Genomic DNA, 112151 nt, shown 5'->3' on the forward strand with positions numbered 1-112151 from the left:
TTCCGTTGGTTTTCCGCCCCTTTTCAATATTCCGGAGCGGGTGCCGCTACCGCGAGGCCGTGGGAGAGGCCGACGACGAGGAGCCGCTGCCCGCGGACATCGTCGCCGAAGAGGTGGACGAGGCGGTGGACGAGGCCGAACCGCTCGGCGAGGACGTGCTGGCTGAACCGGCCGAGCTGGTGGAGGTGGGGCTTGACGTTGCACCGCTTTCGGCCTTCTTCAACACGTCGTTGATGAGGTCTTCAAGCTCCTTCTGGTCCTTGTCGCCCAGGTCCGTGCCGCTCTTGGTGGCAACCACCAGCAGGCGGCCTTCGGCAGCGGAAACCTGCATCAGCTTCTGCTGGTTGTCGCCGCTGCGGGTGCTGACGGTGGCGAAGGTCTTGTCGGCGTCAGTGTCCGCCTTCAGCTCCTGGCTGGAAACGTCGTACTTCTGGCCCAGGGCGGAGACGGAGAACTTGGCGCACTGGTTCATCTTGCCGCTGATGTCGTTCAGCGTCTTCACGGCGTCAGGGCCCTCGCTGCCGGACTGGGCGGACAGCGAGCGCGGCTGGTTGCCCTCGGAGAGCGCCACGGCCACGTCGCCGCTTTCCACCTTGTCCAGCAGGCCGGCGGTGGCGATGTCCTTGCAGTCCTTGGGATCGATGGTTGCCGTGCTCATCAGCAGGTTGGCGATGTTTCCGCCCTGGTCAACCTGTTCCTTGGAGTAAAGCTTGAGTTCGTTCCCGTCAGCGTCCTTCATGCCCGAGATGAGGTTGCGGAGCTCATCCTCCGAATACACTTTGGCGTTTGCGGTTGGGCTGGCCGAAGCGGACGCAGTGGTTGCCGTGCCTGACGGGCTGGCGGTACCGCCGCCACCTCCCGTGCAGCCGGCCAAGGCCAGCATCGCTGCAGTCACCACTCCAAGCGCAGAAACTTTTCTCATCAGGTTCACCCTCCGAAATAGACAGCATGCTTAGTAGTTCTAAGCGTAAAGGGTGAAGGGCGGGGACGGAAATAACAGAACGGTTTCAAAACTGGCGGATGGTTCAGGAGGTGGGCGCGGGTCAGACTGGGCTGCGGCGGGGTCAGGCGGGGAAGTTTCCGAGGTCGAGCGGCTCCAGCGGCTGCGGGTGCCGCCACGCTCCGCTTGCTTTCGCCTGGTGGCCAAGGCTCCGGGAAATGGCACGCGCGGCGGCCCGGACCAGCGGCACCAGCTCATGCGCCGGCGTCTGCGCATCTGGGACCACAATGGACAGCGCAGCAACCACGCCGCTGTCAGCTGCATGGATGGGTGCGGCAACGGAGACCGTGCGGGACGGATGGTCCCGGCGGACTACAGCGACGCCGGATTGCCTGACGTTCGCCAGCGCACCGCGAAGCCGTGCCGCCGGAGGGGTGCCGGAATCCGGAACACCGCTTGGGAATGCCTGGGGTACCGGCGGCTGGGAAAGCAGCTCCAGCAGCAGTTCCGGACCGGCATGGGCAAGCAGGACCTGTCCGACGGCGGTAGTCGGCAGGGGCATGCGGCCTCCAACCCTGTAAGCCACCTCAGTCGCGGTGCGGGAAGAGAGCCGGTCGATCAGGACCGCGTCCCTGCCTTCGCGGACGGCAAGTAACACGTGATGCCGCGTGACCTCGTAAAGATCCTCAAGGTATGGCAGGGCGATCTGCCGCACGCCATGACCCCGCGGCGAGAGCGAGGCGATTTCCCACAGGCGCACCCCGACCACGTAGCGGCCGTCCTCGAGGCGCTCCAGTGCGCCCCACTCCGTCAGGTGACTCACCAGCCGCAGTGCCGTGGCCGGGGCCAGGCCAGCCTGGCGGGACAGTTCAGATAAACTCAGGGCCCGGCGCTGTTCCGTAAACTGGGCAAGCAGGCTCAGAGCCCGCACCAGTACGGGCTTGCCCGGAAGCGCGGGGCCGCCGTCTGAGGGCGCGGCTGCTGCTGCCCTGCCCGCTCCGGCCATTGTCCGCCTCCATCCGTTGCCTTCCTCAAGCTTGGGCTGTGTGCGTTACGCCACAAAGAGGATTTTCACCCAGTGAAAAGACGTCCCACAGGGCTGCCGCCCGGGGCGAAGCTGATGGACGTCCCGCAGGCATTCAGCCAGCGTCCCTTGACCCGATTGGAATCAATGATGAACTCCAATGCCCCCAGCAAGTCCCTGGCCGGAATCTTCGTGCTTTGCTGGCTTGGCCTGCTTGCCGACGGCTACGACCTCTACGTTTACGGCGCCACCCTGCCCGCCCTGATCGGACAGCCGCCCTTCAATGTCACGCCTGCCGCGGCCGGCGCCGTGGGCTCCCTGGCACTGGTGGGGATGCTGCTCGGCTCACTAATCGTGGGTGCGCTCACGGACCGGCTTGGCCGCCGTCGGATCTTTGTAGGCGCTTTGGCACTGTTTTCGTTGGCCATGCTCGCCTGCGCCATGGCGCCCAGCTGGGAACTCTTCGCAGCGTTCCGCTTCGTCGCCTGCTTCGGCGTCGGAGGTTTGCTTCCGACGGCGGTGGCCCTCACCAATGAGTTCGCCCCGCCCGGGAAGAAGTCGCTGGTCCTTGGCGCTGTGCTCACCGGCCCGGCGACGGGCACGGTTGCAGCTTCACTGACGTCCCTCGCTGTACTGGAGTCCAGTGGTTTCCGCCCGGTGTACGCGCTTGGAGCGGCCGGGCTGCTGATCGTACCCTTCGCTTGGTTCCTGCTGCCGGAGTCGCCGTCGTTCCTGCGGACCCAATCCCGGACAGCGGAAGCGGACAGGATCGAAAACGCTTACGGCCTGCCCCGCACCGCAGATGTCCCGGCCCCAGCCGTGCACGTCTCTCCCACCCGCGCCCTTTTCGCCAATGGAACCGGTGGAACCACCGTCCTTTTGTGGGCCATTACGGTCCTGAGCCTGTTGACCATCTTTGGGGTCAGTACCTGGCTGCCGCAGATCATGCGCACTGCCGGATTCGGCGTCGGATCCTCTGTGTCATTCCTGCTGGCGTACTCGGTGGGTGCCGTGGTGGGCACTGTCCTGGCATCCGTTGCCAGCCAGAAGTTCGGGCCGCGGCCGCTGGTTGTGGTGGGCTTCGTCAGCGCCGCAGCCGCCCTGCTCCTGATGTCCGCCAACCCGCCTGCCGCGCTCATGACGGTACTCGCCGCCGTCGCAGGTTTTGGTGGACTGGGGACGCAGAACATGGTCAACGACTACATCGCACAGTTCTACCCTGCCGCCACCCGTGCCACCGGTCTCGGGTGGGCTCTTGCCGTGGGACGCATCGGGGCCATCGCCGGCCCAACCTACGGCGCCCTGCTGGTCAGCTTCGGCGGCGGCGTCCCCGTAGCTGCCATCGCCTTCGCGGCGCCCGCACTGCTGGGTGCTGCGCTCATGCTCGCCCTGCGCACCAAGGGGACGAAGCGCGCCGCCGTAGCTCCCGACGCCGAGCTTGTCGCCTGACGACGCCTGCCGGCAACGCGGGTGGCCGTGCCCGCCCCGCGAGGTCGCGTGCCTGTGGAATAATCCAAACAGGTGGTCCGTACCGGACCGCTCCATGATCAGGAGGGGCCTGTTTTGTCCGCCACAAGCAGCACCGCCGGCGCGGCGGGAACGGCCATCAACAACACGCAGGTCCCCAAGCATGAGCAGTTGCGGCTGATCATCCTCAAGCTGGCCAAGGAGGAACTGGAGCCCGGCGCCCGGCTCCCCAGCGAGCGAACCCTCATGGACTCGTACGGCGTCAGCCGCATCACGGTCCGCGCCGCCATCGGCCGGCTGGTCAACGAGGGGCACCTGGTCCGGGTTCCGGCCAAGGGCACATTTGTGGCGGACTCACCGGTACAGTCGACCCTGCACCTGGCCTCCTTCACGCAAGAGATGGAGTCCATGGGACACGTTCCCAGCACGGTGGTGCTGGTGGCGGAGGCCGCCGCGGCCCCGGATGATACGGCCGAGGCACTCAGCCTTGCCCCGGGCTCGGAGGCTATCCACCTCAAGCGCCTCCGGCTGGCGGATGGCCGCCCGGTCAGTGTTGACGATGCCTGGTACAACCCCGAGCACGCACCGGGGCTGCTGGATATCGACCTGACCGGATCTGTTTACAAGGCCCTCGCCGCCCAATTCGGGCACCAGATCGACAGGGCCCGGCAGAGCGTCAAGTCCGAGGGCGCCCCGGCAGACGTCGGGGCGCTCCTCGGCACGGGAACAGGGGCGCCGGTCCTGGCGTTCGACCGCGTTTCCTATTCCGGCCACCTGGCCATCGAGCATTCACGCTCGTGGTACCGCTCCGACCGTTATTCGCTGAACATGGAAGTCCGGCTCTAGCCCCTCCGCCCGTTAGTCAAGCGAGAACAGCTCCTGGCCCGCGGCGACGGTGCCGGTTCCAATCAGCGTTGCCGTATCCGGCTTGGTGTCGAGGACGACGACGGGACTCACCATCGAGTACCCGGCCGCGAGGGCCGCGGCGGGATCCACGCGCATGACGGGGGCGCCGGCGTCGACAGTGTCGCCTTGGGCGATGAGCAGCTTGAAGCCTTCACCCTTGAGCTTGACCGTATCGATGCCCACATGGGTGAGGACGCCGCGCCCTGAGGACCCAACCACCACAAAAGCATGCGGCAGCAGCTTGATGACCTTTCCCGCCACCGGGGATACGACGTCGAACATCTCTCCTGCCGGCGGCTCGACGGCCGCGCCGGAGCCCACCATCTGGCCCGCGAACACAGGATCCGGGACTTCGGCGAGGGGAACCACTCTGCCGGCGAGGGGCGCGAGGACCACGAGGTGCTGCGCCACTAGAGGAGGTCCTCGATGTCTTCGGCGAGGGTGTCAGCCTCGGGCCCAACGATGACTTGGACGGCCGTGCCGGAGGCCAGCACGCCGTGGGCTCCGGCGGCTTTCAGGGAGGCCTCATTCACGAGGGAACCATCCTTGACCTCAGTGCGGAGGCGGGTAATGCAGGCCTCAATCTCCACGATGTTGCCGGCTCCGCCCAGGCCTTCAATGATCTTTTCTGCTTTGGACATGGCTGCCCTTTCTGATGGTGCCCACTCGGAGCACTGCTTCCTCACCGGGGCCGGCGGCCCAAGTGCGACCAATTATGGCTTCCATCGCCGGTCTTTTGAATGGGTCCGGCAGGATTTCCCAACGTCTTGACAGGAACTCGTGGGATGGATCACACTGAACTGGTCATAACCAGACAGTACCGGCTGTAACCCCTCCTTCACAAGCCCCACCCGAACCCACAGAGGTGCAACCATGTCAACATCCGAGACCGCCGCTTTGGCTCCCGAGAAGAAGCCAAACAAGGTGTTTGCCACCCTGCAGCGCCTGGGCCGCACCCTGATGCTGCCCATCGCTGTTCTTCCCGCCGCAGGCATCCTCCTGCGCATCGGCCAGGCCGACCTGCTCGGCGCCATACCTGGATTCGAGGGCGGCGCCGCCGTCATCTCCGCAGCCGGAAATGCCGTTTTCACCTGGCTGCCGCTCATTTTCGCAGTGGGCATTGCCATCGGCTGGGCCAAGAAGGCCGATGGTTCCACTGCTTTGGCCGCTGTGGTGGGCTACATGGTGATCGACGGCGTTTTCAAGGCCATGTCCCCGCTGGTCCTGGCCGGACAGGTCGACCCGGCCGGAAAGCCCGCGATGATCAACTACGGCGTCCTCGCCGGCATCGTGGTGGGCCTGCTCTCCGCATCGCTGTGGCAGCGGTTCTACCGCACCAAACTGCCCGACTTCCTCGGATTCTTCAGCGGCCGCCGGTTGGTGCCCATCCTGACCTCCGTCACCAGCCTGATAGCCGGCGTCGTCCTTGCCCTCGCCTACCCGCTCTTCAACGCAGGACTTTCCGCAGTGGGCCAGGCCGTGGCCAGCAACGCCGTAGCCGGCGGCGGCATCTACGGCTTCGCCAACCGCATGCTCATCCCCGCCGGACTGCACCACATCCTGAACTCCGGCGTCTGGTTCCTCATCGGCGACTACACCGATGCCTCGGGCCACCTGGTCCGCGGTGACCTCAACCGTTTCTTCGCCGGCGACCCCAGCGCGGGCATCTTCATGACCGGATTCTTCCCCATCATGATGTTCGGCCTGCCGGCAGCAGCACTCGCCATCTGGCGCCACGCCAAGCCCTCGCAGAAGAAGATCGTGGGCGGCATCATGCTCTCCACCGCTCTGACCGCGTTCTTCACCGGCATCACCGAGCCGCTTGAGTACTCCTTCATGTTCGTGGCTTTCCCGCTCTACATCGTCCACGCAGCCCTGACCGGAACGTCCATGGCCCTGGTCAACGCGCTGGGCATCCATCACGGGTTCACGTTCTCTGCAGGCCTGATCGACTTTGTCCTCAACTTCGGCAAATCACAGAACGGCTGGCTGCTCATCCCCATCGGGCTGGGCTACGCGGCGATCTACTACTTCCTCTTCTCCTTCGTGATCAAGCGCTGGAACCTGCGCACCCCCGGCCGCGAGGATGACGAGGTCACCGTGGAGACCGAAGCGGCGAAGTAAGAACCGACCATCACTGCCCTTTAGCGACCCGCAACCGAAAGCACCCCTATGGAAATCGTCATTCTTCCCGCCCCTGCCGACGTGGCCCGCACGGCCGCGGACGCCATCGAGCAGCAGGTCCGCAGCGGCCCCTCAGTCCTTGGCCTGGCCACCGGTTCAACTCCCCTGGGCACCTACCAGGAACTGATCAGGCGGCATCGGAATGGCGGTTTGAGCTTCGCCGGAGCGGAGGCCTTCCTCCTCGATGAGTATGTGGGCCTGCCCAGCACGCATCCGCAGTCCTACCACTCAGTGATCCGGGACGAGTTCACCGCCAATGTCGACTTCGTTCCCGACGCGGTCCACGGCCTTGACGGCATGGCGGAGGACCTCGAAGCTGAGGTTGCCCGGTACGAGGCCGCGATCGCGGCCGCGGGCGGAGTGGATATCCAGATCCTGGGCATCGGGACCGACGGCCATGTGGGGTTCAACGAGCCGATGTCCTCCCTTGGTTCGCGTACCCGCATCAAGACCCTCACGCGGCAGACGCGGGAGGACAACGCCCGCTTTTTTGGTGATCCCTCAGAGGTTCCGGAGCATGTCCTGACCCAGGGCCTTGGCACCATCCGCGAGGCCCGGCACCTGCTGCTCCTTGCCATGGGCGAGGCCAAGGCGGAGGCCATCGCGGCCGCCGTCGAAGGTCCTGTAGCTGCCCTCTGCCCCGCCTCTGCGCTGCAGCTGCACCCACACGTATCTGTCCTGGTGGACGAGGCTGCGGCATCCAGGCTGGCACACCGGGAGTACTACCAGGACACGTTCGGGCGGAAGCCGGCTTGGCAGGGGCTGTGAACGCGGGCGATGCCACCACGGCCGTCCGTACGCCACAGCTGGAGCTCGCGGTGGAGAACACCGACGGCGTGCGGCTTGCTGCCGCCGTCGGCGCCGCCCGCGTTGAACTCTGCGCAGCCCTGGCAGAGACCGAGGGCATCACGCCGAGCATCGGCATGATGGAACAGGCCTGCCGGGCTGGCCTCCCCGTCCATGTCCTGGTGCGGCCACGGCCCGGCAACTTCAGCTATTCCAGTGACGAACTGGATGTCATCGAACGTGACGTCAGTGCCTCCATGGAGGCCGGCGCCGCCGGCGTAGTGGTCGGCGTGCTGGCCGCTGACGGCGGACCGGACGTTCCTGCCATCCGCCGGTTCGCCGAAGCCGCACGGCGGCACAAGCCCTCCGCGGAGGTCACGTTCCACCGGGCGTTCGACGCCGCCCTCGCCGCTGGCGTTGATCCTGCCGAAGCACTGGGCCGGTTGGAATCGGCGGGCGTAAACCGGGTCCTCACCAGTGGCGGCAGGGCGGACTGTGCCTCCGGCCTCAGTGTGCTGGGCGAGCTGGTGGAGCTGGGACGCAAGCACGCGCCGTCGTTACAGATCATGGCCGGCGGCGGGGTGACGCTTCAGTTGGTACCGAGGCTTCTCGCGGCCGGCGTCCATGCCGTGCACACGTCCGCCCGGCCGCGTCCGGAAAGTGGCTTGGCCGCCGAACGGGCTGATGCCGCGGACCCGGTCCTCGCAGCCCAAATGGCAGCGGCACTGGGAACGGGAGGCAGGGAACCATGGACGGCACATTGATGCTTCGTGGGCGCATCGTCACCGGAAGCATGGACGTTGCCGATGGCATCGTGGCGGTCGACGGCGGCCGCATCACCTTCGCGGGTCCGGCGGCGGAGTATGCGCACTCGGAATTTGCGGCGGGACCCGGGTTCCCCGCGCTGGCACTTCCTGCCGACACCGGGCGGATTTTGCTGCCCGGCCTCGTGGACCTGCACTGCCACGGAGCGCTGGGATCGGACTTCTCGGAGGGGTCGGCCGATGGCGCCCGAGCCGCTGCCCGCTACCTGCACAGCCGGGGAACCACCACGCTGCTGGCCAGCCTGGTGACCGGATCGCCTGAACATCTCCTCAGAAACCTCACGGTGCTGCGGGGATTAGTGGAGGAGGGGCTGATTGCCGGCTCCCATCTGGAGGGTCCCTTCCTCGCCTCGGCGCAGTGCGGGGCTCACGACCCCGCACTGCTGCTTGAACCCGACGCCCGCCTAATGGCCGAACTACTCGAAGCAGCCGGTTCCTCGCTGGCGTCCATGACTCTGGCGGCCGAACTTCCCGGCGCCCGTGCGCTTGTGGACCTGCTGGCGCCCCGTGGGGTCATCCCCTCACTGGGGCACACGGCCGCGGACCATCATGCTGCCGCCGAATTCCTGGAACACGCCTCTTCCGGACTCGGGGATCGGGCGAATTCGACAGGTCGGTTCCGGCCCACGGTCACCCATCTTTTCAACGCCATGCCCGGCCTGCACCACCGCTCGCCCGGTCCTGTTGCGGCGAGCCTTGGGGCGGCCCGCGGCGGCAACGCGGTTGTTGAACTGATCGCCGACGGCGTCCACCTCGCCCCCGAGACGGTCAAACTGGTTTTCGACCTGGTCGGGGCGGAAAACATCGCATTGGTCACAGACTCCATGGCGGCCACCGGCCTGCAGGACGGCCAGTACCGGCTGGGTACCCTGCCCGTTACGGTGGACCAGGGCGTGGCCAGGGTGGACAACACCCGTGCCATCGCCGGTGGAACCGCGACGTTGCTGGACGTTGTCCGCACCACCCTGGCGGCAGGCGTTTCACTCCAGGATGCAGTTCTGGCGGCAAGCGCCGTTCCCGCCGCGGTCCTTGGGTTGTCATCGGAGGCGGGCGATTTGCGGCCGGGAATACGGGCAGACGTCGTCGTCGTTGACAGGGACCTGGAATTGGACGGCGTGCTGCGGCGCGGCAAGTGGATGACCGGGCCCGGGCGGCCAGCCCAAGGGGTATAGGAATCAGTCAGCGCCGGGCAGGCATACTTCCACAAGTTCCCCGCTGACGCGCGTCTCAAAAACCGGCTGCCGGGAGGTGGCAGGACCGGCCTGGACTTCGCCCGTTTGGAGCGAGAACGTGCTCCGGTGCCAGGGGCAGACGACGCACGCGTCCCCGCCTACGTCCTTGATCTTGCCTTCGTGCAGCGGTCCGGAAAGGTGGCTGCAGACGTCGGACAGCACGTTGACGGTGTCACCCTCACGGTGGACCAGCAGCGGAATACCAGCCACGTCGCGCTTGTGGAGGCCGCCCTCGGGCAGTTCGGCCAACGGCGCCAGCGGGTGCCAGCCGGACGGGAAGCGGTGCGGGATGTCCTCGCTGTGGTTGACTCCTGCGGCCTGGCGGTATGTAAGGTGCCCGCCAAGGAAGCCGCCGGCGCTCACGGTGGCGAGCCCCAGATACGCAAGTACCTTGCCGCTGCCCTGGCTGCCCCTTGCGCGCTGGACCAACGATGCAATGTAGAGGCTCGTAGCGGTGACATTGGCCGCCGCATGCACCAGGCCCACCCTCTGCTGCTGCTGGTGCAGTTGCGTCCAGTCGGTGAACCCGGCCAGCGCCGCGGGAATCACACTGGTGGCGCCCACGCCGATCAACACCCTTGCGGCTTTCTCACCACCGGGAACGGCGTCAAGGACACCGGCCGACAGCCAGGCGCCGATGGGTACCTGCACTGCAAGGGGGTGCACGGGGTGGCCAATGGGAACGCCATGCAGGACATCGCGGGCCCACTGCGGTTTGATGACCTTCCTGACGATTTTCCGGACGCTCTTGGCCAGCGGGTCAAGCCATTCGGCATCCTCAAAACGGGTGACAAGCTCAAGTGCAGGCAGTGGCTTCATGTGTGTCCCCTTACCCTGTTTCCACGTGTCCAGTCGATGCCCGAGAGCATAGCCCGGGATGGGGTGGGGCAACAGTGCTGGGCCGGAATTCCAGTGGAAACGGTCAGCGCAACGGGGACCCCAGCACCGTGAACCGGTGGCCTCCCATCTCCCCGGACAGCAAGGGCATCGCCTCGGCGATTGCGGCCCGCGTGCTCTCCAGCTGCAGCGATGCCTGGTGCGCCTCCGCCGATTCCCACAGTTCGGAAACAAAGACGGTGTCCGGCATGTCGTCGTTGACGCCCACTTCGTAGAGCAAGCATCCGGCTTCCTTCATCCCAGGATTGGGGCGGAGCAGGATGGCCACAAGGGCATCGCGCTGGCCGGGCTTTGTTCCAAGTACTCCCACATTGGCAAATGTCATAGGGACAGTGTGCTGCACGGATCGGACAACGGCGACGGCGGACGGCCATACCATGGCGGGCTCTTGAAATCTCTGCGCAAGCAGGGTAGCCCTCCCCCTAGCGAAGCTTTGGACCCAGGCGGAGGATTAAGCGACCGGATCACCACTCACAGCGAAGCGGAAGGGTCCGGAGTCGAAGCCGCCCGCATTTCCGGGCTGGCTGTTAAATGGGGCGGGCAGTGCCGCCATGCTGTATCAGCGAAGATGCTCAATATGTGACGGCTTCAGGCTGCCCGCAAAGGTGAATCGCACCCTTGAGGAGCAAGAAAAGAAAATGTCCAAAACTTCAGTAAGCCGCTCAACCCGGGCAAAAGTCGCCCTGGTACCGGTTGTTTCAATGGGCCTGTTTGGGGCGTCCGTGGCAATGGCTGCACCGGCACAGGCAGAAACCAGCGGGTACGGCTGCACGGTCGATCCGCTGGATCCAAAGGACCTGCACGGCGACGACGCCGACTTCAGTTTTAAGGTCGACTGCAACGGCGAAAAGACCGTCGAGATCCGCCAGCGGATCTATGAGGACGAGCGGGGTTCCCATCACAACGACGACCTCATCGTTAAAAGGCTGGTCACCGTGGAGTTCGACCACCATGACGACGCAAGGACTATTCACTACTGTGTCGATGTCGGCAACCATGACCGCGACGTCTACCAGCTCGTCTCTTTCCGGGTGGAGCACGGCGGACACTGGTCCGACTGGACTGATTGGGAGAAAAGCGCCGTAGTGGAAGTGGACAATGACTGGAGGTAACCCTTTACGGTCCGCTTAATCCGCATAACCACTGGAGAGCCAGGGGCAGGGCCCGCTGGCTCTCCACTTTGCCCCGCTCATTCCGCGGCACCCAGGCTTCCGGCATGCACGACGGCGCCACTCGCCGTCGTGTCTTCCTTCAGCATCCAGCCCACGCGCTTGACCGTCCGCAGCATCACCGCGCTTTCCACAATCTCGATGCCGGGCACCTTCTGCTGCAGCGCCAGCTCGGCCGACATGACGTCCGCCAGTGTGTGCAACCACATGATGATGACGAAGTTGGTGGGCCCCGTGGTGGAGGCGCTCAGCCGGACATTGCTGATGGTGCGGATTCCGGCGGCAGCTGCCTCGTGCTGTCCCGCCGGGACGTTCACGAACCACTGGCAGGTGACCGGGAACGACGAATACCGCTGGGCAATTTCGCAGCGGAACGACAGGATGCCGCTTGCCAGCACCCGGTTCAACTGGCGCTGCACGGTTGCTGGATGCCGGCCGAGGTTGCGGGCGATGTCCGCCGCTGTCGCGCGGCCGTCCCTGGCCAGGAACGGCAGCAGGTCAAGGTGGCTCTGGGGAAGCTGGGCCGACTGCACGGAATCCGGACCGGGCGGGGCGGCGAGCGTGCGGAGCATGGCCAACTGTGACCGGCTCAGGACATTCAGCCGCCAGTCGTCGCCACTGCTGTGCAGCCGGGTGCACAGGGCCACCTGGTATTTCGTGAGCCCCTCAACAGCCTTGAGCCGGGTGATGACCTTGTCGCTGAACTCCTCCAGTGAACGGGTAATGACTGTCAACATCAGGTCGCGGTTGCTGGCCGCCTCCTCCACCGTGATGATCTCCGGAACAGCTGCCAGTTCCGCCGTGACACTGTCCCGCCGGTTCATCTCGCAGTCCACCGCTACGTAGGCCAGGAGCATCTGCTTTGGATCGCCCGCCAGGTGCGCCGTCACCCACGCGGCGCCGCTGGCGGTAAGCCGCTCCCAGCGGGCTGCCAGCGTGGTGGCATGCACATCCAGCACCTTTGCTGCATCGGCCCAGCCCAGGCGGGGCGCGGCCTGCAGCACCTGGATCAGGGCAAGATCGTCCTCGCTGAGCTCCATGGCGCTTCCTTTGCTTTTGCATCAATCCTGCCCAAAGGGGGCCTGATGTGAATAATTGCAGGCCTTTCAGAGAATGTGAACCACGCCACTTCAGAATAGTCCACAAGCCCTGATGCCCATTTCCAAGGAGTGACACGTGCCCATAACCGACGATGCCAAGGACCTGCAGGAAGACCTGACGCGGCTCCGCCACGACCTGCACCGGAAGCCGGAAATCGGCCTCCACCTCCCCCGCACCCAGGAACGGGTCCTGCAGGCATTGGACGGACTTCCCTACGAGATCACGCTGGGGAAGGAGACGACGTCGGTCACCGCGGTCCTGCGCGGCGGCCATCCGGGTGCCGGTGAGCAGGGGAACACTGCCGGGGACAGCACCGGCCGACCTGCCGTCCTGCTTCGTGCCGACATGGATGGGTTGCCTGTCCAGGAGAAGACCGGAGTGGCCTTCACCTCCCAGGCTGACGGTGCCATGCATGCCTGCGGCCATGACCTGCACACTTCCATGCTCGCCGGCGCCGCCACCCTCCTTGCAGAGAAAAGGCACCAGCTCCGTGGCGACGTCGTCCTCATGTTCCAGCCTGGCGAGGAAGGCTTCGACGGCGCCAGCTACATGCTCCGCGAGGGCGTCCTTGACGCCGCCGGAACCCGGGTCCAGGCGGCCTACGGCATGCATGTGTTCTCCTCGCTCGAGCCGCACGGCACTTTCTGCACCAAGCCCGGCGTCATGCTCAGCGCCTCCGACGGCCTGGAAGTCACGGTGCTCGGCGCCGGCGGCCACGGCTCGGCGCCGCACTCGGCGAAGGATCCCGTCACGGTGGCCGCGGAGATGGTGACGGCCCTGCAGGTGATGGTCACCCGGCAGTTCAACATGTTCGACCCCGTGGTCCTGTCAGTGGGTGTACTCCATGCCGGCACCAAGCGGAACGTCATTCCCGAGTCGGCCCGCATCGAGGCCACCATCCGGACGTTCTCCGAAGCCTCGCGGCTGAAGATGATGGAGGCTGTGCCGCGCCTGCTCAAGGGAATCGCGGCCGCGCACGGGGTGGAGGCCGCCGTCGACTACCTGCAGGAATACCCCCTCACCATCACCGACGAGGACGAAACCCACACCGCCGAAAACGTGATCACGGAGCTCTTCGGCGAGCGCCGCCTCTCGCGCTGGGCCACTCCCCTCAGCGGCTCGGAAGACTTCTCCCGTATCCTCGCGGAGGTGCCCGGCACGTTCGTTGGGCTCAGCGCCGTGGCCCCGGGTGGTGACCCGGCAACCTCTCCGTTCAACCACTCACCGTATGCAACGTTCGACGATGGGGTGCTGGCTGACGGGGCCGCCCTCTATGCGGAGCTCGCCATCTCCCGGCTCGCCGCACTTTCGCAGGCCTCCTAGGCCGGCAGCAGTTCCGCCGGCATTCCTACAGACCCAACCGACCAGGAAGAAAACCATGTCCGTTGCATCAACCAAGCCACAGACTGGACGCATGTCCACCGCCAAGACCGTCATCGGCACCGGCATCGGCAACGCCGTTGAGTGGTACGACTGGGCCATCTACGCCACGTTTACCCCGTTCATCGCCAGCCAGTTGTTCAGCAAGGCGGATCCCGCGTCGGCCGTCCTGTCCACCCTGGCGATCTTCGCCGTCGGCTTCGTGGCCCGGCCCTTCGGCGGCTTCCTCTTCGGCTGGATCGGCGACCGGGTGGGCCGCAAGACGTCGATGACGCTCGCCGTCGGCCTCGCCTCGCTGGGCAGCCTGATGATCGGCGTCGCTCCCACGTTTGCCAGCGTCGGGGCGTTCGCTTCCCTGATGCTCCTGGTGGCCCGGCTGGTGCAGGGCCTGGCGCACGGCGGTGAGCTGCCGTCGTCGCAAACGTACCTGTCCGAGATGGCGCCCAAGGAGCACCGCGGCTTCTGGGCCACCCTGATCTACACGTCAGGGACCGTGGGCATCCTCTTCGGCACCCTGCTGGGCGCTGTCCTGAACATGAGCCTGAGCACCGAGGCGATGAACGCGTGGGGCTGGCGGATCCCGTTCCTGATCGGCGCCGCCATGGGCCTGTACGCACTGATCATGCGGTCGCGGCTGCACGAAACCGAAGCCTTCCAGGGCGAAGCGGTCACCGAAAAGCGGGCCCCGATCTGGCCGCAGATCGTCCGCTACCGCAAGCAGGCACTGCAGGTCATTGGCCTGACGGTGGGCCTCACGGTGATCTACTACATTTGGGGCGTCGTGGCGCCGAGCTACGCCACCACTGCCCTGAAGATCGACCGCGGCGAGGCGCTGTGGGCCGGTGTCATTGCCAATATCGTGTTCATTGCCGCGCTGCCGGTGTGGGGAAAGCTGTCGGACCGCATCGGGCGCAAGAAAGTCCTCTGGGCCGGCGCCATCGGTTCGGCGGTCATGCACTTCCCCATGACCTGGCTGCTGAAGGATTCCGCCTGGCAGCTGGCGGTCAGCATGTCCGTGATGCTGGTCTTCATCGCCGCGAGCGCCGCCATTGTCCCCGCGGTTTACGCCGAGCTGTTCCCGACATCCATCCGAACCGTAGGCGTGGGTGTCCCCTACTCCATCTGCGTGGCCGTGTTCGGAGGCACCGCCCCTTACCTGCAGCAATGGCTGGGAACCTCGCTGGGCGCGCCGCAGGTGTTCAACGTGTACGCGGTGCTGCTGCTGGTGGTCAGCGCGGTGTTCGTGTTCACCATCCCCGAGACCAAGGGCAAGGACCTGACGCACTAGTTCCCTACCCGACGAACGTCCCCGGCGCGTGGTGCTGCGCCGGGGACGTTTTTTTCATGCCGATGTGCAGCAGATTCCTGGTCAGTGCGCGCCGATTTTCAGCGCCTCGCGAACTGCCGCCTCCGCCCCCTGCTTCCAGGGCTCGCCGTGGCCCGGGAGCAACGTGGTGGCCCCCGTTGCGGCAATTGCGTCCAGCGATGCCAGCGCCTGCCCGGTGTCCTTGGTGGCGGCGGAGGCCACGATCTGGGGTCCGGCCACGCCCGTATAGGGATCCAGGGTCACCATCGCGTCCCCGGTGAGGAGGACGCCCCGGTCCGGAAGGTGGAGGATGCAGTGCCCGTCCGTGTGGCCGGGAGTATGGACGACGGCGGGACGGCCCGTCAGTGCGTCCGCCACCCCGGTGCCCAGCGGCCGTGTGTCGGAGATGCCTTTGACGGCCAGGGCGCCTGCCACTGCCATGCTGCCGAGCAGCGGCAGCGATTTTGGGTGCGTGAAGGGGTAGAGGAAGCGGTTGCGCTGCGACTTGTAGCGGTAGGGATGTGCTGCCAGGTTGGCGTCCGCTTGATGCACCAGCACCGGAATCCCCCACTGCCGGTGTGCCCTCAGGGCGAACCCGACGTGGTCGAAGTGGCCGTGCGTGAGGACCAGGGCCTTGACGTCCTGCGGGCGCCTGTTCCGTTCCTCCAGGAGCTGCGTGAGCATGGGCCACATGCTGGGCAAACCGGCGTCCACCAGGGTCACGCCGTGGTCATCCTCGATCACGTAACAGTTGACGTTGGCGTGCGTCAATAGGTGAACACCCTCTGCGACGTTGGGGACGATCATGCCGGGACTCCTTCGGGTGGGCGGACTGCTTGGTCACTGCCCCCTGGAAGTACCCAGCAGGGGACGCCCTAAATCGCGGGTGTGGCCCTGACGGCGTTGACTTCCCGGTCTGCGATCACCTGGGCTTCGGTTCCAGAATCAAGGATCGTGTTCCGGGCTGATCCCGGGTCAACCTTGACGGCCGTAACGGCAAGGCCGCCAGCAGCGCCAGTGGTCAGCAGGGCGTCCACCTGGGCCTCGAAACAGGAGTCACTTGACGTGGCATTGACGTCCAGGGCCACCACGTGGTTGTTGGAGACAAAGTTGCCGGTTCCCTCCATCAGCCGGATGATGACCGGCGTGGCACCTGCCGGCCGGATGGTCTGCGAGTCGATGACCTCGGAGAAGTGGTTGCCGATGACGGAGTTGTTGTTTCCGTTGACGCAGAGCAGCCCGTCGAGGTCGTCCCGTCCGTTGTCGATTCCCAGGAACGGCGTCCAGGGTTCGTGGTCCCGCAGGAAATGGTTGGTGGCCACCAGGTTTTCGGAACTGTTTGCTGCCAGGACCACCATCCCGGGATAGAACGAATGCAGCCTGTTATTGCTGACGCTTGACCGCGTCACACCCTCAAGGTGGACGCTGCTGGCTCCGCGGGGAAAGACGTTGTTCGCGGTGATCAGGAGCCCGCCATGGTTCTGGGCGTAGATCGAATGGCCCTTAAACCCTGCCCCGATCAGGTTGTCGGTGATCTTTGATGCCTGCCCCCACCCGCGCAGCCCGATGCAGCTTCCGCATTCGGCGATGAAGTTGTCGTGGATGGACAGTGCGTCCGCGTTGTGGATGGTGAGGGCGTTCTCGAGATAGACAAACCCCATGCCGTTGATGCGGAAGGAGTCATTGGCGCTGGCCACAAAGATGCCGGTCTTGCCGTTGACATAGGTGTTCTCGGGATGCAGTTCCGAGCCGTCCGGGACGAAGTGCAGTCCGTCGATGCAGAAGTTGGAGAATTCCACCGAGCTGATCCGTGGACTGCCGCTTCGCTCGATGTAGAACGCGGCTCCCTTGGCTTCCTCCATGTTGGCCTCGACGGGAATGTCGTTGAGGATCCGGCTGCCTCCGGGCCACAGTTCGTGCAGGTCGGGCCATTCGTCTTCGGGAACGTTGAAACGGATGCTCGACGACGTAAAGCCGTGCCCCGAGCCCTCGATCCTCAGGAAGCTGATGTCGATCACCACCTGCGTGCGGAGGTGGTAGTCCCCCGGCGGCAGGTAGATCACCGCGCCCGGCTTTCCGCCATTGTCCACATCGGTGGCCGCCTGCCTTTCCTTGATGTCCGCGATGATGCTGTTGATGACCTCCCCGACGTCCTTGGCCGGGTTGCCGACGGGCCAGGACGTCACGTCGTAGTAGTTGTTGCCGGACATGGCTTCTTCCGCACCGGTGCCCGGTGCGGGATCACCGAAGGGGTGCTGGGATGTTGACATCTTCGGGCCTTTCGTTAGGTAAGGGTGGAGACCGCGAGGTTCAGCACTGTTGCCGGGCCTCCCTGAGCTGACAGCCAGGTGTGCAGGTGTTCCGCTTCAGGGAAGACGAGGTCCGTCAGGACCACCTTGCCGCCCTGCGCAAAGACCTCCACAGAGCAATGGTCGACGACGATCTGCAGCTTAAGGAGGCCGTCCTCGAGGACCAGCGGGGCTGACTCGATCGAAGCAAACTTGCCGTGGAAGCCGATGTTTCCTGACTGTCTGCGGTCAAGGCTGAGTTGGGCAGTCGCAGGGTTGTAGCTGAGGATGGTGCCCGCGGTCCCGTCGCTGCTTCCGAAGATCCGGAATGCAATCCGGTCGGCGGTTCCGGCCAGGATCTCCGCCTCGATGATTTGGGCTCTGCCGGGTACCGCATCCTGCAGTCGGAGGGCTTCATTCCGCAGCTCAAAGGGGCCTGCCGTGCTTATCCCTGCTGCGGCGGGCGGTTCTTCCCGTCCATGTGGCTCGGGCAGGACCGGTTGCTGGACCAGGCGGGCGGAGCCATCGACTGCGGTGAGGCGCAGTTCCCGGGCCAGGGTCATCGAGGACCGCCAGGGGGCGGTGGGCAGCTCGTTCGCGTAGTCCCAGTTGTTCATCCACCCGATGATGATGCGGCGGCCGTCAGAGGCGCCGCTGAAGGACACGGAGGCGTAGCAGTCGCGTCCCCAGTCCAGCCACAGGCACTGTCGCAAGGCTGCCGAGCGCGCCTCGGGGTCGGCGAAAGAGCTTAGCCCGGCAGGCGCCACGAGTGAACCGGGCTCCGGGACGAACCGGACGCCGTCGAAATCGCCCACGAAGTACTGGCCCCCGGAACCTCCCGCCACTGCGCCGGGGTTGACGTTCACGATCAGGACCCACCTAATGTTGTCCGGGTCCCCGTCCACCGGCAGTGGAAAGAGGTCCGGGCACTCCCATTCACCGGCGTCGGCGTTGGCCGGGCCGAATTCGCTCAGGAAGTCCCAGGACCTGAGGTCTTCCGATCGGTAGAAGACCACCTTTTGGTGCTGCGCTTCGACGGCGACCATGACCCAGCAGGCCCCTTGGTTCCCTTCGTAACGGAAGACCTTGGGATCACGGAAGTGCGGGGAGTTTCTGCTGAGGACGGGATTTCCTTCGTATTTGCGCCACGTCATTCCACCGTTCGTGCTGTAGGCCAGCGACTGGGCCTGTGTGCCGCTGTGTTCTGAAGCGGTTTTGTAGGCACTCGTGTAAATGGCGACGAGGGCGGGTGCGTCCGCCCTACCGAAACCGGAGGTGTTACCGTGGTCCACCACCACGCTCCCCGAAAAGATGTCCTCTGTCTCGTCGCACGGAATCGCCACGGGGTGTTCGGTCCAGTGCAGAAGGTCACTGGAGGTGGCGTGGCCCCAGGACATGTTGCCCCAGACGTTGCCGTACGGGTTGTTTTGGAAGAAGAGGTGGTACAGGCCGTCGTGGAAAACCAGGCCGTTGGGATCGTTCAGCCACGTGTCCCTTGCCGTGAAGTGGACGGCTGGACGGAACCTGGTGGTCCCGGCCGGAGGTGTTTCCGGGTGTGCGGCATCAAGGAAGGTGGACATGTTTGGTGCGTTCCTCTTGGGACGTGGGAAGGGGAAAGTGAAGGGGGCCCGCTGCTTATTCCGGCGGCGATGCGATGGAATCGCGGCGCACCAGCGGGCAACTCAGGATGGTCGGGTGGATTGCCATGAGGGAAAGGTCCGTCTTCCCCTCGACGGCGTCGATCAGGTGCTCGGTGGCCCAGGCACCCATCTCGTAGTGAGGCAGGGCCACGGTGGTCAGGCCCGGGTAAAGGTTGGCGGCGATCAGTTCCTGGTCATCGAAGCCGACAATCGACAGGTCGGCCGGGATGGAGAGGCCCAGCTCAGCAGCGGCGCGATAGGCACCCATCGCCATCCGGTCGTTGTAGCAGAACAGGCCCGTGGGCCGGTCGGCGCGTGCCAAAATGCGGCGGGCCGCTTCATAGCCGCCATGCACCTCGGAAACCTCGGATTCGACGGGTGCCGCGTCGCCGTCGAGCCCTGCTTCAGACAAGGCGGCCCGGAAGGCCTGTAACCGCTGGCGGGTCGCAGGGACGTCATCAGTGTTATTGATGAACCCCACCCGGGTGTGGCCCGCTTCGAGGAGCGCGCTCACAGCCGCGCGGGCACCGCCCTCCTCATCCGGGATCACGGCGGTGATGTTTCCGCCCGTGGCCACCGAGTCCACCAGGACGGAGGGCACGCTGCCCAGGTTGGCCGGCAGCTCCACATTGCGGTGGTACATGGTGGCGTACAGGATGCCGTCCACCCGGCGGTCCAGGAGGGCCTCGACGTCGGCCTGCCGGGACTCCAGGCTGGCAGAGCCGGAGGTGTTGATGATCATGAGGTTGTACCCGCGTGCTTTGGCGGCCTCATCAGCGCCGAGGATGATCCGGCCGGCGTGGGGCGTGGTGGCAATATCCTCGCTGACCAGGCCCAGCATGCCGGTCCTCTGCGTACGCAGCGCCTGGGCCAGGCGATTGGGCCCGTACCCCAGCTGCTCCGCGGCGGACCGCACCTTGTTCCGGGTTTCCGGACTCACCCTGGCATAGGACACGTCGTTGAGAACGTGGGAAACAGTCGTCACTGAGACGCCGGCGGCCACGGCCACGTCCTTGATGCCGATGTTCTTGTTACTCATCTGTCTCCCACGTCCTTATGGTTGGTGATGGCCCCTGGGGGTTACCAGTAGGCTACTCGTTGCTGTGATCTAGCCCTTGACGGCGCCGAGGGTCATACCCGCCACGATCTTGCGCTGCAAGAGAAGCGTGAGGAGGATGACCGGGATGGAGTACACGGCGGCCAGCGCCGTCATGGAGCCCCAGTCCAGGCCAAATTGGGTCTGGAAGTTCGCGATCACCACGGGCGTGGTCTGGGATCGGATAGCCGTCATCAGCAGCGCAAAGAGGAACTCGTTCCAGGAGGCCAGGAAGGCGAAGATCGCGGTGACGGCGATGCCGCCGGAAACCACCGGAATCACCACCCGCCACAGTGCGCCCAGCCTGCTGCAGCCATCCACCGTTGCAGCCTCCTCCAGGTCTTTCGGCACCGCCTCGAAGAAGCTGGACATCAGCCAGATCGAGAGCGGCAGCGAGATGGTGGTGTGGGCGATGGACAGCGCGATGGGGGTATCGGCCAGGCCCATCGAGGCCATCATGGATGCCAACGGGATGCCGATGGCCACCGGCGGCACCATGCGGGTCACCAGCGCGGCCATGATGAAGATCCGGCCGCTGAGGGTCTTGTACCGGGTGATGCCGTACGCGGCCGGAACCGCCAGCACCAGGGACAGCACCGTGCTGATGATTGCCGTCTGGATGCTGTTGATGAAGGACGCCACCACACCGCTGCGTCCCAGGGCATTGGCGTAGTTCTCCAGCGTCCACTCCCGGGGCAGGATGGTGGGCGGCACCGCGATGGTGTCAATCGGTGTCTTGAAGGACGTGAAGAGCAGGTACAGGAACGGGAACCCGTACAGCACCATCGCCGCTGCAAGGAGGACCCATAACAGCGTTCTGGTGCCGCGCCGGCCGGCCTCGAGGCCTTCCCGGTTGACGCCACGGCGTTTGCGCGGTTGCCCGGTGGCGCGTCCCGCGGCAGGTGCGGTGGGCGCCGCAGCCGGTGTGCCGCCGTCGTACTTGACTGTTTGTGCGCTGCTCATCAGTTGTCCTTCCCTGGCCGCCAAATGGTGGACACCGCCGCGAAGGCGACGGCAAGCATGGCCAGCAGGTAGAGGGTGCCCATGGCGCTTGCCAGCCCGGGATCACCGAACCGGATCATGGTCCGGTAAATCAGCAGGCTCATGGTCTCCGAAGCGGACTGAGGCCCGCCGTTGGTTTGGATAAGGATGGTGTCAAAGGCCCTGGCCGCGTCGATTCCACGGACCACCAGGGCCACGGCGATGACCGGCCGCAACAGGGGCAGGATAATGCGGAACAGCATGGCCGGAGCGCGTGCGCCGTCCAGGCGTGCGGCTTCAATCAGGTCGCCGGGGATGTTCTGCAGCCCGGCGAACAGCACCAGGCACATAAACGATGTGGTCAGCCAGATGTCCGGGATGGCCACGGAGAAGAGCACGATGCTCGGGTCCGAAAGCCAGCCGATCTGGTTGGGGTTGGACAGGATGCCTGCCTGGTGGAGGAGGGTACCGATGAGGCCGAAGTTGTCGATCATCAGGAACTTCCAGAGCAGGCCTGCCACAATCGGGGCGATCATCAGCGGATACATGAAGACGGTCCGCCAGATTTGGGAGCTGCGGCCCAGCATGGTGAACAGCGAGGCCATTCCCAGGCCAAGGGTGAATTCGAGGGTAACTACCACCAGTGTGTAGGCGAGGGTCCGCCACCCCGCACCGACGAAGGCGTCGGAGGCGAAGGCCCTGAAATAGTTATCCAGGCCCACGAAGTCGCGGGGACCTCCCGCGTACGGGGAGATCTTGAAGAAGCTGTCCGCCACCAGGCGGAACAGCGGGAATGCCACAAAAACTGCCAGGAACAGCGCCGCTGGTGTCATCAGGAACAATGCGAAGCGGCGATCGGAGATACGCACGGTTTTCTCTTCCGCTTGTTGGGGCCGCGGCCGGCACCGGCTACCCAGGAGCCGGCCGCGGGGGTCTTATTTGAGAAGTGCCTCGATCTGCTTCTTGGCATCGGCGAGGAGGGTTCCGGAGTCGCCGCCGGCAACGGCCTTCTGCAGCATGGGCACCAGCACGGTATCCACGATCTGCTGCCACTTCTGAGTGGCGGGGCGCGTGGCGGTGGCCTTCCCGCTGAGGGTCTCAATCAGCGGCTTGAAGCTCTCGTAGCCCGGCTTGTCCTGGTACTTCTCGAACGCTGAAATCCGCGAGGCCAGGCCCAGGCTCGATTCGATGCCCTTGTCGTTGTAGTCGTAGGCGCACTTGACGAACTTCTTGGCGGCGTCAGCGTTCTTGGTGGCCTTCGGTACGGTCAGGTACCAAGGGCCGGGAACTGCCCCGACGCCGGCCGAACCAGCGATCATCGGAGCGGCTCCGACCTTGCCGGCCACCGGAGAGTCCTTGGGGATCTGGCGGTAGGCGTGGGCCCAGAAGCGGGTCATGGCCGTTTTGCCCTGGTTGAACAGGTTTTGCGCGGCAGCCCAGTCCACCTGGGCAGCGCCGGACGGGGCATCCTTGACCAGGCTGGTGTAGAAGTCCAGGGCTTCCTTATGGGCGGCATTGTCAATGACCACCTTGTCCCCGTCCAGGACCATGGGGGAACCGGCCTGCAGGACGTGGGCCAGCCATTCGGTTTCCACGCCGCCCTTCACGTCGGTGCCGAACATGCCGTCCTTGGTAAAGAACGCCGAGATGTCCTGGTACTGCTTCCAGGTGGTCGGGGCTGCGAGGTCGTAGCCGTATTTTGACTTGAATTCGGCCTTGTTCTTGGCGTCCTCGAAGAGGTCCTTGCGGTAGAGGATGATTTCGGCGTTCGTCCAGGCCGGCATTCCGATGAAGTGGCCGTCCACGTTGGCTTCCTTGACCAGTGCCGGGAAGATGTCCTTTTTAGCCTCATCCGTGAAGAGATCGTCGATGGGCTGGACGGCGTCCTTGAAGCTCGGCAGCCAGACCGAGTCCAGGGCCGCGACGTCGAATGAGACATTGCCGGAGGAAAATTCGCTGGAGAGCCGGTTGAACATGCCGTCATAGGGCAGTTCGACGAAATTGACGTCGACGCCTGCGTCCTTTTTGCATTGCTCCGCTACGCCGGTGAGTTCTGCGTGGCCGCCGGCTTCCACCAGGACGTTCACGGTGCTGGTTCCGGCGCCACCCGTGGTGGACGGGCCCCCTGCGCCGCAGCCAGTGGCTACCAGGGCGACGGCGGTGCAGATACCGCCGATGGTGGCGAGCCTGTTGATGTTTTTACGAGTGGACATCGCTGTCGACTCACTTTCTCTTGGACGGATCGGAGAGTAATTGGGGTGAAGAATCGTTTTGCCAAAACGACTTGGCACCAACTTTAGGCCGCCGCTCCGAAGAGTGTCAAGCATCACAGCAAAAGATCTCGCGTGTGGCATTTACGCCATCGTCGTCGTTCGCAGCACTACGGGATCAAAAGGAGAACCGTTTTGGCATCAGCCGCGCTTCAGGCGCGGAGGTACTTGCCGCCATCCCACGGAGCCTGCCGCGACCGGCGCCGGCAGGTTCAGGCAGCGACCGGCAGCACCAGCAGGTACCCCGCGGGCAGGCTGCTGCTCCAGCGGCGGGGCTCACGCACCACGAACTGCGTGGCCAGCTCCTCCGGCGCGAGCAGGCTGTTAGGCGCCGGCGACGGCCCCCACTGCCCGCTGCCGTAAGGGTACAGCGGGTCCAGGACGCTGATGCCGGTCACGGCGAAGTCGCCGAACTGCCGGGGGTCGCCGAGGGATTCGAATCCGCTCATCACCCAGGCGTGCCGGCCGCTCCACATGACCAGCCCCACCGGGCGCCCCGACTCAGCCATGGCGCGGGCAGCCGTCTTCAGCGCTTCCCCATAGTCCGGAATACTCACCACCCGGTACGGCCCCATTCCCGATTCGGTGAGCACCTGCGCCCAGCCAAACGGGTTGGCACCGTTGAACGAATCCGAGGAGCGGGCGCGGGCCATCTCCCACAGCTCGCTCTGCTGCGCCCTGTCAGCCCAGGTGCCGCCACCGGTGTCGTCAATGAGGTTGTGCGCCATCTGGATGCTCGCCCCCACGCACCAGTCGAAGGTGTACTGCGGAACGAAGTCCCCCTCCCGGTACAGGTTCAGGGCGAACGGCTGCGGGGCCGGGACAGGGGCAGCGGCAGGGGCCGGGACGGGGGCCTGGGCGGGGACCGGCTCCGAGGTTGGAGTCGCCGGCTCGACGGGAGCCGGCGGCGCAGCGAGGGCAGTACCGGCCACGGCGTCTCCAGGTAGGGCCGCCCCGGAAGTTGCGGCCGCGCCAGAGGCGGCCGAAGCGGAAGAGGCGCCAGGAGCCGTCGAATCCTCCTGCTGGCCTGCCACCGGTACGCAGGCGGTGAGGAATCCGGCCACGGCAACGAGCCAGGCCAGAAGACGCAGACGGGTACCGGTCATGATCGCTCGCATCCATTTCTGTTGAGCTGGCGTGCCTCATACCAGTCTCCTGCCCTCGGGCCCCCTTGACTACCCCACCCCGCCTTCCCTACACTTTTCATAAAGCAGAATCTAAATTCCACAAAGCGGAAACGGTAAGGCAACCGGAAGCAAGGGAAGATAGATCAAAGCCCCTCCTCGGAAGGACCTACGATGACGTACACAGTGAACTGCTCCATCCTCCTCACGGAGCTTCCCCTGCTCGAGCGCCCCGCTGCTGCAAAAGCAGCAGGCTTTGACGCCGTTGAGTTCTGGTGGCCCTTCGCAAGCTCGGTTCCGGCGGACAGCGACATCACCACGTTCGAGAACGCCATCAGGGACGCCGGCGTTCAACTCACCGGCCTGAACTTCAACGCCGGCAACATGCCCGGCGGCGACCGCGGCCTGGTGGCCTGGACGGGGCGCGAGTCTGAATTCAAGGACAACATCGACGTTGTCGTGGGCATCGGCGAGCGCCTCGGCTGCAAGGCCTTCAACGCCCTCTACGGCAACCGCCAGGAGGGCATCACCGCCGAAGAGCAGGACGAACTCGCGGTCAAGAACCTCGCTGCGGCAGCAGAAGGCGTCGCCCGGATCGGCGGCACGGTCCTCCTGGAACCCGTCAGCGGCGCACCCAAGTACCCGCTCCTCACCGCTGATGACGCACTCAAGGTCATCTCCCGCGTGAAGGCGGAGGCCGGCGTCGGGAACATCAAGCTCCTCGCCGACTTCTACCACCTCTCCGTCAACGGGGACGACGTCGAAGCCGTCATTGAAAACCACGCCAAGGACTTCGGCCACATCCAGATTGCCGACAACCCCGGCCGCGGAGCACCCGGAACCGGCACCCTCCCGCTCGGCGAATGGATCGCCCGCAGCCGCGAGCTCGGCTACGAGGGCTACATCGGCCTCGAGTACAAGGAACCGCAGGAGACGGCCTTCAGCTGGGCCATCCGCCAGCGCGTTGCCCAGTAACCACCCGCACCACTACAGACTTTCAGTAAAGGAAACACAATGAGCAACGTTGCAGTCATCGGACTCGGAATCATGGGCCTGCCCATGGCCATCAACCTGGTCAAGGCCGGCCACACCGTCACCGGCTTCAACCGCAGCCAGGACAAGATCGACAAGCTCGTCTCCGAGGGCGGCAAGGGCGCCACCAGCATCGCTGACGCCGTCAAGGATGCCGACGTCGTCATCACCATGGTGCCGGACTCCCCCGACGTCGAGGGTGTTGTCAGCGGCAAGGACGGCGTCTTCGCCAACGCCAAAAAGGACACCCTCTGGATCGATGCCTCCAGCATCCGCCCCGACGTTGCCAAGCGCCTCTCCGACGAAGCCCGCGAAGCCGGCATCCGCCCGCTCGACGCCCCCGTCTCCGGCGGCGAACAGGGCGCCATCGACGCCGTCCTCTCCATCATGGTGGGCGGCGACAAGGCAGACTTCGACGCAGCCTCGGACGTCCTGAACGCCGTCGGCAAAACCATCGTCCATGTTGGCCCTTCCGGCTCCGGCCAGACCGTCAAGGCAGCCAACCAGCTGATCGTCGCCGTCAACATCGAGGTCCTCGGCGAGGCCATCGCCTTCCTGGAGGCCTACGGCGTGGACACCGACGCCGCCCTCAAGGTCCTCGGCGGCGGCCTGGCCGGCTCCAAGGTCCTGGACCAGAAGGGCCAGAAGATGCTGGACCGCAACTTCGAGCCCGGCTTCCGCCTCGCCCTGCACCACAAGGACCTGGGCATCGTCACCTCCGCCGCCCGCGAAGCCAACGTCGCCGTTCCCCTCGGTGCCGTCGTCGCACAGCTCGTCGCCGCCACCGTCAACCAGGGCGACGGCGGCCTGGACCACTCCGGACTCTTCAAGCAGGTCCTCCAGCTCAGCGGCCGCGAGTAACCCACCCAACTTTTATCGCCCTCACCAGCAGGGCTACTTCAGCACACCCAAAAACAGACTTCCCTAAGCTTTCAAGGAGCACCCCATGAGCAAGATGCGTACCGTTGATGCAGCGGTTGCCATCCTGGAAAAGGAAGGCGCCATCGAGGCGTTCGGCCTGCCAGGTGCCGCGATCAACCCCTTCTATTCCGCAATGCGCGCCCACGGCGGCATCCGCCACACCCTGGCCCGCCACGTTGAAGGCGCCAGCCACATGGCCGACGGCTTCAGCCGCGCCGAGGACGGCAACATCGGCATCTGCATCGGCACGTCCGGCCCGGCCGGAACCGACATGATCACCGGGCTGTACGCAGCCTGGGCTGATTCCATCCCCATGCTCTGCATCACCGGCCAGGCTCCCGTGGCCAAGCTGCACAAGGAAGACTTCCAGGCCGTGGACATCGAGTCCATCGCCAAGCCCGTGACCAAGATGGCCATGACCGTCCTGGAGCCGGGCCAGGTTCCGGGTGCCTTCCAGAAGGCGTTCCAGCTGATGCGCTCCGGCCGCCCCGGCCCCGTGCTCCTGGACCTGCCCATCGACGTGCAGCTGGCCGAGATCGAATTCGACATCGACACCTACGAGCCCCTGCCGGTGGAGAAGCCCAAGGCCTCCCGCAAGCAGCTGGAAAAAGCCCTGGACATGCTGACCGCAGCCCAGCACCCGCTGATCGTGGCCGGCGGCGGCATCATCAACGCCGGCGCCTCCGCCCAGCTGGTGGAACTGGCAGAGACCCTCAACATACCGGTCATCCCCACCCTGATGGGCTGGGGCACCATCCCCGACGACCACCAGCTGATGGCCGGCATGGTGGGCCTGCAGACCTCGCACCGCTACGGCAACGAGAACTACCTGCAGAGCGACTTCGTAATCGGCATCGGCAACCGCTGGGCCAACCGCCACACCGGCGGCCTGGAGACCTACACGGCCGGCCGCAAGTTCGTGCACATCGACATCGAGCCCACACAGATCGGCCGGGTGTTCTCGCCGGACCTGGGCATCGCGTCCGACGCCGGTGCGGCGCTGGCCGGGCTGGTTGAGCTCGCCAAGGAGCGCAAGGCGGCCGGGTTCCTGCCGGACTACAGCGCCTGGGTTGCCGAGTGCCAGGAGCGCAAGGCCTCCCTGCACCGCAAGACGCACTTCGAGAACATCCCCATCAAGCCGCAGCGCGTGTACGAGGAGATGAACAAGGCCTTCGGCCGTGACACCACCTACGTGTCCACCATCGGCCTGTCCCAGATCGCCGGCGCCCAGATGCTGCACGTTTTCGGCCCGCGCAAGTGGATCAACGCCGGCCAGGCAGGACCCTTGGGCTGGACCGCCCCGGCAGCGCTCGGCGTCGTTCGCGCAAACCCGGAGCAGACCGTTGTGGCCCTCTCCGGCGACTACGACTTCCAGTTCATGATCGAGGAACTGGCCGTGGGCGCGCAGTTCAACCTGCCGTACATCCACGTGGTGGTGAACAACTCCTACCTGGGCCTGATCCGCCAGTCCCAGCGCGGTTTCAACATGGAGCAGAACGTGTCCCTGGCGTTCGACAACATCAACTCCCCTGAGACCAACGGCTACGGCGTGGACCACCTCAAGGTGGCCGAGGGCCTGGGCTGCAAGGCCGTCCGTGTGGAGGACCCCAACGACCTCGCCGCCGCGTTCGACAAGGCCAAGGCGCTCATGGGCGAGTTCCAGGTTCCCGTAGTGGTGGAAGTGATCCTGGAAAAGGTCACCAACATCTCCATGGGCGTGGAAATCAACGCCGTGAACGAGTTCGAGGAACTGGCAGAAACCGCCGCCGACGCCCCCACCGCCATCCTGGCCCTGCAGGCATAACCATGCGCGTGGTTATTGCCCCGGACAAGTTCAAGGGATCACTGTCCGCCCCCGAGGTCTGCAGCCACCTGGAAAAGGGCCTGCAGCGCGGGGCGGGCGGCAACCTTGAGGTGGTCCGGATTCCGGTGGCCGACGGCGGCGAGGGAACCCTTGACGCCGCCGTCGGCTCCGGCTTCACCCGCCGAAGCGCAACGGTCACCGGCCCCACCGGCCAGCCCGTGGACGCCGACTTCGCCGTCCGGGGACACGAAGCCGTGATCGAGATGGCGACGGCGTCCGGGCTCGCGCTGGTGCCGGGCGTGCAAAACGGTGGCCGGCCGGACACGGCAGCCGCCACCAACGCCACCAGCCTCGGTACCGGCCAGCTCATCCGCGCCGCCCTGGACGCCGGCTGCCGGCGGATCATCCTCGGCGTGGGCGGCAGCGCCAATACCGACGGCGGCGCCGGACTCCTGCAGGGGCTGGGCGCCAGGTTCCTGGACAGCAGGAACAACGAACTCCCACCGGGCGGGGCGGCGCTGTCGAACCTGCACAGCATCGACTTCACCGACTTCGAGCCCCGGCTGGTGGAAACCCGCTTTGTGCTGGCATCCGACGTCGACAACCCGCTGCTTGGCGCCCAGGGCGCGGCTGCGGTTTTCGGCCCGCAAAAGGGTGCCACACAACAGGACGTCGGCATGCTCGACGCCGCCCTGGCCAGGTTTGTCGAAGTCCTGGCCAGGGAAATCGGATTCCGCGCCGTCAAGGCTGCCGGGGCTCCCGGAGCCGGGGCAGCCGGCGGCGTGGGCTACGCCGCCATCGCCGTCCTGGCCGCGACGCGGCGGCCGGGCATCGACGTGGTCCTCGAATTCACGCGACTCGCCGAACGCCTGGCCGGCGCCGACCTGGTGATCACCGGCGAAGGCAGCCTGGATGAGCAAAGCCTGCTGGGCAAGACCCCCATGGGGGTTGCCCGGGCAGCGGCAGAGCACAACATTCCGGTGATCGCCGTCTGCGGCCGGACCACCCTGGGCCCCGGCCAGGCGGCAGCCGCCGGGTTCGCCGGGGTCCACGCTTTGACGGCGCTGGAAAGCGATGTAAACAGGTGCATAGCAGAGGCAGGACCCCTGCTGGAGCAGCTGGGCACCCAGATCAGTGCGGGGCTGGCCGCCAACAGGCCCGCCACCGCAAGTACCAAGGAGGACCTCCGTGTCTGAAGAACGTTTTGACCTGGTCATCCGGGGCCAGCGCATCCTCACCACCGCCGGCATCGCCCCGCGCGAGGTGGGCGTCCGCAACGGCAGGATCGTGGCCCTCGAACCGCTGGGCAATGGACTGGCAGGCGCCGAAGTCATTGAACTCGCCGACGACGAAACCCTGATCCCCGGCCTGGTGGACACCCACGTCCACGTCAACGAGCCCGGCCGCACCGAGTGGGAGGGCTTCGCCTCCGCCACCCGGGCCGCAGCTGCGGGCGGCGTCACCACCATCATTGACATGCCGCTGAACTCCGTCCCGCCCACCACCACGGTGGAAAACCTCAAGCTCAAGCGCGAGGTGGCCGAGGACCAGGCGTTCATCGACGTCGGGTTCTGGGGTGGTGCGATCCCCGGCAACAAGGCCGACCTGCGCGCCTTGCATGACGAAGGCGTGTTCGGCTTCAAGTGCTTCCTCCTGCACTCCGGCGTGGACGAGTTCCCGCACCTGGACGCGGACGAGATGGAAGAGGACATGGCCGAGCTGAAGTCCTTTGACTCACTCATGATCGTCCACGCCGAGGACTCGCACGCCATCGACCGCGCGCCCCACCCCGGCGGCGACCACTACTCCACCTTCCTGGCCTCCCGCCCCCGCGGCGCCGAGAACAAGGCCATCGCCGAGGTCATCGAACGGGCCCGCTGGACCGGCGCGCGTGCGCACATCCTGCACCTGTCGTCGTCGGACGCGCTGCCCATGATCGCCTCCGCCAAGCGCGACGGCGTGAAGCTCACCGTGGAAACGTGCCCGCACTACCTCACGCTGATGGCGGAGGAAATCCCGGACGGCGCCACCGCTTACAAGTGCTGCCCGCCCATTCGCGAGGCCTCCAACCGGGAGCTGCTGTGGCAGGGCCTGCTGGACGGCACCATCGACTGCATCGTCTCGGACCACTCCCCCTCCACGCTGGACCTGAAGGACCTGGAGAACGGCGACTTCGCTGTTGCCTGGGGCGGCGTCTCCTCGCTGCAGCTGGGGCTGTCCCTGATCTGGACCGAGGCCCGGCACCGCGGCATCCCGCTGGAGCGGGTGGTGTCCTGGATGGGTGAGAAGCCGGCGGCCCTTGCCCGCCTGTCCAACAAGGGCCAGCTGGCGCTGGGCTACGACGCTGACTTCGCCGTTTTCGCCCCCGACGAGGCCTTCGTGGTGGACGTGTCCAAGCTCAAGCACAAGAACCCCATCACACCGTACGACGGCAAGGCCCTGTCCGGCGTGGTGCGCAGGACCTTCCTCCGCGGCGCCGCAGTGGACGGCCAGACCCCCACGGGCAGGCTGATCCGCCGCGGCGGCGTCTAGGGACGCGCCATGGCAGTGGAAGCGCACTATCCGCGGGCGGCATACCGCCCACGGTTGGCCCCACCCAAGGCTGCAGCCCGCGGACTCGCCGTATGGGTGGTCCCGGCCGAAGGAACCAGCCCGGAACTCCTGCGCCACGCCGCCCAAATGGTCCTTGCCAGGGCCCTCGAAACTGCTCCGGAGGCGGAAGTCCATTGGCCTGCCGCCGGAGCCCCCATGTCCGCCGCGGAAGGAGCCGCAGCCGACTCCTCTCCGTCTCCTTCCGCGGTGGAGGCAGCCGGCCCGGCACTTTCAAAGGACGACGGCGGCACGCGCCTGCCGCCGTCGGCCGGCCCCGTCAGCAGGGTCGCCGTGGACCTCGCCGCCGACACCGTCCTGCTGGACGGCAGGCCCGTGGCCCTGACCGGCGTCGAATACAAAGTGCTGCGCTACCTGGTGACCCACCTGTCCCGGACGGTGGGCCGCGAAGAACTGCAGGAGTTCCTGGAGTCGCTGGATTTTCCCGGCGCCACGGCACGCTCCATCGACGTCTACGTGGGCCGGATCCGCAAAAAACTGGGCAACGCCCGCCACGCCGTGGCCACTGTCCGCGGCGGCGGATACCAGTTTGTGCCGGGCCCGCACGCGGCCGTTCGTGGACCGGCGGAATACTGCATATGACGCGCTGGTTTGTATCACTAAGCGGCAACCCGCTTCACTTGATGTTTGGCCATCACTGACCGAGTCTTACAAAGGAACGCCATGAGCCCCACCCTGACCACCAAGCTTCAGCCCGGTACCCCGGCTCCTGAATTCACCCTCCGGGACGCCCAGGGCCGGGAGACCTCCTTGGCCGATTACCGCGGCAAGAACGTCATCGTCTACTTCTACCCGAAGGCCGCCACCCCCGGCTGCACCACCGAGGCCTGCGACTTCCGCGACAGCCTCGCCTCCCTGCAGGGCAAGGGCTACGAGGTGGTCGGCGTCTCCCCCGATGCCCAGGAAGCCCTGGCCGGTTTCACCGGCGACTTCTCCCTGACCTTCCCGCTGCTCTCCGACCCCGACCACGCTGTGGCCCTGGCGTATGGCGCCTGGGGCGAGAAGCTGGTCCACGGCGAAATCCACGAAGGCATTGTCCGCTCCACCGTTGTGGTGGACCCCGAAGGCAAGGTCACCCTGGCCCAGTACCAGGTGCAGGCCGACGGCCATGTCGCCCGCCTCAAGGACGCCCTGGGCGTCTAGGAGTCACCTCCAGGACGCTCCATCACCTTCTGCAGGTTCCGCCGGACGCTTCCGCACATGTTGCGGGAGCGTCCGGGCGTTTAACCGGGCCTTGGTTTCACCGTCTCGTGAACCGGTACGCTGGTTCTGGTTGCCGCAGATGAAGGCTTCGGCGGTGCACGGTGAAACGGGGGTCGGATGGCACGTCCGCTCATCGCGACGAAGCTGTTCGTCCCGAAGGTGCGGTCCCAAGCAGTGACGCGTTTGCGGCTTTTGGAGCGCCTTCGCCGGGGAGCTGAATCGCGGCTGGTGCTGGTGTCTGCCCCGGCCGGGTTCGGCAAAACGACGCTCCTCTGCCAGTGGTTGGCCACGGAGCACGCCGGCGGCCAGGTCGCCTGGGTATCACTGGACGCAACTGACAGCGAGCCCGCCGCTTTCTGGACCTATATCGCGTCCGCGCTCCAGTCGGCGGTGCCCGGCGTCGGATCAGCCGCCCTGGAGCTCCTCGCTTCCCCAGGCGTGCCGGCCGGGACAGTCCTCACGGCCCTGGTGAATGACCTGGCCGAGGCGCCCGGTGATGTGTGGCTGGTGCTTGATGACTACCATCTCGTGGACGGCCCGGAAGTGGGCCCGGGGCTGGCTTTCCTGCTGGAGCATATTCCTCCCCACGTCCACGTCATCATCAGTACCAGGGCGGATCCGGGGCTCCCGCTGTCGCGCTGGCGGGCACATGGCGAGCTGGTGGAGGTGCGTGCGGCCGAGCTGCGTTTCACTGCCGTTGAGGCGGCCACCTATTTCAACGAGGCAGCCGGACTTGACCTTGCCGAAGCTGACATCGCAGCCCTTGAGCAGCGGACCGAGGGGTGGATAGCAGCCCTGCAACTGGCGGCGCTCTCCCTCCAGGGGCATGGGAATGTCGCGGGCTTTGTTGCCGGTTTCGCCGGGAGCGACCGCTACATCGTGGACTACCTGGTGGAAGAAGTCCTCGAGCATCAACCCGGGGAAATCCGAGGCTTCCTGATGGAGACGTCGGTCCTGGAGCGCCTCACCGGGCCACTCTGTGACGCGCTGACCGGTCGCAGCGATGGGAGCCACATGCTCGCTACCCTTGAACGCTCCAACCTGTTTATCGTTCCCTTGGACGACCGCCGGGAGTGGTTCCGCTACCACCACCTTTTCGCCGACGTACTGCGCGCGCGCCTGTCCAGCCAGCAGCCCGGGCACGTGCCACTGCTGCACCAGCGGGCGAGCCTTTGGTACGAGCGCAACAACCTGGCCGACGAAGCGATTAGGCACGCATTGGCGGGCGAGGACTTCGACCACGCCTCCCACCTGATGGAGCTGGCGGCGCCAACCATCCGGCGCGAGCGGCAGGAGGCCTTGCTGTTCGGCTGGCTGAAGGCACTGCCCGACGACGTAGTCAGGCGAAGCCCCGTCCTCAGCGTTTTCTACGGGTTTATGATGATGGCCGCGGGCGATCTCCAGGGGGTGGAGAGACGTTTTGAGGACGCGGAGCGCGCCCTGGCTGCCGTGCCGCCCGGCCAGCCTCCCCCTTGGGCGGACACTGAGGAGCTGCGGTCGCTGCCCGCCACCATAGCCGTCTATCGTGCCTCCCTCTCCCAAGCCCAAGGTGATGTGGCCGGGACGGTGGAGCATGCCCGGCGCGCGCTGGACCTGGCGGCCCCCGACGACCACCTTTCCCGTGGTGCCGCCGGCGGATTCCTCGGCCTCGCGGCCTGGGTTGCAGGGGATGTGCCATCCGCGCTGGAGACATTCACGCAGGCTGTGGAAAGCCTCCACGCCTCCGGGAACCTCGTCGATGCGCTGGGCAGCACGGTGATCCTGGCTGACATGTGGCTGGTGGCCGGCCGGCCCGGCAAGGCGCGGCTCCTGTACCAGGACGGGCTGCGGCTGGCGCAGGCACAAGGCGGACGCGCGGCCAGGGCAACGGCAGACCTGCATGTGGGGGTCAGCGAAATCGACTGCGAGGCAGGAGACATAACCGGCGCGAAAGGCCACCTCCAGAATGCAGCCACGTTCTTTGACCGGGCGCCCATGACAGAAAGCCGCTACCGGTGGTTTGTTGCCAGGGCGCTCACCACGTGGGCCGACGGCAGCCCGGATGACGCCATCGGCCTCCTCGACCAGGCGGAGCAGCTCTACAGGCGGGGGTTCTTCCCCGAGGTCCGCCCCATTGCCGCGATGAAGGCGAGGATCCGGATAGCGCAGGGCAAACTCACCGAGGCCGGGGACTGGGCGCGTGCACGCGGCGTGTCAGTCACCGGCGAGACCAGTTACATGCGTGAGTTTGACCATCTGACACTGGTGCGGCTTCTTATCGCGCAGCAGAGGAAACGGCCCGACGACGGCGGCCCGGCCAGCGACGCAGTGCACCTTCTCGAACGGCTGCTTGAGTCCGCGGCGGCCAACGGGCGGGCCGGAAGCCTTGTGGAGATCCGCATGCTGCAGGCGCTGCTCGAAGACGTCCAGGGACACCGCGCGCAAGCCCTTCACATGCTGGACCGCGCCTTCGCCGCGTCACCGGAACCCGAAGGCTATGCGCGCCTCTTCCTCGCGGAAGGGCCGCCGATGCAGGCGCTGCTGCGCGCCGCCGTCGAGCATGGAAGGTCCGGCGGCCATCCCCGGCGGCTACTGGGCATAGCTTCAGCGGCAGACGCTGAAGCCCCCGTGCAGGAGCATAAGCCGCCCGTTTCCGCAGGGGACTTGCTGAGCGCGCGCGAACTGCAGGTACTGAAGCTCCTCCAGAGCGAACTGCGGGGGCCGGAGATCGCGCGGGCGCTTTTTATCTCCCACAACACACTGCGTACCCACACCAAACACATCTTCGCGAAGCTCGGGGCCACCAACCGGCAGGGTGCAGTCCGACGTGCCCGCGAGCGCGGCGGTCTGCTGTAACAGGGACCTGCTGTAAACCGCGGCGGGAAAATCTCACCCTGTCAGTCACATCACTGGGTGATGCCTGCTCACCCTGCCCGTCCCTAGGTTGGGATCATCCCCGCAGCGCCCGCCGCGGACCCAGATCCAGGGAGTCCACAATGTCCATCACTACCACCCACCTCACCCGGGCGGCAGGCCTGTCCGCGGTCGCCGCCGGTTTGCTGTTCCTCGGCGTCCAGGTCAACCACCCGCAGCTCGACGCGGAATTCGTCACCACTACGGAATGGTCGGTCCGGCAAGCCGTGAAAATCGTGATGTCCGTGCTGAGCCTGGCCGGCATTACCGGGATGTACCTCCGGCAGGTGAAGCAGAGCGGGGTGCCCGGCCTGCTCGGATACGGCATATTCGCCGTCGGCTACCTCCTGATGATGAGCGTCGAAGTCATGGGTCTGGTGGTCCTCCCGGCAGTGGCCCGGAGTTCAACCGGGTACGTCAACGATGTTCTCGCCGCAGCCATGGGCGGCCACCCGCAGGGCGATATCGGCCTGATGCAGCCGCTGACTCTGATTGCCGGCTTCACGTACATGGTGGGCGGCCTGGTCTTCGGCATCGCGGTGTTCCGCGCCAACGTCCTGGCACGGTGGGCTGCTGCAGTCCTCGCCGCCGGCACCATCTCCAGCATCCTGATCCCCGTCCTGCCACAAATTAACGAGCGTCTCTTCGCCGTGCCTACCGGCGTCGCCCTCATTGGCCTCGGATACTCGCTCTGGCGCGGCCGGCTGATTGCCGCCGCCGGAAGCGTACCCCAGGTTGCCGGCGCCCCGTTTGATCCCGCCGGCAACCGGTGACCACCATCCATGAGCGCCCCACCTGGCCGGGTCGCCTCGACCAGGTGGCTTGCTGCCCAACCGCAAGGCGGGGAGTCCGGTGACTGAAGTGGCAAAGCGAGTTGTTCCCGGCGGCTACCGGCTCCGGGTCGGCGGGCACCTTCCGGGGTGCTGGGAGACCTGGTTCGACGGCCTTACCCTGACCCGTGAAGAGGACGGCACCACAAGTCTTTGCGGTCCCGTCCCGGACCAGGCCGCATTGCACGGGCTGCTGGCCAGGATACGCGACCTCGGAGTGCCGCTCATCTCCGTTGAAGCCGTCTATACCCAGCAGGGTTAGCTGGCGCCCTGCGCGTCGGTGTTCGCGTTTGCGTTCGCCTCTGCCTCTGCCTCTGCCGCTGCCTTCGCGTACGAATCCGAAACCCGGCGGTAGACCGGAGTCAGGAAGGCCAGCAGGGCGGCCGCAATCATGATGATGCCGGCCACGAGGAAGACAAGGGCGATGCCGCGCGAGGTGCCCTCGCCCAGCAGCGGCGCCAGGCGGGTGGCGCCGTCCGCGGACCGGGCGTAGGGAATGATCCAGAACTGGGCAATGGGGGCAATCAGGAACGCGGTGACGGGTGCCGCGGCTGACTCGAATGCCATGGCGAACCCGAAGACCCGGCCCTGCCGCTCCAATGGCACCACCCGCTGGATGACGGTCTGTTCGGCCGCCTCCACGAACGGGACCAGCACCAGATACAGCCAGATTCCCAGAATGTAGAGCCACGCCCACTCCCGCAGCGTGAACACTGCCCCCAGGACTCCCATGGCTGCCACCGCAACCAGCAGGGTCCGCAAGGGATTGCTACCCAGCCCGAACTTGCCGATCAGGGCACCGCCGATGATGAATCCGGTGGATCCCACGGCAAAGACAGCGCCCCACATCTCCACGGAGAACATTTCCAGCCCGTACGGGTCCATCAATGCCATATAGACGCCACCGATGAAGTTGTTGAACGTGGAAAACACGATCAGCGCGAACAAACCGGAAATGGCCAGCACGGCCGCGAGCGAGCCCCGGAGGTCGAACCCGCCGTGGGCGTCCGTTGCCGCGGCGCGCAGTTCCTCGGGCATCCGCAGGGTCAGCAGGTGGGCGAAGGCCAGCGCCGTGAGCAGCAGTGCGACGGCGATGGTCCAGCCCATGCCCAGCAACCCGACTGACAATCCGGACAGCAGGGAGGTGACGATGAACATCAGCCCCTGCACCATCCCCACCAGTCCGTTGGCGTTGGCGCGGCGCTCCGGCTCGATGAGGATGGTGACGGTGGTAGAGAGGGCAATGTTCCGCAGGTTCTCCACCACGGCGCCGATCAGGATCACGAGTGTAAAGATCCAGAACCACGGCTGCGCCAGATCCAGCAGGGACGCGGCCGGCGTCAGCAGGAACATCACCCCGGACAGCACGAACATCACCAGTGTGAAGCAGGCAGCGAAACGCATCACTGCCAGCTTGCGGTAACGGTCCACAAAGGTGCCGAAGCTGATGCTGGAGAGGGCAATCAGCAACATGTACGCGCCGCCCACCACCCCGGTGGCGATCACGTTGCGCGTCCCCAGGTACAGCCAGAAAGTCAGCGCGAACCACAGGTAGCTGGTGGTGATGTTGGCCAGGGCGGTATTGACCAGGATGCCGTTGAAGGTGCGGGAGCGCTCTGCCGGGCTGCGCTGGGAGGTTCCGGCGGTATCGGGATCCGCAGCGGCCTTGCCCGGTTCCTGCTCGGTCATGCGTCCCAGTGTAGTGAGGTGCAAGAGGTGCCGACAGGGTGGAAACTAGGGGTGTTCGCGCCACCGGACGAGGAAAGGACGGGCATGGACCACGGGACGGATAAGGAAAGCCCGGAGGGCAGGATCGACCCCCGGCTCCTGTTGCTGTTGACGTCGGTCTTCAGCACAGGTCCCGATGCCACACTGGAGTTGACCGCTGTGGTTGACGGCATCGTCATTTCCGGTTCGGTTGTGTCTGAGGACGCATGGACCCTGCGGCAGAATGACCAGGTACGGATCGGAAGCCCGGCAATCGCCACCGCCCTCGATTCCATGGCCTCCGCGGACCCCGCGGAATCCGCGGCGGAAGGAACCTCTTCCCAGCCGGCCGGGCATGGCCGGTACCTCCATTTCCTGTCACCCGTGCTGCTGTCCGGCGGCGTCAGGGTGCCACTGCCGGCAACCCGGGTTGATCTCCGCAAGGTGGCGGCATGGAGCATTGGCAGGATTCAGGGAGACTAGGATGGCGGCATGGTGATCGAGGTGCGCCCGGCCACGGACTTCGACGACGTCCGGACCCTGGTGGGGCCCAAACGGCCGGATGCCACCGTCTGCTGGTGCCTGAGCTACCGCATCCCATCCCAACAGAACATCTCCCTCCGCGGTGAGGAGCGTGGGGAGCTGGTCAGGCAGCTGGTGGCCCAGGATCCCCCGCCCGGCGTTGTAGCGTACGACGGCGGCGAACCGGTTGGGTGGGCAGCGGTCCATCCACGTGCGGACACGGGTTTTGCCCGCAACAGAAGAATCCCGCATGTGGACAACCAGGACGTGTGGTCGGTGTGGTGCCTCCGCGTCCGTCCCGGCCACCGCGGCAAAGGCATCTCGCACCACCTGCTGGCGGGCGCCGTGGACATGGCCCGCTCCTATCGGGCCCCCGCCATCGAGGGCTATCCCGTGGACAACAACGGCAGCAAGGTGGACCTCACCATGGCCTACGTTGGCACCCGGAAGTTGTTCGAGGACGCGGGCTTCACGAAGGCTGCGGACACCCAATCGGTGCTGAACGGCTTCCCGCGGGTTCTCATGCGGCTGGAGCTGGCATGACCGGGGCAGTTTTGGAGGCGGTCCTCGCTGAGTTGGCGGCGCTCGAGGACCCAAATGTGCGCGCGGCCAACCAGAAGCGCGGGGATGACCACGGCGTCAACCTCGCCCGGCTGCGGGAGATCGCCAAGCGGTTGAAGACGCAGCAGGAACTTGCCTTGGAGCTTTGGGCTGCCGGCGGTACGGCCGCCCGGTTGCTGGCAGTGTTGATATGCCGGCCGAAAGAGTTTGGACCGGACGAACTGGACACCATGCTGCGCCAGTCGGGCGCGCCCAAACTGCAGGACTGGCTGGTGAACTACGTGGTCAGGAAGAGCCCTCACGCCGAGACACTGCGGCTCGCCTGGATGGCTGATCCCGACGAACGGGTGGCAAGTGCCGGGTGGGAGCTGACCGCCGACCGGGTAGCCAGGAAACCCGATGGGCTGGATCTGCCAGGCCTCCTGGATACTATCGAAGCAAAGATGAAAGACGCTCCGGGCCGGCTGCAGTGGTCAATGAACACCACCCTCGCCAGGATCGGCATCGAACATGCGCCTCTCCGGAGCCGGGCCCTGGATATCGGCCAGCGCCTGGGCGTCCTGAAGGACTATCCCACGCCACCCAATTGCACGTCGCCGTACGCGCCTGCCTGGATCAACGAGATGGTCAGCCGGCAGCAGCGGGCCTAGCCGGCAGTACACCCAGGCCGGGACGTGACGGGCTTGTAGAGGGCTACTTCCGCCGCCAGTACTTGCCCCAGTCGACTTCCATTGCCCACAGCGCCAGAAGCAACGCGTCCATGGTCATCAGCCCTGCCAAAAGGTACGCCCAACCCGCCAAAGAACCCACTGCAATCTCCTGACTATCCCCAGCCAATCGATTGCTGCTAAGTGTGGCACCTAGAGCGCCGGGACGGAATGCCCTCCACCCGCAGTTCTTAAAAGGGCGCCCAGCCTGTGGTGCGTCTCGGTCTCCAGTTTGAGCCGGCGGGTCAGTTTCTCCACGTGCCGGGACATCTCCTCCCCCACCGGGAGCCGGTCTCCAGGCCAGCTGGACGCTTCCCGCGATTCCGCGAGCGCGTGCTCCAGTTCCCTGGCCGCTGCCCGCACTTTGCGTGAATGGAAGTAGAGGCGGAGCAATGCTTTGGCTTTGTCCGCACCCTTCCTCTTCATGTTTTCCATTTGGCTTCCCCGCCTTCCGCATGCCGTACAGCCCACCCGCGGTCGCCGTCGTACCGTCTTTTGTGGAAACTGCTGCGTTCCTACGAGTGTGACCGGCGTTCCTCAACGTCCCGGCAAGCAGATGCCAAGATTTCCGCAAGATCTGCTGAGTGGCCGCATCCGGGGCGTTGGAAGTGGACAGGTGCAACACGACTTGTCAGCGAAGTCACCGGAAACGGCGGAGCCCGTGACATGCCCTGCGGACCTTAATACTGTAGAAGTAGAGCTATGGTCTCTCCCCCCGAAATCCGCCGTGCGGTGGTCATCGAAGATGATCCGGACATCCGCGGACTCCTGGTCCGCGTCCTGGTCAAGCAGGGCTTCGACGTCACCCAGGCTGGCGCAGGACTGCCGGGCGTGGAGGAAGTACGCCGTACCAAACCGGATCTGGTGACCCTGGACCTGAACCTGCCGGACCTTGACGGGTTGGAGGTGTGCAAGCTACTCCGGGAGTTCTCGGATGCGTTCATCGTGATGCTCACCGCCCGGGCGGATGAACTCGACAAGCTGACCGGCCTGGACAACGGCGCCGACGAATATATCAGCAAGCCCTTCAGCCCGCGGGAACTCCAGTCCCGCATCAACGCCCTGTTCCGGCGCCGGCCCTCCGCGGCGGCGGAATCCGCCACGCGGGGCGAGCTGGAACGGGCCACTGAAGTGCAGCAAAGCCTCCTGCCTAAGGAAGACATCCGGGTTGAGGGTTATGACGTGGCAGGCCTCTTCCGCCCGTCCCGCAGCGTGGGCGGCGACTTCTACGACTGGTACCAAACGCCCGGCGGGCTCCACCTCACCTTTGCCGACGCCATGGGCAAGGGCATGGGCGCGGCGCTGATCGCGGCAACGGTCCGAGCAGTGATGCGCTCCACGGGCCTGCGCCAGGACCTGGACGCCGGGTTCGCCGCTGCCAGCAAGGCGATCGCTACGGACCTCGATTCCTCCAATTCCTTCGTCACCCTTTTCCACGCCCGCCTTGACGCGGCGTCCGGCAAGGTCAGCTATGTCGACGCCGGGCACGGCCTTGCGCTGCACGTCCAGCCCGAAGGGCCGGCAGACCGCCTCCCCTCCGGCGGACCGCCGGTGGGCGCCTGGCCGGGGACGCAATGGCCGCAGGCGGACCTGGAACTGGCACCCGGCGATTCGCTGGTGGTGGTCAGCGACGGGGTGCTGGACGTCTTCGGGTCCGTGGAGGACTTCACCGTCGCCGTGCAGCAGGCAACACAATCCGCACGTTCGGCGCAGGAAGCCAGCAGCTCCATCCTGGCCCTCGCCCCCGCGGAGACCGCCGAAGACGACGTCACGGTGGTTGTGGTCCGCCGCCTGCCCGTGGAGGTGCCGGCTTGACCCGCTTCTGGACCCGTCTAGTGGTTGTCCTGACTGTCCTGACCGGCCTGAACTACATCGCGTGGCGCTGGGTGGCGTCCCTGAACTGGGAGGCCTGGTGGATCGCCCTGCCCCTGGTGGTGGCGGAAACCTACAGCCTCATCGACGTCATGCTCTTCGGCATGACCGTATGGAAACTGAAGATCCGCAAGGGCGCTCCCACGCCGCCGCACGATGCCACCGTGGACGTCTTCATCACCACCTACAACGAAGACCTGGACATGGTCCTCACCACGGCGCTGGCGGCCCAGAAGATCCGGCACCCGCACAGCACCTGGATCCTGGACGACGGCGCCCGGCCCGAGCTCAAGGCACTGGCCGAACAGCACGGCCTGGGCTACGTCACCCGCAGTGAAGACTGGACCAAGGACCTCCCGCGGCACGCCAAGGCCGGCAACCTGAACAACGCCCTCATGGTCACCCACGGCGAGTTCCTGCTGATCCTGGACGCGGACCAGATCCCGGAGCCGGACATCCTGGAAAAGACACTTGGCTACTTCAACAACCGCCGGGTGGCCCTGGTCCAGACTCCCCAATACTTCAGCAATGTTCCTGCCGATGATCCGCTCGGCAGCCAGGCGCCGCTGTTCTACGGCCCCATCCAGCAGGGCAAGGACGGCTGGAACGCCGCCTTCTTCTGCGGCTCCAACGCCATCCTCCGCCGCGAAGCCCTGATGCAGCTGGGCCTGGTGGGCTACGTCAAGGAAACCGGGAAGAGCATCCGGCGGGCGCTGTCTGCCTCCCGGGCGGCCATCAAGCAGGCCCGCAAGTCGGCGGATGTGGACTCTCCCCTGGTGGCGGAGGTCCTGGACGAGGTGGAGGCAGCCACCCGCGAAGCACAGGAGGAGGTGGACGCGGGAAGGCCGCTCAGCGAGGTCACCTACCGGGTCCGCCGCCGGGTGGACGCCGCCGTCCAGACCCTGGTCCAGGCCGACGTCGCAGCCCTGCAGGCGGACCTCGAAGAGATCGCCGCAATGGAACTGGCCCACGTGGGCGAGGCCGGCGTCCCGGTGGTTGCCGACGACGCCGTGCAGCGCATGTCCGCCCGCGACTGGTCACCGCTGGGCGCCCTGGAATCCGTCCAGGCCGTCCTGGATGCGCTGAACGTGGAGCGCAGCGACGAAGCCCAGCCGGTGATGCCCCTGGCCACCATCTCCGTCACCGAGGACATGGCCACCGCCATGCGCATGCACGCCATGGGCTGGGAGAGCGTCTACCACCACGAGATCCTGGCCTACGGCCTGGCGCCCGAGGACCTCAAGACCATGCTCACCCAGCGCCTCCGCTGGGCCCAGGGCACCATCCAGGTGATGCTCCGCGAAAACCCGCTGGTGCAAAAGGGCCTCAAGCTCGGCCAGCGCCTGATGTACTTCGCCACCATGTGGACCTACCTGAGCGGGTTCGCCGCGGTCATTTACTTCGCGGCCCCCATCATCTACCTGCTGCTGGGCATCCTGCCGGTCAGCAGCCTGAGCTGGGACTTCTTCATCCGCTTCATCCCGTTCATGGTGGTCAACCAGCTGCTGTTCGCCGTGGCCGGCCGCGGCATCCCCACCTGGCGCGGGCAACAGTACAGCCTTGCGCTGTTCCCCACCTGGATCAAGGCATGCACGACGGCGGCCCGCAACGTATGGTTCGGCCGTCCCCTGGGGTTTGCGGTCACCCCCAAGGCGCGCCAAAGCGGCGGCCCCAGCTGGAGCCTCATCCGGCCCCAGATCGTGGTGTCCATCCTGCTGGCCGTCGCCGCCGTCGTCGGAATCATCCGGCTGGCCACCGGACTGGCGGAACCGCTGGGCACGCTGGTCAACGTCGTTTGGGTGGTTTTTGACCTGGTGGTCATGAGCATCCTGGTCCGCGCCGTGCTCTACAAGGGGTACGAACCGGCCGCAGAAGCTGTAAACAGAGAGGAATCCTGATGGAGTTCAGTTACGAGGTCAAAGATTCGTACGCGGAGGTCAGGGCGGACGGGCGGCTCAACATGGTCTCCGCGCCCAAGCTGCGCGAATTCGTTACGGACGTCATTGCCGGCGGGTCCAACCGGATCGTGGTGAACCTGGAAAACACCGCCTTCATGGACTCCTCGGGTCTCGGCGCCCTGATCGGCTGTCTCAAAGCAGCCCGCCAGGCCGGCGGTGACCTGCGGATCGCCGCGGTGCAGCCGCAGGTGAACATGGTTTTGAAGCTGACCAGCATGGACCAGGTCCTCACGGCCTACGCCACGGCCGAAGAGGCGTTCAGCAATGACTGAGGTCCTGGCATCGCGCAGCTTCCGGGGACCCGCCGCCGAGGACGCCATTGAGGCGGTCCACAACGACCTGGACAGTCTCTGGCTGGACGTGCCGTTCGTCAACGACATGGACCAGATGACGTTTACCACCGCGGTCATCGAGTCCACATCCAACATCGTCCAGCATGCGCAGCCCGCCGGGGACCGGGAGGTGGAACTTGGGGTGGAAACCACCGTGCAGCCCGCCCTGCTGCAGGCGCGGGTGAGTGCCTATTACGCCAAGCCGCCGTTCGGCCCCATGGAACCCGCCACCCCCGGGGATGACGCCGAGTCCGGACGTGGCCTCGCCCTGATCGAGGCGCTTGTCACCACGGTGACGTTCGAGCGCCAGGGCGCCACCAACACCTGGGTCCTGTCCAGGACGTCCTCCCGGGATTAGGGTCTTCTGGATTGCCGAGGCCGTGACATCGCTTGACACCCGCGGCCTCGCTGCTCTTGAATATTACGTATGCTGAAATAACAGTTCCATGATGCGGAAGCTTGTTGATGGAGTTCCATGAACGGGCGCCGGGCTTTCCGGCATCCGCATAGCCGTCACCATGGATGCCAGCATGACCACCAAGGAATACGCCAGCATGAAGCTTGCCGAATTCAACACCGCGGATTCCGCCGCGGCCCAGGCCGCCCTCCGGCCCTGCATCGACGTCAGCCGCTGGGTGGAGGCGGTGGCGGCAGCCCGGCCGTTCGCCGCCCGGGACCAGCTGCTGGAGTTCGCGGCCCACGCAGCCAACCCCTTCACCCCGGCAGAGGTTGAAGCGGCCATGGCCCACCATCCCAGGATTGGGGAACGCCCGACGGCGGCCAGCACCGAGGCATCCATGTCACGTTCCGAGCAGGCCGGGGTGGACCCGGCTGATGCCGTGGCAGCGGAAGCCCTGGCGCGGGGTAACCGGGAGTACGAGGAGAAGTTCGGCCGCGTCTTCCTGATCCGGGCCGCCGGACGCACCGCCCCGGAAATCCTGCAGGCCCTGAACCAGCGGCTCAGCAACTCCCCCGCAGAAGAAGACACCATCGTCGCCCAGCAGCTGCGCGAAATCGCCGTACTGCGGCTTGAAGGACTGATCAGCGAATGACCGTTTCCCACGTGACCACCCACATCCTCGACACTGGTGCCGGGCGTCCGGCGGCGGGGGTCGCCGTCGTCCTTTTGAAGAACGACGGCGGCACCTGGCGTGAGCTGGCAGCGTCCAGCACTGACGCGGACGGCCGGGCGAAGGACCTGGGCCCGGAGCAGCTGGAGCCCGGGCACTACAAGCTGAACTTCGCCACCGGCAACTACTACGCCGGGCTGCAGACGGCAACGTTCTTCCCGGAAGTGGACCTGGTCTTCGAAGTCACCGGCTCCGAGCATTACCACGTACCCCTGCTCCTGAGCCCGTTCGCCTACTCCACGTACCGCGGCAGTTAGCAGGGATTGCGGCGGGTGCCGCAGTGTCCAGCGCGTTAACCCAATGTCACGGGCGTCACAGTTTCCGGCATAGGATCAGGAAGTATGGCTTCGAATAGAGACCCTGAATCCGATCCCGATGCCGAAGGCGGCCAGTCCGGCGGTGTGCAGTCCGTGGAGCGCGCCCTGACCGTCCTGGAGATCCTGGCCAGGGAAGGGCACGCGGGCGTAAGCGAAATCGCGGAGGAAATGGGGATCCACAAGTCCACCGTCTCCCGGCTGATGGGTTCACTGGTGACCCGCGAGATGGTCCATCAGAACAGCGAGCGGGGCAAGTACCAGCTCGGTTTTGGGATCCTGCGCCTGGCCAGTTCCATTCCAGGCCGGCTCAGCCTGGTCCATGAGGCCCGGCCAGTACTGGAAAGCCTGGCCGAAGAATTCAAGGAAACCGTCAACCTCGCCGTCCTGCGCTCCAACTACGCGGTGAATGTGGACCAGGCCATGGGGCCCTCCACCCTGGCCACCTACGACTGGGTGGGAAGCCTGACGCCGCTGCACGCCACATCCAGCGGCAAAGTCCTCCTGGCCGCGCTGGAGGCCGACGAACGCGACCGCATCCTTAAGGAGACGGGCCTGGGCGCCCGGACCGCGCGCACCATCACCAGCCGCAAGGCACTGGACGCACAGCTGCTCGAGGTAGCCGCCAAGGGGTACGCGGTGGTGCGCGAGGAGTTCGAGATTGGCCTGAATGCCGTGGCAGTGCCTGTCTTCAACCACCAGGGCACTGTGATTGGCGCCCTCAGCATTTCAGGGCCGGCATTCCGCTTCGACCCTGAGCAGATTCCGGGCCTGCTGGAATCACTCAAGGATGCCGGCCTCAAGGTCAGCGCCAACATGGGCTATACCGTCCGGTAGCAGGGAATGACCCCCGCCGGGAGCGCTCAGAGATCCTCGTCGAGCCGGCTGGTGAGGATCCGATTGGCGTTGACCTGCAGGATGCCGAGCGACTCCTGGATCAGGGGTGAGGCGATGCTGCCCCTGCGCACCGCGGCGACAATGCGGCGCGCGGGTTTGGTCTTACCGGTGATGCGCAGCCGAACCACGTTTTCGGCACCATGCAAAGGTGCCAGCCGGGGCAGCAGGCCGACGCCCAGCCCCGCGCCCACGAACGCGATGTGGGTTTCCCATTCAACGGCTTCATGGGCAATCCTCGGTGTCATCCCGACTGCCGTGAACGCCGCAGTGAAGAGGGAATGGTAGGTGGAACCGGCGGACTCCGTGATCCAGGGTTCCGATGCCAGTTCTTCAAGCGTCGCTGTTTCCCGTGATGCCAGCGGATGGTCACCGGGAATGATGACGTCCAGTGGATCGTCGAGCAGAACTCTCTGCTCGAAGCGCGGATCGTCCTCACCATAACTGTCGGACTGCATGGCAACAATGACTGCCAGATCGATTCGTTCCGCAATCAACAAGTCGAAGCAGCGGGCCGGATCAGCCTCAAGAACCTGCACCTCCAGCAGGGGGCGTGTTGTGCGCAGGGTGGCGGCCAGCGGTGCGAGCAACTGGGCGGCCGCGGTGGAGAATCCGCCGAGGCCAAAGCGGGACTGCACCTGGTCACCGGCCTCCATGGCCGCGGCGCGCAGGCTCTCCCACTCCGCGATAAGGGCGTCCGAGCCCTCCACGAGAAGGCGTCCCGTGGCGGTAAGCCGCACACCCCGGCCGTCCTTCGTCAGCAGCTGCATTCCCAGCACGCGCTGGAGCTCCCGCAACTGCGCGGAGACGGCGGAGGGAGAGTAACCGGTTAACTCCGCCGTTGCGCCGACGGTGCCGCACCGGGCGAACACGCGAAGGGTGATGAGCCGTGGATCGATCATGCATCCATTCTGCATGGATATCTTCAAAATCTTGCGCTTTTGTTGCAGCTGTTGTGACCCTAATCTCATCATTACAACTACTTCGACCATGCCGGTAGCACCCCGCGCACGCATGGCCACCGCAACACCCACTACCCATGCCTCCCGGGAGGAAACCCATGACCGCTTCAGTGAACGTCCCCCTCAATTCACGCGGAAAACTCGCTGCATCCTTGCCTGCCGAGCAGCTGGCAGAAATTAGCGCGCTGTTTGAGTTCCGGCGCACCGGCTACTCCCTCGATGCCCCCTTCTACACCGATCGCACAGTCTTCAACATCGACATGGAGGCCATTTTCGGCCAGCACTGGATCTTTGCCGCCAGCACCGCCGAACTGCCGGAGCCGGGCGACTACGTCACCGTCGACTACGGTCCCTACTCCCTGATTGTGCTGCGCAACGACGACGGCGCCGTCAACGTCCTGCACAACGTATGCCGCCACCGCGGCGCCCGCGTCCTCACCGAAGCTGCCGGGTCAACCGGAAACCTGGTCTGCGGCTACCACTCCTGGACCTACTCCCCGGAGGGCAATCTGATCCATGCCTCCGCTCCGGGGGAAACGAAGTTCGACAAGAGCTGCTTCGGCCTCAAGCGCGCCCACGGCCGCGAGGTCGCCGGGCTCATCTTCGTCTGCATCGCCGATGAGCCGCCGACGGACTTCGACGAGACCGCCAAGATCTTTGAGCCCTACCTGGCGCCCCACGATCTCTCGAAGACAAAAATCGCGTACCAGCAGAACATCATCGAAGAGGGCAACTGGAAGCTCGTCATGGAGAACAACCGTGAGTGCTACCACTGCGACGGTCACCCTGAGCTGGCCTGCTCCCTCTTCCCCACCTGGGGCCTGACCGAGGGTCTGATCCCGCCCCACCTTGAGGAAGTGTGGAACCGGAACAAGGAGGCCCAGTCCTCCCTCGAGGAGCGCTGCCGCCGCTACGGCCTTCCCTACGAGGTGGTCGAGGAGCTTGATACGCGCATCGCGGGAATCCGTATCTCACGCGAATCACTCGATGGAGAGGGCGAATCGTTCTCCGCGGACGGCCGGAGGCTTTCCAAGAAGCTGCTGGGTGATCTTCCCGATTTCCGCCTTGGCCGCTGCTCGATGCACCTGCAGCCCAACAGCTGGTTCCATTTCCTCGGCGACCACGTCATCACGTTCGGCGTCTTCCCCATCAACGAACACCAGAGCCTCGTACGCACCACCTGGCTGGTGGCTGACGACGCCGTGGAAGGCGTGGACTACGACTTGGAGAAGCTCACCTACACCTGGAAGCAAACGAACCTGCAGGACAAGGCGTTCGTGGAGCTGTGCCAGCAGGGCGCCGGCAGTCCCGCCTACGAACCGGGTCCCTACATGAAGAGCGAATACCAGGTCGAGGCATTCATCAACTGGTACGTGCAGCGCGTGCAGGAGCACTTGGCATGATTGAACTCCTCGCCGAAACGGCCATCCAGGAACCACAGCGCATTCGCGGTCTTGAGATGCCGTGGAACAGGGTGATGGGAAGCCCGGAGACGCCCGCCCGGGCAGCCCGTGCGTTGGGTCCATGGCATCCGCAGGAGTTCATGGCCGAATGCGTCGAGACCGTTCCCGAGGCCGGCGCCATGATGACCTTCGTGTTCCGCCGATGCGACGGTGCGCCCCTGGCGTTCCGCGCCGGCCAGTACGTGAACGTCGCATTTCCCGTGAATGGCGAGGACCAGGAACCGGTGGACCGCAGCTACTCGCTGTCCAGTTCGCCCACCGAGCCGTGGACCTTCAGCATTACCGTCAAGTGCGACCCCACGGGACTGGTCTCGCCCTGGGTGCACGAGAACGTCAAACCCGGCACCGTCCTGGAGATGCTGGGACCGGTGGGAGCATTCCACCTGCCCGATGCCGACCGGCGGGCACGGTATCTCCTGCTTGCTGCCGGCGCAGGCATCACTCCCATCATGTCCATGGTGCGGACCATCCACTCCCTGCCCGGACATGCCGATGTTGTGGTGCTCTACCACGGCTCGGATGCTGGAGGCTTTGCCTTCCACCGGGAACTGGCCTATATCGCCTCCGTGGACTCGCGCATCAAGGTCCACTACTCCCTCGGCGACCGCAGCGTACCGGAGGGATGGGAAGGGCTCAGGGGAAGGCTGACGGCGGCCATGCTCGAGGAGGTGGCCCCCGATGCCAACGGCCGCCAGGTGTACGCATGTGGTCCCGAAGGTTACCTGAACACCGCCACCGGGCTCCTCCAAAAGGTCGGTGTCGATGACACTTCCATCTACATGGAATTCTTCTCGGGAGACCGCCAGACTCTCCTTGAATACCAGCAGGAAGTGTCCCTTGCAGCCGACGTCGCGGAGGAGATCGCCGAGGAAATCGCCGAATCCGCCGAGGACTACTACGAAAGCCAGCCCGCCGCGTTCGGGCTCTACGAGCCCGGCTACGACGCCGACGGGACGCTGCAGGCCTCAGGGCTGCCATTGGAAATCATCGACCCGGACGCACCCGGCTCCAACCCCTCCGCCAACAGTCCCGGCACGGAACCGGAAGCCGGCGCCCCTGACGCCTCCACCTTCAACACGGTGGGAACAGGCAGCCTCACGATGTCCTTCATGCGTACCGGCGTCAATGTGCGGATTGACCCCACCGAACACATCCTCGAGGCGGCCCAGCGCGCCGGGGTCAGGATCGGTGCTAACTGCAAGGAGGGCATGTGCGGCTCCTGCAAGGTCGTCAAGCTTTCAGGCGAGGTCGAGATGAACCACCAGGGCGGTATCCGGGCGCGGGAAATCTCTGCAGGCAAGTTCCTGCCCTGCTGCTCCACGGCTCAGACCGACCTGGTTATCGACGCATAGCCCCTGTCCCGGGCCACTGTCAACGCGCAGCGGGAACCCCCGACATAGGGCTTAGGACTTAAGAAATACCTTGACACGCGACTGTGATCCGGGCCACTCTGTTGCTTATAGCGAGACGAGTTGATTCTTACGGAACAATCGCCCGCGATGGAGGCAAAGCTGGCCTGGATCGATGAATGCCAGGAAGCCCCGATCTTCCACCCGGCTTGGGGACGCCGGAGTACAGCTTCAGCCCATGAATTCAAACCAAAGGACTTGACATGGCTTTGAACAGCGACATCCGCACGGATGCCCATCCGCCCCTCGAGCTGGAGGAGCCCCAGCTCGTTCCTGCCCCGGAGAACTCTCCTTCCCCGCACGACGCGGAGGACACCGAACAAATCATGCAGGAACTCCGCCAGACCAAAGCCGAGCAGGCTGTAGCACAACGGCGGAACCGTAAGCTCACCCTCGACAAGGCCACCTTCGGCATCACCGGTGTCCTCGCCCTGGCCTTCGTGGCCTGGGGCTTCCTGGGCCGGGACAGCCTGGCCGCCACGTCAACAGCCGCCCTCGGGTGGGTGATGGAATACACCGGCTGGCTCTTTATGGTCCTGGCCTCGTTGTTTGTTGTTTTCGTCCTCTGGCTTGCGCTCGGAAAATGGGGCAACATCCCGCTGGGCAAGGACGGCGAAAAGCCCGAGTTCCGGACTGTCTCCTGGATTGCCATGATGTTTGCCGCCGGCATGGGCATCGGCCTGATGTTCTACGGTGTGGCCGAACCGCTGTACCACTACATCTCCCCGCCGCCCGGAACGGTGGACGGCCGCACTCCTGCCGCAATCCAGACAGCCATGGCCACCTCCATCTTCCACTGGACCCTTCATCCCTGGGCCATGTACGCCGTCGTCGGAATCGCCATGGCCTACGGCACCTACCGCCTGGGCCGCCGGCAGCTGATCTCCGCTGCCTTTACCTCACTCTTCGGGCTCCGGGCAGTGGAAGGCCCCGCCGGGAAGTTCATCAACATCCTGGCCATCTTCGCCACGCTCTTCGGCACCGCCGCATCCCTGGGCCTCGGGGCCCTCCAGATCGGCAGCGGCCTGACCTCGAACGGCTGGGTCGGGGAAATCGGGACGCCGGTCCTGGTGGCCATCGTTGCCATCCTGACGGCGTGCTTCGTGGCTTCGGCCGTGTCCGGCATCAGCAAGGGCATCCAATGGTTGTCCAACATCAACATGGTGCTGGCCGTGGTCCTGGCGCTCATCGTCTTCATTGCCGGGCCTACCTTGTTCATCCTCAACCTCATCCCTGCCGCCGTGGGGGACTACGCCAGGGACCTCGCGGAAATGTCCTCGCGCACCGAAGCAGTGGGGGACGAGGCCCTGCGCAAATGGATGTCCGGCTGGACCATCTTCTACTGGGCCTGGTGGGTCTCCTGGACACCTTTCGTGGGAATGTTCATCGCCCGCATCAGCAGGGGCCGCACCATCCGGCAGTTCGTCACCGGCGTCCTGCTGGTTCCCAGCATCGTCAGCGTCATCTGGTTCGGCATCTTCGGCGGCACGGCCTTCCACATCCAGCAGGAAGCAGACAAGGCGGGAACGCCGGGCATGGTGACCACAACCAACGGGGTCCCGAGCATCGACTTCGACGGGGCACTGTTCGACCTGGTGAAGAACATGTCCATGCCCGCCTGGCTGACCGCGGCCGTCATCGTCCTGGCCATGGTGCTGGTGGCCATCTTCTTCATCACCGGCGCCGACTCGGCGTCGATCATCATGGCCTCCCTGAGCTCCAACGGCGCCGCCGATCCCAAGCGTGGCCTCGTCATCTTCTGGGGGCTCCTCACCGGCGCCGTGGCAGCTGTCATGCTGCTGGCCGGCGGCGATGAACCCTCGGAAGCGCTCTCCGGCCTGCAGCGGATCACCATCGTGGCGGCCCTGCCGTTCGTGCTGGTCATGCTGCTGCTGTGCTTCGCCCTGGTCAAGGACCTGCGCCGCGATCCGCTCTCCCTCCGGCGCCGGCTGGCGGACTCCGTCGTGGAGCGGGCCATCCGCAGCGGCGTGGACCAGCACGGCGGCGCCCAGTTCGACCTCGTCACCAAGCACGAATGTGATCAGCGCTGCCAGGACGACGGCCGCTGTGCGGCTTCCCCCGCTGACACCCTAGCCCCCGCAAAGAATCAGGAGTAGACCATGACCACAGTCCTCGAAGGCCGCCCCACGGGTAACGTGACGGTGGAGGCCGGCGACGTTGCCGACGTCCGCGGTACCGACACAGCACAGTACGTCCTTACCCTTGCGTGCCCGGAGCGCCCCGGAATCGTCCGGGCCATCACCGCGTTCCTCGCTGACCGCGGCTTCGACATCGTTGAACACCAGCAGTTCGATGACCACATCAGCGGCAAGCTCTACCTGCGCACGGCCTTCACTCCGGGAGATAAGGAAGTCTCCGCGGAAGGCCTCAGCGCGGAATTCGCCGCCATCGCCGATGAGTTCGACATGGAATTCGCCATCCACGACGGCCGCCCCCAGCGCCTGCTGGTGATGGTGTCGAAGTTCGGCCACTGCCTCAACGACCTCATCTTCCGCTGGCGGGCCGGCAGCCTGGGTGCGGAGATCGCCGTCGTGGTGTCCAACCACGAGGACCTTCGCCCCATGGCGGAAGCCGCCGGCCTGCCGTTCATCCACGTCCCGGTGACGGCCGCCACCAAGCCCGAAGCTGAAGCGCGCCTGCTGGAACTGGTGGCCGAGTACAACGCGGACCTGGTGGTCCTTGCCCGTTACATGCAGGTCCTGTCCAACGACCTGTGCGCCAGCCTCCGCGGACGCGCCATCAACATCCACCATTCTTTCCTGCCCGGGTTCAAGGGCGCCAAGCCTTACCACCAGGCCTATGACCGCGGCGTGAAGCTCATCGGAGCCACCGCGCACTACGTCACTGCAGACCTGGACGAGGGCCCGATCATCGAGCAGGAAGTGTTCCGGGTGGACCACAGCCTGGACCCGAATGCACTGGTCACGGTGGGCAGGGACGCGGAATCCCAGGCACTGTCCCGTGCAGTTAAATGGCACAGCCAGCACCGGGTCCTGCTCAACAACACCCGCACCGTCGTCTTCCGCTAACGCCAACGCCCGCCACGCAAAACAGGAGAAACAACACCCATGAGCGCATCACCACGCGTTGTCATTATCGGCGCCGGCATTGTCGGAACCAACCTTGCCGACGAACTCGCCACCCGCGGCTGGACCAACATCACGGTGGTGGAACAGGGCCCGCTGGAACTTGCCGGCGGCTCCACGTCGCACGCGCCGGGCCTGGTGTTCCAGAACAACCAGTCACGGACCATGACCGAATTCGCCACCTACACGGTCAACAAGTTCCTCGCCCTGAGCAAGGACGGCGAGTCCTGCTTCAACCAGGTAGGCGGCCTGGAGCTCGCCACCACCCCCGAACGGCTCGCCGATCTCCACCGCAAGATGGGCGTCATGACCTCCTGGGGAGTCGAAAGCCGGATCGTCGACGCCGACGAATGCGAAAAGATCTACCCCCTCCTGAACACCGGCAAGCTCACCGGCGGCCGCGAGGTCCTGGGCGGCCTGCTCATCCCCACCGACGGCCTGGCCCTGGCCGCCCGTGCGGTGCAGCTGCTGATCGAGCGCTCCAGCGAGGCCGGCGTGACATACCAGGGCAACACCACCGTCACCGGCATCGCCCAGGAGGGCGGCAAGGTGACGGGCGTGGAGACGTCCGAGGGTTTAATCCCGGCAGACATCGTGGTCTCCTGTGCAGGCTTCTGGGGCCGTGAGCTCGGCAAGATGGTTGGCCTGGAAGTACCGCTGCTGCCGCTGGCGCACCAGTACGTGGTCAGCACTCCGCTGCCCGAACTTGAGGGCGTCAACGAACTTCCCAAGGGTGCCAGCAAGCCCATCCTGCGTTACCAGGACAAGGACCTGTACTACCGCGAGTGGGGCAACCGCATCGGCATCGGCAGCTACGCCCACCGCCCCATGCCGGTGGATATGTCCGCCCTGCCGAAGGTCGCCGCAGAGGACATGTCGGACCACAAGATGCCCTCCCGCCTGGAGTTCACCCTGGAAGACTTCCTGCCCGCGTGGGAGGACAGCCAGGACCTGCTGCCGGCGCTGCGCAGCTCCGCGATCGAGGACGGCTTCAACGGCATCTTCTCCTTCACCCCCGACGGCGGCCCGCTCATGGGCGAGGCACCCGAGCTCGACGGCCTGTTCGTGGCCGAGGCCGTCTGGGTCACGCACTCGGCCGGCGTGGCCAAGGCAATGGCGGAGCTGCTGGTGGAAGGCCGGTCCCGCACGGACCTGCACGGCTGCGAGCTGACCCGCTTCGAGAAGGTGCAGACCTCCGACGCGTATGTCAGCGAGACGTCCCAGCAGAACTTCGTGGAAATCTACGACGTCATGCACCCGCTGCAGCCCAGGGAATCCCCGCGGGACCTGCGCGTCAGCCCGTTCAACGTGCGGCAGAAGGAGCTGGGAGCGTTCTTCCTGGAGTCCGCCGGCTGGGAGCGGCCGCACTGGTTCGAGGCCAACCGCGGCCTGCTCGAGGAGCTGCCGGAGGAATGGCAGACGCCCGAGCGGGACGCCTGGTCCGGCATGTTCTCCTCCCCCATCTCCGCAGCCGAGGCCTGGAAGACGCGTACCGCCGTCGGACTTTTCGACATGACGCCGCTGAAGCGGCTGTCCGTGGTGGGCCCGGGCGCGCAGGCGCTGCTGCACCGGCTTAGCACGGGCAACATTGCCAAGAAGCCCGGTGCCGTGACGTACTGCCTGCTGCTGGAGCACGACGGCGGCATCCGCAGTGACGTGACCGTCGCACGGCTGGCGGAGGAAGACTTCCAGCTGGGCGTCAACAGCAACGTGGACTTCGATTACCTGCGCGTGGAGGCGCGGAAGCAGTCCGCCGCCGATCCCTCCCAGTGGGTGCATGTTTCGGACATCACCGGCAGCACTTGCTGCATCGGGCTGTGGGGGCCGCTGGCCCGCGAGGTGATCGGCAAGGTCAGCTCCGACGACCTGACCAACGACGGCCTGAAGTACTTCCGGACCAAGGAAATCTCCGTGGGCGGCATTCCGGTTACCGCCATGCGGCTGTCCTACGTGGGTGAACTCGGCTGGGAGCTCTACACCACCGCCGAGTACGGGCTGAAGCTCTGGGATCTGCTATTCGAGGCAGGCCAGGAGCACGGCATCATCGCCGCCGGCCGCGGCGCATTCAACAGCATGCGCCTTGAGAAGGGCTACCGGCTGTGGGGCACGGACATGACGTCCGAGCACCACCCGTACCAGGCCGGCCTGGGCTTCTCGGTGGCCAAGGACAAGACCGGGTTCGTGGGGGCGGAAGCGCTGGTCGCCCTTCGGGAGCAGCCCGCCGCCAAGACGCTGCGCTGCCTGACGGTCGACGACGGGACGTCCATCGTGCTGGGCAAGGAACCGGTGTACGTGGCCGGGGAAGCCGCGGGCTACGTGACGAGCGCGGCGTACGGCTACACCGTCCGCAAGCCGATTGCCTACGCCTGGTTGCCCTCATCTGTGGCCGAAGGCGACAGCGTGGAGATCGAGTACTTCGGCAAGCGCATCGCCGCCACCGTCACGCCTGAACCCCTCTTCGACCCGGGCATGGAGCGCCTCCGCGGCTGACCCGTGGGTCGGTAACAAATCCACCCGGAGAGCGGGGGTCGCCAAACTGGCGGCCCCCGCTTTCCCCTTCCCGCCGCCGAATTGTCACACCCCCTTGCGATGATTGATGCATGGGGAAAGCGGCGGTGGTGAAGGCGTTGGATGAGATCAATGCCGCCCTTGCCGCGCTCAACGCCGAGGTGGACGGGTGTGGGTCGGAGCCCTTCTCCGTTGCTGATCCTTTGGCCGGGCTTGGAGATGGGTGCCTGGACATCCTTGCCGGCGCGCGGGCGGTCGAGGCCGGGATCGCGGCTTTGAAGGCCCGGGCTGCCGTGAAGTATACGGACACTGCCCAAGCCATTGCGGGGCCGGACGTCCCGGTGCAGGCGCTCGAAATGGCCGTCGCCGCGGAAATCGGCGCCCTCCTGGCCCTTGGGTCCCGGGCAGCGGGTGCGTTCCTGGCTGCGTCCCACGCCGTAACGAAGGAACGGCAGCTGACGTTGTCGGCCTTGCAGTCCGGGACGATCACCTGGCCGCACGCCCTGGTCATGGTGGAGGAAACCGCAACCCTTGACCCCGCCGGCGCTGCCGCCCTCGAGGCACAGTTCCTGGACCCCGATGTGCCCCGGCCGCCTACGGCCGCCCCGATCGGGCAGCTGCCCGCCTATCGGTTCAAGGCCAAGGCCAGGAACTGGCGCGAGCGCCACCACGCCGAGTCCATCGAGAAGCGCCACGCCAAGGGCGTGGCAGACCGGCGGGTGGAATACCGGCCGGACCAGGACGGGATGGCCTGGCTGTCCGCCTGCCTGCCCGCGGACCAGGCGATGGCGGGCTGGAACCGGCTCACCGCCCTCGCCCGCGGGATGCAAGGACCCGACGAGTCCCGCACCCTCACCCAGTTGAAGGCCGACAACTTCACCGAGGCGATTCTTGGCAGAGGCAACGACTCCGGGCGTGCCGGTGCAGGCGGTGACGGCGCCGATGCGGCGGCTGGTCCGTCATTGGGGATCCGGGCGCAGGTGCTGGTTACCGTGCCGGTATTCTCCCTCCTGGGATTAACGGACGAGCCGGCGATGCTGGACGGGTATGGTCCGATCCCGCCGTCGATGGCCCGCGAACTCGTTGCCAACGGGGGCTCCTCCTTCTACCGGGTCCTGGTGGACCCCAGGGATGGGGCGCCGCTGGAAATCGGCCGCACCAGCTACCGGGTCACCAAAGCGATGAAAAGGGCACTGCAGTTCAGGGACGGCAGATGCACCTTCCCTGGCTGCAACAACCCATCCCTCGATAACGAGGCAGACCACCTTCAGGCCTGGAAGGATGGCGGCAGCACTGGCATCAGCAACCTGGTGCAACTCTGCCCGAAACACCATCGCCTCAAACACGCCACAAGCTGGGAAGCCACCCCGGCCACCAAAACCGGGCCACCGGGCTGGATCTCACCCACCGGCCGCACCTACAAAGCCGAAAACCATGACTGGGAACCACCACTCTGGCCCCAACAACTGGCACCGCCCTGGAAAGGCGCCGGGCGATCAGAATCCTTGCCCGTGGATCCTCCAGACTTCGTCTACATCGGGCTCTCCCCTGGCGAGGACGCACTCGAACGGTTCCTGCATGCCCCGCCCGCCTGACTTGTCGAGGGGTTTCGGGTTTCGCTCCCCAGCCGCTCCCTATCGTCGCGAGCTCAGGCTCGAGGGCAGCCTCAGTACTATCCCGCGGCCGGCTCCAACTCCTCCACAGCCACCTCGGCGGCGCTTTCCGCGACGTGCGGGGTGAAGCGTACGAACATGGCTTTGAAGCCGGGGGTGTTGGATTCGCGGGCCACGTTTTCTTTGTGGACCAGGGCGTTGGCCTCGGGGAAGTAGGCGGCGGCGCAGCCCTTCGCGGTGGGGTAGGCCACCAGGCGGAACTTGTCCGCTGTCCGGTCGTGCCCGCGGAAGGTGCTGACCACGTCCACGAGATCGCGGTCCTTGAAGCCCAGTTCGGCCAGGTCTTCCGGGTGGATGAGGATCACACGGCGGCCGCCGGAGATGCCGCGGTAGCGGTCGTCCAGGCCGTAGTAGGTGGTGTTGTACTGGTCGTGGCTGCGGATGGTCTGGAGGACCAGGTGCCCGTCGGGCGGGGTGAGGTATTCCAGTGGGCTGACGGTGAAGCGGCCGCGGCCTATGTCGGTTTTGAAGGAGCGGGTGTCGCGCGGCGGGTTGGGCAGCACGAACCCGTTTTTGGTCCGGACGCGGGTGTTGAAGTCCTCGAAGCCGGGCAGGACGCGTTCGATGTGGTCGCGGATCACGTCGTAGTCCTCGGCCATGGCTTTCCAGTCCACTGGGTGGTCGGGGCCGAAGGTGGCCTCGGCCATGCGGGCCACGATGACGGGCTCGGCGAGCAGGTGCTCAGACACAGGGGTCAGGCGGCCCTGGGTGGAGTGGACCACGGACATGGAGTCCTCAACGGACAGGAACTGGGCGCCCTTGGGGTGCTTGTCGTCCTTGTCCGTCCGGCCCAGCGTGGGCAGGATCAGCGAGGTGCGGCCATGGACGATGTGCGAGCGGTTCGGCTTGGTGGAGATATGAACGGTCAGTCCGATCCGCTGCATCCCGGCTTCCAGGGTCTCGGTGTCCGAGCAGGCCAGGGAGAAGTTCCCGCCCATGGACACAAAGACGTCCACTTCGTCGCGTTCGAACGCCTCCATGGACTCCACCGCGTCGTAGCCGTGATGCCTTGGGGAGGTGATCCCGAACTCGTTGTCGAGGGCTTCCAGGAGCCATTCCTTGGGTTTTTCCCAGATGCCCATGGTCCGGTCGCCCTGGACATTGGAGTGCCCGCGGACCGGGCAGGCACCGGCGCCGGGCTTGCCGAAATTGCCCTGCAGCAGCAGCACGTTCACCATCTCCTTGATGGTGTCCACCGAGTGCGGCTGCTGCGTCACGCCCAACGCCCAGCAGAAAATCGAGGCCTTGGACGCCACCAGCATCCCGGCCACCTTTTCGATCTGCGCACGGGTCAGTCCGGTAGCCCGCTCCGTTTCATTCCAGTCCAGGGTGCGGCGGGCTTCTCGGTAGGCGTCGAACCCGTCCGTCTGGGCGGCGATGAAGGAATGGTCGACGACGGTCCCCGGGTTTTGTTCCTCGGCCTCCAGCAGCAGGTGGCCGAGCGCCTGGAACAGCGCCAGGTCCCCGCCCACCTTGATCTGCAGGTACTCGTCAGCGAGCGGAGTACCGCCCCCGACGACGCCGGAGACGGTCTGCGGGTCCTTGAAGTTGAACAAACCGGCCTCGGGCAGCGGGTTGACCGCCACCACCTTGCCGCCCTTGTCCTTGCATTCCTTCAACGCGGACAGCATGCGCGGGTGGTTGGTGCCCGGGTTCTGGCCCACCACGAAGATCAGCTCAGCGTCGTGGATGTCGTCCAGTGAGACGGTGCCCTTGCCGATGCCGATGGTGGGGTTCAGCGCCGATCCGGAGGACTCGTGGCACATGTTGGAGCAGTCCGGCAGGTTGTTCGTGCCCAGCGCCCGGGCGAACAGCTGGTACATGAAAGCGGTCTCGTTCGCGGTGCGGCCGGAGGTGTAAAAAACGCAGCGATCCGGCGTGGTGGCGCGGACATGCTCACCGATCAGCTCGAACGCGTCAGCCCAGGAAATCGGCGAGTAGTGTGCCTCCCCCTCACGGATCACCACCGGTTCGCTCAGGCGGCCCTGGTTGCCCAGCCAATACTCGGTCTTCGTCGACAGCTCGGCGATGGAGTGCTTGGCCCAGAACTCGGCACCGACCGTGCGGAGGGTGTTTTCCTCGGCCACGGCCTTGGCGCCGTTCTCGCAGAACTCGGCCGCCTTGCGCTTCTTGTCTGACTCCGGCCAGGCGCAGCCGGGGCAGTCAAAGCCGCCGCGCTGGTTCAGCCGCAGCAACGACTGCGCCGTCCGGGTCACTCCGGCCTGCGCCACGGCGCGTTCCAGCGCAACCATCACGGCCTTAACACCGGCCGCCTCGGTCTTGGGCTTGTGGACTTCGAGGTCGTCCTCGTTGATGTCCGCGACGGGGGCGGGCTGCTTACCGAACTTCATCGTTCCAACTTCCTTACCGGCTTGCGCTGTTCGATTGCCGGCAAAAGGCGCACCGGGTGTTCCCGGCACGCCTTTTCGCTGGCGCGTTATTGAGTCCCGTGGACTATTGCGTGGCCTTGGCCAGCGTTTCCTGCTCCGCTGCGATGGTGGTGCTGTCGCCGTGGCCGGTGCGGACCACAGTTTCGGCCGGCAGCGTCAGCAGCCGTTCGCGGATGGACGCCAGGATAGTGGGGTAGTCGCTGTAGGACCTGCCGGTGGCACCCGGGCCGCCGTTGAACAGGGTGTCCCCGGTGAAGACGGTCCCTTCGCTCTCCAGGTAGAAGCAGGTGGATCCGGGCGAGTGGCCGGGCGTGTGAATGGCCCGCAGCGCGGCGCCGCCCACCTCGAACACGTCACCATCGGCGTGGTAGCGGTCCGGTGTGGCATCCGGGTAGACCTGCTCCCAGAGGACCAGATCCTCCTGGTTCAGGTAGATGGGCGCACCCAGGGCGTCGGCGACCTCGCGGGCGGCTCCGATGTGGTCGTTGTGCGCGTGGGTGAGCAGGATGGCCTTCACCTTCCGGCTGCGGACCTGGCTGATGATTGCGGCTGCGTCGTGGGGGGCGTCGATGATGACGCATTCCTCGTCATTGCCCACGATCCAGACGTTGTTGTCCACGTCCCAGGTGCCCCCGTCGAGCGAAAACGTTCCCGAGGTGACCAGGTTCTCGATCCTGACGCTCATGCGGACGCCCCGGCTGGCTGGATCTCGACGACGGAGCGCAGGACCTTGCCCTCGTGCATCTTGTCGAAGGCTTCCTCCACCTGTTCGATGGAGATCCGCTCGGATACGAACGCGTCCAGGTCAAGGTTGCCCTGCTTGTAGTGGGACACCAGCATGGGGAAGTCGCGGGACGGCAGGCAGTCGCCGTACCAGGAGGACTTGAGGGAGCCGCCGCGGCCAAAGACGTCCAGCAGCGGCAGTTCCAGCGTCATGTCCGGCGTCGGCACACCCACCAGCACCACGCGGCCGGCGAGGTCACGGGCGTAGAAGGCCTGCTTGTAGGTTTCAGGCCGGCCGACGGCGTCAATCACCACGTCCGCTCCGTTGCCTCCCGTGAGGGCGCGGATGGCTTCGACCGCGTCCTCCTGCCGGGAGTTGATGCCATGGGTGGCCCCGAGGGACCTGGCCATTTCGATCTTGTTGTCGTCAATGTCCACGGCGATGATCGTCGTCGCGCCCGCCAGCCTGGCCCCGGCGATCGCGGCGATGCCCACGCCGCCGCAGCCGATCACGGCCACAGACTCGCCGCGCTTGACCTCGCCGGTGTTGATGGCGGCGCCGATGCCTGCCATCACGCCGCAGCCCAGAAGGCCTACGGCCGCGGCATCAACGTCGGGGTCCACCTTGGTGCACTGGCCGGCGGCAACAAGCGTCTTTTCGGCGAAGGCACCGATGCCCAGGGCCGGCGAGAGCTCCGTGCCGTCCTCCAGCGTCATCTTCTGGGTGGCGTTGTGGGTGTTGAAGCAGTACTGCGGCTGGCCCTTGGCACACGCCCGGCACTCGCCGCAGACGGCCCGCCAGTTCAGGATGACCCGGTCACCCGGCGCCACCTGCGTCACGTCCGGACCCACGGCGCTGACAACGCCCGTGGCCTCGTGTCCCAGCAGGTAGGGGAAGTCATCGCCGATGCCGCCCTGCTTGTAGTGCAGGTCCGTGTGGCAGACGCCGCAGGTGAGGATGTCCACCAGCGCCTCCCCCGGGCCCGGGTCCGGCACCAGGATGGTTTCCAGCGACACCGGGGCGTTCTTCTCTTTGACTACAACTGCCTGGACTTTGTGAACCATGGTCCTTGTGTTCCTTTCCTGGATCCGGCCGGATCCGGTGAGTCGGCACCAAGTGCCAATGTAGCTGACCTTCACTCCCGGGTACCCCGCCGTCCGGTTGCACCACGTGCGGATAATTGCGTAATACACAACGGGATGCGCCTAGCGGCCACTGCTGAATATGGCAGGGGCCCACGGACCCTGTCAATAGATATATCAGTCATCGCGCAGTTGTTGGTCAGCTCTCGCGCCAGATTTTCCGCGGTGCCCCACGACGCTCACCCCCACGTGGACCCACGCAGCGGCATTACCTGGCAGCAAATGCCGGGCAGTAGGCTGGATGGCATGGCTTTTGAAGAATCTCCTGCCGAGCGGCGCGAAGTGACCGTCCGCCGGGCACCCAAGTACGTTCCCTTCCTGATCCTGGGTGCGCTGGTGGGTGTTGCCGCAGCCGCGGTAGTGGCTTACGCGGTGCCGGGCGATGCAACCTTCGACCCCGGCGCGGTGTTCGGATTCTTCCTGGTGATGTTTGCCGCCGCCGGCGCAATCCTGGGCGCGGCGCTGGCACTGGTCCTGGACCGCCGCAGCCTGAAGCGGCAGGAGAAGGCCGTGGTGGAGGCCGTCCCGGATTCGGAGCCGGACACCGATCCCGAGGCCTAGCAAGTCACAAACCGGGGGCCGGAAAAGTCATACCCCATATCGTGAGATAATCGACCAGTGGCACGCGGCGATGGAAAACTTTCCCATGATCTTCTCCCCGGCGAAAAAGGCCCGCAGGACGCTTGCGGCGTCTTCGGCGTCTGGGCCCCAGGCGAAGAAGTAGCAAAACTTACCTATTACGGGCTGTATGCACTGCAGCACCGCGGTCAGGAGTCGGCTGGCATAGCCACCAGTGACGGCAAGCGGATCAACGTCTACAAGGACATGGGGCTCGTCTCCCAGGTCTTCGACGAGACCACCCTGAACACCCTCACGGGGCATCTCGCCGTGGGCCACTGCCGCTACTCCACCACCGGCGCCAGCCACTGGGCCAACGCGCAGCCCACCCTGGGCGCCACCGCCACTGGCACCGTCGCCCTGGCGCACAACGGCAACCTGACCAACACCGCCGAGCTCAACGCCATGATCACCGAGCGCCATGGCGGCCAGCTCACCGGCGAAATGAAGCAGGGCAACACCTCGGACACGGCCTTGGTCACCGCCCTGCTGGAGGGCGAACCGGGCAAGACCCTGGAAGAAACCGCCATTGAGCTGCTGCCCAAGATCAAGGGCGGCTTCTGCTTCGTCTTCATGGATGAAGGCACGCTCTACGCCGCACGGGACACCTTCGGCATCCGTCCGCTGGTACTGGGCCGGCTGGAGCGCGGCTGGGTGGTCGCTTCCGAGCAGTCCGCCCTGGCCACCGTGGGCGCCAGCTTCATCCGGGAGATCGAACCGGGCGAGTTCATTGCCATCGACGAGGAAGGCGTGCGGTCCAAGCGGTTCGCGGAGGCGACGCCGGCGGGTTGCGTTTTCGAGTACGTCTACCTTGCGCGCCCGGACGCCGCCATTGCCGGCCGCTCCGTCTACGAGTCCCGCGTGGAGATGGGCCGCCAGCTGGCCCGCGAAAACACGCAACAGGCGGACATCGTCATCCCCGTCCCGGAATCCGGCACCCCCGCGGCGGTCGGCTACGCCGAAGAATCCGGCATCCCGTTCGCACATGGCTTCGTCAAGAACTCCTACGTGGGCCGCACCTTCATCCAGCCCTCCCAGACCCTGCGCCAGCTGGGCATCCGGCTCAAGCTCAACGCCCTTGAATCCGTGATCCGGGGCAAGCGTGTGGTGGTGGTGGATGATTCGATCGTCCGCGGCAACACCCAGCGCGCTATTGTGCGGATGCTCCGGGAAGCCGGCGCCGCCGCGGTGCACGTGAAGATTTCATCCCCGCCGGTCCAGTGGCCCTGCTTCTACGGCATCGACTTCGCCTCGCGGGCCGAGCTGATTGCCAACGGCGCCACCATCGAGGAGATTTCGCAGGCCATCGGCGCCGACTCGCTGGCCTACATCTCCGAGGACGGCATGATCGGTGCCACCCGCCAGCCGCGCGAGCGCCTCTGCACCGCCTGCTTCACCGGCAAGTACCCCATCAAGCTCCCTGATGCGGACAAGCTGGGCAAGAACCTGCTGGAACGCACCGACCTGGGCGGCCTGAAGCCTTCCCCGTCCGCGCTTCCCGGTGAAACCGCCGCCCTGGCCGTTGACGCCACCGAGGACCCTGCGGAGAAGGCCGGGGCCACCGGCTGCGATCCGGGCCCGGACTCCGAATTCGAGAACCTGCTGACCGACGCCGACCTTGTGCCCGACGTGCACGCTGCCACCACCGGCGCTGACAAGAAAGAGTCCGTATGACTTCCGCTGCCCCCGCCCCCGGCAACACTTCCGGCATCACCTACGCCTCTGCAGGCGTGGACGTTGAAGCCGGGGACCGCGCCGTCGAGCTGATGAAGGATGCCGTCAAGGCAACCCACAACTCCTCGGTGATCGGCGGGGTGGGCGGCTTCGCAGGCCTCTACGACGTATCCCGGCTCCTGACCTACAAGAAGCCGCTGCTGGCCACCTCCACCGACGGCGTGGGCACCAAGGTTGCCATCGCCCAGGCCATGGACATCCACGACACCATCGGGTTCGACTTGGTGGGCATGGTGGTGGACGACATCGTGGTGGTGGGCGCAGAGCCGCTGTACATGACTGACTACATCGCCTGCGGCAAGGTAGTCCCGGAGCGCATCGCCGGCATTGTCCGTGGCATTGCCGCCGCCTGCTCCGTCGCCGGCACCGCCCTGGTGGGCGGCGAGACCGCCGAGCACCCGGGCCTGCTGGGCGAGCACGAATACGACGTCGCCGGCGCAGCCACCGGCGTTGTCGAAGCCGATGCACTGCTGGGCCCGGACCGTGTCCGCGCTGGCGACGTTGTGATCGGCATGGCCTCTTCCGGCCTCCACTCCAACGGCTACTCCCTGGTCCGCCGCGTCATCAACCACGCCGGCTGGGCCCTTGACCGCCAGGTGTCCGAACTCGGCCGCACACTGGGCGAGGAACTCCTGGAACCCACCCGCGTCTACGCGGCCGACTGCCTGGACCTGGCCCGCACGTTCCCGGTCAGCGCCGGTGCGGCAGTTCACGGCTTCAGCCACGTCACCGGTGGTGGTTTGGCCGCCAACCTGGCCCGCGTCCTCCCCCAGGGCCTGGTGGCCACCGTGGACCGCGCCACTTGGGAACTGCCGGCCATCTTCAAACTGGTCTCAGAGCTCGGCAACGTGCCCCTCGCGGACCTCGAGCGCACCCTGAACCTCGGCGTGGGCATGGTGGCCATCGTGTCCCCCGAAGCCGCCGACGCCGCAGTTGCGCGCCTGAACGACCGGGGCCTGCCGTCCTGGATCATGGGCACTGTCACCGAGGATTCGGACTCCATCCTGAAGTCCGGCCCCGACTACGTCCAGGGCGCCAAGGGCGTGGACGGCGGCGCAGTCCGCCTGGTCAACGCCTACGCATAAGAGCCTCCATCGAGTGCTCCGCAGTTGTCGTTTTCACACCTGATAACGACAACTGCGTGGGCCCACGCCGGCAGGGTTCCCTGGCCGAGCTTGCGAGGTTAGGGAGCCGGCGGGGAGCACTCGATGTGTTTAAGCCAGTGACTCAATCCCGCACTTGGATGAGGTTGAGGATTCCGCCCTGCGGGTCCTCGATGGTGGCCAGTGATCCTTCTGCCGGATGCTCATCCGGCTCCACCAGGACTTCGCCGCCTGCTGCCAGGGCGACCGCTGCCGCCGCCGCAATATCTGCCGCGCCAAAGTAAATCTGCCAGTCGGCTTCTTCGCCTTCGTCGGCAGGAACGATGCCGGCCACCTCACTGCCGTCGATAAGCAACGTACTGTAGCTTCCGCCGTCGTCCTGGGGGTACTCGGTGACCTCATGGCCGAAAAGCTGCTGGAAGAAGCCGATGGCCGCCTTCTGCTCGGGCGTGAAGAGCTCGGCCCAGGCCAACGCGCCCGGCTCGTTGAAGAGCCGGCTGCCGTAGTGGGTACCTGCCTGCCAGATCCCGGTGGTTCCGCCGCCGGGAGGGGCCAGGAAGCCCAGCACGCCGGTGTCCCCCACCTTCTCGGGCCCGAACTGCGGGATGCCCCCGGCATGGCCGGCTTCCTGCAGCAGGTCGGCGGCGTCTGCGGCCGCAAAGTAGACGTTCCACTCGGCGGCGGTTCCGGCCTCCAGCTGCAGGGGGCTTTGTGGCGCTATGGTGGCCACCAACTGTCCGCGGACAAAGGCCTGCGCGTAGCTGCGGCCATCCGGAGTGGGGAAGTCCCGGTAGGTCCAGCCGAAAAGCCGTCCGTAGAAGTCTTTGGCTGCAGCAACATCGGGGGTCTGCAGATCGGCCCAGCAGGGCTCGCCGCTGGCGTACGTGGTCCGAACAGTCATGCGGTCAGGTTACCAAGCGCAGATAGAAAAGAAACGCGGAAAGCCCGCTGCCATTCCGGTAATCCGGTACAGCAGCGGGCTCCGCGAAGTAAGCGGTCACCCGAAACGGGTATCAAAAAAGGAGGTCCCGCACATTCCCTGGATCCGCATTCAAGCTCCCGCGGAATCAGGGTGTGCTTCGGCGCCACAGCAGCCGGGCCGGGGGCCACAGCAGGCTTGCGACAACTAGCCGATGCGACGGTGGTCTACCTCGTCGTCATCGTCATCCAAATCATCCGCGTACTTATCCACATAAGCCGAATAGTCCGGTTCAACCGGTTCATTCGAGTAATGGCTCGTCGAACGACTGCCCGGGCCTGTCAGCTCACGCTGAAGTGCCGAGTAGTCAGTGTTCGGGGAGTAGTACTTGATGTCCCGAGCCTGCTTGGTAGCTTTTGCCTTTTGACGGCCGCGCCCCATGGCGTGACCCCCTTTTGTACTTGGACCGGAGGTGGTCACCTTGGCGATCGGTGAGGCCCCGGAATGTTTGGTCAATTTGTCGTACACCTAGATTACATGCTTTCGGCGGGCCCCGCTTGCCGCCTGGAGGTCCGGAGGGCCGGGTGGGGTACCATGACGCAGCTCCACCCGCAGGATTCCGGCATTTTTCTTGGGTAGAGTCACTTAATAACTGCCGATTTTATCTGGCCCTTGGCGAGCCGCGGAACCAAAACCCAGGAGGATGCGCACCCGTGAACCACCAGGACATCCCGCCGAAGCCTGCCTCGCCGCCCCGGACCGGAGGCATGCCGCAGATCCAAGGTGGGGCCGGTCCTGCCCCCGCTCCCGAATCCGTCACCTGGTCCCAGCCGCGCCACGATCCTGCGCCGGAAAAACGCGCCAACCGGAAACCGGCCCTGTGGAAGGCGGTTCTCGTCGTCGTCGTCCTCGCTGTTGCAGGCTCACTGGTGTGGCTCGCCGTCTGGCTGAACTCCTCCCCCGGCACCAACGCGGCGAAGAAAGACGCGCAAGGTGTGCTGCAGACCACCGTCACGCCGCCGGCCACTCCCCAGCCCCTCCCCCGGGAGGGCGTTGCACCTGCGGAGTACGCGGTGGGTGACTGCTTCAAGGATTTCGATCCCCAAGCACTGACGTCCACAATGGTGCCGTGCGACACGGGACACTCCGCCCAACTCGTGGCGACCTTGCAGTACCCGGACAACACTGAGTATCCCGGGGCCGAGCCGCTCAAGGCCAAGGCGCTCGAAGTCTGCCAGGCGGCGAAACTCGGCCCGGCGGCAAAGCAGTTCCAACTCAACTACCAGCGCAGCTTCCCCAGCAGCACCAGCTGGGAATCCGGCGACCGCAGGGTGGATTGCTACGTCACGGCCGACACCGGCAATGTGATCAACGCAAGCGTGCTGCCCTGACGGTCAACCCGCCAGGGCAGCACGCGGTGCTTCACGGTTCCGGCGGCTAGTCCTTCCGCCGGACCGACAGGCCGGAGTTGGGGGCGCCGGTCAGAGCGTCCACGTTGCCCCCGGCCAGTTCCCCGAAGTCCGGCGCCGTATCAACCAGCACGGTGTCGCCGTCACTGATCTCACCGGCGAGGATGGCCTTGGCCAGCCGGTCGCCGATCTCGCGCTGCACCAAGCGGCGCAGCGGCCGTGCACCGTAGGCGGGGTCGAAGCCGGACAGGGCCAGCCAGGCCTTGGCACTGTCTGTCACATCGAGGGTCAGCCGCCGTTCGTGGAGCCGCCGCCCCAGTTCGGCCACGTGCAGTTCCACAATGTGCGCCAGTTCCTCCACCGTGAGGGCGTCGAACAGCACCACTTCATCGAGCCGGTTGAGGAACTCCGGCTTGAACGACGCGTTCACCGTAGCCATCACGGCGCTGCGCTTGGCCTCGGCGTCCAGCGACTGGTCCACGAGGAACTGGCTGCCCAGGTTTGAGGTCAGCACCAGGATCACGTTGCGGAAGTCCACGGTGCGGCCCTGCCCATCGGTGAGGCGGCCGTCGTCGAGCACCTGCAGGAGGATATCGAACACCTCCGGGTGCGCTTTCTCCACCTCGTCCAGCAGCACCACGGAGTAGGGACGACGCCGGACGGCCTCGGTCAGCTGCCCGCCTTCCTCGTAGCCCACGTATCCCGGAGGCGCCCCGACCAGCCGGGCGACGCTGTGCTTCTCGCCGTACTCGGACATGTCGATCCGCACCATGGCGCGTTCGTCGTCAAACAGGAAGTCCGCCAGGGCCTTGGCCAGCTCGGTCTTGCCCACGCCCGTGGGACCAAGGAACAGGAACGAACCCGTGGGCCGGTTGGGATCACTGATCCCGGCCCGGGCACGCCGGACGGCGTCGGACACAGCGGCCACCGCCTTGCCTTGGCCGATCAGCCGCTTGCCGAGCTCCTCCTCCATGTGCAGCAGCTTCTGGCTTTCGCCCTGCAGCATGCGGCCGGCCGGGATGCCGGTCCAGGCGGAGATGACCTCCGCGATGTCTTCCGCCGTTACTTCCTCCGCCACCATCTGTGCGGACTTGTCCGTGACGGCGGCCTCTGCTTCGGCAGCGGCGTTCAGCTCGCGTTCCAGCGCGGGGATTTCACCGTAGAGCACCCGCGATGCTGTTTCCAGGTCGCCCTCGCGCTGTGCCTTATCGGCGGCCGAGCGCAGCTCATCCAGCTTCGCCTTCAGGTCGCCCACCCGGTTGAGGCCGGCCTTTTCGGCCTCCCAGCGGGCGTTGAGCGCCGAGAGCTCCTCTTCCTTGTCCGCCTTGTCGGCCCGGAGGGCAGCCAGCCGTTCCACGGAGGCGGCGTCGGTCTCGCCTTCCAGCGCGAGCTCTTCCATGGTGAGCCGGTCCACCTGGCGCCGCAGCTGGTCGATCTCCTCCGGTGCGGAGTCGATCTCCATGCGCAGCCGCGACGCGGCCTCATCCACCAGGTCGATGGCCTTGTCCGGAAGCTGGCGGCCCGAGATGTAGCGGTTGGACAACGTGGCGGCGGCCACCAGGGCGGAGTCGGCGATGGCTACCTTGTGGTGCGCCTCGTAGCGCTCCTTGAGGCCGCGGAGGATGCCGATGGTGTCCTCCACGCTGGGCTCGCCCACGTACACCTGCTGGAAGCGGCGTTCCAGGGCTGCGTCCTTTTCGATGTTCTCGCGGTACTCGTCCAGGGTGGTGGCGCCGATCAGCCGCAGCTCGCCACGGGCCAGCATGGGCTTGAGCATATTGCCGGCGTCCATGGAGGAGTCGCCGGTGGCGCCGGCCCCCACCACGGTGTGGATTTCGTCGATGAAGGTGACGATCTGGCCCTCGGAGCCCTTGATCTCCTCCAGGACCGCCTTCAGCCGCTCTTCGAACTCACCGCGGTACTTGGCGCCGGCCACCATGGACCCGAGGTCCAGGGAGATGAGGGTTTTGCCGCGCAGGCTTTCCGGGACGTCGCCGGCCACCATCCGCTGGGCGAGGCCTTCCACCACAGCGGTCTTGCCGACGCCGGGTTCGCCGATGAGCACCGGGTTGTTCTTGGTGCGCCGTGACAGGACCTGGACGACGCGCCGGATTTCGGAGTCCCGGCCGATCACGGGGTCCAGCTTGCCGGCGCGGGCCATCGCGGTAAGGTCCGTGCCGTACTTCTCGAGCGCCTGGAAGGTGTTTTCGGGGTCCGGGCTGTCTACCTTGCGGTCACCGCGGACTCCCGGCAGGGCGGCGAGGAGTGCTTCACGGGAGGCGCCGGCGTCGCGCAGCAGGCGGGCCGCGGCATCGTTGCCGGCCGAGAGGCCCACCAGGAGCACCTCGGTGGAGACGAAGGAGTCGCCCAGCCGGTCCGCTTCCTCCTTGGCGTGCTGGATGGCCTGCAGGGCAGGCCGGGACAGCTGCGCCTGCTGGCTTGAGCCGCCGGAGGTGGCGGGCAGCGCCTTGATGGCGCTGCTGGCCTGGACGCTGACGGCGTCGGGATCGGCGCCGGTTGCGTGTAGCAGCGCCACGGCCACGCCCTCACGCTGGTCCATCAGCGCTTTGAGGAGGTGCGCAGGTTCCACCTGCGGGTTGCCGGCCGTCGAGGCGTTCATTGCCGCGCCGGAAAGAGCCTCCTGGCTCTTGGTGGTGAATTTGACGTCCAAAGAGAGCTCCTTTCGGGATTGTTCTTGGGGTTGAGTCTACTACGCTCAACTTTGGATGGGGTGTTTTTTATTTCCTGTTTGCCCACAGCGAACCAGTGCCGGCAGGGTGCACGAAATTGCGTTTCCATCGCGTCTGGTTCCCCCTAGGATCGGCTTGTGACCGGGGCGCATGGTGCCGCCGGCGCACTTCAGAACAGGACAGGCAATGAAGAAGTTTGTTGTTCTCTACCTCGCACCCCAATCAGCCCAGGCCCAGATGGCCGAAAGTACTCCTGAAGCGGCCCAGGAGGGGATGAAAGCCTGGATGACCTGGGCCGAGCGTGCCGGCGAAGGCATCGTGGACCTGGGGACTCCGCTTGGCACCGGCAAGGAAATCAATGCAAGCGGCTCCTCCGAGACCAACACCGGGGTGGGCGGCTACACGATTCTCCAAGCGGAGGATCTCGCGGGGGCCGAGGCACTGCTGGACGGCCACCCGCACCTCATGATGCCGGGTGCCAGCATCCAGGTTTACGAATCCCTGGACATGCCGGGGATGTAGGCCGCCAGCACCGCTAACCCTGGGCTGCCTGCCCGGCCTGCCACCCCGGGTCCCCGCATCAGGCCGGGTAGACCGCCACAGAAGCCGCCTTAACCACGAAGTGCACGGCCATGCCGGGAACAAGGCCCAGGTCTGCGGAGGCAGCGGGGGTGATGTCTGCGGCCAGGCCTCCCGCGCGGACGCGGATCTGGTCGCCGTGCGGCTCGAGGTCCGTGATGGTGACGGCGAACGAGTTTCGCGGGCTGCCGTGGGCGTCGTCGAGGAACACGGAGACGGCCGACGGCGGGAAGACCGCGACGCCGGGACCGTGCGGCTTGGGCATGGGGCCGGGTTCTTCGTCGTGGCCTGCAATTCTGAGTCCCTGGCTGGTCCGTACCCCCGCGCCGTCAAGGGTCCCCGGCATGAAGTTCAATCCCGCGAGCCCGGCGGCAAAGGAGCTGCGCGGGCGCTCCAGCACGGCGCGGGTTGGCCCTTCCTCAGCGACCCGGCCGTCCTCGAGGATGACCACGCGGTCCGCGAGCATCAGCGCGTCCAGCACGTCATGGGTCACGATGATGGCCTGCCGCCCCTCGAGGACGCGCTTGAACAGGCGGCGCAGCAACGGGGCGGAGTGGATATCCAGGGCCGCCAGCGGCTCGTCGAGCAGGAGGAGCGCGGGATCGGCGGCGAGCGCACGGGCCACGGCCACGCGCTGCGCCTGGCCGCCGGAGAGTTGCGCGGGACGCCGTCCGGCCAGGTCCCCGGCTTCGACCTCTGCCAGCCAGCGCATTGCCCGCTCCTCCGCAGTCCGCTTGGAAACGCCGGCGCTTCGGGGCCCAAAGGAAACATTGTCCAGGGCACTCAAATGGGGGAAGAGCAGGGGTTCCTGGGCGAGCAGGGCGGTGCCGCGGTGGTGGGGCGCGGTCCACGCGCGATTTCCGCCGTCGAGGTCGAAGAGCGTCCTGCCATTGAGTTCGGCCTGGCCGCAGTCCGGGCGCAACAGCCCGGCGATGCCGGCCAGCAGGGTTGATTTGCCGGCGCCGTTAGGCCCCATGACGGCCACGGTTTCGCCTGGCGCCACCGTCAGGGCCACGTCGAAGCCCCGCCCGGCCACCACTGCCTGGAAGGACAGCGTCACTGGTCGTCCCTTCCCGCCGGGGCAGTCGCCGTCGTCCGCTTTCCCGGTCCGGAACGGCCCGCTGCCGGACGCCCGTAGGCAAGCCCAACCACGGCCACGGCGACGGCCACCAGCACCAGGGACAGCGCGACGGCGGCGTCCGGGTCCGTTTCGCGCTGCAGGTAGATTTCCAGCGGCAGGGTCCGGGTCACCCCCTGCAGGCTGCCCGCGAAGGTCAGCGTGGCACCGAACTCGCCCAGGCTCCGCGCGAAGGACAGGACCGCGCCGGACGCAAGCCCGGGCAGCACCAGCGGAAGCGTGACGCGCCGGAACACCGTACCGGGCCGGGCGCCCAGCGTCGCCGCCACCGCCTCGTACCGTGAACCTGTGGTGCGCAGCGCACCCTCGAGGCTCACTACCAGGAACGGCAGCGCCACGAACGTCTGCGCCAGGACCACCGCAGCAGTGGAGAACGCGATCTGCAGGCCGAGCACATTCAGCGCCTGCCCCAGCAGCCCCTGCCGGCCGAACGTGTAGAGCAGCGCGATTCCGCCCACCACCGGGGGAAGTACCAGCGGCAGGAGCACCAGCGAGCGAAGCAGCCCCTGCAGGCGGAAGGTGTCCCGGGCCAGGACCAGGGCCAGCGGAACACCCAGCACAATGCACAGCAGGGTGCTCGCCGCCGAGGTCCGCAGGCTCAGCCCAAGCGCCGTCAGCGACGACGCAGAGGTCACGAGCGGAAGGAACTGTGCCCAATCCACTCGGAGCACCATGGCCAGCAGCGGAAGCACGACGACGACGACGGCCAGGACGGCCAGCGCGCGGACCCAGGCGGGGATGCCGGAGTACGCCGGACGTGGGGTGCGTGGCCGCACCCGGGGCGGGACGTCCTGCTGCCGGGCCGCCTGCTTCCCGGCCATGCGCTGCTTCCGGGTCATGTGCTGCTTCCGTTACCGCCGCTGGGCGGCCCGAATCCCGCAGCCGCGAGGACTTCCTGCCCCTCCGGGCCGGCGACCAGGTCCAGGAAAGCCTGGGCGGTGGCCCTGTTCCGGCTGCCGGCAACGCCGGTGATGGGGTAGGTGTTGACCGCGTTCCCCGATTCGGGGAACGGGATGCCTGCCACCCTGGACCCGGCGGCCTTGATGTCCGTGCCGTAGACCAGGCCGGCGTCGGCCTCGCCGGAGGTGACCTTGCCCAGGACGTCGGTGACCGCGTTCTCTTCACTGACCGGGCTCAGCGCCACTCCGGCCGCCTCCGCCGCTTTGGCCGTGGCAGCCCCGCAGGGAACCTGCCTGGCGCAGGTGACCAGTTTGATGCCCGGCCGGGCCAGGTCCTTCAAACCGGTGATGCCGGCCGGATTGCCCGGTGCTACTGCGATCGCAAGGGTATTGGTGGCAAAGTTCCGGGGCGGCCCGTCCGTGAGGCCGGTGTCCTGCAGCTTCTGCATGGTGGCCGTATCCGCAGCCGCGAAGACGTCCGCCGGCGCCCCCTGGCTGATCTGGCTGGCCAGGTCCGAGGACCCGGCGAAGCTTAGCGTGACACTGGTGCCGGGGTTTTCCGCCTCGAAGGTGCGGGCGAGCTCGGTGAAGGTGGCCTTAAGGGAGGCGGCCGCGAACACTGTGATGGTGCCGCCTGGCTTGGCGCCGGAGCCGGCCGCGCTGTTCTCCGTGCCTGCGCCCGTGCCCGCGCCTGTGCCCTTGTCCGGGGCTGCTCCCCCGGCGGCGCAGCCGGAGAGGACAGCCAGCAGCATCAGCAGCGCGGCGGCCGGCCGGGCAGCCCGTGAAAGGAGTCGCGCCAGGGACCTGGACGCCCGGGGACGCGTGGATGGCCGGCTCATGCGGTGGTCCGGCCCTTGGGGGATTCGATGATGACCGTTGTTGCCTTGACGACGGCGGTGGCCACAGAACCCGGCTCCAGGCCCAGTTCGCGCACGGCTTCGCTGCTCATCAGCGAGACCACCCGGAACGGCCCGCACTGCAGTTCCACCTGCGCCATGACCTTGTCCGTGATGACGTTGGTGACCAGGCCCACGAACCGGTTCCGCGCCGAGCTGCTGCCGCTTTTGGGGTCGTCGGGAAGCTGCGCCAGCTTCCTTGCATGCGCTGCCAGCTCCAGGCCATCCACGGCAAGCCTTCCGGAGTCGTCCCGGAGCGGGGTGAGCGTCCCATGCTCCGTCCAGCGGCGGACGGTATCGTCACTCACGCCCAGGAAACGGGCAGCTTCAGAAACGCGAATAAGGGCCATACCGTGATTCTAGTCCGCAGATACGGGCTTAGAGCCCATCCAAGTCCGTAAATGCAACTTGCGCCTGAACCGGGGACTGCAGGGACTCTGCCCGAAGGGCGGCACTAGACTCCTTCCATGGCCATCTACATCGACCCGCCGCTGTGGCCTGCACACGGAACGCACTTCTCGCACCTGGTCTCGGACACGTCCCTGGACGAACTGCACGCGTTCGCCGCCGCGGAAGGCATCCCGGAGCGGGCGTTCGACGGCGACCATTACGATGTGCCGGAACGCCGCGTTGAGGAGCTGGTGGCGGCAGGCGCGGTCCCGGTGGAGGGCAGGGTGCTGGTCCGCAAACTCATTGCCAGCGGCCTGCGGATCCCGGCACGCCGGCGGAACAAGTCACTGAAGGTCCCGCTGCTGACCCGCTGGGAAGCCGTCATGCCCGGCCAGGACGCACTGTTCCTGGACCTGCTGGACCGGTGGAGCGAACCACACCGCCACTACCACGGCTGCACCCACCTCTTATCGGTCCTGGAGGCGCTGGACCTGCTCACCGAACCTGAAGAGGCACCCCGGACGGTACTGCTGGCGGCCTGGTTCCACGATGCCGTATACCGCGGCGCGGCGGGCCAGGACGAGGAGGAGTCCGCACGGCTGGCCGAAAACCGGCTGGCAGGGACCGGCCTGCCGGCGGACGAGGTGGCGGAAGTGGCACGCCTGGTCCAGCTCACATCCGACCACCGGCCGGAACCGGGGGACGGCGACGGCGCCCTCCTCTGCGACGCGGACCTTTCGGTTCTCGGCGGCGATCCGGAGGAGTACGCCCGCTACCTTGCCGCCGTCCGGAAGGACTACGCGCACATCGGTGACGCCGACTTCGCAGCCGGCAGGGCCGCCGTCGTGCGCCACCTGCTGGAACTGGACCCGCTCTTCCACCACCCACGGGCCCGGGAACTGTGGCAGGACGCCGCGCACCGGAACCTGAAAGGGGAGCTCGCATGAACGCTCCGGGCTCCAGCCCACGGCACACGTACTCTGCCAGTGCCGCGCACCGCCAGCTTCCGTTCACGGTCAGGCTGGACTGGGGGCTGGAGGGCGCCCGGACCGTCGCGTCCGGAGCCGACATAGCGCTGGTAGTGGACGTGCTTTCCTTTGGCACCTGCGTCAGCGTGGCGCTGGACCGGCGCGCGGAAGTCTTTCCGTACCCGTGGCGGGACACCAGCGCCGAAGACTTCGCCGCCCATCACCGGGCGCAGCTGGCCGGCCCCCGCGGCGGCGGCGGGCTGAGCCTCTCCCCCGCAAGCCTCCGGGCTGCGGAGTCCCTGGAAAGAGTGGTCCTGCCCTCCCCCAATGGGTCGGAACTGTGCCACGCGCTGGCAGCGGACGTGCCGCTGGTCGCCGCCGTGTGCCTTCGAAACGCCGCAGCCACCGCCGACTGGGTGGCGGCGAACCTTCCGGCGGACGCGGTACTGGCGGTGGTTGCCGCCGGCGAGCGCTGGCCGGACGGAAGGCTGCGGCCTGCCGTGGAGGACCAAATCGGCGCCGGGGCCTTCATTGCCGGGCTGGCGGCCGCCGGCAAGGGCGGCTATGAAGCCGGCGACGGCAGACACGGTTATGCGCCGGAGGCCGCGGCCGCCATGGCCGTGTTTGAAGCCGCGGAACCGCGGCTGCGTGAGATGCTGCAGCACTGTTCCAGCGGGCGTGAGCTGTCCGGGGCCGGCTACGCGGAGGACGTGGACATCGCCGCTGAACTGGACCAGAGCGACTCGGTGGCTATCCTGCTAAACGGGGCGTTCCGGCCGCTTTAACGGCCGGACGAATCTGCCTAGCGGTAACGGCTGACGGGGTAGCTGCTCACAAAAGGCGTATTGGTGGGCACGATCTGCTTGCCCAGCGGCATGAGGGATACCGGGATGAGCTTGAGGTTGGCGATGGCCAGCGGGATGCCGATGATGGTCACGGCCATGGCGAACGCGGTCACCACGTGGCCGATGGCGATCCAGATTCCAGCCACGAGCAGCCAGATCACGTTGCCCAGCAGCGAGAAGACACCGGTGCCGCCGGGCTTGTCCACCACCATCCGGCCAAACGGCCACAGCGTGTAGGCGGCAATCCGGAATGAGGCAATGCCCCAGGGAATGGTGACGATCAGCAGGCAGCAGACAACGCCCGCCAGGAAATAACCCAAGGCCAGCCACAAGCCGCCGAAAACCAGCCAAATAATGTTCAAAAGTGTCTTCATGCACCTATTGTGCCCCCAGCCGTTGCGGTAACGAGCTGGGGGACTCCCCTGATCCTGCCCTGATCTGTGCGGCCCCTCATATGGGGCACAGTGCCAGGCTGCAGCGCCTAAACCGTGGCAGCTGCCTTTGCCGCCTGGACGAAGGCGCGGACCTTGGCGAGGTCCTTCACGCCCCGGGATGCTTCCACGCCGGAGGAAACATCCACACCCCAGGCATGCGCAGCCGCTGACGCCTGGCCCACATTGGCGGCGTCGAGGCCACCGGCGAGCAGCCAGTTCCGCCCCTGCAGCACCGGCAGGGCCGCCACGGAGGCGTAGTCCCAGGATTCCCCTGAGCCCGGCACCGCAGCATCAATCAGGAGCAGGTCCTCGCCCCAGTCCTCGAACTCATCCTGGCCGGCACCCATGGTGACGGCCCTGATCAGCTTCATGCCGGCGTCGTGCACTGTTGTGACGTCCGCGCGTGACCGCGCGCCGTGCAGCTGGATCCATTCCAGGCCAGCGGCCCGGGCAATGGCAATGGCGTCCGCCACGGGCTCGTCGCGGAAGACTCCGATCGGGGAAACGCCACGGGGCACCGCTGCGAGCAGGGAGGCAGCCTGCGACGGCGAGACAACCCGGGGGCTGGCGGTGAGGACAAAGCCCACGGCGTCCGCGCCGGCGTCCACCGCTTCGCGCACCGATTCGGGCGTACTGAGACCACACACTTTAACGAACATTCCCGGCTCCTTCAGGCTGTTTTCGTGATGACCCCCCGCAGGAGAGTAGCAGGGACGGCGCACTGCTGCGACGCGTGACCACCGCGGGGAACTAGGCTGGGCTGATGCAGATCATCCGCTTCGCTGACCTCAAGGCCGAACCATGGCGCAACGGAGGCGGCGTAACCAGGGAAATCGCACGCCACGGCACGGATGACGGCGGCTGGGACTGGCGGGTGAGCATCGCGGACGTGGCCAAGGCAGGGGATTTTTCTGCGTTCCCCGGCATGGAGCGCGTCCTGACGGTCATTGAAGGGGAACTGCTCCTGCTGATCGTGGACGGCGCGGAACAGCCCCTGGAAAAGTACCGCCCCTTCAGGTTCGACGGCAGCGAGGCCACCGCCGCCAAGCTGCCTACCGGGGACATCCGGGACCTCAACGTCATCACGCGCACCGCTGCCTGCAAGGGCTACACCTCCATCATCGAGCTGTCCAAGAAGCGCGCCCACCCCGTGTTTGAGGGGCAGCTTGGGGTGCTGCTGCAGGGACAGGCAAAGGTCAGCGAGAGTGGCGCGGAGCCGCTGGAGCTGGGCCGGTACGACGCCGTGGTGGGTTCCGGTGCTGACTCCCCCGAGATCCTGGGCCGCGGCTTCCTTGCAGTGGTGTCGATCGACCCGGTCACAGCGCAGGGCTGAACTCCTCCACCGATACGACGGTGCCCCGCCGGCGCGCCTCCTCAGCCGCGAACACCACAGCATGGCTGACGAGTGACTCCTCCAGCCGCGACACGACTTCCGACCAGTCACCTCCGGCCAGGGCGGCGACCCAGGCCCGCACAAGTCCACGGTCGCCGCCTTCATGCTTCTCGCCCGCCACCATGGGTTCAGGGGCGGGGGCCGGGTAGGCAGTGGTTGTGCCGGTGAGGAAGTCATGGACGGAGATGGTGCCCGCCTCCACGGAGATTTCGCCGTGGCTCCCGAAGATCCTGGTGCGGCGGGGGGCTGCTGCGGTGAAGGCCGTGGCGGTGAAGGCGGCGGTTGTGCCGTCTTCGTAGTCGATGTTCACCACCTGGTGGTCCACCACGTCATTGCCTCCGGAGTAGACGCATCGCCCGTAGGGCCCCGTCTCCAGAGCCTTCCACAGCGATTCCCGGGAACCGCCCGGGTCCACAACGTCTGCAAAGTAGGCTCTGGCCGGGTCCGGCGCGGCACCGTCTGAAGGCCGGCCGGGCCCATAGATGCGCAGGGCGGAATAGGGGCAGCGGGCTTCCGCCGGACACTCGGTGCAGCGGCCCGCCGCGCCTTCCGGTGCCTCTTCGGGCCGGAAATGCGAGAGCCGGCCAAAGGACGAGACCCGGAGGGGCCGGCTGCCAATGATGAAGGAGAGCCAGTCGACGTCGTGGGTGCATTTGGCCAGCAGGAAGGGGCTGGATTCTGCCTCCCGCCGCCAGTTCCCGCGGACGTAGGAGTGCGCGAAATGCCAGAAACCGACGGGCTCCAGGTGCTGCACGGAGATGACCCGGCCTACCGCACCTGCGGAGAGGAGATCCCGCAGCAGCGCGGTCAGCGGCGTGTAGCGCAGGACGTGGCAGACCGCTGCCCTGATCCCCGATTCCCGCTGCAGGCGGGCCAGCTCGGCGCAGCCGGCGGGGTCGGGGGCGATGGGCTTCTCCAGCAGGATGGCGTAGCCGTGCGCTGCGGCGGCGGCAAACGGCCTTCCGTGTTCGCGGTCGGGGGTGGCAATGATGATGCCGTCAGCCGGCAGCCGGGTGCGGAGCATGGCCTGCCAGTCCTCGAAAACGCCGTCGGCCGGGACGCCAAGTTCCGCCGCGATGGTTTCACGCAGCAGCGGGCGCGGCTCCGCGATGCCCACTATTGCGGCGCGGCCGGTGTCCACGGCAAGCCGGGCATAGGCGGAGCCCCGCGCACCGGCCCCGGCAATGAGGAGGCGCACCGGTGCTTCGGGCACGGGAGCGGACGACGGCGGCGTCTCCACGGGTCAGCCGGCGTCGGGGTCGGGGACGGCGTCGGGGTCGGGGTCGGCGAGCCATTCCAGCGCAACGGCCGCGGTCCAGGACTGGTCCATGCTGCCGAGCGGCTCGCCCGTGAACGGCTCGTAGTACTCGGCGAAATGGCCTTCCATCAGCTGGGCAAGGGAGGCCTCGCGCAGCCGCCGGTAGCGTGCCTCGTCGCCGCGCCTGCGCAGGCAGCACCCCAGGTACCAGTTCATCACCGGCCAGACCGGACCGCGCCAGTATTGCCGCGGTTTGAGTCCCTCATAGGTGGTGGAGGTTGACGCCGGCAGCGGGAAGGCCAGGCGCGGGTCACCGGTCCAGTCACGTCCCTCGAAGATCTCGAGCTGCCGCCGCAGCAGGGATTCGTCCGCTGTGGAGATGAGTGGAGCGAACCCGGCCATGGTGGGCAGCCCGATCCATTCACCGGCCAGCACATCCCGGTCCCGCGCCAGCCCTGTGTGGTCATCAACGGTGGCGTCCACGCCCTCCCGGAATTCCCGGGCCCACTCCCGCAGCTGCGGCGCCTCGCCGGGGTGGCCGAACCGTTCGGCCAGCACGGCCAGGTCCTCGTTCGCAGCAGCAAAAATCGCCGACATGAAGACGTCCTTGACCTGGAAGGCCATCACGTCCGGCAACCGGGCGTCGTCGAAACCGGCATCGGCCATCTGCTGCACCAGCCAGAGGTAGCGGCTGTACTCCTCGTCGCTGGGCCGCTGGCTATGGTCCGTGACCTTCAGCGTGTCCGTGCGGACGAACGGCTCCATCTCCCCGGGCCGCACCCTGGAATACGGCCCGTCGAACCGCGGCGAGTTGTCCATCCCGGACTCCCAGCCGTGATAGATCGTGAGCAGGCCCGACCCGTCGCCGCCGCGGCTGTTGCGGAGCCAGGCGTGCCAACGGATCCACTGCGGCAACGTCCGCCGGGTGAATTCTTCGGCGAGCCTGGCGTCCTCGCCGCCTGCCGCCGTCGCGCGTTCCATGATGCGGCGCAGCATAGAAGCGTGCACGGGCGGCTGGCAGATGCCGCTGGACTGCACCCCGTCAGGTGACGCTCCACGGGTACCCCACCGCTCCACGTCGGGGAAGTAGCCGGGGACGTCGGAGAACACAATGTGCGGAATCATCCCGCTCTTCCACTGTGCGGCGAGGAGGTAGTCCAGCTCCTGCAGGGCCCGGGCCACGCTTACGGTCGACAGGCCCGTGGCCACGAACGCCGCATCCCAGCTCCACATATGCGGATAGAGATTCGGCGCGGCGGTGACCATGGTGCCAAGGTCATTCGCGGCCAGGACATCCCTGGCCCGCTGCCGCATCTCCTCGAGGTCGCGAAGTGGAGACCCCGTTGCGTCCGCTTCTGCGCTCACGCCGTCAGCCCCAGTTGGGTCTCCGTGTCAAAGAAGCGCAGGGCGCTTTGCTCGAAGCGCAGTCCCACCGTTTCCCCGGCGGAAACCTGCGCTGTGGAGGGGACCTGGACCTTGACGGTCTGGCCGCCCAGGTCCACCGTGAGCAAGGTGGCGTGCCCGAGCGGTTCCACCACCTCGACGGCGGCGTCCAGGGAACCCTCCGAGCCGCGCTGGGCCAGGGCGATATTCTCCGCCCGGATGCCCACCATGACCGGCGTGCCGCCAGTGCGGGCTGCCGCCCGGGCCAGGAATTCGGGCGCCGCGATGCTCTGGCCACCCACTTCCAGGGCACCCTGCTGCGTAATGCGGCCGTCCAGGAAATTCATGGGCGGCGAGCCGATGAAGCCGCCCACGAAACGGTCCGCCGGCTCCTCGTACACGGTGATCGGGTGGCCGAGCTGGGCGATTTGGCCCTTCTTCATCACCGCAACCCGGTCCGAGAGGCTCATCGCCTCCACCTGGTCGTGGGTGACGTACAGGGTGGTGGAACCAAGCTGCTGAACGATCTTCTTGAGCTCGGCGCGGAAGTCGAGGCGAAGGAGCGCGTCGAGGTTGGACAGCGGCTCATCCATGAGCAGCACGTCGGCGTCCATGACGATGGCCCGGGCGACGGCGACGCGTTGCCGCTGCCCGCCGGAGAGGTTGGCCGGGTAGCGGTCCAGGTATGGGCTGAGCTGCAGCAGGTCCGCGGCCCAGGCCACCTTCCGCTCCAGTTCCTCCCGCGGGACCTTCTTCATCATCAGCCCGAACCCGATGTTGGTGCGGACGGTCCGGTGCGGGAAGACAGCATAGGACTGGAACACCATGGATAGGTTGCGGTCCTGCGGGGGCAGGTAGGTCACGTCCCTCCCGCCGATGGAGATGCTGCCCTGGTCCGGGAAGTCCAGGCCCGCAACCATGCGGAGCAGGGTGGTCTTCCCGCAGCCGGAGGGCCCCAGCAGCACCATGAACTCGCCCTCCGCAACCTCCAGGGAGACGTTGTTCGTGGCCAGCTCTGTGCTGCCCGGGTAGGTCTTGTGCAGACCCTTGATGGAGATGTCAGCCATGGGACGGCCTCTCTGGGACGCGATCAGCGGATGGTGGAGCCCCACATGTTGGTGAGGTAGCGGCGCATGAAGAAGATGAAGACCAGTGCCGGGACCACCAGCAGGAAGCCGCCGGCGAAACGGTAGGCAAGCGGCGATTCGGCGAGGGAGCTGAGGACCTGGGCGGGGAGGGTGCGCTGGTTCAGTGTCAGGATCGAGGCGCCCAGGACTTCATTCCAGGACATGACGAACGTGAAGATCGAGGCCGCGGCGATGCCGGGGATGGCCATGGGCAGGACCACTTTGAGGAAGGCCTGGACCGGGCTGCAGCCGAAGATGCGTGCCGCTTCCTCAACGTCGCGCGGAACTCCCAGGAACACCGAGGCCGTAATCAGGATGGTGGTGGGCAGGGCCAGTGCCGTGTGGAGCAGAACGACGGCGAGGACGCTGTCGTACAGCCCCGTCTGCAGGAAGAGCTGGGCCAGCGGCACGGAGAGCACGACGATCGGCAGGGCACGCGTGAACAGCAGGAACAGCTGGTAAGGCTCCCTGCCGCGGAAGGCGAAGCGAGCCACGGCGTACCCTGCGGGAACACCGATGAGCAGCGACAGCACAAGGGTGAACACACCCACCTGGACGGAGTTGATCAGGCCGCCCAGGATGCCTGTGGACTGCAGGAACGTCTGCATGGTCTCGGTGGAGAAGTTGTCCGGGATGAAGCTGAGCGGAAACTTCTGCAGCGACTGCCGGCTGGACATGGCCGCCAGTGCGATCAGGTAGATCGGCAGCGCCATGAAGAGGGTGATCAGGATGCACGCCACCTGGAGGAGCACCCGGTTGCGTCGCTGCCGCGCCAGGGGCCGGCGGTCCACCCCGGGTTCAGGCCGGGCAGTCCCGGCAGTGGTCCTGGACGTCGTCGCGTGGCTCATCGCGCAGCCTCCGTCTGGTCCCTCAGGAGTTTCAGGTAGCCCACTGCCGTGATCATGGAGACGGCCATGACCACCAAAGCCAGTGCGGATGCAACGTTGGGGTCCTGCAGGCCCGTATACCAGCGGTACGTCTCACCGACCACCAGCGGAAAGTTCTGGCCGGTGAGGGCGAGGGCCACGGCGAAGGTCTGGAAGGCCAGGATGGTCCTCAGGATCAGGGCGGTTTGGAGGCTGGGGCGGAGCAGCGGCAAGGTCACGTGCCACAGCCGGTTCCAGAAACTGGCCCCGAAGACGCCGGCGGCTTCCTCGTAATCCTTCGGGATGGACTGTAGGCCGGCCACCACGATTACGAACACCAGCGACGTCGCCCGCCACACCTCCGCGATCAGCACGGCGCCGAACATGGACGGGTAGTTGTCATACGCGAGCCACGAGACGGGCTGAAGTCCCAGGGACGCAAGGAGCGAGTTGAGGTATCCGCGGTCCGTGAAGACCGTCAACCAGACCAGGCCGGCGGCGAGGTCGCTCACCGCGAGCGGGATGGCCCAGATGTAGAAGTAGGCAGACGCCCCCCGCGGCTTGGCCCGGATCAGCAGGGCCATCGCCAGGGCAAGGACAAACTGGATGGGGATCATCACCACGATGAGCAGGACCGTGTTGCCCACGGAGGACCAGAAATACGGGTCCTGGGACATCCGGGTGAAGTTCGCGGTGGTCAAACCTTCGGGCCCGCCGAAGGCCTGCAGGACGCCGCTGACCATCGGCCAGCCGAAGAGCAGCGTCATGAACACGATCGACGGGGCAATCAGCAGCAGCGCCGAAGAGCTTCCCCGCCTCCTGGGCGCACGGACTCTTGGACCCGGAGGGGGAACATGCGGCCTGGCTGCGGCCGGCGCATCGGGGGCGGCCATCATGCGACCTTGCAGGGGGACGTCTTGGGATCCGGTGCCCAGCACGGGACATTAAGGCTGTCCATGATCTTGGCCAGTTCCGCGCCCTGCCGGTCCAGCGTGGCCTTGACGTCCGCGTTGTTCAGGCAGATCTCCTGGAAGCAGTTCTTGAACAGCTGGGAGACCTGGGGGTCCTTGTCGCCCAGTCCCACGGGCGGCAGGGCGAGCTTGGCGTCGGAGGCCTCCTGCTGCGCCTTGACCGCCTTGGCTTCAAGGGCCACGCCGCCGGGAAGGTCGCCGCCGATGTCCGTCTTCACCACGGGGAAGAAGGAGTTGGATTTCAGTGTCTCGATCTGCGCCTCGGGCTTGGACAGGGCCTTGATGAGCTCGAAGGCCTTGTCCTTCTCGGGCGAACCCTTCGGCACCGCCATGCCGCCCACGATCAGGAGGTAGCCCCTGCCCTTGGGGCCGGAGGGGGCCGGAACCATCTGCCAGTCGTCCGGCTTGTCCTTGACGGCCGTGATGAGGCGCGCCACGTGGTCCCAGGCCACCAGGACCTCGCCGTTGGCCAGGGGCTCCTGCATGAAGTCGTAGTTGGTGGAGGCCGGATTCGTGTTCGCCCAGAGCTCGCGCATGTACGTCCAGGCGTTGACGGCATCCTGGTTGCGGAAGGTGGTGATTTGCCCGCCCGTGAAGCTGGGAAGCAGGAAGCCCTGGTAGAAGCGGTGGTGCAGGCCCTTTGGGCCCGCCGGAAGGCCGAAGACGGGCCGGCCGCTGGCGTCCTTGGCCGCCTTCGCCCATGCCAGGTACTGGTCGTACGTGAGCTTGTTGACGTCTGCTCCCGACGGCAGCCACTGCAGTGCCTTCTTATTGACCGCCAGCACGTAAGTGGCCTGGATCCAGGGAATGTAGCGGGGAACGTCTGTGCCTAGCTTGGCCAGCTCAGTCACGTCCTTCGAGTAGCCGGCCGACGACAAGTCATTCATGAGCGAGCTGAGGTCCTCCAGCTGCGAGGCGAAGGGGGCGAGGTCGCCGTGCAGCCCACCGGCAATTCCCACCTCGACTTTTCCGGCGGCCAGCTGGGACTTCAGGGTGGTGTTGAAAACGCCCGTATCAACGGGGTTGTAGGCCACGCTGATATCCCCCGCGAACTTCTTGAGTGTGGCCTCATACTTCTGGCGTTCCTCCACCGGGGAGAACTGGGTGGAGAGGAAGCTGACCGACCCCTTGCCGCCGCTTCCGCTGGTATTGACCCCGCAGGCCGCAAGCACCGGGCCGGCTGCCAAGACCGTAAGGCCCCCCTTCAACAATGCTCGCCGGCTGACGTCGTGGTGGGCGGTAACGGACATTAGAGCCTCCTGGAGTGAAGGACTGCTAGGTTTTTTGTCTGATGATCGATCATAATTGTGTGATACAGATCACGTCAATGATGGACGGGCCAATCCGCGTGCCCGCAGTGAAAGGAAGCGTCCCGCATGACGGACCAGAGGACGCTGGTGGGAGAGGCTGCCCAGACGCCGGCCGGCCCCGCCACCAGCGCCGGGCACCTTCTCCAGCTCCTGCGCTCGAACGCCGCGGGATACAGCCGGGCGGACCTGCTGGAGATCACCGGCATGGCGCGTTCCACCCTCTATGAGCGGCTCGATGCCCTCTTCGCGGCGGGGCTCGTCTACGAGTCCACTCCCGTGCGCGCACAGCGGGGCAGGCCGCCCCGCTCCCTCCGTTTCGATGACCGCGACAAGCTGGTGGTGTGCCTGGAAATCGGCCATACCCACGCCGGAATCCATCTCCTGTCCCTGAGCAGGGAAGTGGTGGCTTCCGCCCGTATCCCCGTCGAGATCGGGAACAGGCAGGAGGTGGTGGTTGGCCAGGTGGTCGGCGAAGCGCTGCGGCTGCTGGACGGCCGGCAACCCGTAGGAGCAGGAGTAGGACTGCCCGCCCCGGTTGACCCCCTCCACCGCCTCGGACTCGAGCGGACCGTCCTTGCCCACTGGGACCTGCAGCTCGTGCAGGAGGCACTGGAATCCAGCCTTGACTGCCCGGTCCTGCTGGAAAACGACGCCCGGTCAATGGCCGTGGGGGAGATCCGCGGCCCGCTCGACTCCCTTGTTGCCGTGAAGGTCAGCACCGGGATCGGCGCCGGGATCATCGTCCGCGGTTCGCTGGTGCGCGGCGCCCACGGCGCCGCCGGGGACATCGGGCATGTGCGCATCCCGGAGGCCGCCGGTTGCCGGTGCCGCTGCGGCAGGGACGGCTGCCTGGCGGCGGTGGCTTCCGGGCGCGCGCTGCTGGCCGCCCCGCGGTTTGCGCATTACGGAACGCTGCGGCGGTTCGTTGACGCAGCCGCCGACGACCCGGACGTCCGTGCCGCAGTCTCAGACGCCGGTCGGGTGCTGGGACGCGCCCTCGCCGCCATGGTGGGGACGCTGAATCCGGGGCGGGTGGCGGTGGGCGGCCTGGTGGGGGTCCTCCCCGGCTTCCTGCAGGCATGCCGGCAGCAAATTCTTGCCGATGCCTTCGAACCTTCCCTGGTGGACCTGGAGATCGTCCCCGCGGACAGCCGCAAGGCCACCGCAGTGGGCCTTTGCCGGCTGGTGGAGGAGAGCCTCTACGCACCGGACCGGGTGGAACAGCTGCTGTCCCAGCATGCGGGGTGAGCACGCGGGGTGAGCACGCCAAGTGCGCGCGGCCGGCCACCTCGGCTGGTGAGGTTGGGCACCAACGTGGCCGCACGCCGTCGAGCGTTGCTACGCTGGGAGCCAAGGCTCCACCCCGGGCCTCCGGACGACGGTTCAGTACCCGGCACGCGACAAGACTGGCCAAAGGATCAAGTCATGCCGTGGTTAATCCTTCTTCTTTCCGGCGCGCTGGAGGCCGTCTGGGCAGCCGCACTCCACCGCGCGTCCAAGGCTTCCGGACGCCGCCGCCTGGCCCCTGCCGCCCTTTTCCTTGTGGCCGTTGCCGCGAGCACCGGCGGCCTCGCCGTGGCGATGCAGTCCATTCCCACCGGCACGGCCTACGCCGTCTGGGTCGGAGTGGGCGTGGTCCTGACCTCCGCCTACGCCATGGCCACCAAGGTGGAACGCCCGACGGCGGCACGCCTGCTGCTGCTGTCCGGGATCGCCGCGTGCGTGGTCGGCCTGAAGGTGGTGGCGTGATGATGAAGCGTTCACTCCCGTGGCTGGTGCTCCTGGCCTCCGCCGTCCTGGAGGCAGTCTGGGCCACAGCCCTGGGCTTGTCCGACGGTTTCAGCAGACCCCTGCCCACGCTCGTTTTCGCCGTCACCGCAACCCTCAGCATGCTGGGCCTGGGCATGTCGATCCGAAGCATCCCGCTGGGCACCGCCTACGCCATCTGGGTGGGCATTGGTGCCGCGTTAACGGTCGGCTGGGCCATGGCCACCGGAGTGGAACCGTTCAGCGTGGTCAAGCTGCTGTTCATTGCCGGTATCGTGGGCTGCGCCGCCGGCCTCAAGGCGCTGCCGGTTCGGGACCATGCCGCAGCCCGCACACCCGCGGAGTCCACCCGCCGCTGATTCGCGCGGTTTAGGCTGTTGCCATGGACTCCCCCGAGATCACCGACGCCCTGGACGCGCTGCGGCGCCGGATGGCCCCCGGAACGCGCACCATCCTGGGCATCGCAGGGGCGCCGGGCTCCGGGAAGTCCACGTTTGCGGCGTGGCTGCAGGAGCAGTTCAGCCCGGGGACGTCGGTTGTGGTCCCGATGGACGGCTTCCACCTGGGCAACGCGATCATCGAGGGGACCCCGCTGCGGCAGCGTAAAGGCGCCATTGATACGTTCGACGGCGGCGGCTACCTTTCGCTGCTGCGCCGCCTGGTGCGCCGGGACGAGGCCGTCGTCTACGCGCCGGAGTTCCGCCGCAGCCTGGACGAGCCGGTGGCCGCGTCCATCGCCGTGCCGGCCGACGTCCCGCTGGTCATCACCGAGGGCAACTACCTGCTGGCGGACCAGGAGCCGTGGAAAGAGGTACGGGCGCAACTGGACGAGGTATGGTTCCTCGAAACCCCGCCCGCGCTGCGGCTCCAGCGGCTGATGGACCGGCACGTGTCATTCGGCATGGACCCGGAGGCTGCGGCGGCCTGGGCCGAGGGACCCGATGAAGCAAATGCCCGCCTGATCCAGGCCACCCGCCCGGCCGCGGACCGCATCATCCCCTGGCTTTAGACGACCCATTCCAAGAGCAGGAAACGAACAGGAGCACCCATGGCAAACGCACCCCTTGACCACGGCAACACCAAGCCCGCCGCCGCCGTCCAGCTCGGCGACGGCCTGGCCGTCAGCCCCCTTGGATTTGGGGGCATGGCCCTGACCCCCGTGTACGGCGAGGTTGACCCCGCCGAGGCGCTGCGGACACTGCACCACGCCGTCGACGCCGGCATCAGCTTCATCGACACCGCGGACATCTACGGCGGCGGCAGCAACGAGGAACTGATTTCCCGGCTGCTCAAGGACCGGCGGGACGAGGTCCAGCTGGCCACCAAGTTCGCGCTGGTGGGCACGCCGACAGATGGCTACACGGACATCCGCGGCGACGCTGCCTACGTCCGCCAGGCGGTGGACCGGAGCCTGGCCCGGCTGGGCACCGACGTCATTGACCTCTACTACATGCACCGCCGCGACGTCAGGGTCCCCATCGAGGAAACCGTGGGCGCCATGGCGGAGCTGGTCAAGCAGGGCAAGGTCAAGCACCTGGGGCTGTCCGAAGTGACTGCCCAGGAGCTGCAGGACGCGGCAGCGGTCCACCCGATCGCCGCAGTCCAGAGCGAGTGGTCGATCTGGAGCCGGGACGTGGAACGCAACGTTGTTCCCGCCGCAGCCGGCCTGGGAGTGGGCTTTGTCCCCTACTCCCCGCTGGGCCGCGGTTTCCTTACCGGAACCGTTGATACCGCAAGCCTGGGCGAGAAGGACTTCCGGCGAAACATTCCCCGTTTTGCCCCGGACGCTGCAACCGCCAACCAGGCGGTGGTGGACGCTGTCCGGTCAGTGGCGGACCAGCTCGGCGGCACCCCCGCGCAGGTGGCCCTGGCCTGGCTGTTCGCCCAGGGCAAGCGGCTCGGCCTGCCGGTCGTCCCCATCCCCGGCACCCGCAAAGCTGCACGCATCGACGAAAACCTTGGCGCACTTGCCCTGGACCTCACCCCGGCGCACCTGGAGGCCCTCGACGCAGCGTCGGACGCCGTCGTCGGCTCCCGTTCCGCGGACCCCAACTGGGTGTCCGAGGGACGGGAATAAGCCATTCTTTGAGAGCCAATAACCCGCACATCGTGACCGCTACCCCAAGGAGCCCCATGCCTGCCATCGTCCACTTCGAAGTCCGGATCGACCCCGCCCACCGCGACGGCGCCGCCAAATATCTGTCCGAAACGCTGGCCGCCACCCGTGCCTGGCCGGGCAACCAAGGCATCGAAGCGCTGGTGGATGACGCGGACCCCTGCCACATCCTGGTGGTGGAAACCTGGGCCACCACCCAGGACCACGATGACTACGCGGCCTGGCGGACCACACCGGAGGGGCAGAACAGGCTCCGTGAAATCCTGGCCGTGCCGCCGTCCAAACAGGTCTACTCGACCACCCTGCCGCTGGACCTGTAGCCGTGCCTGGACTGAAGCCCATGGACTCACTTCTCCACGACCTGCCGGCCCTTACCATCCGCAGCATCCCGGTCAGCGACATGGACAACAATGTGTACCTGCTGACCGCGAAGGAGAGCGGTGCGCAGCTGTTGATCGACGCCGCTGACAACCTGCCTGCCATCCAGCAGCTGCTGGCGGACGGGGCAGCGGACACCTCCGTGGCTCCGCGGCTGGCGCTGATCGCCACAACCCACCAGCACTGGGACCACGTCCGCGCGCTGAAGGAGCTGGTGGAGGCCACCGGTGCCCCCACTGCGGCCGGGGCGGACGACGCCGATGCGCTGCCCGTACCTGTGGACCGGCGGCTTGGGCACGGGGACAAGGTGGCGGTGGAAGGGTTTGAGCTCACCGCCGTGCACCTGCGCGGGCACACGCCAGGCTCGATCGCGTTTGTCTACCAGGACCCGGACGGGCCTGCCCACATCTTCTCCGGTGACTCGCTGTTTCCGGGCGGGGTGGGCAACACGCAGAAGGATCCCGAGCGGTTCAACCAGCTCCTGTCCGATGTCACGGAGCGTCTGTTCGGCACCTACCCGGACACCGCCGTCGTGCATCCCGGGCACGGCAAGCCGACCACCCTGGGTACCGAACGCCCGCACCTTGCGGAGTGGCGCGCCCGCGGCTGGTAGCGGCGCCAGACACAATAACGGCGGGCTCAACCAGTTCATGTGGTTGAGCCCGCCGTTTCACTGCCTGGCGGCTGTTGACTGCTTAGCGGCTGCGGCGTTCGTTCGACGCCGGGGCGGACGCGCGGCGCGGGCCGCTGCGGGCGGGGCGGCCCGCGCCGCCGTTGCCGCCGCTGCCCGAACCGTAGGAGCCGCCGGAGGTTCCGCCGGTGTTGGAGGACCAGACAGCCTTGCTGCCGCCGGTTGCACCGGCAGAGCGCTGGCCGGATGCGCCGGCTGCTGCGCGCTGGCCGGTTGCGGGGCGTCCACTGCGCTGGCCCCCGGAGGAAGCCGGTCGGCCTGAGGATGCGGGACGGCCGGTGCCGCCGCGGGGAGCGTCGCTGCGGGTAACGCGTGACTCGGCACGGCCGTCTGAACCGCGGCCGGCCGATGCACGGCCACCTGCTGCGGGGACGTCGTTGCGGTGCGTCGAAGCGGTGCCGCGGCCGCGGGCATTGCGGCGGGCAGCCGCTGCTGCCACAGCCCTGTCCTCGTTCTGCTCTGCGTTGCGGTCGAAGGCTGCGCGGGCTTCCGTGCGGCCTTCGAAGGCAACCGCCCGGCGCTCGGCGCGGGGAACATCGGTACGGGCCGGCTCGGCCGAAACCTTGCCGCGTCCACCACGGCCGCCGCGGCCACCGGCGGACGGCGCAGCCTGGCGGCGTGCGCGCTTGCGTTCGGCGTTGGCGCCGGTGGAGGTGCCGCCGCCCTGCCTGGGAGCCTTGGCCGCCATCAGTGCGGCGCGGGTGCGCGGATCGACCTTGTCGGCGATTTCGCCCACCAGCTCCGCGACGATCGGGGAGTTGGCCGAGACGCGCTCGAAGTTCACGTCGACGCCGGCGGCCTTCATGAGCTTCTTCACGTCGCTCTGCTGCTCGGGCAGTGTCAGCGTGACCACGGTGCCGTCGGAACCGGCACGCGCGGTGCGGCCGGAACGGTGCAGGTACGCCTTGTGCTCGGTGGGCGGGTCCACGTGGATGACCAGTTCGACGTCGTCAACGTGCACACCGCGGGCGGCGACGTCGGTGGCCACCAGGACGCGGACGTCACCGTTGGAGAACTCGGCGAGGTTGCGGTCGCGGGCGTTCTGCGACAGGTTGCCGTGCAGGTCAACGGCGGGGATCCCGGCGTCGGTCAGGGTCTTGGCCAGCTTGCGGGCGTGGTGCTTGGTCCGCATGAACAGGACGCGGCGGCCGGCGCCGGAGGCGAGCTCCACGATCAGCTGCTTCTTGACGGTCTGGTCGTTGACCACCAGTACGTGGTGCTCCATGGTGGTCACCGCTGCCTGCGGATCGTCCACCGAGTGGGTGAGCGGGTTGGACAGGTAGCGCTGGACGATCTTGTCCACGCCGTTGTCCAGGGTGGCGGAGAAGAGCAGGCGCTGGCCCTGGCTGGGGGTCATGTCCATGAGCTTCTTGACCACGGGAAGGAAGCCGAGGTCGGCCATGTGGTCGGCCTCGTCCAGGACGGTGATTTCCACGGCCTCGAGGGTGAGGATGCGCTGGCGGATCAGGTCCTCCAGGCGGCCGGGGCAGGCGATGACGATGTCGACGCCGGCCCGCAGCGCCTTCTCCTGGCGGGCCTGGGAGATGCCGCCGTAGATCACCGTGGTGTTCAGGCCGGCGGCCTTGGCCAGCGGCTCGATGGTGGCGTTGATCTGGGTTGCCAGTTCACGGGTGGGCGCCAGGACCAGGCCCATGGGGCGGCCGGGCTTGCGGAAGTACTTGGCTTCCCGCTCAGCGAGTCGTGCTACAAGCGGGATGGCGAAAGCAATGGTTTTACCGGATCCGGTCCGGCCGCGGCCCAGGACGTCACGACCGGACAGGGTGTCCGGAAGGGTCTTGACCTGGATGGGGAACGGTTCAACGATTCCCTGGGCGGTGAGGGTGTCTGCAAGGGCCTTGGGAGTACCGAGGGCAGCAAAAGTAGTCATGTAGGTTTTTACGGTCTTTCTGGCGGTATCCGGGCGGATATCGGCCCCCAGTGCCGGTTGGACCAGGGGTTTCGCCGAAGAAAAGTCAGGTGATCAAACCGGGCGCTGTAAATAGGACAGCCGGCCGGGACCAAATGGAACGCGTTCATCGACGCAGGATGTGCCTCTCACATGAAGAAAGCCCACTCCCTGGAAAGGATCTCCAGTCAGGAGCAGGCGGCATCACTGCACATCAAGTTCCTCCAGTCTAGCACTTCTCTGCGGGGCACCCGTCCCCGGCGTTGCCTTCGGAGGCACGGCGGGGCAGTGTTGAGGCATGAGCGAACACCCGGGGCAGCGCCAGGACACGCACCAGAATGAAGCGCACCAGCAGCACATGGGCGACGGCGGCGGCCCGCCGGACGCGGCCGGCGGCGGCATCGGTCCCGCAGCAGTCTGGGACGAGCGGTACCGGACCAAGGCGCGGCTCTGGAGCGGGAAGCCGAACCCGCAGCTGGTCCGTGAAGCCGGTGGCCTGCGTCCGGGAAGGGCGCTGGAACTGGGGTGCGGCGAAGGTGCCGACGCCATCTGGCTGGCCCAGCAAGGCTGGTCCGTGACCGCCGTCGACGTTTCCGCTGTAGCCCTGGAACGGGCACATTCCCACGAGCTGGCGGAGCTGGCGCGGGAAAGCGTGCACGCCTCCAGCGGGGAGATCGGCAGCCGGATCACGTGGCAACTCGCGGACCTGACGCAGTGGCAGCCGGGCATTTCCTATGACCTGGTGACCTCCCAGTTCCTGCATTCCCAGGAACTCGACTGGCGCATCCCGCTGCGCACGGCCGCCTCGGCGGTCAAACCGGGCGGAACCCTGCTGGTGGTGGGCCACCATCCGGACCGGCTGCCACCCTGGGGCAATGACCACCACAACCACCGGGACATGTTCTACACCGCTGACGACCTGGTCCCCGAACTGGGGCTTAACGGTCCCGAGTGGCAGATTGAGGTCCTCACCAGCCGGGAGCGGCCGGTGACCGGGCCGGATGGCCAGGAGGCCACGATTGCCGACGTCGTCCTGCGCGCCACCCGCCTGCCCTAATTCCTCAACGACTCCTTGGCGGTCACCCGCGGTGCCACCAGTGCCGCGGCGACGCCGATGGCTGCGGTGAAGGCGAAGACGCCCGCGAAGGACTGGACCGCCGTCGTAAAGGCCGCGAAGACAATCCCTGTGGTGGCCAGCGACAACGCTCCGCCGAGGGAGTCCGAAATGGACATGGCGGAGCTGTTGAAACCTTCATTCTCCTTGGTGGACAGAGCCAGGGTCATCACACTCAGGCGCGGGTAGAGCAAGCCCATGCCGCCGCCCGCCAGGACCCAGCCGGCGATGGCGATTGCGGCCGGCCAGTGCAGCGCCGTGGTGGCCAGCGCCAGGAGCACAGCCGCCAGGACCATGAGCGACCCCGCCTGGACGGCGCGCAGGTCCGGCAGCCTGGCGCCGAGCCGCCCCTGGACACCGGCGGCACCGGCCCAGGCCAGCGCACCTCCGGTAAGGGTCAGCCCGGCCAGCGTGGGCGGGAACGCGTACTGGTCGATCAGCAGGTACGGCAGATAGACCTCCGCGCCGAAGAACGACGCCGAGGCGAGGCCCCGCGCCAGGATCACGCTCGGCAGCCCGCGGCGGGCGGTGAGGGTGCCGGCGGGTACCAGCGGCCGGACAGCCACCAGGGCCAGGACGACGGCGGCGGACGCCAGGAGTGCCATGGCGGCGGGGAAAGCGGGAACGCTGAGGCCGGCGGAGAGGTTCAGGGCCAGCACGGCGAGCGCAGCCAGTGCCGCCCAGGCCAGGCGGCCGAGGGCCCAGGGCGGGACTGTTTCCCTCCGGCCTGCCTCTTCCGGCCCGCCTGCCGGAACCGGCTTGTTGAGGCCGCGCAGCACCGGCGCGATCATCGCCAGCGCCGGAACGACCAGGCCCACCACGCCCAGGAACACCCAGTGCCAGCTGAAGACCTGGGCCACGACGCCGGCGGCGAAGGGCCCCACCAGCGAGGGGACCACCCAGGCGGCGGAGAACGCGGCGAAGATTTTGGGGTGCAGCGGCCCGGGAAAGAACCGCGCCACCAGCACGTAGAGCGCCACGGTGAGGGCGCCGCCGCCCAGTCCCTGGACCAGCCGGCCCGCAACGAGCATTGGCATGGAAACCGAGGTGCCCGCGATCAGCAGGCCTGCCACGAACAGTGCCACCGAGGTGTACAGCGGCATGGCGGGGCCTCGGCGGTCGGACCAGTTTCCGGCGCCCACCATGCCGATCACGCCGGTTGCCAGCGGCCCCGCGAAGGCCAGGGCGTAGAGGCTTCCGCCGTTCAGCTCCCGGCTGACCAGGGGCATGATGGTGGTCACGGCAAGGGATTCGAACGCGGCCAGGAACACCAGGGCACAGGTGCCGATGGTTACCCAGAAATACGGCGGCCGGAAGATCCCGGTGGCGGGATGGGTGGCCGGAAGAGTGGAGTCCCGCACAGCTTTTCCTAACCCACGTACCGGTTCCGGCCCGATCGGTAGCCGAAGACCGCCGCGAGCAGTCCCACCACCATGAACAGGACGCCGGCGGGAACGAAGGACCCGGTGGCTTGGTGGAGCTGGCCAACCATGAGCGTTCCGGTGGAGCCCACCCCGTAGCCGACACCCTGCATCATGCCCGAAAGGTGGGCCGCGGTGTGCCCGTCGCGCGTACGGAGCATGATCAGGGTCAGTGCGCATGCGGTGAGGCTCCCCTGCCCCAGCCCCAGCAACCCGGCCCACACCCAGATCAGGTCCAGCGGGCCCAGGATGCTGAGCACGAATCCTCCGCCGGTCATCAGCGCCACCACGGTGTTGATGGCGCGCTGGTCCCGGAACCTGGCGGCCAGGGCCGGGGCGAACAGGGAACCCAGCATCTGCAGCACGATGCACACGGCGACGATCAGGCCTGCGGTGGCGCCGTCAACACCCCGCTCGCGAAGGATGGGCGCCAGCCAGGCGAAGCCGCTGAAGGACATCATGGCCTGCAGCACCATGAAGATGGTCACCTGCCAGGCGACGGGTGAACGCCACACATTGACCCCCTCCCTGACCGCCTGGTGCCGGACGGACCCCTGCCGGACGGCGACGGGAAGGAACAGGAGAAGGACGACGGCGGCGGGCACCGCCCAGACCCACAGCGCCGTGGTCCACTCCCCCGTTGCCGTGTAGACCGGGTAGGTGAAGCCGGCGCCGAGCGCGGCGGAGGCACAAATGGCGGTGGTATAAAGGCCGCCCATGAGGCCCAGCCGCTGCGGGAAGTCTCGCTTCACCAGGCCTGGAAGAAGCACATTGCACACTGCGATGGCGGCGCCGCAGGCTGCCGTGCCGAGCAGGAGGGCAGGCAGGTGCCCCGCGCCGCCTGGGGCAGCACCGGTGTCCACCGGCCGCAGCAGCAGCCCCGCGGTCAGCAGCGCCATGGCCCCCAGCAGCACCCGCTCCGCACCGAACCGGCGGGCCAGGACAGGCGCGAGCGGCGCAAACACACCCAGCAGTGTGACGGGAACGGTGGTCAGCACCACTACAGACCAGCCGGGCAGCGCGGCCTGGGAGGTCACCTCCGGAAGGACTGTGGAAAGGCTGGAAAAGACGCTGCGCAGGTTCAGCCCGATCAGGACAAGGCACACCCCCAGGTAGGCAAGGGCACGACGGCTGCCCACCCGGGTGGGTTCAGGCGCCGGCAGGTCATCGATTTCGGCATCGACCAGTGTGCCGGATTCCACCAGGCTGCTGCCAGTCCGTGCCCCGCCCTGGGCGTCCCCGGAGGCAGCCCCCCGCCGCCGCTTCCCGGCTTCGGCATTCGTTGCGTCCGTCATGCGCCCATTCTTGCAGGAGAGCAACGCCGGGAGTTTTCCACATACGGAACCGGGCGCCTTCCGGCACCCCTGGCGGCTTCGTAGGTTGTAAGCAGCCGCGGCCGGACGGATGGCCGCACCAACCAACGGGAGCACCATGGAAGCCACGCCGCCAAAGGAACCACGCCCTGCCCCACCGGAAAGCACAGTCCCACCGGATAGCACACCCTCCCAAAGCGCGCTCCAGGCCGGGACCAGCCCGCCTCCCGGCTTCCCGGGTCATCCCGACCAGCCGCCGCCGGACACTCCCGGCAACAACCTCCCCGGCAACAACCCGCCCGGCAGCGGAATACCTGGCAATGAGGGGCCCGGGAACAAAGGAACGAACAGCCTGGTCCTGGCAATTCTTGCCCCGGTGAGCATGTTCCTCACCGGTCCCCTGTCCATGTTCGCCATGTTGATGACATATTCGGATGACGGCTCTTCCAGCAGGCGATGGGTGACTCCCCTGGTGCTGTTCAGCCTGCCTCTCCTCTTTGCCTCACTGGCGCTGCGGCTGGCGCTGCCTGCCCTCAAGGGCTCTCCGCGGACATCAGGCAACTGGACCGCGGCGGCAGTTGCCCTCTGTATCTCCGGCCTGGTTTTCGCTTTGGCATTGGGTCCTGCGCTGGACAACATGGGCCTGTTCTGACCCCTCCGGTCCCGGGCCGTGCCCGCGGCGCTATTCTGGAAGGGATGAGCGAATCCCCTGAACACCCCCAGCAGTCGCATGTCCCCAGGCCTGTCACGCCCGGCACCCAGGCCTCCTTCGGCACGTACGGAGGCCGTCCGGTCAGCTTCGTGCGCCGCGGCACCCGGCTGCAGGGCCGGCGGCAGGCTGCCTGGGCGGAGCACGCCGAACGGTGGGCCGTCAACGTTCCACGGCACGTGGCCAACACCTCGGTCCACCCCGACTACACCTTCGACGCTGCGGCGGAGTTCGGCCGTGACGCCCCGCTCATCGTCGAGATCGGGTCCGGCCTCGGCGACGCCATCTGCCATGCTGCGGAACAGAACCCGGACACGAACTTCCTGGCCGTGGAGGTCTACACCCCGGGGCTGGCCAACACCATCATCAAGATCAACAGCCGGGGCCTGGCCAACGTCCGGGTGGTGGAGGCAAATGCCCCGGAGGTGCTGGCCACCATGCTGCCCGAGGGCTCGGTCAGCGAGCTCTGGGTCTTTTTCCCCGATCCCTGGCATAAGTCCCGGCACCACAAGCGTCGCCTCATCCAGCCCGAGTTCGCCGGGCTGGCGGCACGGGCGCTGAAGCCGGGCGGCCTGTTCCGGATCGCCACCGACTGGTCCAACTACGCCGTCCACGTCCGGGACGTCATGGCAGGCTCGGAGGACTTCGAGAACCTCCACACGGGCGAGCGCCGGGGACCCGAAAGCCCGTTGACGCAGGTGTGGCAGTCCGGCGTCGAATCGGTGGTGGGCGGCGCGCCCGTCCGGGAGGGCCGTGCACCGGTAAGCACGGAGCACACCGGCCCCAACGAAGGCGTGGACGAAACGGGCGGCTGGGCCCCCCGCTTCGAGGGCAGGATCCGGACCAGCTTCGAGGCGAAGGCCCACGAGGCAGGCCGGCTGATCTTCGACCTCTGCTACCGCCGCCGCTGACCCGGAGCGGGGCGGCGGCGGGGCGGCGGTCACGCCACGCTGATCGAGCCGACAATCTCCTTGAGCATCTCCAGCCGGGGTTCCGCCTCCGGGTTCAGGTAGGGCCAGATGACCACAACGCCTATGAACCGCCCGCTTTCCCACACGCCCACTGTGGCTGCCACTTTGGCCGGCCCGCCGTCGTCGTCATATCCCACGACCACTGCATAGGCGGACTTGCCGGGCAGGTTCAGCTCGCCCTCGGCCAGGAGGGTGCCGCCGCGTTCCTCAAGGTAGAAATCTGACATCAGGTGGGCCCAGCCGTTGGCCTGCGGCGCATCCTGAACCGAGGTGTCGTCCTTGATCACCGTGACCAGGACGCCGCCCAGCAGGCCGTACTGTTCGCTGTTGGGCCCTGCCGTGGAATCATCCAGGACCTGGGTGTGCTCGGGAAAATCTGCGGTGAAGCCCAGCGGGGATTCGATGTGCACTGACATTGGTTTCAGAGCCTCTCGAGCTTGGTGTCGTTGGGGACTTTATAGTACGTGGACACGTTGGTGGTGGACTGGTTCTCGGTCTTGACGTCCACCTCGCCCACTTTGACGTCGAAGCCCGCTTCGTTGGAGGCCGTCACTACAGAGTTCACCTGGATGGTGGCGGAGCCGGCCTCGTAAAGCCGGGCTGCATCGCGGGCGGCACCTGCGTCGTTCCCCAGGGCCACGTTGCGCAGATAGCTATCTATGACCGGGCGGTTCTCGGGGGAGTAATCGATGTCGATCTTGATCGTCCCCTGCGTTCCGGCCGTCACGGTGGAATCGAACTTCGCTGCCTCGGACTTCACACCGGAGGTGACGCCCTGGGCCACGGTCCCGTCCATGGATACGGACACTGAATCGATGTTGTTGCCCTTGTCCATGTTGACCTGCAGCCCGCCCTTGCCGGAGGCCTCAAAGACCCGCCCGTCCAGGTTGAGCTTGCCCTGGGCCGAGACCTCGCCGCTTGCTGTGGAGGTACCGTCGGTCAGGTTCCGCTCGTAGGCAAGGTCGAGCTTCGCCCCGCCGGACGCGGTTCCGGCCTCGCCCTCCGCGGCCAGTGAGAACGTCCCCTTTGCCTTGTCCGTCTGTCCGGTGGAGCCGTTGTCCTTCGCAGCGTCGTTGATGGTGTCCAGGATGTATCCGGGCGGGTTGCCTGCCACGTCCTTGATCTCGCCGATGCTGTCCGGCGGAAGGTCGCGGTACATCTGCTCCCGCGCAGCCATGGCTTCCTCCACACTGGCAAACGTGTACTCGCGGGAGACCTCGCCCGTCAGCGTGGCGCCCGCCGTTCCCGTGGTGTCATTGACGCCCAGGCCCATGTTTCCGTACACCTTCATGGTGGCGGAGCCGTCGGCGTTCTCCACCACTTCGGTTCCCACCTCGGCGCCGCCGTGGACCCAGGCAACCCGGGCCTCGATGGAGGCTTTGCCGGTCTCCGAATAGACGGGAATGTCCGCCTTGGCCAGTTCCTGCAGGTGCTGCTTGGCCAGCTGCTGCGCAGCGGCGGGAATGCCGCCATCCATGCGCATCAGGTCCTCGGCGAACGGGCCATCGCTGCCTTCGCCCTCGATGAGGTATTTCCGGTCGGCATCGGACAGGCCGGCCCACCACTTTGCCTGCTCCTGCGGGCTGGCATCAAGCATTCGGTCCAGCCCGGACTCCAGCTCCCGGCGGTGTTCGGCGGCCGCCCTGGCTGCTTCGGCCTTTTCCCTCAGCCACTCCCTGGCCTGGGCTGCGAGGGAGGCCAGCCGGTCCCAGGTACTGCTGCCGGAACCACCGGCGCTGGCAGTTGACGCCTTTTCCTGCTCATCGGCATGCTTCATCAGGATTTTTGAGTTCTCCCGGAGGCTGGCCACCACTTTGTCCAGGCTGGGCCGGTGGCTGGCGCTCCACTCCTGGCGGAAGCGGTCCCCGTCCCGGCCCTTCCACGGCGCGGACTGGATCTGGCTGTGCAGGGCCCCTGCCCGGCTGCTCAGCAGTGAGGCCGCCTGGTCCGCCGCTTTGGCCAACGCCCGCAACTGGCTGACGTCTGCGCCGTAAAAGGTCATGTTTCCCCCCGGAAAGAGTGCGGTGCGTGTCAACCGCTGGTCCTTATGGTTGCACAGCTGAAGGAACCCTGCGATGGGGATCGCTCCCCATCCCCCGGGGGGCCAATGACGGCCTGAGCGAACGGCCGGGCAGCCCTGGGAAGCAGTACCGGGGCGGCTGTTCGGGACACGGCCGGCGTGGGACGATTGCGGTGTAATAAGGGCACGCACAGCAGCGCACGACGCGCCTGTCCAAAGGAAAGACGATCAAAGAAGAACTGAAACAGGTGGCTGACAAGGCCGAGGACGTGACCAATTCGCGCGTCCTGGAGGTCTTTGCCCGGTCAGGATTCGCTGCCAGCGGCATCCTGCACCTGCTGGTAGGTGCCATCTCCATCCGCCTGGCCATGGGCGGCACGGGCCATGCCGACTTCAGCGGCGCGGTGGCGGAACTGGCCACCATGCCCGTTGGGCCGTTCCTGCTGTGGGGAAGCTTCGCTGCCTGCGCGGCACTGTCGCTGTGGCAGGCCGGCGATGCCATCTTCGACTTCAACCACCAGGCCACGAAAAAGAAGATCAAGAACAAAGCCAAGGCCGCCCTGCAGGCGATCGTGTACGCCGTCCTGGCCCTGACCCTGTGGCATTTCGCCACTGGCACAGGGACCGGCGGGGACAACCGGAAGGCCGCCAGCGACTTCACTATTTCCATGATGCAGGCCCCGGGCGGTGTGGCGCTGCTGGTCCTGATCGGCCTGGCAGTGGCAGTCACGGGCGTGGTGTACGGCATCCGGGGACCGAAGAAATCGTTCGAGAAGCAGTTGCGGATGCCTGCTCCGGGCCCGGCCAGGACAGCGGTGACAGCCCTGGGGGTGGCGGGCTACCTGGCCAAGGGAACCGTGCTGCTGCTGGCCGGGCTGCTCATTGCCATCGCCACGATCAAGGAACACCCGGAGGATTCCACCGGCCTGGACGGCGGCCTGCGGGCCCTCCGCGACCAGCCGCTGGGGCCCTGGCTCCTGGCTGCGGTGGGAGCCGGACTGGTCTGCTACGGCGCGTACATGATCATGCGTGCGCGGCTGGCCAAAATGACCAGGTAGCCGGTAGTCGCGTGGTTAGGTTGAGCCATGCCACAGGTACGTGCCGAACGTTTGATCCGCATCGACCCGGAGACGGCCTTTGCCTTTTCCCAGACAACCGGGGACTTCCGGCTCAAGTGGGACCCCTTCATCTCCGCCCAGGGCTTCCTCGATGGGGCGAACGCGCCGGGAAAAGGCGTCCGCACCCGCACCAGGTCGCGGCTTGGCCTGGCCATGGTGAGCCAGTACGTCTCCTACGCGCCGCCCCGGAACGTGGGCATGACCATGGTGTCGGGCCCGTGGTTTTTCACCAACTTCGGCGGTGGCTGGCGTTTCAGCGCGGACGACGGCGGCACAAGGGCAGTCTGGAAATACACCTTTTCGTGCCGCCCGGCTTTGCTGCGGCCCATCATGGAGCGGATCGGCAGCTGGCTGCTGGGCTACGAGATTGAACGGCGGATCGAGTCCTTCGCCCGCGCCTGTGAGGACGAGTCCCTGGTGGCGGAGTTCAGGGCACTCCACACTTAGGGAACGGTGATGACCGCCACGGCGCGCTGGGCGCCGTCGCGCAGTTCCACGCTGGAGATGCTGCCCAGCTGGATGGGCGTGGCCCCGGTGACCTTGACCTTGCCGCTGGGGGTGGCGCTCCAGGCGCAGGCCCGGTCCTCCCCGCCGGCCCGGTCGCGCACCCACAAGGAGAGGGTTCCTTCCGCCGGCAGGCTGCTGCCGCTCACCGCGAGCTCGGTTCCCCACGTCTTCCGGGCCATGTCGATGTTGACCTGCAGCCCTCCCCCGGACGCCACGGAATAGGTGGCATCGGGCTGCGGCGGCCTGGCGAGCAGGGGGCCCACGGCCAGTCCCACGGCCAGGCATGCAGCGGCAACGGCGCCTGCCAGCGCTGCCCACCGCCGTCGTAATGTCCGACGCCGGCGGGCCAGTTCGTCGAAAAGGCGGGCTGGGGCGTTGGCATCTGTACCGTCGCTGGCGCCCGGAATGGCGGTGAGCGCCACGGCGTCGGGGACGGGAAGTGAGTCCAGGAGCATGGGCACCTTCTCCAGCTCCGCCAGTTCCTTCCGGCAGGCGCCGCAGTCGTGGAGGTGCGCCTCAAAGAGTGCGAGGTCATCGGGATCGAGGCCGCCCAGTACATATGCCCCCAGCAGGTGGTGCGGATTGGTGTTCACCGTTCCACCCCCATTTCATCCAGGATGGTGCGCAGTGCCCTCAGCGCGTAGAAGGCGCGGGACTTGACCGTTCCGCTGGGGATGCTGAGCTGGACGGCTGCCTCGTTGACCGTGAACCGGCGGTAATGTAGGGCTACCAGGACGTCCCGGTGTTCCTTGCTCAGCCGCAGCAGCGCTTCCTCCATCAGGACCCGGTTAAGCATCTCGTCAACGCGGCCCATCACCGCTGCGGGGTCGGTCAGGCTGCTCTCCAGCGACTCGTGCGGCCGGCGCTGGCTCCGGCGGTAATTGTCGATCATGATGTTCCTGGCCGTGCGGTAGAGATAACTGCGGAAGCTGCCGTTGACGTCCGGGGCGTGCTGCCAGACGCGGAGCACGGTTTCCTGCACCACGTCCTCCGCCAGCTGTGGATCATGCGTGGCGCTGAGCACGAACCGGCGCAGGGCGCTCCCGTGTTCACGGTAGATGGCCTCCACCACGTTGTCGTCGAGCGGCATGCCACTCCTCCCGTCCTGGCCTTTCACATCAATGCCCGGACCACAAAAACGCCCAGGCCACACCGGAACGCCACGGCATCCTGCGCTCCCGGCTGTTACCACGCCGGGAAGCAGGAATCGGTTCAGTTGCCCGGGTCCGCAGCGCCTGTGAACCATTCTTTACCCGGAAGCGTCATAGGGGTTAGCGGCCGGTGATTCGATGCCGGGCGCCCGCAGAATGCATCAGCAATAAGCACCAGCCACGAAAGTACAGCCAAGGAGCACACCATGAAACACCATGTCGGGCCAGGCCTTGCCGTCCTGGCCCTGGCGGCAGCCCTCACCGGCTGCGGCAACAGCACCACCCCCGCGGCCACCAGCCCGGCCCCGGGTGCCGCAAGCACCGCATCAAGCAGCGCGTCCGGCGCCGCGTCCAGCGCTGCTTCTTCGTCCGGCATGGCCTCAATGTCCGCGTCATCGTCGCAGGCGGGGGCCGCCGTCGACCTCAAAACGGCGTCCTCCTCGGCAGGCTCCATTGTGGTGGATTCGAAGGGAATGAGCCTTTATTTCTTCACCAAGGACACCAAGGACTCCGGCACCAGCGCCTGCACCGGCAACTGCCTGGTGCAGTGGCCGCCGCTGACCACCACCTCGGGTTCTCCTGCGGCCGACGGCGTGACCGGGAAGCTGGGCACCATCAACACCCCTGACGGAAAAAAGCAGGTGACGCTGAACGGCATGCCGCTCTATTACTACGTCAAGGACACCAAGCCCGGCGACGTCCTGGGCCAGGGCGTCGGCGGCGTCTGGTACCTGTCGGATCCGTCGGGCGCGATGATCAAGGCGGCGGGCCAGGGCTATTAGGCCTGCCGGCAGCCTGGCCTACTTCACGGGAACGTCCGGCACCTTGCCCGGGAGCGGAACTTCCGTGGGCACAGGAACGGGCAGCCTGGAGCCTTGTTCCAGGCCCTTCCTGACGTCCTCGGGAACGTTGGCGGGCAGGGACGGTTCCGTGGGGGCGCCCGCCGGCTTCCGGGCGGCAGCACCGTGGCTGGGCGCGTTCCCCGGCCGTGCGGGAACGTCCGACGGCGTCTCTCCGGCTGGTGCTGAAGCGGGCGCGGGTGCCGGCGGAACGGCATCCGCGCTGCTGGTTGCCGGCGTCCGGGGGACCGCGGGCTGGGGCGCGGGCAACTTTGGGACGTCGTGGCCGGCGGGTGCCACGGTGGACCCCGTCACGAAAGAGGTGACGGCGTGGTTCAGCTGGTTGAAGGATTCGCGGAACCCCTGGTCGGAGGCGGCGGCCACGGCACCACCGGCCGCGAGCGAAGCGGCCACCGACAACGTGGTGAGCGTGATGCGGCGCTTGGCCTTCCGGCGCGCGGCGAGCTCATCGGCCGGCCGGCTGGCGGGGAGGACGGGTGTTGCCACGGGGCCGGCAGTGGGAAGCGCAGTGGCGGCGGGGCCGGCAGCGGACGCACCTGCCATCAGCGCTGCGATGTCGGCCGAGGGCTCAGGGGTCTCCACTGCCAGGGCACGCAAGCTGACCAGGGCGTGGCGGAGCTGGCCGTCGTCGTCCATGCCTGCCTCCAGCAGGAGCTGGTCGATGGCCCCATCGTTGCGGGATCCTGCGGTGTCACTCATGATTCGCCTGGTTTCTTTTGAGCGTTTGTGCCTTGAGGTTCTGCAGGGCGCGGCGCTGGAGCTGCTTGATGGCTCCGGCGCTCTTGCCCATGATGGCGGCCACCTGGTCGATGGACAGGTCCGCCACGACGCGCAGGGCCAGGACTTCCTGGTGTTCCTCGCTGAGGCCTGCCAGCATCGCCGCGGCGCCACCGGTCAGTTCCACGGCGTGGTCCTCCGCGGACGGTGAGGTACGGCCGTCCTGCTGGGGGTCGTACGGTGTGAGCTGCGGCCTGCGCTCCAGCCGCCGGTAGTGGTCCACCATGCGGGCGTGGGCGATGGAAAAAATCAGCGACTTGGCGCCCGCCAGGCCGCCGGTGAGGTTGCCGATTTTGGGATAGAAGGCCAGGAAGACATCCTGTGTGACGGCTTCGGGGTCATCGAGTCCCCGCGCCTTGAGGTAGCCCTGCACCGGGCCCGCGAAGGTTCGATAGGCAGCGGCGAACAACGCGGCCGGATCGGTTCCGGCTGCGTTGTCGAATATGTCGATCTCTTCTTGGGCCAAAGTGTCCAGCACCTGCGGCTCCTCCATCCCGGGATCCGGCCCGCGCCTTGTCCCGGTTTCGGGTATGGACTGCCAGTCCCCGTGGTCTTCCAGCTGCCTTTTTGCGGGTCGTTAAGGGGTGCACACCCAACAGCGCGTGCCCCCGGCCGGCTGCCTGGACGAGGCCGCGCCGGAGCGGCGGCCGCAGTCCAGACTAGCCAATGTGCCTTAGCGGGCAGAAACTGACGGTGCGTGCACGGTGTTGCCGGCCGCGGCGGGGACGGCAGGGACGGCAGGAACGGCGGGTGCGCCGTCGACGCCCGGAACGGCCGGAACTGCGGGAACCGCGGGAGCGGACGGAACCTCAGGCTTTTCAACCTCAACGGCAGCGGAACCCTTGGTTTCGGCGCCGGCCTTGGCAGCGGCGTCGGCCTTGGCCACAACGTCGGTGCAGTAGCTCTCGATGTTCGCATCACCCTGGGCGGCGATGGACAGCGAGGAGAACGCTTTGGAGGAAGCGTCAACGCCGCCGTGGGTGTAGGCGGTGCAGAGGCCCAGGGCTGCCGGACCGGCGGCGTCAACAGCGGTGTTGGCGGCTGCGGAAGTGGTTGCGTCGGCGCCGACCTTTTCGTCGGAGGCGGCAGCCGAGCCGGAGGCCGTGGCGGAGGCATCGGCGTCGGCGGTCTTCAGGGCGCCGGTCACAGCTTCGGTGGCCGTGGGGGCGGGGGTAGCCTGGGCGTCAGCCGCTGCTTCGGCTGCAAGCTTGGGGGCAGGTGCGCCAAAGAGTTCGTGGGCGGTCTGCTGGGCCTGGGTCGGAAGGACGCCGGAGACGGCGGCGGCGCCGGTTCCTCCTACTGCCAGGGTTCCGGCGGCCAGGACTCCGGCGGCGATTTTGCTGGTGGCAAGAACGGTGAACACAGACATCTAACTTCTCCAAACCTAGACAACACATCAGAGTGGGTCCGCCGTGCGGACCCATCACGGACTACATCGCCTGCGGTTTGGGAAAGGTTACGGGCGCCTGGAATTTTCTTTTTCCCCGGGGACCAGGGCCGCCAGGTACTGGATGTACGGGCCCACTTCCTCATCGTCCAGCACCAGGAGGTCCGCTTGGCCGCGCAGCCAGCGGGCGTTGAGGGCGGTGATGTTCTCGTGTTCCAGCAACTCTTCGAACTCGCCGTCGAGCTCCTCGATCCGGAGGACGCCGTCGGGATCGGCTCCGGTGCCGCCAGGCCCGTCCAGGTAGGCCTGCGCAGTTTCGGCGGTCAGCGCGTCGTGCGCGTCAACGGCGCGGTTGAACAGGTCAAGGTGTGCAGTGGCGCCCATTCCTGCCATGCCCTCCCGGACCAGCGCGTCCGTGGTGGTCCGGGCGGCCGCCATGACGGCGTACAGCGCAAACCCGCCTTCCAGCACCTGGCAAAGGTAGAAGTCAACGAAGTAGCTGCGGACGGCAACGGGTGACATGCGGTCCGCGCCCAGCAGCGCATTGTGCATGGCATCGATGATGGCCGCGTTGGCCTCCACCACCTCCTCGTCCCTGCCGTGGATGCTGCTGCTGGTCAGGACAACGGGCTGGCTGGTGGTCATGGCACTCCTTGCTGGAGGTAGCGGTACACCGACGCTTTCACGCTACGGCAGCCTGTAGAAGGCAGCGTGTTGCAGGAGATGAACGTCAGGCGAAGTTTTCGGGCCGGCCCGGAAGAGGCCCGGCATGGGCCTGCCGCCCGGCGAACTAAGATGGATCAGATAACCACCCACCGGACCCGGCCCCGCCGTGACCTGCCGAAAGTAGCGCGTACATGCCATCCCAACCGGACGACAGTGCGGACCTGGCAATTCAGACACCCGCCATCAACGACCGCTCGCTGGCGGCGGGGCTGGCGTATGCCATGGCGAGCAGGGTCTCCGGCATATCGTTCGACGGCGGCACGGGGCTCATGCTGGGAAAGGTCCGGGGCGGGGCGGAGGTTCCGTATTCCACCACGGCCAAGCTGGTCCGGAAGGGCGGCGGCTGGAGCTGCACCCTGGGCGTGTGCAGCTGCCCGGTCCGCAAGGACTGCAAACACGTGGCGGCCCTGCTCTTCGCGGCGGAGGACAACCCGTCCATCCGGGTGCAGCTGCTGACCCCGTCCACCTCCACGCAGGTGTCCCGCGCACCCTCGGCGGCCCTCTCCGACTGGGAGCAGGCCCTCAGCCCACTGATCTCCCAGCCAGGTTCCGCCCCCTCTGCCGGCGGAGTTCCCCTGGCCCTGCAGTTCGAGGTCGAGGAACCGCCGCCGCATTTCTCCTACACCGGCCGCCGGGACCCGGTACGCGGTGTGCGGCAGCTCAAGGTGCGGCCCGTCATCATGGGGGCCAAGGGCAAATGGATCCGCGGCGACGTTTCCTGGAACACTCTGAGCTACCTGAACTTCCGGCGCGAATCGAACCAGGCGCACGTGGAATGGCTGCAGGAATTCCTTGCCGGCCACTCTTCCTCCGCCAGCCGGATGCACAACTCAGCGGGCCTGTGGCTGAGCCTGAACGCCTATGCGGGCAAGAACCTGTGGAGCCAGTTGTCCGATGCCCGGAAGATCGGGCTCGCCCTGGTCCACTCGCGCGGCACCGAACCGGTCCGGCTCGCCAAAGCCCCTGCCGCCGTCGGGCTGTCCCTGAGCCGGTACGGCACTCCGGTGGCCGAAGCCCCCTCTGCTGATGCCCGCACCACGGCCCCGGAAGAGGCGTCCGACGGCGGGCTGGAGCTTTCGCCCACCATCACCGTGGAAGGGGCTGAGGTTGATCCGGCGTCCGTGGGCACCATCGGCCGGCCCGCGCACGGACTGTTCTTTACCTCCGGCGAGGCCGCGCTGCCCGGTGTTCCCGATCCCAACGGAACCATCACCCTGGCACCCCTCGAGAACGGACTCAGCGAGGAGCTGCTGGCGTTCGTCACCGCCGCCACCACCCTGCACATTCCGGCCCGGGACGAGTCACGGTTCCTCACCGGCTTCTACCCGAAACTGAAGCAGACGGCCCGGGTCACGGCACGCGACGAATCCGTGGAACTGCCCGAACTGGCCGTCCCCAGCCTGTCGCTGCTGGCCAATTACGGGGCGGACCACCGGGTGCGGCTGCACTGGGAGTGGCATTACAAGACCGGCAAGCTGGTCACCGCGCAGCCTTTGTGGCGGCACCCCGGCGACGCCGGCTACCGCGACGACACCGCTGAATCCCGCATCCTCGAGGGCATCGGCCGGCCCTGGGACGTGGTGCCCGCGCTGGGCGAGTCCGCCACGGGCGGCTGGGGCACCCCCCGGCTGGCCGCGTCTGCCGAACTGACGGGCCTGGACACCCTGGCCTTCACCGAGGAAGTGCTGCCCCGGCTGCGCGAAGCCCCGGACGTTGACGTGGAGACGGTGGGCGACATCGCCGACTACCGCGAGGCCGAGGAGGCCCCGGTGGTGTCCATCTCCACCAAAGCCACCGAACAGCGCGACTGGTTCGACCTGGGCATCCAGATTTCCCTGGAAGGCCAGCCCGTTTCCTTCGCCGCCGTATTCTCCGCGCTCGCCGCGGGACAAACCAGGATGCTGCTGCCCAGCGGTGCCTACTTCTCCCTGGACCTGCCGGAGCTGCACCAGCTGCGGGCGCTGATCGAGGAAGCCAGGTCACTGCAGGACAACAAGGATGCGCCGCTGCAGATCAGCCGGTTCCAGGCAGGGCTGTGGGACGAGCTGGCGCAGCTGGGGATCGTGGACGAACAGGCTGCGGCCTGGCGGTCCGCGGTGGGCGGCCTGCTGGAGGGCGGCACGGACGGGCTGCCGCTCCCGTCCTCCCTCAACGCCGAGCTGCGCCCCTACCAGCTGGAGGGCTATAACTGGCTCAGCTTTTTGTTCAAGCACGGACTCGGCGGAATCCTGGCCGACGACATGGGCCTGGGCAAGACCGTGCAGGCCCTGGCGTTGATGTGCGCCGCCAAGGAGCACGCGGCCGCCGCGGCTGCCCCTGTGGCACTCGGTGACACTGCCCCGGGCACGCCGCCCACCGCCGTCGCGCCCTTCCTGGTGGTGGCCCCCACCAGCGTGGTGGGCAACTGGGCAGCCGAAGCTGCCCGCTTCGCGCCCGGCCTTACCGTCCGGACGGTGGGCGAGACCTTTGCCAAGAGCGGCCAGGAGGTGGCGGAGGCACTCAGCGGGGCCGACATCGTCATCACTTCCTATGCCTTGTTCCGCATCGATTACGAGTCCTATGCCTCCCGCAGCTGGGCGGGGCTGGTGCTGGATGAGGCCCAGTTCGTGAAGAACCACCAGTCCAAGGCCTACCAGTGCGCGCGCAAGCTGCCGGCGGCGTTCAAGCTGGCCATCACGGGTACTCCGCTGGAGAACAACCTCATGGAGTTCTGGGCCCTGACCTCCATCGTGGCCCCCGGCCTTTTTTCCAGCCCCAAACGCTTCGCCGAGTACTACCAGAAGCCCGTGGAGAAAAACGGCGACAAGGGGCAGCTGGAGAAGCTCCGGCGCCGTGTCCGGCCGCTGATGGTGCGGCGCACCAAGGACCAGGTGATCAAGGACCTGCCGCCCAAGCAGGAGCAGGTCCTGGAGGTGGTCCTGAACCCGCGGCACCAGAAGGTGTACCAGACGCACCTGCAGCGCGAGCGGCAAAAAATCCTGGGGCTGATCGAGGACGTCAACAAGAACAGGTTCACCATTTTCCAGTCGCTGACGCTGCTGCGGCAGCTGAGCCTGGACGTGTCCCTGGTGGACCCGGCGCTGTCCGCCGTGCGCTCCAGCAAGCTGGATGTGTTGTTCGAGCAGCTCCAGGACCTGGTGGCCGAGGGGCACCGCGCCCTGATCTTCAGCCAGTTCACGGGGTTCCTGGGGAAGGTCCGGGAGCGCCTGGACGAGGAGGACATCGAGTACTGCTACCTCGACGGCAGCACGCGGAACCGTGCCGACGTGGTCAGCGAATTCAAGAACGGCAGCGCGCCGGTGTTCCTGATCTCGCTGAAGGCCGGCGGGTTCGGGCTCAACCTCACCGAAGCCGACTACGTGTTCCTGCTCGATCCCTGGTGGAACCCTGCCTCCGAGGCGCAGGCGGTGGACCGCACGCACCGGATCGGCCAGGCCCGGAACGTCATGGTGTACCGGCTCGTGGCCAAGGACACCATCGAGGAAAAGGTGATGGCGCTGAAGACCCGGAAGTCCCAGCTGTTCGCCGACGTCATGGAGGGCGACGCCCTGGCCGGTGGCGCCATCACGGCCGAGGACCTGGCCGGGCTGTTCAAGGAGTAGGCTTCCCGGTTTCGACGCGCACACGCAATTTCGACGCGCAGATTCCCTGGCGCATCCCATAACTCGGTAGCGGCAATGAATGTGCGCAGCGAGAATGCGTTTGCGTAGCGTGAACGCCGCCTATGCTGGTCTCCAACGCAAAACTATAACGTTGGAGAAGAGATGTCACAGCAGCAGGCCGCCGATCAGACCCTTGCAGCGTCAGCCCGGCCGGCCCTGGCTCCCCTGCGCCCCGATGCCTTCACTGTCCCCTACCGCGACCCCGTCTGGGACGGCCCCACCGACCCCGTCCTCGTCGCCGACCACCTCAAGGGCGGGTGGGTCCTCTTCTACACCCAGCGCCGTGCACTGCCCCGGGACTGACAGAGGTTGAATGGGTGCACGGAACCGGCATCGGCGTCGCCAGGTCGTCCGACGGCGGCGCCACCTGGGACTACCAGGGCACCGTAGACGGCCTCATTCCGCCGGGAACGGAACTGCCGGCAACCCTCTGGGCGCCCGACGTCGTACGCATTGGAGACCGTTGGATCATGTACCTCACGGTCCTGGGCGGCCGGCGCACGGACTGGACCGGCAAGGCGGAAATCGTCCAGTTTGCCAGTCACGACCTGGTGAACTGGGAGTACCTGGGCGGCATTGACCTGGACTCGCCGCGGGTGATCGACGCCGCCGTTGCCCGCTGCGGGGACGGCCGGTACCGGCTCTGGTACAAGGACGAGGCCCGCGGATCCAACACTTGCACAGCGGTCAGCGACACCCCGGACGATCCATCGTCCTGGACACTGGAAGGGGTCGCCATCCCGGGCCGGCCGCACGAAGGACCCAAGGTTTTCCGCCTCGGCGGCAGCTACTGGATGATCGTGGACGAGTGGCGCGGCCAGGCCGTCTACCGCTCCCCTGACGCAACCGGCAACTGGGTCCGGCAGGAGCACCGTGGCGGGCTGATCCTCACGGCGCCGGAGACGGTGGACGGAAGGGCCGTCGTCGGGCGCCATGCTGACGTGGTGCCCCTTGCGGACAGGGTGCCCCTTGCGAACGGGGTGCCCGGGGACACGTCCGACGCCGGCACGCAACGTGCGCTGCTGGTGTACTTCACGCATCCCTGCTGGGGTGGCGAGGACATCGATACTATGGCCCCGGACCCGCGCACGCACCTCAGCCATGTGCGGGCCGCGGTGCTGGAAGTGCGGGGTGGGATCCTGGTCTGCACGGAACACTAGCCACTCCAACGTCGGACACGGCGAAGGGCCAAACCCTGGAACTATAAGCCGGCTGATGCCGGCACCGGTCCAAGGTTTGGCCCTGACTCGTGCGCTGGGACGCGAAACCGCTGCGCCGGGAAAGTGCACCGGGCGCCGCCCCCAGCAGGCGGGCGCCCGGCAGCTGTTGCTGGATCCGTTGTTGCTGGATCCGTTGTTGCTAGACCCGCTGCGGCGACCCCAGTTCCACCGGGTCCTCGTCCGTCAGGTAGGCCAGCTCGGAGTGGGCTGCCAGGTCGATGCCGCGCAGTTCGTCCTCGGGCTTGATGCGCAGGCCGATGGTCTTGTCCAGGATCTTTGCCAGGACCCAGGTGATGCCGAAGGAGTAGACCAGCACCGTGACGGTGGCGATGGCCTGGACACCCAGCAGTTCGAACCCGCCGCCGTAGAAGAGGCCGGTGACGGCGTTGGGTGCTGCGTCGGTGGCGAAGAGGCCGATGAGCAGGGTGCCCAGGATGCCGCCGACGAGGTGGACGCCGACGACGTCGAGGGAATCATCGAAACCGAGCCGGAACTTCAGTTCGATGGCCAGGGAGCAGACGGCCCCGGCGATGGCGCCGATGGCCACAGCGCCGAGCGGGCTGACGGCGCCACAGGCGGGGGTGATGGCCACGAGTGCGGAGATCAGGCCGGAGGCGGCGCCCATGCTGGTGGCTGCGCCGTGGCGGACCCGCTCCACCAGGGCCCAGGCGAGCAGGCCCGCGGACGCTGCTACGGCGGTGTTGAGGAAGACCACCGACGCCGACTGGCCGGCCGAGAGGGCGGAACCGGCGTTGAAGCCGAACCAGCCGACCCAGAGCAGTCCGGCACCGACCAGGACAAGCGGCCGGCTGTGCGGCTTGGCGTGTTCCACCTTGGGCCAGCCGGAGCTCTTGCCAAGGACCAGGGCCAGTGCCAGTGCGGCCGCGCCGGCGTTCATATGGACTGCGGTGCCGCCGGCGAAGTCGATGGCCTTGATGCCGTTGGCGATCCAGCCGCCAACCGTGCTGCCGTCCGCCGAGTTGAATGCGAACACCCAGTGGGCGATGGGGAAGTAGACAACGGTGGCCCAAATGCCGGCGAACAGCATCCAGGCGCCGAACTTCATCCTGCCGGCAGCCGCACCGGCAACCAGGGCCGTGGTGACGCAGGCGAAGAACAGCTGGAACGCGGCGAACAGGATGACCGGAATGGACGCCGAATCATCGGTGGCCAGCAGCTGGCCCATGCCGGGGAACTCGGTCACGTCCCCGATCAGCCCCAGCCCCCCAACGGAGTTGCCGAACGCCATCGAGTACCCGAACAATGCCCACAGGACGGCCACCAGGCTGGCGCCGCCGAAGCACATCATCATCATGTTCAGAATCCGGCGCGACCCCACCATGCCCCCGTAAAACAGGGCCAGGGCGGGGATCATCATGCAAACCAGCGCCGAGCTGGCCAAAATCCAAGCGACATTTCCCGAATCCATGGGAAACCCCTTTCAAGATGCGAAGAGAGAACGGTATGTGCCGTCAGAGCCGCTCCGAGGAGGGACGCGGATGGAGAGACCACGTTCAGCGGAGGGGCGGCTGTTGCCGTCTGGTTCCAACTGTATGGCGGCTATTTTGGGGTGGGTTTCCGGCGTGTTAAATGGTCGTTTCGGTCATCCGCCACCGAGTTTCAGGCGTCCCGCCGCACGCAGGAGTTACGCACCTGTCACGCAGGGCAGGTTTTCAAGGAACGGCCGACGGCGGGAGGCCGGGTTTTAGCGGCAGACGCACCAAAGGCGGGTCGAAAGCGTGCCCTGCGTGACGCCGTCGACCGGTTGCTCCGCCTTGCCGCACCAACTGGCGGCTAAGCTGAAAAACCACCAGGGAAGGCAGCTTCGGCCACTGGCCGCGGAACGCCCTCTGCCCAGACCCGCACGGAAAAGGGAGCAGCTGTGAACAACGAGCAATCCTCCGGCCAGCAACCGCCCGCGACAGGCGAACAGCCTGCCCGGGAACTGCGGGTGGGCGTGGTCGGCATTGGCTGGGCCGGCCAGCAGCACCTGAAGGCCTATTCTGAGCTGGACGGCGTCCGCATCGTGTCGCTGGCGGGAATGGAACAGGAACTCCGCGACTCCCTGCAGGCCGGGTACTCCATTCCCAACGGGTTCGCCGGCTGGGAAGAGATGCTGGACCAC

Annotated in this window: 108 protein-coding genes and 1 riboswitch (1 of these 109 running past the window's edge); of the genes, 60 read left to right on the forward strand and 48 right to left on the reverse strand. The window is 66.7% G+C overall.

Annotated features, from left to right (window positions below; genetic code table 11):
* Positions 1-46: 46 nt before the first annotated feature.
* Both Q9R31_RS09745 and Q9R31_RS09750 read right to left on the reverse strand, forming a co-directional pair.
* Positions 47-922: a hypothetical protein gene (locus Q9R31_RS09745; RefSeq protein ID WP_311262529.1), complete on the reverse strand. Its 876-nt coding sequence runs from the start codon at positions 920-922 to the stop codon at positions 47-49.
* A gap of 142 nt (positions 923-1064) precedes the next feature.
* Positions 1065-1946: an IclR family transcriptional regulator gene (locus tag Q9R31_RS09750; RefSeq protein ID WP_311262530.1), complete on the reverse strand. Its 882-nt coding sequence runs from the start codon at positions 1944-1946 to the stop codon at positions 1065-1067.
* Between the two features lie 168 nt (positions 1947-2114).
* On the opposite strand from Q9R31_RS09750, the gene Q9R31_RS09755 reads away from it, so the two are divergent.
* Together Q9R31_RS09755 and Q9R31_RS09760 are read left to right on the forward strand one after the other, a co-directional pair.
* The gene (locus tag Q9R31_RS09755; RefSeq protein ID WP_311262531.1) at positions 2115-3413 is read left to right on the forward strand and encodes an MFS transporter; all 1299 of its coding nucleotides are present in this window, start codon (positions 2115-2117) and stop codon (positions 3411-3413) included.
* A 114-nt stretch (positions 3414-3527) separates the two neighbouring features.
* Positions 3528-4277, forward strand: coding sequence for a GntR family transcriptional regulator (locus Q9R31_RS09760; RefSeq protein WP_311262532.1), 750 nt, complete (start codon positions 3528-3530; stop codon positions 4275-4277).
* Between the two features lie 12 nt (positions 4278-4289).
* On the opposite strand, the gene Q9R31_RS09765 is transcribed toward Q9R31_RS09760, so the two are convergent.
* Entirely contained in the window at positions 4290-4748 is a 459-nt protein-coding gene (locus tag Q9R31_RS09765) for a glucose PTS transporter subunit IIA (protein ID WP_311262533.1), read from the reverse strand.
* Entirely contained in the window at positions 4748-4978 is a 231-nt protein-coding gene (locus tag Q9R31_RS09770) for a glucose PTS transporter subunit EIIB (protein ID WP_050053469.1), read from the reverse strand. The genes Q9R31_RS09765 and Q9R31_RS09770 overlap by 1 nt, the downstream gene beginning before the upstream one ends.
* Positions 4979-5210: 232 nt before the next feature.
* Between Q9R31_RS09770 and Q9R31_RS09775 the strand changes: the two genes are divergently transcribed.
* The 4 genes from Q9R31_RS09775 to Q9R31_RS09790 are packed head-to-tail and all read left to right on the forward strand — an operon-like array spanning position 5211 to position 9303.
* The gene (locus tag Q9R31_RS09775; protein ID WP_311262534.1) at positions 5211-6461 is read left to right on the forward strand and encodes a PTS transporter subunit EIIC; all 1251 of its coding nucleotides are present in this window, start codon (positions 5211-5213) and stop codon (positions 6459-6461) included.
* A 48-nt stretch (positions 6462-6509) separates the two neighbouring features.
* Positions 6510-7289 (forward strand): glucosamine-6-phosphate deaminase, encoded by a 780-nt coding sequence (gene nagB, locus Q9R31_RS09780; protein ID WP_311262535.1) that lies wholly within the window; start codon positions 6510-6512, stop codon positions 7287-7289.
* Positions 7286-8071 carry a copper homeostasis protein CutC gene (locus Q9R31_RS09785; protein WP_311262536.1) on the forward strand — a complete coding sequence of 262 codons (786 nt, stop codon included), beginning with the start codon at positions 7286-7288 and terminating at the stop codon, positions 8069-8071. Before nagB ends, Q9R31_RS09785 begins: the two co-directional genes overlap by 4 nt.
* Positions 8056-9303: an amidohydrolase family protein gene (locus tag Q9R31_RS09790; protein WP_311262537.1), complete on the forward strand. Its 1248-nt coding sequence runs from the start codon at positions 8056-8058 to the stop codon at positions 9301-9303. The genes Q9R31_RS09785 and Q9R31_RS09790 overlap by 16 nt, the downstream gene beginning before the upstream one ends.
* A gap of 3 nt (positions 9304-9306) precedes the next feature.
* Here the strand turns inward: Q9R31_RS09790 and Q9R31_RS09795 are convergent, their stop codons facing one another.
* Together Q9R31_RS09795 and Q9R31_RS09800 are read right to left on the reverse strand one after the other, a co-directional pair.
* Positions 9307-10182, reverse strand: a complete 876-nt coding sequence (locus Q9R31_RS09795; RefSeq protein WP_311262538.1) for a Rieske 2Fe-2S domain-containing protein — start codon at positions 10180-10182, stop codon at positions 9307-9309.
* Positions 10183-10285: 103 nt separating this feature from the next.
* Entirely contained in the window at positions 10286-10585 is a 300-nt protein-coding gene (locus tag Q9R31_RS09800; protein ID WP_311262539.1) for a putative quinol monooxygenase, read from the reverse strand.
* Between the two features lie 313 nt (positions 10586-10898).
* Between Q9R31_RS09800 and Q9R31_RS09805 the strand changes: the two genes are divergently transcribed.
* Positions 10899-11372 carry a hypothetical protein gene (locus tag Q9R31_RS09805; protein ID WP_311262540.1) on the forward strand — a complete coding sequence of 158 codons (474 nt, stop codon included), beginning with the start codon at positions 10899-10901 and terminating at the stop codon, positions 11370-11372.
* 77 nt (positions 11373-11449) lie between these two features.
* Here Q9R31_RS09805 and Q9R31_RS09810 read toward each other — a convergent pair whose 3' ends face one another.
* Positions 11450-12469, reverse strand: coding sequence for an Lrp/AsnC family transcriptional regulator (locus Q9R31_RS09810; protein ID WP_311262541.1), 1020 nt, complete (start codon positions 12467-12469; stop codon positions 11450-11452).
* A 136-nt stretch (positions 12470-12605) separates the two neighbouring features.
* Between Q9R31_RS09810 and Q9R31_RS09815 the strand changes: the two genes are divergently transcribed.
* Both Q9R31_RS09815 and Q9R31_RS09820 read left to right on the forward strand, forming a co-directional pair.
* On the forward strand, positions 12606-13853 hold the full coding sequence (locus Q9R31_RS09815) for a M20 family metallopeptidase (protein WP_311262542.1): 1248 nt from the start codon (positions 12606-12608) through the stop codon (positions 13851-13853).
* Between the two features lie 91 nt (positions 13854-13944).
* On the forward strand, positions 13945-15198 hold the full coding sequence (locus Q9R31_RS09820; RefSeq protein ID WP_397428228.1) for an MFS transporter: 1254 nt from the start codon (positions 13945-13947) through the stop codon (positions 15196-15198).
* A gap of 81 nt (positions 15199-15279) precedes the next feature.
* Here the strand turns inward: Q9R31_RS09820 and Q9R31_RS09825 are convergent, their stop codons facing one another.
* From Q9R31_RS09825 to Q9R31_RS09860, 8 genes are all read right to left on the reverse strand, one after another.
* Positions 15280-16023, reverse strand: a complete 744-nt coding sequence (locus Q9R31_RS09825; protein WP_311262544.1) for an MBL fold metallo-hydrolase — start codon at positions 16021-16023, stop codon at positions 15280-15282.
* A gap of 68 nt (positions 16024-16091) precedes the next feature.
* Positions 16092-17426 (reverse strand): NosD domain-containing protein, encoded by a 1335-nt coding sequence (locus Q9R31_RS09830; protein WP_311262785.1) that lies wholly within the window; start codon positions 17424-17426, stop codon positions 16092-16094.
* 74 nt (positions 17427-17500) lie between these two features.
* Entirely contained in the window at positions 17501-19084 is a 1584-nt protein-coding gene (locus Q9R31_RS09835) for a glycoside hydrolase family 32 protein (protein WP_311262545.1), read from the reverse strand.
* A 55-nt stretch (positions 19085-19139) separates the two neighbouring features.
* Positions 19140-20183 (reverse strand): LacI family DNA-binding transcriptional regulator, encoded by a 1044-nt coding sequence (locus Q9R31_RS09840; protein ID WP_311262546.1) that lies wholly within the window; start codon positions 20181-20183, stop codon positions 19140-19142.
* Positions 20184-20252: 69 nt separating this feature from the next.
* Entirely contained in the window at positions 20253-21203 is a 951-nt protein-coding gene (locus Q9R31_RS09845) for a carbohydrate ABC transporter permease (RefSeq protein ID WP_311262547.1), read from the reverse strand.
* The gene (locus tag Q9R31_RS09850) at positions 21203-22090 is read right to left on the reverse strand and encodes a sugar ABC transporter permease (protein ID WP_311262548.1); all 888 of its coding nucleotides are present in this window, start codon (positions 22088-22090) and stop codon (positions 21203-21205) included. The genes Q9R31_RS09845 and Q9R31_RS09850 overlap by 1 nt, the downstream gene beginning before the upstream one ends.
* Positions 22091-22156: 66 nt before the next feature.
* A complete protein-coding gene (locus tag Q9R31_RS09855; RefSeq protein WP_311262549.1) occupies positions 22157-23434 on the reverse strand; it encodes a sugar ABC transporter substrate-binding protein in 1278 nt (425 codons plus the stop codon).
* 269 nt (positions 23435-23703) lie between these two features.
* Complete coding sequence (locus Q9R31_RS09860; protein WP_311262550.1) at positions 23704-24597, reverse strand: hypothetical protein; 894 nt, start codon at positions 24595-24597, stop codon at positions 23704-23706.
* 192 nt (positions 24598-24789) lie between these two features.
* Between Q9R31_RS09860 and Q9R31_RS09865 the strand changes: the two genes are divergently transcribed.
* From Q9R31_RS09865 to Q9R31_RS09910, 10 genes are all read left to right on the forward strand, one after another.
* The gene (locus Q9R31_RS09865; RefSeq protein ID WP_311262551.1) at positions 24790-25590 is read left to right on the forward strand and encodes a TIM barrel protein; all 801 of its coding nucleotides are present in this window, start codon (positions 24790-24792) and stop codon (positions 25588-25590) included.
* 39 nt (positions 25591-25629) lie between these two features.
* The gene (locus Q9R31_RS09870) at positions 25630-26508 is read left to right on the forward strand and encodes a 2-hydroxy-3-oxopropionate reductase (RefSeq protein ID WP_311262552.1); all 879 of its coding nucleotides are present in this window, start codon (positions 25630-25632) and stop codon (positions 26506-26508) included.
* Positions 26509-26593: 85 nt separating this feature from the next.
* Entirely contained in the window at positions 26594-28372 is a 1779-nt protein-coding gene (gene gcl / locus Q9R31_RS09875) for a glyoxylate carboligase (RefSeq protein ID WP_311262553.1), read from the forward strand.
* Between the two features lie 2 nt (positions 28373-28374).
* Positions 28375-29568: a glycerate kinase gene (locus tag Q9R31_RS09880; RefSeq protein ID WP_311262554.1), complete on the forward strand. Its 1194-nt coding sequence runs from the start codon at positions 28375-28377 to the stop codon at positions 29566-29568.
* Positions 29561-30904 carry an allantoinase AllB gene (gene allB / locus Q9R31_RS09885; RefSeq protein ID WP_311262555.1) on the forward strand — a complete coding sequence of 448 codons (1344 nt, stop codon included), beginning with the start codon at positions 29561-29563 and terminating at the stop codon, positions 30902-30904. The genes Q9R31_RS09880 and allB overlap by 8 nt, the downstream gene beginning before the upstream one ends.
* 9 nt (positions 30905-30913) lie before the next feature.
* The gene (locus tag Q9R31_RS09890; protein ID WP_311262557.1) at positions 30914-31564 is read left to right on the forward strand and encodes a winged helix-turn-helix domain-containing protein; all 651 of its coding nucleotides are present in this window, start codon (positions 30914-30916) and stop codon (positions 31562-31564) included.
* Between the two features lie 81 nt (positions 31565-31645).
* On the forward strand, positions 31646-32125 hold the full coding sequence (gene bcp, locus Q9R31_RS09895) for a thioredoxin-dependent thiol peroxidase (protein WP_311262558.1): 480 nt from the start codon (positions 31646-31648) through the stop codon (positions 32123-32125).
* Between the two features lie 234 nt (positions 32126-32359).
* On the forward strand, positions 32360-35020 hold the full coding sequence (locus Q9R31_RS09900) for a LuxR C-terminal-related transcriptional regulator (protein WP_311262559.1): 2661 nt from the start codon (positions 32360-32362) through the stop codon (positions 35018-35020).
* 140 nt (positions 35021-35160) lie between these two features.
* Entirely contained in the window at positions 35161-35850 is a 690-nt protein-coding gene (locus Q9R31_RS09905; protein ID WP_311262560.1) for a hypothetical protein, read from the forward strand.
* 79 nt (positions 35851-35929) lie between these two features.
* On the forward strand, positions 35930-36169 hold the full coding sequence (locus Q9R31_RS09910; RefSeq protein WP_311262561.1) for a hypothetical protein: 240 nt from the start codon (positions 35930-35932) through the stop codon (positions 36167-36169).
* On the opposite strand, the gene Q9R31_RS09915 is transcribed toward Q9R31_RS09910, so the two are convergent.
* Positions 36166-37596 carry an MFS transporter gene (locus Q9R31_RS09915; RefSeq protein WP_311262562.1) on the reverse strand — a complete coding sequence of 477 codons (1431 nt, stop codon included), beginning with the start codon at positions 37594-37596 and terminating at the stop codon, positions 36166-36168. The genes Q9R31_RS09910 and Q9R31_RS09915 overlap by 4 nt on opposite strands.
* A gap of 84 nt (positions 37597-37680) precedes the next feature.
* Between Q9R31_RS09915 and Q9R31_RS09920 the strand changes: the two genes are divergently transcribed.
* From Q9R31_RS09920 to Q9R31_RS09930, 3 genes are read left to right on the forward strand one after another with little or no spacing between them, the layout of a single operon-like run.
* The gene (locus Q9R31_RS09920) at positions 37681-38097 is read left to right on the forward strand and encodes a hypothetical protein (RefSeq protein WP_311262563.1); all 417 of its coding nucleotides are present in this window, start codon (positions 37681-37683) and stop codon (positions 38095-38097) included.
* A 9-nt stretch (positions 38098-38106) separates the two neighbouring features.
* A complete protein-coding gene (locus Q9R31_RS09925) occupies positions 38107-38679 on the forward strand; it encodes a GNAT family N-acetyltransferase (protein WP_311262564.1) in 573 nt (190 codons plus the stop codon).
* Positions 38676-39347, forward strand: a complete 672-nt coding sequence (locus Q9R31_RS09930) for a DNA alkylation repair protein (protein ID WP_311262565.1) — start codon at positions 38676-38678, stop codon at positions 39345-39347. The genes Q9R31_RS09925 and Q9R31_RS09930 overlap by 4 nt, the downstream gene beginning before the upstream one ends.
* Positions 39348-39557: 210 nt before the next feature.
* Here Q9R31_RS09930 and Q9R31_RS09935 read toward each other — a convergent pair whose 3' ends face one another.
* Positions 39558-39839: a hypothetical protein gene (locus Q9R31_RS09935; protein WP_311262566.1), complete on the reverse strand. Its 282-nt coding sequence runs from the start codon at positions 39837-39839 to the stop codon at positions 39558-39560.
* Positions 39840-40106: 267 nt separating this feature from the next.
* Here Q9R31_RS09935 and Q9R31_RS09940 point away from each other — a divergent pair, with 267 nt between their 5' ends.
* From Q9R31_RS09940 to Q9R31_RS09970, 7 genes are all read left to right on the forward strand, one after another.
* Complete coding sequence (locus Q9R31_RS09940) at positions 40107-41219, forward strand: SpoIIE family protein phosphatase (RefSeq protein WP_311262567.1); 1113 nt, start codon at positions 40107-40109, stop codon at positions 41217-41219.
* Positions 41216-43174 carry a glycosyltransferase family 2 protein gene (locus Q9R31_RS09945; protein ID WP_311262568.1) on the forward strand — a complete coding sequence of 653 codons (1959 nt, stop codon included), beginning with the start codon at positions 41216-41218 and terminating at the stop codon, positions 43172-43174. Before Q9R31_RS09940 ends, Q9R31_RS09945 begins: the two co-directional genes overlap by 4 nt.
* Positions 43174-43506, forward strand: a complete 333-nt coding sequence (locus Q9R31_RS09950) for an STAS domain-containing protein (protein ID WP_311262569.1) — start codon at positions 43174-43176, stop codon at positions 43504-43506. Before Q9R31_RS09945 ends, Q9R31_RS09950 begins: the two co-directional genes overlap by 1 nt.
* Positions 43499-43924 (forward strand): ATP-binding protein, encoded by a 426-nt coding sequence (locus Q9R31_RS09955; RefSeq protein ID WP_311262570.1) that lies wholly within the window; start codon positions 43499-43501, stop codon positions 43922-43924. The genes Q9R31_RS09950 and Q9R31_RS09955 overlap by 8 nt, the downstream gene beginning before the upstream one ends.
* Positions 43925-44120: 196 nt before the next feature.
* Positions 44121-44618: a 2-oxo-4-hydroxy-4-carboxy-5-ureidoimidazoline decarboxylase gene (uraD, locus tag Q9R31_RS09960; RefSeq protein WP_311262786.1), complete on the forward strand. Its 498-nt coding sequence runs from the start codon at positions 44121-44123 to the stop codon at positions 44616-44618.
* The gene (uraH, locus tag Q9R31_RS09965; protein WP_311262571.1) at positions 44615-44953 is read left to right on the forward strand and encodes a hydroxyisourate hydrolase; all 339 of its coding nucleotides are present in this window, start codon (positions 44615-44617) and stop codon (positions 44951-44953) included. The genes uraD and uraH overlap by 4 nt, the downstream gene beginning before the upstream one ends.
* 84 nt (positions 44954-45037) lie before the next feature.
* Positions 45038-45847 carry an IclR family transcriptional regulator gene (locus Q9R31_RS09970; RefSeq protein ID WP_311262572.1) on the forward strand — a complete coding sequence of 270 codons (810 nt, stop codon included), beginning with the start codon at positions 45038-45040 and terminating at the stop codon, positions 45845-45847.
* 26 nt (positions 45848-45873) lie between these two features.
* Here the strand turns inward: Q9R31_RS09970 and Q9R31_RS09975 are convergent, their stop codons facing one another.
* Positions 45874-46806, reverse strand: a complete 933-nt coding sequence (locus tag Q9R31_RS09975; protein ID WP_311262573.1) for a LysR family transcriptional regulator — start codon at positions 46804-46806, stop codon at positions 45874-45876.
* Positions 46807-46964: 158 nt separating this feature from the next.
* On the opposite strand from Q9R31_RS09975, the gene Q9R31_RS09980 reads away from it, so the two are divergent.
* From Q9R31_RS09980 to Q9R31_RS10005, 6 genes are all read left to right on the forward strand, one after another.
* Entirely contained in the window at positions 46965-48269 is a 1305-nt protein-coding gene (locus tag Q9R31_RS09980; RefSeq protein WP_311262574.1) for an aromatic ring-hydroxylating dioxygenase subunit alpha, read from the forward strand.
* Complete coding sequence (locus Q9R31_RS09985; RefSeq protein ID WP_311262575.1) at positions 48266-49681, forward strand: ferredoxin reductase; 1416 nt, start codon at positions 48266-48268, stop codon at positions 49679-49681. The genes Q9R31_RS09980 and Q9R31_RS09985 overlap by 4 nt, the downstream gene beginning before the upstream one ends.
* A gap of 260 nt (positions 49682-49941) precedes the next feature.
* Positions 49942-51855: a BCCT family transporter gene (locus tag Q9R31_RS09990; RefSeq protein ID WP_311262576.1), complete on the forward strand. Its 1914-nt coding sequence runs from the start codon at positions 49942-49944 to the stop codon at positions 51853-51855.
* Positions 51856-51858: 3 nt separating this feature from the next.
* Positions 51859-52788, forward strand: coding sequence for a formyltetrahydrofolate deformylase (purU, locus tag Q9R31_RS09995; protein WP_311262577.1), 930 nt, complete (start codon positions 51859-51861; stop codon positions 52786-52788).
* Between the two features lie 39 nt (positions 52789-52827).
* A complete protein-coding gene (locus Q9R31_RS10000; protein WP_311262578.1) occupies positions 52828-55335 on the forward strand; it encodes an FAD-dependent oxidoreductase in 2508 nt (835 codons plus the stop codon).
* Positions 55336-55445: 110 nt separating this feature from the next.
* Positions 55446-56948 (forward strand): DUF222 domain-containing protein, encoded by a 1503-nt coding sequence (locus tag Q9R31_RS10005; RefSeq protein ID WP_311262579.1) that lies wholly within the window; start codon positions 55446-55448, stop codon positions 56946-56948.
* Positions 56949-57025: 77 nt separating this feature from the next.
* On the opposite strand, the gene Q9R31_RS10010 is transcribed toward Q9R31_RS10005, so the two are convergent.
* The 3 genes from Q9R31_RS10010 to Q9R31_RS10020 all read right to left on the reverse strand — a co-directional run bounded on the left by Q9R31_RS10010 (position 57026) and on the right by Q9R31_RS10020 (position 61204).
* Positions 57026-59377 carry an FdhF/YdeP family oxidoreductase gene (locus Q9R31_RS10010; RefSeq protein WP_311262580.1) on the reverse strand — a complete coding sequence of 784 codons (2352 nt, stop codon included), beginning with the start codon at positions 59375-59377 and terminating at the stop codon, positions 57026-57028.
* A gap of 103 nt (positions 59378-59480) precedes the next feature.
* Positions 59481-60101 (reverse strand): MBL fold metallo-hydrolase, encoded by a 621-nt coding sequence (locus tag Q9R31_RS10015; protein WP_311262581.1) that lies wholly within the window; start codon positions 60099-60101, stop codon positions 59481-59483.
* Positions 60098-61204, reverse strand: a complete 1107-nt coding sequence (locus tag Q9R31_RS10020) for an S-(hydroxymethyl)mycothiol dehydrogenase (protein WP_311262582.1) — start codon at positions 61202-61204, stop codon at positions 60098-60100. The genes Q9R31_RS10015 and Q9R31_RS10020 overlap by 4 nt, the downstream gene beginning before the upstream one ends.
* Positions 61205-61528: 324 nt before the next feature.
* On the opposite strand from Q9R31_RS10020, the gene Q9R31_RS10025 reads away from it, so the two are divergent.
* From Q9R31_RS10025 to purM, 3 genes are read left to right on the forward strand one after another with little or no spacing between them, the layout of a single operon-like run.
* Entirely contained in the window at positions 61529-61843 is a 315-nt protein-coding gene (locus tag Q9R31_RS10025) for a hypothetical protein (RefSeq protein ID WP_311262583.1), read from the forward strand.
* 57 nt (positions 61844-61900) lie between these two features.
* Positions 61901-63574, forward strand: coding sequence for an amidophosphoribosyltransferase (purF, locus tag Q9R31_RS10030; RefSeq protein ID WP_311262584.1), 1674 nt, complete (start codon positions 61901-61903; stop codon positions 63572-63574).
* Positions 63571-64719 (forward strand): phosphoribosylformylglycinamidine cyclo-ligase, encoded by a 1149-nt coding sequence (purM, locus tag Q9R31_RS10035; protein WP_311262585.1) that lies wholly within the window; start codon positions 63571-63573, stop codon positions 64717-64719. Before purF ends, purM begins: the two co-directional genes overlap by 4 nt.
* Before the next feature lie 142 nt (positions 64720-64861).
* Here the strand turns inward: purM and Q9R31_RS10040 are convergent, their stop codons facing one another.
* Positions 64862-65638 carry a VOC family protein gene (locus Q9R31_RS10040; RefSeq protein ID WP_311262586.1) on the reverse strand — a complete coding sequence of 259 codons (777 nt, stop codon included), beginning with the start codon at positions 65636-65638 and terminating at the stop codon, positions 64862-64864.
* A 225-nt stretch (positions 65639-65863) separates the two neighbouring features.
* Positions 65864-66097, reverse strand: a complete 234-nt coding sequence (locus Q9R31_RS10045; protein WP_142032484.1) for a DUF3073 domain-containing protein — start codon at positions 66095-66097, stop codon at positions 65864-65866.
* 272 nt (positions 66098-66369) lie between these two features.
* On the opposite strand from Q9R31_RS10045, the gene Q9R31_RS10050 reads away from it, so the two are divergent.
* Positions 66370-67047 carry a septum formation family protein gene (locus tag Q9R31_RS10050; protein ID WP_311262587.1) on the forward strand — a complete coding sequence of 226 codons (678 nt, stop codon included), beginning with the start codon at positions 66370-66372 and terminating at the stop codon, positions 67045-67047.
* Between the two features lie 46 nt (positions 67048-67093).
* Here Q9R31_RS10050 and clpB read toward each other — a convergent pair whose 3' ends face one another.
* On the reverse strand, positions 67094-69736 hold the full coding sequence (gene clpB / locus Q9R31_RS10055; RefSeq protein ID WP_311262588.1) for an ATP-dependent chaperone ClpB: 2643 nt from the start codon (positions 69734-69736) through the stop codon (positions 67094-67096).
* 205 nt (positions 69737-69941) lie between these two features.
* Here clpB and Q9R31_RS10060 point away from each other — a divergent pair, with 205 nt between their 5' ends.
* Positions 69942-70277 (forward strand): hypothetical protein, encoded by a 336-nt coding sequence (locus Q9R31_RS10060; protein WP_311262589.1) that lies wholly within the window; start codon positions 69942-69944, stop codon positions 70275-70277.
* Positions 70278-70335: 58 nt separating this feature from the next.
* Here Q9R31_RS10060 and Q9R31_RS10065 read toward each other — a convergent pair whose 3' ends face one another.
* Genes Q9R31_RS10065 through Q9R31_RS10080 form a run of 4 tightly spaced genes read right to left on the reverse strand, consistent with a single transcriptional unit; the run spans position 70336 to position 73617 of the window.
* Positions 70336-71394: an ABC transporter ATP-binding protein gene (locus Q9R31_RS10065; protein WP_311262590.1), complete on the reverse strand. Its 1059-nt coding sequence runs from the start codon at positions 71392-71394 to the stop codon at positions 70336-70338.
* Complete coding sequence (locus tag Q9R31_RS10070) at positions 71391-72311, reverse strand: ABC transporter permease (RefSeq protein ID WP_311262591.1); 921 nt, start codon at positions 72309-72311, stop codon at positions 71391-71393. Before Q9R31_RS10070 ends, Q9R31_RS10065 begins: the two co-directional genes overlap by 4 nt.
* Positions 72308-73210 (reverse strand): molybdate ABC transporter substrate-binding protein, encoded by a 903-nt coding sequence (gene modA / locus Q9R31_RS10075; RefSeq protein WP_311262592.1) that lies wholly within the window; start codon positions 73208-73210, stop codon positions 72308-72310. The genes Q9R31_RS10070 and modA overlap by 4 nt, the downstream gene beginning before the upstream one ends.
* Complete coding sequence (locus tag Q9R31_RS10080; RefSeq protein ID WP_311262593.1) at positions 73207-73617, reverse strand: TOBE domain-containing protein; 411 nt, start codon at positions 73615-73617, stop codon at positions 73207-73209. Before Q9R31_RS10080 ends, modA begins: the two co-directional genes overlap by 4 nt.
* 117 nt (positions 73618-73734) lie before the next feature.
* On the opposite strand from Q9R31_RS10080, the gene Q9R31_RS10085 reads away from it, so the two are divergent.
* Together Q9R31_RS10085 and Q9R31_RS10090 are read left to right on the forward strand one after the other, a co-directional pair.
* Positions 73735-74604, forward strand: a complete 870-nt coding sequence (locus Q9R31_RS10085; protein ID WP_311262594.1) for a DUF4031 domain-containing protein — start codon at positions 73735-73737, stop codon at positions 74602-74604.
* Positions 74601-75410 carry a 2-phosphosulfolactate phosphatase gene (locus tag Q9R31_RS10090; RefSeq protein ID WP_311262595.1) on the forward strand — a complete coding sequence of 270 codons (810 nt, stop codon included), beginning with the start codon at positions 74601-74603 and terminating at the stop codon, positions 75408-75410. Before Q9R31_RS10085 ends, Q9R31_RS10090 begins: the two co-directional genes overlap by 4 nt.
* 17 nt (positions 75411-75427) lie before the next feature.
* Here the strand turns inward: Q9R31_RS10090 and Q9R31_RS10095 are convergent, their stop codons facing one another.
* Both Q9R31_RS10095 and Q9R31_RS10100 read right to left on the reverse strand, forming a co-directional pair.
* Entirely contained in the window at positions 75428-75844 is a 417-nt protein-coding gene (locus tag Q9R31_RS10095) for a YccF domain-containing protein (RefSeq protein WP_311262596.1), read from the reverse strand.
* Between the two features lie 107 nt (positions 75845-75951).
* The gene (locus Q9R31_RS10100) at positions 75952-76563 is read right to left on the reverse strand and encodes a phosphoribosylanthranilate isomerase (protein WP_311262597.1); all 612 of its coding nucleotides are present in this window, start codon (positions 76561-76563) and stop codon (positions 75952-75954) included.
* Between the two features lie 104 nt (positions 76564-76667).
* Between Q9R31_RS10100 and Q9R31_RS10105 the strand changes: the two genes are divergently transcribed.
* On the forward strand, positions 76668-77237 hold the full coding sequence (locus Q9R31_RS10105; protein WP_311262598.1) for a HutD family protein: 570 nt from the start codon (positions 76668-76670) through the stop codon (positions 77235-77237).
* Here the strand turns inward: Q9R31_RS10105 and Q9R31_RS10110 are convergent.
* From Q9R31_RS10110 to Q9R31_RS10135, 6 genes are read right to left on the reverse strand one after another with little or no spacing between them, the layout of a single operon-like run.
* A complete protein-coding gene (locus Q9R31_RS10110) occupies positions 77221-78510 on the reverse strand; it encodes a Gfo/Idh/MocA family oxidoreductase (RefSeq protein WP_311262599.1) in 1290 nt (429 codons plus the stop codon). The genes Q9R31_RS10105 and Q9R31_RS10110 overlap by 17 nt on opposite strands.
* A 30-nt stretch (positions 78511-78540) precedes the next feature.
* The gene (locus tag Q9R31_RS10115; protein WP_311262600.1) at positions 78541-79920 is read right to left on the reverse strand and encodes an MGH1-like glycoside hydrolase domain-containing protein; all 1380 of its coding nucleotides are present in this window, start codon (positions 79918-79920) and stop codon (positions 78541-78543) included.
* Positions 79917-81005 carry an ABC transporter ATP-binding protein gene (locus Q9R31_RS10120; RefSeq protein ID WP_311262601.1) on the reverse strand — a complete coding sequence of 363 codons (1089 nt, stop codon included), beginning with the start codon at positions 81003-81005 and terminating at the stop codon, positions 79917-79919. The genes Q9R31_RS10115 and Q9R31_RS10120 overlap by 4 nt, the downstream gene beginning before the upstream one ends.
* A 23-nt stretch (positions 81006-81028) precedes the next feature.
* Positions 81029-81913, reverse strand: coding sequence for a carbohydrate ABC transporter permease (locus Q9R31_RS10125; RefSeq protein WP_311262602.1), 885 nt, complete (start codon positions 81911-81913; stop codon positions 81029-81031).
* The gene (locus tag Q9R31_RS10130; RefSeq protein WP_311262603.1) at positions 81910-82824 is read right to left on the reverse strand and encodes a sugar ABC transporter permease; all 915 of its coding nucleotides are present in this window, start codon (positions 82822-82824) and stop codon (positions 81910-81912) included. The genes Q9R31_RS10125 and Q9R31_RS10130 overlap by 4 nt, the downstream gene beginning before the upstream one ends.
* The gene (locus Q9R31_RS10135; RefSeq protein WP_311262604.1) at positions 82824-84152 is read right to left on the reverse strand and encodes an ABC transporter substrate-binding protein; all 1329 of its coding nucleotides are present in this window, start codon (positions 84150-84152) and stop codon (positions 82824-82826) included. Before Q9R31_RS10135 ends, Q9R31_RS10130 begins: the two co-directional genes overlap by 1 nt.
* 126 nt (positions 84153-84278) lie before the next feature.
* On the opposite strand from Q9R31_RS10135, the gene Q9R31_RS10140 reads away from it, so the two are divergent.
* From Q9R31_RS10140 to Q9R31_RS10170, 7 genes are all read left to right on the forward strand, one after another.
* Positions 84279-85460 carry an ROK family transcriptional regulator gene (locus Q9R31_RS10140; RefSeq protein WP_311262605.1) on the forward strand — a complete coding sequence of 394 codons (1182 nt, stop codon included), beginning with the start codon at positions 84279-84281 and terminating at the stop codon, positions 85458-85460.
* 101 nt (positions 85461-85561) lie between these two features.
* Positions 85562-85627, forward strand: a riboswitch (guanidine-III (ykkC-III) riboswitch).
* 10 nt (positions 85628-85637) lie between these two features.
* Complete coding sequence (locus Q9R31_RS10145; protein ID WP_311262606.1) at positions 85638-85961, forward strand: SMR family transporter; 324 nt, start codon at positions 85638-85640, stop codon at positions 85959-85961.
* Complete coding sequence (locus Q9R31_RS10150) at positions 85961-86338, forward strand: multidrug efflux SMR transporter (protein WP_311262607.1); 378 nt, start codon at positions 85961-85963, stop codon at positions 86336-86338. Before Q9R31_RS10145 ends, Q9R31_RS10150 begins: the two co-directional genes overlap by 1 nt.
* 23 nt (positions 86339-86361) lie before the next feature.
* On the forward strand, positions 86362-86988 hold the full coding sequence (locus Q9R31_RS10155) for a nucleoside/nucleotide kinase family protein (RefSeq protein WP_311262608.1): 627 nt from the start codon (positions 86362-86364) through the stop codon (positions 86986-86988).
* Positions 86989-87027: 39 nt separating this feature from the next.
* Positions 87028-88056, forward strand: coding sequence for an aldo/keto reductase (locus Q9R31_RS10160; RefSeq protein ID WP_311262609.1), 1029 nt, complete (start codon positions 87028-87030; stop codon positions 88054-88056).
* A gap of 56 nt (positions 88057-88112) precedes the next feature.
* A complete protein-coding gene (locus Q9R31_RS10165; protein ID WP_311262610.1) occupies positions 88113-88415 on the forward strand; it encodes an antibiotic biosynthesis monooxygenase in 303 nt (100 codons plus the stop codon).
* Positions 88416-88435: 20 nt separating this feature from the next.
* Entirely contained in the window at positions 88436-89086 is a 651-nt protein-coding gene (locus Q9R31_RS10170; RefSeq protein WP_311262611.1) for an MBL fold metallo-hydrolase, read from the forward strand.
* Between the two features lie 82 nt (positions 89087-89168).
* On the opposite strand, the gene Q9R31_RS10175 is transcribed toward Q9R31_RS10170, so the two are convergent.
* Positions 89169-91052, reverse strand: a complete 1884-nt coding sequence (locus Q9R31_RS10175; protein ID WP_311262612.1) for a DEAD/DEAH box helicase — start codon at positions 91050-91052, stop codon at positions 89169-89171.
* 316 nt (positions 91053-91368) lie between these two features.
* On the opposite strand from Q9R31_RS10175, the gene Q9R31_RS10180 reads away from it, so the two are divergent.
* Positions 91369-92127: a class I SAM-dependent methyltransferase gene (locus Q9R31_RS10180; RefSeq protein ID WP_311262613.1), complete on the forward strand. Its 759-nt coding sequence runs from the start codon at positions 91369-91371 to the stop codon at positions 92125-92127.
* Here the strand turns inward: Q9R31_RS10180 and Q9R31_RS10185 are convergent.
* Together Q9R31_RS10185 and Q9R31_RS10190 are read right to left on the reverse strand one after the other, a co-directional pair.
* Complete coding sequence (locus Q9R31_RS10185) at positions 92124-93545, reverse strand: MFS transporter (protein WP_311262614.1); 1422 nt, start codon at positions 93543-93545, stop codon at positions 92124-92126. The two genes, Q9R31_RS10180 and Q9R31_RS10185, sit on opposite strands and share 4 nt — an antisense overlap.
* A gap of 8 nt (positions 93546-93553) precedes the next feature.
* Positions 93554-94900 (reverse strand): MFS transporter, encoded by a 1347-nt coding sequence (locus Q9R31_RS10190; protein ID WP_311262615.1) that lies wholly within the window; start codon positions 94898-94900, stop codon positions 93554-93556.
* 394 nt (positions 94901-95294) lie between these two features.
* On the opposite strand from Q9R31_RS10190, the gene Q9R31_RS10195 reads away from it, so the two are divergent.
* Both Q9R31_RS10195 and trmB read left to right on the forward strand, forming a co-directional pair.
* Positions 95295-95570, forward strand: coding sequence for a hypothetical protein (locus tag Q9R31_RS10195; RefSeq protein WP_311262616.1), 276 nt, complete (start codon positions 95295-95297; stop codon positions 95568-95570).
* A gap of 44 nt (positions 95571-95614) precedes the next feature.
* Positions 95615-96538, forward strand: a complete 924-nt coding sequence (gene trmB / locus Q9R31_RS10200) for a tRNA (guanosine(46)-N7)-methyltransferase TrmB (RefSeq protein WP_311262617.1) — start codon at positions 95615-95617, stop codon at positions 96536-96538.
* 29 nt (positions 96539-96567) lie between these two features.
* On the opposite strand, the gene Q9R31_RS10205 is transcribed toward trmB, so the two are convergent.
* Complete coding sequence (locus tag Q9R31_RS10205; RefSeq protein WP_311262618.1) at positions 96568-97014, reverse strand: hypothetical protein; 447 nt, start codon at positions 97012-97014, stop codon at positions 96568-96570.
* Positions 97015-97019: 5 nt separating this feature from the next.
* Positions 97020-98600, reverse strand: coding sequence for a hypothetical protein (locus tag Q9R31_RS10210; RefSeq protein ID WP_311262787.1), 1581 nt, complete (start codon positions 98598-98600; stop codon positions 97020-97022).
* A gap of 257 nt (positions 98601-98857) precedes the next feature.
* On the opposite strand from Q9R31_RS10210, the gene Q9R31_RS10215 reads away from it, so the two are divergent.
* On the forward strand, positions 98858-99676 hold the full coding sequence (locus Q9R31_RS10215) for a DUF1206 domain-containing protein (RefSeq protein ID WP_311262788.1): 819 nt from the start codon (positions 98858-98860) through the stop codon (positions 99674-99676).
* A gap of 27 nt (positions 99677-99703) precedes the next feature.
* Complete coding sequence (locus Q9R31_RS10220; RefSeq protein ID WP_311262619.1) at positions 99704-100183, forward strand: SRPBCC family protein; 480 nt, start codon at positions 99704-99706, stop codon at positions 100181-100183.
* Here Q9R31_RS10220 and Q9R31_RS10225 read toward each other — a convergent pair.
* Together Q9R31_RS10225 and Q9R31_RS10230 are read right to left on the reverse strand one after the other, a co-directional pair.
* Positions 100180-100836: a zf-HC2 domain-containing protein gene (locus tag Q9R31_RS10225; RefSeq protein ID WP_311262620.1), complete on the reverse strand. Its 657-nt coding sequence runs from the start codon at positions 100834-100836 to the stop codon at positions 100180-100182. The genes Q9R31_RS10220 and Q9R31_RS10225 overlap by 4 nt on opposite strands.
* Positions 100833-101333, reverse strand: a complete 501-nt coding sequence (locus Q9R31_RS10230; RefSeq protein WP_311262621.1) for a sigma-70 family RNA polymerase sigma factor — start codon at positions 101331-101333, stop codon at positions 100833-100835. Before Q9R31_RS10230 ends, Q9R31_RS10225 begins: the two co-directional genes overlap by 4 nt.
* Positions 101334-101600: 267 nt before the next feature.
* Here Q9R31_RS10230 and Q9R31_RS10235 point away from each other — a divergent pair, with 267 nt between their 5' ends.
* Positions 101601-102176, forward strand: coding sequence for a hypothetical protein (locus Q9R31_RS10235; protein ID WP_311262622.1), 576 nt, complete (start codon positions 101601-101603; stop codon positions 102174-102176).
* Positions 102177-102194: 18 nt separating this feature from the next.
* Here Q9R31_RS10235 and Q9R31_RS10240 read toward each other — a convergent pair whose 3' ends face one another.
* The 4 genes from Q9R31_RS10240 to Q9R31_RS10255 form a co-directional block, all read right to left on the reverse strand.
* Complete coding sequence (locus Q9R31_RS10240) at positions 102195-102953, reverse strand: hypothetical protein (protein ID WP_311262623.1); 759 nt, start codon at positions 102951-102953, stop codon at positions 102195-102197.
* Positions 102946-103524, reverse strand: a complete 579-nt coding sequence (locus Q9R31_RS10245) for an RNA polymerase sigma factor (RefSeq protein WP_311262624.1) — start codon at positions 103522-103524, stop codon at positions 102946-102948. The genes Q9R31_RS10240 and Q9R31_RS10245 overlap by 8 nt, the downstream gene beginning before the upstream one ends.
* Before the next feature lie 180 nt (positions 103525-103704).
* Entirely contained in the window at positions 103705-104400 is a 696-nt protein-coding gene (locus tag Q9R31_RS10250) for a protein tyrosine phosphatase (RefSeq protein WP_311262625.1), read from the reverse strand.
* An 87-nt stretch (positions 104401-104487) separates the two neighbouring features.
* A complete protein-coding gene (locus Q9R31_RS10255; RefSeq protein WP_311262626.1) occupies positions 104488-105063 on the reverse strand; it encodes a hypothetical protein in 576 nt (191 codons plus the stop codon).
* A 212-nt stretch (positions 105064-105275) separates the two neighbouring features.
* Here Q9R31_RS10255 and Q9R31_RS10260 point away from each other — a divergent pair, with 212 nt between their 5' ends.
* The 3 genes from Q9R31_RS10260 (at position 105276) to Q9R31_RS10270 (ending at position 109966) form a co-directional block, all read left to right on the forward strand.
* Positions 105276-108746, forward strand: a complete 3471-nt coding sequence (locus Q9R31_RS10260; RefSeq protein ID WP_311262627.1) for a DEAD/DEAH box helicase — start codon at positions 105276-105278, stop codon at positions 108744-108746.
* Between the two features lie 162 nt (positions 108747-108908).
* A complete protein-coding gene (locus Q9R31_RS10265) occupies positions 108909-109109 on the forward strand; it encodes a hypothetical protein (RefSeq protein ID WP_311262628.1) in 201 nt (66 codons plus the stop codon).
* 14 nt (positions 109110-109123) lie between these two features.
* Positions 109124-109966, forward strand: coding sequence for a glycoside hydrolase (locus tag Q9R31_RS10270; protein ID WP_311262629.1), 843 nt, complete (start codon positions 109124-109126; stop codon positions 109964-109966).
* Positions 109967-110165: 199 nt separating this feature from the next.
* On the opposite strand, the gene Q9R31_RS10275 is transcribed toward Q9R31_RS10270, so the two are convergent.
* A complete protein-coding gene (locus Q9R31_RS10275) occupies positions 110166-111455 on the reverse strand; it encodes an ammonium transporter (protein ID WP_311262630.1) in 1290 nt (429 codons plus the stop codon).
* A gap of 453 nt (positions 111456-111908) precedes the next feature.
* Between Q9R31_RS10275 and Q9R31_RS10280 the strand changes: the two genes are divergently transcribed.
* On the forward strand, positions 111909-112151 hold the 5' portion of the coding sequence (locus Q9R31_RS10280) for a Gfo/Idh/MocA family oxidoreductase (protein ID WP_311262631.1). The gene runs 891 nt beyond the window's last position; only the first 243 of its 1134 coding nucleotides appear in the window; it begins with the start codon at positions 111909-111911; the stop codon falls past the right edge of the window.

This window comes from Pseudarthrobacter sp. BRE9 (assembly GCF_031844305.1).
Taxonomy (GTDB): domain Bacteria; phylum Actinomycetota; class Actinomycetes; order Actinomycetales; family Micrococcaceae; genus Arthrobacter.

Bases quoted from the DNA above. Each gene is read 5' to 3' on its own strand.
- Q9R31_RS09745 (WP_311262529.1), bottom strand. From the start codon at position 922: ATGAGAAAAGTTTCTGCGCTTGGAGTGGTGACTGCAGCGATGCTGGCC.
- Q9R31_RS09750 (WP_311262530.1), bottom strand. From the start codon at position 1,946: ATGGCCGGAGCGGGCAGGGCAGCAGCAGCCGCGCCCTCAGACGGCGGC.
- Q9R31_RS09755 (WP_311262531.1), top strand. From the start codon at position 2,115: ATGAACTCCAATGCCCCCAGCAAGTCCCTGGCCGGAATCTTCGTGCTT.
- Q9R31_RS09770 (WP_050053469.1), bottom strand. From the start codon at position 4,978: ATGTCCAAAGCAGAAAAGATCATTGAAGGCCTGGGCGGAGCCGGCAAC.
- Q9R31_RS09775 (WP_311262534.1), top strand. From the start codon at position 5,211: ATGTCAACATCCGAGACCGCCGCTTTGGCTCCCGAGAAGAAGCCAAAC.
- nagB (WP_311262535.1), top strand. From the start codon at position 6,510: ATGGAAATCGTCATTCTTCCCGCCCCTGCCGACGTGGCCCGCACGGCC.
- Q9R31_RS09790 (WP_311262537.1), top strand. From the start codon at position 8,056: ATGGACGGCACATTGATGCTTCGTGGGCGCATCGTCACCGGAAGCATG.
- Q9R31_RS09795 (WP_311262538.1), bottom strand. From the start codon at position 10,182: ATGAAGCCACTGCCTGCACTTGAGCTTGTCACCCGTTTTGAGGATGCC.
- Q9R31_RS09800 (WP_311262539.1), bottom strand. From the start codon at position 10,585: ATGACATTTGCCAATGTGGGAGTACTTGGAACAAAGCCCGGCCAGCGC.
- Q9R31_RS09805 (WP_311262540.1), top strand. From the start codon at position 10,899: ATGTCCAAAACTTCAGTAAGCCGCTCAACCCGGGCAAAAGTCGCCCTG.
- Q9R31_RS09810 (WP_311262541.1), bottom strand. From the start codon at position 12,469: ATGGAGCTCAGCGAGGACGATCTTGCCCTGATCCAGGTGCTGCAGGCC.
- Q9R31_RS09820 (WP_397428228.1), top strand. From the start codon at position 13,945: ATGTCCACCGCCAAGACCGTCATCGGCACCGGCATCGGCAACGCCGTT.
- Q9R31_RS09825 (WP_311262544.1), bottom strand. From the start codon at position 16,023: ATGATCGTCCCCAACGTCGCAGAGGGTGTTCACCTATTGACGCACGCC.
- Q9R31_RS09830 (WP_311262785.1), bottom strand. From the start codon at position 17,426: ATGTCCGGCAACAACTACTACGACGTGACGTCCTGGCCCGTCGGCAAC.
- Q9R31_RS09835 (WP_311262545.1), bottom strand. From the start codon at position 19,084: ATGTCCACCTTCCTTGATGCCGCACACCCGGAAACACCTCCGGCCGGG.
- Q9R31_RS09840 (WP_311262546.1), bottom strand. From the start codon at position 20,183: ATGAGTAACAAGAACATCGGCATCAAGGACGTGGCCGTGGCCGCCGGC.
- Q9R31_RS09845 (WP_311262547.1), bottom strand. From the start codon at position 21,203: ATGAGCAGCGCACAAACAGTCAAGTACGACGGCGGCACACCGGCTGCG.
- Q9R31_RS09855 (WP_311262549.1), bottom strand. From the start codon at position 23,434: ATGTCCACTCGTAAAAACATCAACAGGCTCGCCACCATCGGCGGTATC.
- Q9R31_RS09860 (WP_311262550.1), bottom strand. From the start codon at position 24,597: ATGACCGGTACCCGTCTGCGTCTTCTGGCCTGGCTCGTTGCCGTGGCC.
- Q9R31_RS09865 (WP_311262551.1), top strand. From the start codon at position 24,790: ATGACGTACACAGTGAACTGCTCCATCCTCCTCACGGAGCTTCCCCTG.
- Q9R31_RS09870 (WP_311262552.1), top strand. From the start codon at position 25,630: ATGAGCAACGTTGCAGTCATCGGACTCGGAATCATGGGCCTGCCCATG.
- gcl (WP_311262553.1), top strand. From the start codon at position 26,594: ATGAGCAAGATGCGTACCGTTGATGCAGCGGTTGCCATCCTGGAAAAG.
- Q9R31_RS09880 (WP_311262554.1), top strand. From the start codon at position 28,375: ATGCGCGTGGTTATTGCCCCGGACAAGTTCAAGGGATCACTGTCCGCC.
- Q9R31_RS09890 (WP_311262557.1), top strand. From the start codon at position 30,914: ATGGCAGTGGAAGCGCACTATCCGCGGGCGGCATACCGCCCACGGTTG.
- bcp (WP_311262558.1), top strand. From the start codon at position 31,646: ATGAGCCCCACCCTGACCACCAAGCTTCAGCCCGGTACCCCGGCTCCT.
- Q9R31_RS09905 (WP_311262560.1), top strand. From the start codon at position 35,161: ATGTCCATCACTACCACCCACCTCACCCGGGCGGCAGGCCTGTCCGCG.
- Q9R31_RS09915 (WP_311262562.1), bottom strand. From the start codon at position 37,596: ATGACCGAGCAGGAACCGGGCAAGGCCGCTGCGGATCCCGATACCGCC.
- Q9R31_RS09920 (WP_311262563.1), top strand. From the start codon at position 37,681: ATGGACCACGGGACGGATAAGGAAAGCCCGGAGGGCAGGATCGACCCC.
- Q9R31_RS09925 (WP_311262564.1), top strand. From the start codon at position 38,107: ATGGTGATCGAGGTGCGCCCGGCCACGGACTTCGACGACGTCCGGACC.
- Q9R31_RS09930 (WP_311262565.1), top strand. From the start codon at position 38,676: ATGACCGGGGCAGTTTTGGAGGCGGTCCTCGCTGAGTTGGCGGCGCTC.
- Q9R31_RS09935 (WP_311262566.1), bottom strand. From the start codon at position 39,839: ATGGAAAACATGAAGAGGAAGGGTGCGGACAAAGCCAAAGCATTGCTC.
- Q9R31_RS09940 (WP_311262567.1), top strand. From the start codon at position 40,107: ATGGTCTCTCCCCCCGAAATCCGCCGTGCGGTGGTCATCGAAGATGAT.
- Q9R31_RS09950 (WP_311262569.1), top strand. From the start codon at position 43,174: ATGGAGTTCAGTTACGAGGTCAAAGATTCGTACGCGGAGGTCAGGGCG.
- Q9R31_RS09955 (WP_311262570.1), top strand. From the start codon at position 43,499: ATGACTGAGGTCCTGGCATCGCGCAGCTTCCGGGGACCCGCCGCCGAG.
- uraD (WP_311262786.1), top strand. From the start codon at position 44,121: ATGAAGCTTGCCGAATTCAACACCGCGGATTCCGCCGCGGCCCAGGCC.
- uraH (WP_311262571.1), top strand. From the start codon at position 44,615: ATGACCGTTTCCCACGTGACCACCCACATCCTCGACACTGGTGCCGGG.
- Q9R31_RS09970 (WP_311262572.1), top strand. From the start codon at position 45,038: ATGGCTTCGAATAGAGACCCTGAATCCGATCCCGATGCCGAAGGCGGC.
- Q9R31_RS09975 (WP_311262573.1), bottom strand. From the start codon at position 46,806: ATGATCGATCCACGGCTCATCACCCTTCGCGTGTTCGCCCGGTGCGGC.
- Q9R31_RS09980 (WP_311262574.1), top strand. From the start codon at position 46,965: ATGACCGCTTCAGTGAACGTCCCCCTCAATTCACGCGGAAAACTCGCT.
- Q9R31_RS09985 (WP_311262575.1), top strand. From the start codon at position 48,266: ATGATTGAACTCCTCGCCGAAACGGCCATCCAGGAACCACAGCGCATT.
- Q9R31_RS09990 (WP_311262576.1), top strand. From the start codon at position 49,942: ATGGCTTTGAACAGCGACATCCGCACGGATGCCCATCCGCCCCTCGAG.
- purU (WP_311262577.1), top strand. From the start codon at position 51,859: ATGACCACAGTCCTCGAAGGCCGCCCCACGGGTAACGTGACGGTGGAG.
- Q9R31_RS10000 (WP_311262578.1), top strand. From the start codon at position 52,828: ATGAGCGCATCACCACGCGTTGTCATTATCGGCGCCGGCATTGTCGGA.
- Q9R31_RS10005 (WP_311262579.1), top strand. From the start codon at position 55,446: ATGGGGAAAGCGGCGGTGGTGAAGGCGTTGGATGAGATCAATGCCGCC.
- Q9R31_RS10010 (WP_311262580.1), bottom strand. From the start codon at position 59,377: ATGAAGTTCGGTAAGCAGCCCGCCCCCGTCGCGGACATCAACGAGGAC.
- Q9R31_RS10015 (WP_311262581.1), bottom strand. From the start codon at position 60,101: ATGAGCGTCAGGATCGAGAACCTGGTCACCTCGGGAACGTTTTCGCTC.
- Q9R31_RS10020 (WP_311262582.1), bottom strand. From the start codon at position 61,204: ATGGTTCACAAAGTCCAGGCAGTTGTAGTCAAAGAGAAGAACGCCCCG.
- Q9R31_RS10025 (WP_311262583.1), top strand. From the start codon at position 61,529: ATGGCTTTTGAAGAATCTCCTGCCGAGCGGCGCGAAGTGACCGTCCGC.
- purM (WP_311262585.1), top strand. From the start codon at position 63,571: ATGACTTCCGCTGCCCCCGCCCCCGGCAACACTTCCGGCATCACCTAC.
- Q9R31_RS10040 (WP_311262586.1), bottom strand. From the start codon at position 65,638: ATGACTGTTCGGACCACGTACGCCAGCGGCGAGCCCTGCTGGGCCGAT.
- Q9R31_RS10045 (WP_142032484.1), bottom strand. From the start codon at position 66,097: ATGGGGCGCGGCCGTCAAAAGGCAAAAGCTACCAAGCAGGCTCGGGAC.
- Q9R31_RS10060 (WP_311262589.1), top strand. From the start codon at position 69,942: ATGAAGAAGTTTGTTGTTCTCTACCTCGCACCCCAATCAGCCCAGGCC.
- Q9R31_RS10070 (WP_311262591.1), bottom strand. From the start codon at position 72,311: ATGACCCGGAAGCAGCGCATGGCCGGGAAGCAGGCGGCCCGGCAGCAG.
- modA (WP_311262592.1), bottom strand. From the start codon at position 73,210: ATGAGCCGGCCATCCACGCGTCCCCGGGCGTCCAGGTCCCTGGCGCGA.
- Q9R31_RS10080 (WP_311262593.1), bottom strand. From the start codon at position 73,617: ATGGCCCTTATTCGCGTTTCTGAAGCTGCCCGTTTCCTGGGCGTGAGT.
- Q9R31_RS10085 (WP_311262594.1), top strand. From the start codon at position 73,735: ATGGCCATCTACATCGACCCGCCGCTGTGGCCTGCACACGGAACGCAC.
- Q9R31_RS10090 (WP_311262595.1), top strand. From the start codon at position 74,601: ATGAACGCTCCGGGCTCCAGCCCACGGCACACGTACTCTGCCAGTGCC.
- Q9R31_RS10095 (WP_311262596.1), bottom strand. From the start codon at position 75,844: ATGAAGACACTTTTGAACATTATTTGGCTGGTTTTCGGCGGCTTGTGG.
- Q9R31_RS10100 (WP_311262597.1), bottom strand. From the start codon at position 76,563: ATGTTCGTTAAAGTGTGTGGTCTCAGTACGCCCGAATCGGTGCGCGAA.
- Q9R31_RS10105 (WP_311262598.1), top strand. From the start codon at position 76,668: ATGCAGATCATCCGCTTCGCTGACCTCAAGGCCGAACCATGGCGCAAC.
- Q9R31_RS10120 (WP_311262601.1), bottom strand. From the start codon at position 81,005: ATGGCTGACATCTCCATCAAGGGTCTGCACAAGACCTACCCGGGCAGC.
- Q9R31_RS10125 (WP_311262602.1), bottom strand. From the start codon at position 81,913: ATGAGCCACGCGACGACGTCCAGGACCACTGCCGGGACTGCCCGGCCT.
- Q9R31_RS10130 (WP_311262603.1), bottom strand. From the start codon at position 82,824: ATGGCCGCCCCCGATGCGCCGGCCGCAGCCAGGCCGCATGTTCCCCCT.
- Q9R31_RS10135 (WP_311262604.1), bottom strand. From the start codon at position 84,152: ATGTCCGTTACCGCCCACCACGACGTCAGCCGGCGAGCATTGTTGAAG.
- Q9R31_RS10140 (WP_311262605.1), top strand. From the start codon at position 84,279: ATGACGGACCAGAGGACGCTGGTGGGAGAGGCTGCCCAGACGCCGGCC.
- Q9R31_RS10145 (WP_311262606.1), top strand. From the start codon at position 85,638: ATGCCGTGGTTAATCCTTCTTCTTTCCGGCGCGCTGGAGGCCGTCTGG.
- Q9R31_RS10150 (WP_311262607.1), top strand. From the start codon at position 85,961: ATGATGAAGCGTTCACTCCCGTGGCTGGTGCTCCTGGCCTCCGCCGTC.
- Q9R31_RS10155 (WP_311262608.1), top strand. From the start codon at position 86,362: ATGGACTCCCCCGAGATCACCGACGCCCTGGACGCGCTGCGGCGCCGG.
- Q9R31_RS10160 (WP_311262609.1), top strand. From the start codon at position 87,028: ATGGCAAACGCACCCCTTGACCACGGCAACACCAAGCCCGCCGCCGCC.
- Q9R31_RS10165 (WP_311262610.1), top strand. From the start codon at position 88,113: ATGCCTGCCATCGTCCACTTCGAAGTCCGGATCGACCCCGCCCACCGC.
- Q9R31_RS10170 (WP_311262611.1), top strand. From the start codon at position 88,436: ATGGACTCACTTCTCCACGACCTGCCGGCCCTTACCATCCGCAGCATC.
- Q9R31_RS10175 (WP_311262612.1), bottom strand. From the start codon at position 91,052: ATGACTACTTTTGCTGCCCTCGGTACTCCCAAGGCCCTTGCAGACACC.
- Q9R31_RS10180 (WP_311262613.1), top strand. From the start codon at position 91,369: ATGAGCGAACACCCGGGGCAGCGCCAGGACACGCACCAGAATGAAGCG.
- Q9R31_RS10190 (WP_311262615.1), bottom strand. From the start codon at position 94,900: ATGACGGACGCAACGAATGCCGAAGCCGGGAAGCGGCGGCGGGGGGCT.
- trmB (WP_311262617.1), top strand. From the start codon at position 95,615: ATGAGCGAATCCCCTGAACACCCCCAGCAGTCGCATGTCCCCAGGCCT.
- Q9R31_RS10205 (WP_311262618.1), bottom strand. From the start codon at position 97,014: ATGTCAGTGCACATCGAATCCCCGCTGGGCTTCACCGCAGATTTTCCC.
- Q9R31_RS10210 (WP_311262787.1), bottom strand. From the start codon at position 98,600: ATGACCTTTTACGGCGCAGACGTCAGCCAGTTGCGGGCGTTGGCCAAA.
- Q9R31_RS10220 (WP_311262619.1), top strand. From the start codon at position 99,704: ATGCCACAGGTACGTGCCGAACGTTTGATCCGCATCGACCCGGAGACG.
- Q9R31_RS10230 (WP_311262621.1), bottom strand. From the start codon at position 101,333: ATGCCGCTCGACGACAACGTGGTGGAGGCCATCTACCGTGAACACGGG.
- Q9R31_RS10235 (WP_311262622.1), top strand. From the start codon at position 101,601: ATGAAACACCATGTCGGGCCAGGCCTTGCCGTCCTGGCCCTGGCGGCA.
- Q9R31_RS10240 (WP_311262623.1), bottom strand. From the start codon at position 102,953: ATGAGTGACACCGCAGGATCCCGCAACGATGGGGCCATCGACCAGCTC.
- Q9R31_RS10245 (WP_311262624.1), bottom strand. From the start codon at position 103,524: ATGGAGGAGCCGCAGGTGCTGGACACTTTGGCCCAAGAAGAGATCGAC.
- Q9R31_RS10250 (WP_311262625.1), bottom strand. From the start codon at position 104,400: ATGTCTGTGTTCACCGTTCTTGCCACCAGCAAAATCGCCGCCGGAGTC.
- Q9R31_RS10255 (WP_311262626.1), bottom strand. From the start codon at position 105,063: ATGACCACCAGCCAGCCCGTTGTCCTGACCAGCAGCAGCATCCACGGC.
- Q9R31_RS10260 (WP_311262627.1), top strand. From the start codon at position 105,276: ATGCCATCCCAACCGGACGACAGTGCGGACCTGGCAATTCAGACACCC.
- Q9R31_RS10265 (WP_311262628.1), top strand. From the start codon at position 108,909: ATGTCACAGCAGCAGGCCGCCGATCAGACCCTTGCAGCGTCAGCCCGG.
- Q9R31_RS10275 (WP_311262630.1), bottom strand. From the start codon at position 111,455: ATGGATTCGGGAAATGTCGCTTGGATTTTGGCCAGCTCGGCGCTGGTT.